Source organism: Burkholderia sp. RF4-BP95 (genome assembly GCF_001521985.1).
Lineage (GTDB): Bacteria > Pseudomonadota > Gammaproteobacteria > Burkholderiales > Burkholderiaceae > Burkholderia > Burkholderia diffusa.
Genome location: NZ_LOSX01000024.1, coordinates 56155 through 171497, shown reverse-complemented (window position 1 = coordinate 171497; position 115343 = coordinate 56155). Strand labels below are relative to the sequence as shown.

At 66.3% G+C, this 115343-nt stretch carries 98 protein-coding genes and 4 pseudogenes (2 of these 102 only partly in view); 68 read left to right on the top strand and 34 right to left on the bottom strand.

What is annotated here, in order from left to right; genetic code table 11:
* Positions 1–590 carry the 3' portion of an NAD(P)-dependent oxidoreductase gene (locus tag WS46_RS10005; protein WP_059690393.1) on the top strand. 247 nt of this gene lie to the left of the window's left edge, so 590 of the gene's 837 nt are visible here — the last part of the coding sequence; the start codon falls outside the window, past its left edge; the stop codon is at positions 588–590.
* 28 nt (positions 591–618) lie between these two features.
* Here the strand turns inward: WS46_RS10005 and WS46_RS10000 are convergent, their stop codons facing one another.
* A complete protein-coding gene (locus WS46_RS10000; protein WP_059532307.1) occupies positions 619–939 on the bottom strand; it encodes a DUF1330 domain-containing protein in 321 nt (106 codons plus the stop codon).
* 139 nt (positions 940–1078) lie between these two features.
* A complete protein-coding gene (locus tag WS46_RS09995) occupies positions 1079–1546 on the bottom strand; it encodes a MerR family transcriptional regulator (RefSeq protein ID WP_059690392.1) in 468 nt (155 codons plus the stop codon).
* Between the two features lie 79 nt (positions 1547–1625).
* Between WS46_RS09995 and WS46_RS09990 the strand changes: the two genes are divergently transcribed.
* Positions 1626–2861, top strand: a complete 1236-nt coding sequence (locus WS46_RS09990; protein WP_059690391.1) for an NADH:flavin oxidoreductase/NADH oxidase family protein — start codon at positions 1626–1628, stop codon at positions 2859–2861.
* A 36-nt stretch (positions 2862–2897) separates the two neighbouring features.
* On the opposite strand, the gene WS46_RS09985 is transcribed toward WS46_RS09990, so the two are convergent.
* On the bottom strand, positions 2898–3221 hold the full coding sequence (locus WS46_RS09985; protein ID WP_059466123.1) for a hypothetical protein: 324 nt from the start codon (positions 3219–3221) through the stop codon (positions 2898–2900).
* Positions 3222–3841: 620 nt separating this feature from the next.
* Between WS46_RS09985 and WS46_RS09980 the strand changes: the two genes are divergently transcribed.
* Positions 3842–4474 (top strand): LysE family translocator, encoded by a 633-nt coding sequence (locus WS46_RS09980; RefSeq protein ID WP_059532440.1) that lies wholly within the window; start codon positions 3842–3844, stop codon positions 4472–4474.
* 91 nt (positions 4475–4565) lie between these two features.
* On the opposite strand, the gene WS46_RS09975 is transcribed toward WS46_RS09980, so the two are convergent.
* Complete coding sequence (locus WS46_RS09975; RefSeq protein WP_059690390.1) at positions 4566–6194, bottom strand: NADP-dependent glyceraldehyde-3-phosphate dehydrogenase; 1629 nt, start codon at positions 6192–6194, stop codon at positions 4566–4568.
* A 1083-nt stretch (positions 6195–7277) separates the two neighbouring features.
* On the opposite strand from WS46_RS09975, the gene WS46_RS09970 reads away from it, so the two are divergent.
* From WS46_RS09970 to WS46_RS09960, 4 genes are read left to right on the top strand one after another with little or no spacing between them, the layout of a single operon-like run.
* Positions 7278–16751, top strand: coding sequence for a hemagglutinin repeat-containing protein (locus tag WS46_RS09970; protein ID WP_059690389.1), 9474 nt, complete (start codon positions 7278–7280; stop codon positions 16749–16751).
* Positions 16748–17098: an Imm8 family immunity protein gene (locus WS46_RS33640; protein ID WP_082725293.1), complete on the top strand. Its 351-nt coding sequence runs from the start codon at positions 16748–16750 to the stop codon at positions 17096–17098. Before WS46_RS09970 ends, WS46_RS33640 begins: the two co-directional genes overlap by 4 nt.
* Before the next feature lie 26 nt (positions 17099–17124).
* Entirely contained in the window at positions 17125–18885 is a 1761-nt protein-coding gene (locus WS46_RS09965) for a ShlB/FhaC/HecB family hemolysin secretion/activation protein (protein WP_059690388.1), read from the top strand.
* Between the two features lie 23 nt (positions 18886–18908).
* The gene (locus WS46_RS09960) at positions 18909–19460 is read left to right on the top strand and encodes a hypothetical protein (RefSeq protein ID WP_059690387.1); all 552 of its coding nucleotides are present in this window, start codon (positions 18909–18911) and stop codon (positions 19458–19460) included.
* Positions 19461–19687: 227 nt separating this feature from the next.
* Here WS46_RS09960 and WS46_RS09955 read toward each other — a convergent pair whose 3' ends face one another.
* Positions 19688–20638, bottom strand: coding sequence for a LysR family transcriptional regulator (locus WS46_RS09955; RefSeq protein ID WP_059690386.1), 951 nt, complete (start codon positions 20636–20638; stop codon positions 19688–19690).
* A 227-nt stretch (positions 20639–20865) separates the two neighbouring features.
* On the opposite strand from WS46_RS09955, the gene WS46_RS09950 reads away from it, so the two are divergent.
* Positions 20866–21894, top strand: a complete 1029-nt coding sequence (locus WS46_RS09950; protein WP_059690385.1) for a DUF1338 domain-containing protein — start codon at positions 20866–20868, stop codon at positions 21892–21894.
* A 225-nt stretch (positions 21895–22119) separates the two neighbouring features.
* On the opposite strand, the gene WS46_RS09945 is transcribed toward WS46_RS09950, so the two are convergent.
* From WS46_RS09945 to WS46_RS36000, 3 genes are read right to left on the bottom strand one after another with little or no spacing between them, the layout of a single operon-like run.
* Positions 22120–22317, bottom strand: a complete 198-nt coding sequence (locus tag WS46_RS09945) for a CsbD family protein (protein ID WP_059532275.1) — start codon at positions 22315–22317, stop codon at positions 22120–22122.
* 53 nt (positions 22318–22370) lie between these two features.
* The gene (locus WS46_RS09940; protein WP_059532271.1) at positions 22371–22718 is read right to left on the bottom strand and encodes a BON domain-containing protein; all 348 of its coding nucleotides are present in this window, start codon (positions 22716–22718) and stop codon (positions 22371–22373) included.
* Between the two features lie 57 nt (positions 22719–22775).
* The gene (locus WS46_RS36000) at positions 22776–22940 is read right to left on the bottom strand and encodes a hypothetical protein (RefSeq protein ID WP_167357956.1); all 165 of its coding nucleotides are present in this window, start codon (positions 22938–22940) and stop codon (positions 22776–22778) included.
* 297 nt (positions 22941–23237) lie between these two features.
* On the opposite strand from WS46_RS36000, the gene WS46_RS09935 reads away from it, so the two are divergent.
* Both WS46_RS09935 and WS46_RS09930 read left to right on the top strand, forming a co-directional pair.
* Positions 23238–24782 carry a helix-turn-helix transcriptional regulator gene (locus WS46_RS09935; protein ID WP_059532437.1) on the top strand — a complete coding sequence of 515 codons (1545 nt, stop codon included), beginning with the start codon at positions 23238–23240 and terminating at the stop codon, positions 24780–24782.
* Between the two features lie 155 nt (positions 24783–24937).
* The gene (locus tag WS46_RS09930; protein ID WP_059532268.1) at positions 24938–25129 is read left to right on the top strand and encodes a CsbD family protein; all 192 of its coding nucleotides are present in this window, start codon (positions 24938–24940) and stop codon (positions 25127–25129) included.
* Between the two features lie 80 nt (positions 25130–25209).
* Here WS46_RS09930 and WS46_RS35195 read toward each other — a convergent pair whose 3' ends face one another.
* Positions 25210–25557 (bottom strand): hypothetical protein, encoded by a 348-nt coding sequence (locus WS46_RS35195; RefSeq protein ID WP_156443111.1) that lies wholly within the window; start codon positions 25555–25557, stop codon positions 25210–25212.
* Between WS46_RS35195 and WS46_RS09925 the strand changes: the two genes are divergently transcribed.
* Positions 25544–26695 carry a branched-chain amino acid ABC transporter substrate-binding protein gene (locus WS46_RS09925; protein ID WP_059532266.1) on the top strand — a complete coding sequence of 384 codons (1152 nt, stop codon included), beginning with the start codon at positions 25544–25546 and terminating at the stop codon, positions 26693–26695. The two genes, WS46_RS35195 and WS46_RS09925, sit on opposite strands and share 14 nt — an antisense overlap.
* A 194-nt stretch (positions 26696–26889) precedes the next feature.
* Positions 26890–28062 (top strand): FAD-binding oxidoreductase, encoded by a 1173-nt coding sequence (locus WS46_RS09920; protein ID WP_059690384.1) that lies wholly within the window; start codon positions 26890–26892, stop codon positions 28060–28062.
* Between the two features lie 124 nt (positions 28063–28186).
* Here the strand turns inward: WS46_RS09920 and WS46_RS09915 are convergent, their stop codons facing one another.
* The 3 genes from WS46_RS09915 to WS46_RS09905 all read right to left on the bottom strand — a co-directional run bounded on the left by WS46_RS09915 (position 28187) and on the right by WS46_RS09905 (position 31248).
* Entirely contained in the window at positions 28187–28759 is a 573-nt protein-coding gene (locus WS46_RS09915) for a PAS and helix-turn-helix domain-containing protein (RefSeq protein ID WP_059690383.1), read from the bottom strand.
* Positions 28760–28864: 105 nt separating this feature from the next.
* On the bottom strand, positions 28865–30211 hold the full coding sequence (locus tag WS46_RS09910; protein ID WP_059690382.1) for an MFS transporter: 1347 nt from the start codon (positions 30209–30211) through the stop codon (positions 28865–28867).
* Between the two features lie 209 nt (positions 30212–30420).
* Positions 30421–31248, bottom strand: coding sequence for an autoinducer binding domain-containing protein (locus WS46_RS09905; protein ID WP_257127721.1), 828 nt, complete (start codon positions 31246–31248; stop codon positions 30421–30423).
* A 394-nt stretch (positions 31249–31642) separates the two neighbouring features.
* Here WS46_RS09905 and WS46_RS09900 point away from each other — a divergent pair, with 394 nt between their 5' ends.
* From WS46_RS09900 to WS46_RS09820, 17 genes are all read left to right on the top strand, one after another.
* Positions 31643–32026, top strand: coding sequence for a DUF4902 domain-containing protein (locus WS46_RS09900; RefSeq protein ID WP_059690381.1), 384 nt, complete (start codon positions 31643–31645; stop codon positions 32024–32026).
* 428 nt (positions 32027–32454) lie between these two features.
* Entirely contained in the window at positions 32455–33063 is a 609-nt protein-coding gene (locus tag WS46_RS09895; protein ID WP_244135238.1) for an acyl-homoserine-lactone synthase, read from the top strand.
* A gap of 95 nt (positions 33064–33158) precedes the next feature.
* Positions 33159–34451: a beta-ketoacyl-ACP synthase II gene (gene fabF, locus WS46_RS09890; protein ID WP_082725292.1), complete on the top strand. Its 1293-nt coding sequence runs from the start codon at positions 33159–33161 to the stop codon at positions 34449–34451.
* A gap of 171 nt (positions 34452–34622) precedes the next feature.
* A complete protein-coding gene (locus WS46_RS09885; protein WP_059690379.1) occupies positions 34623–36008 on the top strand; it encodes an NAD(P)/FAD-dependent oxidoreductase in 1386 nt (461 codons plus the stop codon).
* A 108-nt stretch (positions 36009–36116) separates the two neighbouring features.
* Positions 36117–37199: a fatty acid desaturase gene (locus tag WS46_RS09880; RefSeq protein WP_059690378.1), complete on the top strand. Its 1083-nt coding sequence runs from the start codon at positions 36117–36119 to the stop codon at positions 37197–37199.
* Between the two features lie 78 nt (positions 37200–37277).
* Complete coding sequence (locus tag WS46_RS09875) at positions 37278–38282, top strand: aromatic ring-hydroxylating dioxygenase subunit alpha (RefSeq protein ID WP_059690377.1); 1005 nt, start codon at positions 37278–37280, stop codon at positions 38280–38282.
* A gap of 209 nt (positions 38283–38491) precedes the next feature.
* Positions 38492–39196 carry a hypothetical protein gene (locus WS46_RS09870; RefSeq protein WP_257129948.1) on the top strand — a complete coding sequence of 235 codons (705 nt, stop codon included), beginning with the start codon at positions 38492–38494 and terminating at the stop codon, positions 39194–39196.
* A gap of 4 nt (positions 39197–39200) precedes the next feature.
* Positions 39201–40619: an MFS transporter gene (locus tag WS46_RS09865; protein WP_059690375.1), complete on the top strand. Its 1419-nt coding sequence runs from the start codon at positions 39201–39203 to the stop codon at positions 40617–40619.
* Complete coding sequence (locus tag WS46_RS09860; protein ID WP_257129947.1) at positions 40597–42486, top strand: fatty acyl-AMP ligase; 1890 nt, start codon at positions 40597–40599, stop codon at positions 42484–42486. Before WS46_RS09865 ends, WS46_RS09860 begins: the two co-directional genes overlap by 23 nt.
* 49 nt (positions 42487–42535) lie before the next feature.
* On the top strand, positions 42536–43495 hold the full coding sequence (locus tag WS46_RS09855) for an acyl-CoA desaturase (protein WP_059690374.1): 960 nt from the start codon (positions 42536–42538) through the stop codon (positions 43493–43495).
* A 24-nt stretch (positions 43496–43519) separates the two neighbouring features.
* A complete protein-coding gene (locus WS46_RS09850) occupies positions 43520–44503 on the top strand; it encodes an acyl-CoA desaturase (RefSeq protein ID WP_059690373.1) in 984 nt (327 codons plus the stop codon).
* 55 nt (positions 44504–44558) lie between these two features.
* Positions 44559–44879, top strand: a complete 321-nt coding sequence (locus tag WS46_RS09845; RefSeq protein WP_059532229.1) for an acyl carrier protein — start codon at positions 44559–44561, stop codon at positions 44877–44879.
* A gap of 13 nt (positions 44880–44892) precedes the next feature.
* A complete protein-coding gene (locus WS46_RS09840) occupies positions 44893–45990 on the top strand; it encodes a fatty acid desaturase (RefSeq protein WP_059690372.1) in 1098 nt (365 codons plus the stop codon).
* Positions 45990–46913 carry an alpha/beta hydrolase gene (locus tag WS46_RS09835; RefSeq protein WP_059690371.1) on the top strand — a complete coding sequence of 308 codons (924 nt, stop codon included), beginning with the start codon at positions 45990–45992 and terminating at the stop codon, positions 46911–46913. Before WS46_RS09840 ends, WS46_RS09835 begins: the two co-directional genes overlap by 1 nt.
* The gene (locus WS46_RS09830) at positions 46910–47095 is read left to right on the top strand and encodes a rubredoxin (RefSeq protein WP_059532220.1); all 186 of its coding nucleotides are present in this window, start codon (positions 46910–46912) and stop codon (positions 47093–47095) included. Before WS46_RS09835 ends, WS46_RS09830 begins: the two co-directional genes overlap by 4 nt.
* Positions 47096–47256: 161 nt before the next feature.
* Positions 47257–48441: a thiolase family protein gene (locus WS46_RS09825; RefSeq protein WP_059690370.1), complete on the top strand. Its 1185-nt coding sequence runs from the start codon at positions 47257–47259 to the stop codon at positions 48439–48441.
* A gap of 60 nt (positions 48442–48501) precedes the next feature.
* A complete protein-coding gene (locus WS46_RS09820) occupies positions 48502–48690 on the top strand; it encodes a hypothetical protein (protein WP_059690369.1) in 189 nt (62 codons plus the stop codon).
* 163 nt (positions 48691–48853) lie between these two features.
* Here WS46_RS09820 and WS46_RS09815 read toward each other — a convergent pair whose 3' ends face one another.
* The 3 genes from WS46_RS09815 to WS46_RS09805 are packed head-to-tail and all read right to left on the bottom strand — an operon-like array spanning position 48854 to position 52882.
* Entirely contained in the window at positions 48854–49303 is a 450-nt protein-coding gene (locus WS46_RS09815) for a GtrA family protein (RefSeq protein WP_257129949.1), read from the bottom strand.
* Positions 49303–51027, bottom strand: coding sequence for an NAD(P)/FAD-dependent oxidoreductase (locus WS46_RS09810; protein WP_257129946.1), 1725 nt, complete (start codon positions 51025–51027; stop codon positions 49303–49305). The genes WS46_RS09815 and WS46_RS09810 overlap by 1 nt, the downstream gene beginning before the upstream one ends.
* The gene (locus WS46_RS09805; RefSeq protein ID WP_257129945.1) at positions 50915–52882 is read right to left on the bottom strand and encodes a hypothetical protein; all 1968 of its coding nucleotides are present in this window, start codon (positions 52880–52882) and stop codon (positions 50915–50917) included. The genes WS46_RS09810 and WS46_RS09805 overlap by 113 nt, the downstream gene beginning before the upstream one ends.
* A 57-nt stretch (positions 52883–52939) precedes the next feature.
* Between WS46_RS09805 and WS46_RS09800 the strand changes: the two genes are divergently transcribed.
* The 15 genes from WS46_RS09800 (at position 52940) to WS46_RS09730 (ending at position 67695) form a co-directional block, all read left to right on the top strand.
* A complete protein-coding gene (locus tag WS46_RS09800; protein ID WP_156443110.1) occupies positions 52940–53392 on the top strand; it encodes a hypothetical protein in 453 nt (150 codons plus the stop codon).
* Positions 53393–54118: 726 nt separating this feature from the next.
* On the top strand, positions 54119–55318 hold the full coding sequence (locus tag WS46_RS09795; RefSeq protein ID WP_059690366.1) for a PLP-dependent aminotransferase family protein: 1200 nt from the start codon (positions 54119–54121) through the stop codon (positions 55316–55318).
* Positions 55319–55331: 13 nt separating this feature from the next.
* Positions 55332–55520 carry a hypothetical protein gene (locus tag WS46_RS09790; protein WP_059532195.1) on the top strand — a complete coding sequence of 63 codons (189 nt, stop codon included), beginning with the start codon at positions 55332–55334 and terminating at the stop codon, positions 55518–55520.
* Positions 55521–55606: 86 nt separating this feature from the next.
* Entirely contained in the window at positions 55607–56209 is a 603-nt protein-coding gene (locus WS46_RS09785) for a pyridoxamine 5'-phosphate oxidase family protein (RefSeq protein ID WP_059690365.1), read from the top strand.
* 172 nt (positions 56210–56381) lie between these two features.
* Positions 56382–57659: an epoxide hydrolase family protein gene (locus tag WS46_RS09780; protein WP_059690364.1), complete on the top strand. Its 1278-nt coding sequence runs from the start codon at positions 56382–56384 to the stop codon at positions 57657–57659.
* A 289-nt stretch (positions 57660–57948) separates the two neighbouring features.
* Positions 57949–58992, top strand: a complete 1044-nt coding sequence (locus WS46_RS09775; RefSeq protein ID WP_059690363.1) for an alpha/beta fold hydrolase — start codon at positions 57949–57951, stop codon at positions 58990–58992.
* Positions 58992–59528: a cytochrome P460 family protein gene (locus WS46_RS09770; protein ID WP_059690362.1), complete on the top strand. Its 537-nt coding sequence runs from the start codon at positions 58992–58994 to the stop codon at positions 59526–59528. Before WS46_RS09775 ends, WS46_RS09770 begins: the two co-directional genes overlap by 1 nt.
* A 285-nt stretch (positions 59529–59813) precedes the next feature.
* A complete protein-coding gene (locus WS46_RS09765) occupies positions 59814–60173 on the top strand; it encodes a DUF4148 domain-containing protein (RefSeq protein ID WP_059690361.1) in 360 nt (119 codons plus the stop codon).
* An 82-nt stretch (positions 60174–60255) separates the two neighbouring features.
* Positions 60256–61047: an alpha/beta fold hydrolase gene (locus WS46_RS09760; protein ID WP_059690411.1), complete on the top strand. Its 792-nt coding sequence runs from the start codon at positions 60256–60258 to the stop codon at positions 61045–61047.
* Between the two features lie 72 nt (positions 61048–61119).
* A complete protein-coding gene (locus tag WS46_RS09755; RefSeq protein WP_059690360.1) occupies positions 61120–62523 on the top strand; it encodes an amidase family protein in 1404 nt (467 codons plus the stop codon).
* A 440-nt stretch (positions 62524–62963) separates the two neighbouring features.
* Entirely contained in the window at positions 62964–63434 is a 471-nt protein-coding gene (locus WS46_RS09750) for a rhodanese-like domain-containing protein (RefSeq protein ID WP_059449206.1), read from the top strand.
* 28 nt (positions 63435–63462) lie between these two features.
* Positions 63463–64422, top strand: coding sequence for a serine O-acetyltransferase EpsC (epsC, locus tag WS46_RS09745; protein WP_059449205.1), 960 nt, complete (start codon positions 63463–63465; stop codon positions 64420–64422).
* The gene (locus WS46_RS09740; protein WP_006749621.1) at positions 64419–64640 is read left to right on the top strand and encodes a helix-turn-helix domain-containing protein; all 222 of its coding nucleotides are present in this window, start codon (positions 64419–64421) and stop codon (positions 64638–64640) included. Before epsC ends, WS46_RS09740 begins: the two co-directional genes overlap by 4 nt.
* A 135-nt stretch (positions 64641–64775) precedes the next feature.
* Positions 64776–65708: a family 2A encapsulin nanocompartment shell protein gene (locus WS46_RS09735; protein ID WP_034205507.1), complete on the top strand. Its 933-nt coding sequence runs from the start codon at positions 64776–64778 to the stop codon at positions 65706–65708.
* On the top strand, positions 65683–67695 hold the full coding sequence (locus WS46_RS09730; RefSeq protein ID WP_059532172.1) for a family 2A encapsulin nanocompartment cargo protein cysteine desulfurase: 2013 nt from the start codon (positions 65683–65685) through the stop codon (positions 67693–67695). The genes WS46_RS09735 and WS46_RS09730 overlap by 26 nt, the downstream gene beginning before the upstream one ends.
* 93 nt (positions 67696–67788) lie before the next feature.
* Here WS46_RS09730 and WS46_RS09725 read toward each other — a convergent pair whose 3' ends face one another.
* Complete coding sequence (locus WS46_RS09725; protein ID WP_059690359.1) at positions 67789–68403, bottom strand: LysE family translocator; 615 nt, start codon at positions 68401–68403, stop codon at positions 67789–67791.
* Between the two features lie 227 nt (positions 68404–68630).
* On the opposite strand from WS46_RS09725, the gene WS46_RS09720 reads away from it, so the two are divergent.
* Positions 68631–69782: a porin gene (locus WS46_RS09720; RefSeq protein ID WP_059690358.1), complete on the top strand. Its 1152-nt coding sequence runs from the start codon at positions 68631–68633 to the stop codon at positions 69780–69782.
* Positions 69783–69893: 111 nt separating this feature from the next.
* Here WS46_RS09720 and groL read toward each other — a convergent pair whose 3' ends face one another.
* The 3 genes from groL to WS46_RS09705 all read right to left on the bottom strand — a co-directional run bounded on the left by groL (position 69894) and on the right by WS46_RS09705 (position 73096).
* A complete protein-coding gene (gene groL / locus WS46_RS09715) occupies positions 69894–71534 on the bottom strand; it encodes a chaperonin GroEL (RefSeq protein WP_059690357.1) in 1641 nt (546 codons plus the stop codon).
* A 12-nt stretch (positions 71535–71546) separates the two neighbouring features.
* A complete protein-coding gene (locus WS46_RS09710; protein ID WP_059532162.1) occupies positions 71547–71837 on the bottom strand; it encodes a co-chaperone GroES in 291 nt (96 codons plus the stop codon).
* Between the two features lie 239 nt (positions 71838–72076).
* The gene (locus tag WS46_RS09705) at positions 72077–73096 is read right to left on the bottom strand and encodes an NAD(P)-dependent alcohol dehydrogenase (protein ID WP_059690356.1); all 1020 of its coding nucleotides are present in this window, start codon (positions 73094–73096) and stop codon (positions 72077–72079) included.
* Positions 73097–73223: 127 nt separating this feature from the next.
* Between WS46_RS09705 and WS46_RS09700 the strand changes: the two genes are divergently transcribed.
* The 6 genes and pseudogenes from WS46_RS09700 (at position 73224) to WS46_RS09680 (ending at position 78687) form a co-directional block, all read left to right on the top strand.
* Positions 73224–74177 carry a LysR family transcriptional regulator gene (locus tag WS46_RS09700; protein WP_059690355.1) on the top strand — a complete coding sequence of 318 codons (954 nt, stop codon included), beginning with the start codon at positions 73224–73226 and terminating at the stop codon, positions 74175–74177.
* A gap of 2 nt (positions 74178–74179) precedes the next feature.
* Positions 74180–74293, top strand: a pseudogene (locus WS46_RS33635) (SDR family oxidoreductase); the annotation flags it as partial.
* 143 nt (positions 74294–74436) lie between these two features.
* Positions 74437–76392 carry an arylsulfatase gene (locus WS46_RS09695; protein WP_059690354.1) on the top strand — a complete coding sequence of 652 codons (1956 nt, stop codon included), beginning with the start codon at positions 74437–74439 and terminating at the stop codon, positions 76390–76392.
* Between the two features lie 10 nt (positions 76393–76402).
* Positions 76403–77452, top strand: coding sequence for a formylglycine-generating enzyme family protein (locus WS46_RS09690; RefSeq protein ID WP_059690353.1), 1050 nt, complete (start codon positions 76403–76405; stop codon positions 77450–77452).
* Positions 77449–78258 carry a MetQ/NlpA family lipoprotein gene (locus tag WS46_RS09685; protein WP_059690352.1) on the top strand — a complete coding sequence of 270 codons (810 nt, stop codon included), beginning with the start codon at positions 77449–77451 and terminating at the stop codon, positions 78256–78258. The genes WS46_RS09690 and WS46_RS09685 overlap by 4 nt, the downstream gene beginning before the upstream one ends.
* 102 nt (positions 78259–78360) lie before the next feature.
* The gene (locus WS46_RS09680; protein WP_059690351.1) at positions 78361–78687 is read left to right on the top strand and encodes an antibiotic biosynthesis monooxygenase; all 327 of its coding nucleotides are present in this window, start codon (positions 78361–78363) and stop codon (positions 78685–78687) included.
* A gap of 62 nt (positions 78688–78749) precedes the next feature.
* Here the strand turns inward: WS46_RS09680 and WS46_RS09675 are convergent, their stop codons facing one another.
* Entirely contained in the window at positions 78750–79682 is a 933-nt protein-coding gene (locus WS46_RS09675; protein ID WP_044847290.1) for a LysR family transcriptional regulator, read from the bottom strand.
* A 202-nt stretch (positions 79683–79884) separates the two neighbouring features.
* Between WS46_RS09675 and WS46_RS09670 the strand changes: the two genes are divergently transcribed.
* The 4 genes from WS46_RS09670 (at position 79885) to pdeR (ending at position 88602) form a co-directional block, all read left to right on the top strand.
* On the top strand, positions 79885–80658 hold the full coding sequence (locus WS46_RS09670) for a putative hydro-lyase (RefSeq protein WP_059690350.1): 774 nt from the start codon (positions 79885–79887) through the stop codon (positions 80656–80658).
* 201 nt (positions 80659–80859) lie between these two features.
* Positions 80860–82158, top strand: coding sequence for an MFS transporter (locus WS46_RS09665; RefSeq protein ID WP_059532142.1), 1299 nt, complete (start codon positions 80860–80862; stop codon positions 82156–82158).
* A gap of 121 nt (positions 82159–82279) precedes the next feature.
* Complete coding sequence (locus WS46_RS09660; RefSeq protein ID WP_059690349.1) at positions 82280–85918, top strand: hydantoinase B/oxoprolinase family protein; 3639 nt, start codon at positions 82280–82282, stop codon at positions 85916–85918.
* A gap of 680 nt (positions 85919–86598) precedes the next feature.
* Entirely contained in the window at positions 86599–88602 is a 2004-nt protein-coding gene (gene pdeR, locus WS46_RS09655; RefSeq protein WP_059690348.1) for a cyclic di-GMP phosphodiesterase, read from the top strand.
* A gap of 51 nt (positions 88603–88653) precedes the next feature.
* On the opposite strand, the gene WS46_RS09650 is transcribed toward pdeR, so the two are convergent.
* Positions 88654–89517: a crotonase/enoyl-CoA hydratase family protein gene (locus WS46_RS09650; RefSeq protein WP_059532133.1), complete on the bottom strand. Its 864-nt coding sequence runs from the start codon at positions 89515–89517 to the stop codon at positions 88654–88656.
* Between the two features lie 461 nt (positions 89518–89978).
* On the opposite strand from WS46_RS09650, the gene WS46_RS09645 reads away from it, so the two are divergent.
* Positions 89979–91949 (top strand): APC family permease, encoded by a 1971-nt coding sequence (locus tag WS46_RS09645; RefSeq protein WP_059690347.1) that lies wholly within the window; start codon positions 89979–89981, stop codon positions 91947–91949.
* 42 nt (positions 91950–91991) lie between these two features.
* On the opposite strand, the gene WS46_RS35995 is transcribed toward WS46_RS09645, so the two are convergent.
* Entirely contained in the window at positions 91992–92150 is a 159-nt protein-coding gene (locus WS46_RS35995; protein ID WP_179949142.1) for a hypothetical protein, read from the bottom strand.
* 219 nt (positions 92151–92369) lie between these two features.
* On the opposite strand from WS46_RS35995, the gene WS46_RS09640 reads away from it, so the two are divergent.
* Both WS46_RS09640 and WS46_RS35990 read left to right on the top strand, forming a co-directional pair.
* On the top strand, positions 92370–94289 hold the full coding sequence (locus WS46_RS09640; RefSeq protein WP_059690346.1) for a DUF3857 and transglutaminase domain-containing protein: 1920 nt from the start codon (positions 92370–92372) through the stop codon (positions 94287–94289).
* Positions 94290–94345: 56 nt separating this feature from the next.
* Positions 94346–94513, top strand: a complete 168-nt coding sequence (locus WS46_RS35990; protein ID WP_179949141.1) for a hypothetical protein — start codon at positions 94346–94348, stop codon at positions 94511–94513.
* Between the two features lie 93 nt (positions 94514–94606).
* On the opposite strand, the gene WS46_RS09635 is transcribed toward WS46_RS35990, so the two are convergent.
* Positions 94607–95641 (bottom strand): AraC family transcriptional regulator, encoded by a 1035-nt coding sequence (locus tag WS46_RS09635; protein WP_059690345.1) that lies wholly within the window; start codon positions 95639–95641, stop codon positions 94607–94609.
* A gap of 70 nt (positions 95642–95711) precedes the next feature.
* Here WS46_RS09635 and WS46_RS09630 point away from each other — a divergent pair.
* Positions 95712–96927: pseudogene (locus tag WS46_RS09630) on the top strand (MFS transporter).
* Positions 96928–97075: 148 nt separating this feature from the next.
* On the opposite strand, the gene WS46_RS09625 reads toward WS46_RS09630, so the two are convergent.
* Together WS46_RS09625 and WS46_RS09620 are read right to left on the bottom strand one after the other, a co-directional pair.
* Positions 97076–97843: an isocitrate lyase/phosphoenolpyruvate mutase family protein gene (locus tag WS46_RS09625; RefSeq protein ID WP_059690344.1), complete on the bottom strand. Its 768-nt coding sequence runs from the start codon at positions 97841–97843 to the stop codon at positions 97076–97078.
* Positions 97830–98885: a trans-acting enoyl reductase family protein gene (locus tag WS46_RS09620; protein WP_059690343.1), complete on the bottom strand. Its 1056-nt coding sequence runs from the start codon at positions 98883–98885 to the stop codon at positions 97830–97832. Before WS46_RS09620 ends, WS46_RS09625 begins: the two co-directional genes overlap by 14 nt.
* A 118-nt stretch (positions 98886–99003) precedes the next feature.
* On the opposite strand from WS46_RS09620, the gene WS46_RS09615 reads away from it, so the two are divergent.
* Entirely contained in the window at positions 99004–99597 is a 594-nt protein-coding gene (locus tag WS46_RS09615) for a TetR/AcrR family transcriptional regulator (protein WP_059532112.1), read from the top strand.
* Positions 99598–99615: 18 nt separating this feature from the next.
* Here WS46_RS09615 and WS46_RS09610 read toward each other — a convergent pair whose 3' ends face one another.
* A complete protein-coding gene (locus WS46_RS09610) occupies positions 99616–100083 on the bottom strand; it encodes a MarR family winged helix-turn-helix transcriptional regulator (RefSeq protein WP_059532109.1) in 468 nt (155 codons plus the stop codon).
* 82 nt (positions 100084–100165) lie between these two features.
* Between WS46_RS09610 and WS46_RS09605 the strand changes: the two genes are divergently transcribed.
* Complete coding sequence (locus WS46_RS09605) at positions 100166–100534, top strand: hypothetical protein (RefSeq protein WP_059690342.1); 369 nt, start codon at positions 100166–100168, stop codon at positions 100532–100534.
* 94 nt (positions 100535–100628) lie between these two features.
* The gene (locus WS46_RS09600) at positions 100629–101246 is read left to right on the top strand and encodes a glutathione S-transferase family protein (RefSeq protein WP_059690341.1); all 618 of its coding nucleotides are present in this window, start codon (positions 100629–100631) and stop codon (positions 101244–101246) included.
* Positions 101247–101311: 65 nt separating this feature from the next.
* Here WS46_RS09600 and WS46_RS09595 read toward each other — a convergent pair whose 3' ends face one another.
* Together WS46_RS09595 and WS46_RS35190 are read right to left on the bottom strand one after the other, a co-directional pair.
* Positions 101312–102034 carry an HAD family hydrolase gene (locus WS46_RS09595; protein WP_059690410.1) on the bottom strand — a complete coding sequence of 241 codons (723 nt, stop codon included), beginning with the start codon at positions 102032–102034 and terminating at the stop codon, positions 101312–101314.
* Between the two features lie 29 nt (positions 102035–102063).
* A pseudogene (locus WS46_RS35190) lies at positions 102064–102207 on the bottom strand (ornithine cyclodeaminase family protein); the annotation flags it as partial.
* 8 nt (positions 102208–102215) lie between these two features.
* Between WS46_RS35190 and WS46_RS35985 the strand changes: the two are divergent.
* The 4 genes and pseudogenes from WS46_RS35985 to WS46_RS09580 all read left to right on the top strand — a co-directional run.
* Positions 102216–102342: pseudogene (locus tag WS46_RS35985) on the top strand (transcriptional regulator); the annotation flags it as partial.
* A 259-nt stretch (positions 102343–102601) separates the two neighbouring features.
* Positions 102602–103186, top strand: a complete 585-nt coding sequence (locus WS46_RS09590; RefSeq protein ID WP_059532098.1) for a DUF2760 domain-containing protein — start codon at positions 102602–102604, stop codon at positions 103184–103186.
* Positions 103183–105024: an Hsp70 family protein gene (locus WS46_RS09585; RefSeq protein WP_059690340.1), complete on the top strand. Its 1842-nt coding sequence runs from the start codon at positions 103183–103185 to the stop codon at positions 105022–105024. Before WS46_RS09590 ends, WS46_RS09585 begins: the two co-directional genes overlap by 4 nt.
* Positions 105025–105029: 5 nt before the next feature.
* The gene (locus tag WS46_RS09580; RefSeq protein ID WP_059690339.1) at positions 105030–107765 is read left to right on the top strand and encodes an Hsp70 family protein; all 2736 of its coding nucleotides are present in this window, start codon (positions 105030–105032) and stop codon (positions 107763–107765) included.
* 156 nt (positions 107766–107921) lie between these two features.
* Here the strand turns inward: WS46_RS09580 and ctlX are convergent, their stop codons facing one another.
* Both ctlX and WS46_RS09570 read right to left on the bottom strand, forming a co-directional pair.
* Complete coding sequence (gene ctlX / locus WS46_RS09575; RefSeq protein WP_059690338.1) at positions 107922–108923, bottom strand: citrulline utilization hydrolase CtlX; 1002 nt, start codon at positions 108921–108923, stop codon at positions 107922–107924.
* 58 nt (positions 108924–108981) lie between these two features.
* A complete protein-coding gene (locus WS46_RS09570) occupies positions 108982–110061 on the bottom strand; it encodes an ornithine cyclodeaminase (RefSeq protein ID WP_059690337.1) in 1080 nt (359 codons plus the stop codon).
* Positions 110062–110356: 295 nt separating this feature from the next.
* Here WS46_RS09570 and WS46_RS09565 point away from each other — a divergent pair, with 295 nt between their 5' ends.
* A complete protein-coding gene (locus tag WS46_RS09565) occupies positions 110357–110788 on the top strand; it encodes an Lrp/AsnC family transcriptional regulator (RefSeq protein WP_044845386.1) in 432 nt (143 codons plus the stop codon).
* Between the two features lie 44 nt (positions 110789–110832).
* Here the strand turns inward: WS46_RS09565 and WS46_RS09560 are convergent, their stop codons facing one another.
* The 4 genes from WS46_RS09560 to WS46_RS09545 are packed head-to-tail and all read right to left on the bottom strand — an operon-like array spanning position 110833 to position 114476.
* Positions 110833–111426 carry a peroxidase-related enzyme gene (locus WS46_RS09560; RefSeq protein WP_059690336.1) on the bottom strand — a complete coding sequence of 198 codons (594 nt, stop codon included), beginning with the start codon at positions 111424–111426 and terminating at the stop codon, positions 110833–110835.
* Positions 111423–111968 (bottom strand): CMD domain-containing protein, encoded by a 546-nt coding sequence (locus WS46_RS09555; RefSeq protein ID WP_059690335.1) that lies wholly within the window; start codon positions 111966–111968, stop codon positions 111423–111425. Before WS46_RS09555 ends, WS46_RS09560 begins: the two co-directional genes overlap by 4 nt.
* Positions 111969–112014: 46 nt before the next feature.
* Positions 112015–113457, bottom strand: a complete 1443-nt coding sequence (locus WS46_RS09550) for an NAD(P)-binding domain-containing protein (RefSeq protein WP_059449149.1) — start codon at positions 113455–113457, stop codon at positions 112015–112017.
* Complete coding sequence (locus WS46_RS09545; protein WP_059449148.1) at positions 113454–114476, bottom strand: LysR family transcriptional regulator; 1023 nt, start codon at positions 114474–114476, stop codon at positions 113454–113456. The genes WS46_RS09550 and WS46_RS09545 overlap by 4 nt, the downstream gene beginning before the upstream one ends.
* 354 nt (positions 114477–114830) lie before the next feature.
* On the opposite strand from WS46_RS09545, the gene WS46_RS09540 reads away from it, so the two are divergent.
* On the top strand, positions 114831–115343 hold the 5' portion of the coding sequence (locus WS46_RS09540; RefSeq protein WP_059532073.1) for an ABC transporter substrate-binding protein. The gene runs 681 nt beyond the window's last position; only the first 513 of its 1194 coding nucleotides appear in the window; it begins with the start codon at positions 114831–114833; its stop codon lies off the right edge, out of view.

Genomic DNA, 115343 nt, shown 5'->3' with positions numbered 1-115343 from the left:
TTTCGGTCGACGCGCCGTTCGACGATCTCGTCGATGCGAACATCAGCGGCACGTACAACCTGTACGAAGCCGCGCGCAAACACGGCGTGAAGCGCGTCGTGTTCGCGAGCTCGAACCATGCGATCGGTTTTCATCCGGTCACGGAAGTGCTCGACGCCGATTCGCCGCAGCGTCCGGACAGCCTGTATGGCGTGACGAAGTGCTTCGGCGAGTCGCTGTCGCGCTACTACTTCGACCGCTTCGGGATCGAGACGGTGTGCCTGCGGATCGGCTCGTCGTTCGAGGCGCCGAAGAATCCGCGCATGCTGGTGACGTTCCTCAGCTATCGCGACTTCATCGAGCTCGTGCGCTGCTCGCTGCTGACGAACCGCGTCGGGCACGCGATCGTCTACGGCGTGTCGGACAACCCGGTGAAATGGTGGGACAACACGAAGACCGGCTTCCTCGGCTATCGGCCGCAGGACAGCTCCGAGCAGTTCGCCGGGCTGTTCCCGGTGACGGCGCCGACCGCCGAGTACGACGATCCCGCGCAGCGCTACCAGGGCGGCGGTTTCGTCGTCGGCGAGCCGATGGAGCGCAACGCGAAGTAGGCATCGCGGGCGACGCCGGCGTCGCGGATCAGCGCAGGATGTCCGTCGCCTTGTGCCGTTCGTCCACGCCGTCGATCAGGATCAACGGGCCGCTCGCGTGTCGCGCGCGCAGCGGCTGGATCCGCCGGTACGCGTCCGATTCGTACCACGTGCGCGCCGTATCGAGATCGGGAAACGCAATCGCGATCAGGTCGCCGCGCCACACGCCTTCGCGCACGTCGGGCCGCGCGCCGTGAATCACGAAATGACCGTCGAACGGCGCGAGCGTGCCGTCGATGCGTTCGAGGTATTCGACGATGTCGTCGCACATTTCAACGTCGTGCAGGTGGGCGATGGCGTAGGCGGTCATGGCAGGCTCCGTGGCGTCGATCGGTGAAGCCATGATCGGAGCGCGGGCGGCGCGCGTCGATTACCTGCGACGTAAGCATCTTCATGTGGCCGTGCGCGACTGCGCGCCGCACGTCACGGACATCGCGCGCGCGCCGCACTCACGCGCGCTTGCGGATCGGCCGCGGGCGCGGCACAGCGGCCGGCGCCGATTCCGACTCCGCCGCTTCCTTGCACAGCTTGTCGAGCATGCGTTGCGCGGCGCCCGCGCAATCCTCGCCGGCGGGCTTGTTCTCGATCTCGTCGATCAGCGCCTGCAGGTTGCGCCGGTTCTGCGCGAGCCGCTGTTCGAGCAGCGCGATTTCGTCGACCTTGTGCCGCAACGCCTGCAGCAGTTCGTCGCGCGGCCACGCGCCGAGATCGGGCGGCAGCACCGCGCGGATCTCGTCGAGCGCGAAGCCCGCGCGCTGCGCGCGGTCGATGATCGCGAGCCGCGTCAGCGCTTCCGGCCCGTATTCCCGATAACCGTTCGCCTGCCGGCGCGCCGGCTCGAGCAGGCCGCTCGCTTCGTAGAAGCGGATGCGCGACGCCGCGATGCCGCTGGTTCGCGCCAACTCGCCGATCTTCATCGTTGTGCTCCGGAGGGGGCTTGACCTTGAAGCTGACTTTAAAGTTATGGTTGGGCATCGTCAATCGAGGATGTCCACCATGAACCTGTTTGCGCCCCTCACGCTGCCCAATGGCGCGGTGATCCCGAACCGGCTCGCCAAGGCCGCGATGGAAGAGAACATGGCCGATGCGGACCACGCGCCGTCCGACGCGTTGCTGCGCCTGTATCAGGCGTGGGCAGACGGCCGGGCGGGCCTGATCCTGACCGGCAACGTGATGGTGGACGGCCGCGCGATGACGGGGCCGAACGGTGTCGTGCTCGACAGCGACGTGCATCTCGACCGCTTCCGGCGCTGGGCGCAGGTCGCGCGCTCCGGCGGCGCGCACGCGTGGATGCAGATCAACCACCCGGGGCGCCAGATGCAGGCGGCGCTCGGCCAGACGACGCTCGCACCGTCGGCCGTGCCGCTCGCGCTCGGCGCGCTGTCGAAGCAGTTCCCGGTGCCGAAGGAGATGACGGAAGCCGACATCGTCGACGTGCGGCGGCGCTTCGTGCGCACCGCGCAGCTCGCCGAGCAGAGCGGCTTCACCGGCGTGCAGATCCACGCGGCGCACGGTTATCTGCTGAGCCAGTTCCTGTCGCCGCTGACGAACCGCCGGCAGGACGCGTGGGGCGGCAGCATCGAGCATCGCGCGCGGCTGCTGCTCGACATCGTGCGCGAGGTGCGCGCGACGGTGTCGCCGGCGTTCGTCGTGTCGGTCAAGCTGAATTCGGCCGACTTTCAGCGCGGCGGCTTCAGCGCGGACGATGCGAAGCGCGTCGTCGAACTGCTGAATCCGCTCGGCGTCGACCTCGTCGAGTTGTCGGGCGGCAGCTACGAAGTGCCGGCGATGCAGGGCGAGGCGCGCGACGGGCGCACGCTGGCCCGCGAAGCGTACTTCCTCGAATTCGCGCGGGACATCACGGCCGTCGCGGCCATGCCGCTGATGGTCACGGGCGGGATCCGGCGCCGCGCGGTGGCCGAGCAGGTGGTCGCCAGCGGCGTGGCGATGGTCGGCATCGCGACCGCGCTGTCGATCGAGCCGAACCTGCCGCGCGACTGGCAGGCCGGCAAGGACAGCGCGCCGGCGCTGCAGCCGATCCGCTGGAGGAACAAGGCGCTGGGTGCGCTGGCGAACATGGCCGTCGTGAAGTTCCAGCTCGCGCGGTTGAGTGTCGGGCGGCGCACGCACCCGGGCGTGTCGCCGCTGCGCGCGCTGGTGTCGCAGCAACTCGCCGCGCAGTGCCAGACGCGGCGTTACCGCAAGTGGATGGCGGGGCGGGCGGCGCGCTAGCCGCGAAGGCGCGGCGTCGGGCTGCCCGACGCCCGCTCACACCGGATACGCATCGTCGACCTTCAGGTTCGCGAGCCGGAACAGCGTGCGCAGTGTCTGCGGATGAATGTCGCGGTGCGCGGCGAGCGACGTCAGCATGAAGTCGAGGACCTTCGCGTAGCGCAACAGCACGAGGCAGCGCGCGAGATCCGCGTTGCCGCCGCGCATGCCTTCCGCGTAGTTGACCATCTGGGTCGACAGCGTGCGTGCCATCTCGAGTTCCATCTGCTGTTTTTCCGTCCATTCGGGCTGCGGCTGTTCGAGCAGTTTCGCGAGAAAGATCTGGAACGACGTATCGGATGAGTTGGGCAGCGCATCCATGAAGAGCCTCATCACTTGCGTGGATCGTTCGGGCGTGTCCGATGGAGGCCCCGATCCGGGTTCATGTCCGCGCCGAGCGGCGGCGCGATTGTCATCCGATGGGAATGCAGGTTCCGTACCAGCCCCGCGATCGAAGTGTTGAGCAATGTTGACGCGGGGTCCGGCAGCAGTCATCGCGTCCCGCCGATACTGGCTTTCACGAAAAATCGAGAAGGGCGTCCATACGCCGTGCGCGATCGCGAGCGGCAGCGCGGCAGGGGCCGGACGAATGAAATGCTTCATCGATGTAACGTAACGCCGGGCCGAAACGGGCCGTGTGTTTCGTCGACGAATCGGGGGAACGTCGTGTCGCGCGTGTGCCGGTGCCGCTCCGGGCGTCGGCCCGAGGTCGGGACGGTCTCGCGCGGCGAGCCTCGGCGTCACCTGCCTCACGACGAACGCTCGCGACGCATGCGCCGGATGTTTCATATCCGAGACGTCTCGTTCGCCGCATGCCGGATGCGTGCGCAACCTGTGTCGCGCGCGCCGCCCAACTGGCCCAGCGAATAACCGGAGAACTGTCCATGGGCAGCCGCGCCGTGTTTGCGAACAATCACCGCATCATCTCCGCGAGGTTCGACATGAGCGTCCACGCCTTCTTCTCGGCCAATCTGCTGCTGGCCTACACGGCCTATTTCGTCGGTACGGCCAGCCCCGGCCCGAGCAATCTCGCGATCATGTCGGTCGCCGCGAACCACGGCCGCAAGGCGGCGCTCGCGTTCGCGCTCGGCGTCATCTCGGGCTCGATGTTCTGGGCGACGGTGGCCGCGCTGGGCGTGTCGGCCGCGTTGCTCGCTTGGTCGCAGCTGCTGGTCGCGATCAAGCTGTTCGGCGGCGTGTACCTGCTCTGGCTCGCGTTCAAGTCGGGCCGCACCGCGTGGTCGGCCAAGGCGGCCGCCACGCCGAAGGCGACGGCAGACCGGAAGCTGTCGCGCTTCTACGTGCGCGGCGCGATGCTGCATCTGACGAATCCGAAAGCGATCCTGGTATGGGTGTCGATCGTCGCGTTGTCGTCGAACGGCGCGGGCGCGTCGCACGGCGCGGTCGTGCCGGGCTGCATCGCGATCGGATGCCTGGTGTTCGGCGGCTATGCGCTGGTGTTCTCGACGGACGGCGCACGCCGGCTGTACGTGCGCGGCCGCCGCGCGATGGAAGCGTGTCTCGCCGTGGTGTTCGGCGTGGCGGGGATCCGGTTGCTGGCGTCGAACGTGTGAAACGTGTGAAACGTGTGAGCGGACAGCCCGCACGCGTGCAACCAGACGAGCGATCCGCCGCGCGAACACGCGGCGGATCGGCTTCGGCGCTTCAGAAAATGAAGCCGGTGTTGACGAACTTCGAGTAGTGATCCGACACGATCGAATCGAGCAGTTGCTTGCTGCCGTCGGTCTGCTTCGCCGCGACCATCGAGCGGATCGAGAACGCGCGCAGCGCGTCGGTCACCGACAGCGTGCCTTCCGCCGAATCCTTGCGCCCCGCGAACGGGAACACGTCCGGCCCGCGCTGGCACTGGCAGTTGATGTTCACGCGGCACACCTGGTTCACGAGCGGATCGACGAGCGCGCCGATCTGCGCCGGATCGGAACCGAAGATGCTGACCTGCTGGCCGTGCTCCGACGTCGTCACGTAGTCGAGCGCGGTTTCCACGTCGTCGAACGGCGCGACCGGAATGATCGGGCCGAACTGTTCCTCGCGATACAGCTTCATCCCTTCGGACACCGGATACACGACGGCCGGGTAGAACAGCGTCTTGCTGAATTCGCCGCCCGAGTGGTTGACGACCTGCGCGCCCCTGGCCTTCGCGTCGTCGATCGCGTCGGTCATGTACGCGGTGCGATGCATGCCCGGCAGCGGCGTGATGCTGACGCCTTTCTCCCACGGCATGCCGATCTTCAGCTGTTCGAGCGCGGCGGTGAAGCGCTTCAGGAATTCGTCGACGATCGAGCGATGCACGAGCAGCATCTTCAGCGCGGTACAGCGCTGGCCGTTGAACGACAGCGCGCCGAGCAGGCATTCCTTCACGGTGAGATCGAGATCGGCGTCGGGCAGCACGATCGCCGCGTTCTTCGCATCGAGGCCGAGGATCGCGCGCAGGCGGTGCGACTTCGGATGCTGCTTCTTCAGGTGATCGGCGACCTTGCTCGAGCCGATCAGCGCGAGCACGTTGATCTTGCCCGACGCGAGCATGTGCGGCACGACCACCGCGCCCGGCGCGTAGATCGTGTTGATCACGCCTTTCGGGAACGCGTCGCGGAACGCCTCGAGCAGCGGCTCGAACAGCAGCGTGCCGTACTGCGGCGGCTTGAACACCACGGTGTTGCCCATCAGCAGCGCGGGGATCAGTGTCGCGAAGGTCTCGTTCAGCGGATAGTTGTACGGCCCCATGCACAGCACGACGCCGAGCGGCGTGCGGCGGATCTGGCCGATCGTGCCTTCCGCGATCACGAAGCGCGAGTTCGCGTTGTCGAGTTCCTTCAGCGCGTCGATCGTCTGCGTCATGTACGTGACGGTGCGGTCGAACTCCTTCTGCGAATCGGCGAGGCTCTTGCCGATCTCCCACATGATCAGGTTCACGACCAGCTCGCGCTGCGCGACCATCCGCTTGATGAAGTCCTGCATGCACGCGATGCGCTGCTCGACCTTCATCGTCGGCCACTCGCCGCGGCCCGAGTCGTACGCGCGCACCGCGGCGTCGAGCGCCGCATCGCTTTCCGTCTCGCCCATCACCGGATAGCTGCCGATCTCCATCTGCGCGACGCTGCCGTCCGGCTGGCGCACGCACACGGGCGACAGCACGGTCTTGGTCGCGCCGTCCCACGGGCGCAACGCGCCGTCGACCAGCGACACGCGCTGGTGGATCGGCGCGGCGAGCCGAAACTCGGCGGGGATGTCTTGATAGGCGGGAAACAGCTGCTGCAGGGAGGCGGAATCGGGCATGACGGTCTCGTTTGACGGGGTGTCCGGGAAGGACGGGCGATGCGGAATCCTGAGCTGAACGATCCTCGATCCTGAATCGGCATCATGACGCGCGGACGAAGTGGCGTCACGTGGCGTCACGCGACGGCTGGCCGAAACGCGGAATGGAACCAGTTCCATTTAAAAGGAACGCCGAACCGATTGCAAGATTTGCCGAATGCGATCGCACGATGCGTAAGCGATTTGAAGGAATGTGTCCGAATGGCGGGTATAAGCGGCGTAGAGCATGCGCAAACGTTTCACTTCGGCCGGATTGGGCGGATAATGGCCCGACGCGGCGAAGAAAAAATTGCCCCGGAACCTGAGAGAAAACATACGCAGTGAAGAAAAGAGAGAAGGTCCGCCGCGCTGCCGAAGCGAGGTCGGCTGCCCGGAGCGCCGGGTCGGGGTTGCCCGGCTCGGCGCGCACCGGACGCATGGGGGCGTTCAGCCATTGGGCGGCTTCGTTGCCCCCTGTCTTTTCCTTGCATTCCCATTTTGCAAAAAAGCGCGCGAATCATTCGTGCCGCTCCCGTGCATTCGCCATCGTCGACATTCAGTCGATCCGAGGCAAAGGCTCGCGGCACAGTCGGCTTCTAATATGTTCCGCCTTAGCTGAGTGAGCCCCTCGGCCCCGAATTGCAGACTGCCCGGTCCGACGGACGCGGTGCGGACATCTCGGAGGTCGTCGGGTGGACTCGCTCGCCGCGCACCTCGAAAGCCTTGCAGCTTCATCAGTCGCCCGACCGTACAGCGCGCGATTCTCCGTGCGGTTCAAACAGAGTGATGCCAGTACCGACAAGATTGATACCTGGTCAGCGATTGTTGTGCGGATTTTCGCGTTTCGATCAGGGCAAGTGGGAATTGAGATGGTCTAGATATTTTCGAGATATTGCGATTTGGCCTGTTTAAATTGACAGGTCTGCTTAACAAACGTCTCGCTGCCACCACAATTTGACACTCTTTAACTCACATCGAGAAGGTGAGAGGCAACTTCCGCGAGACAATGTGATGGTCCGTTGATCCGTAGTGCGCCGTGGCGCGAGTTGCGAGTAGACCAGAACCATGAACAAAAATAACTACCGACTGGTATTCAGTCGCGTCCGGGGCATGCTGATTGCCGTTGCAGAAACCGCTAGCGCGTCCGGCAACGCCCGCCGAGGCGAGGTCGCGTCAGCAACTCGGATAGCGCATGTGTTTGCACGATTTGCGCTGCGTCAAGCCGCATTTGCGGTACTGGTCGCAGCCGGCGCGACGCCCATATGGGCGAATGCGCAGATTGTCGGCGGCGGTGCGCACGCACCGTCGGTGATCCAGACGCAAAACGGCTTACCGCAAGTCAACATTAATAAGCCCGGAAATGCTGGCGTATCGTTAAATACGTATAACCAGTTCGACGTTTCAAAATCCGGCGCGATATTGAATAATTCGCCCACTATTGTTAATACGCAGCAAGCTGGCATGATCAACGGAAACCCGAATTTCGGGCCGAACGACGCTGCGCGGATCATCGTTAATCAAGTCAACAGCAATAATCCAAGTTCGATTCGCGGTTTCGTTGAGATCGCAGGGCAAAAAGCCGAACTGATCATCAGCAACCCGGCTGGGTTGCAAATCGACGGTGGCGGCTTCATTAATACGTCGCGCGCTGTTCTGACAACTGGCGTGCCGTATTACGGCGCGGACGGCTCGGTGGCCGGGTTCAACGTCAATCGCGGGCTCGTCACGGTATCCGGGTCCGGCTTGAATGCTGCAAATATCGATCAGGTCGACATCATCGCGCGTGCGGTTCAGGCGAATGCGGCCATTTATGCCAAAAATCTGAACGTAATCGCCGGTTCGAATCAAGTTAATCACGACACGCTCGCGGCGACGGCGATTCAGGGCGACGGCGCTGCCCCGGCGGTTGCGATCGATGTGGGTCAGCTCGGCGGTATGTATGCCAATCGCATCTTTCTGGTGAGTTCGGGGAGCGCTGTCGGTGTCCAGAATGCGGGCACGCTTTCGGCGGACGCGGCCGGTATGACACTCACGACCGACGGACGCTTGGTGCAGTCCGGCAAGATCAGCGCGCTTGGCAACGTCGCGGTGACGGCCGACGGCGGCATCGACAATAACGGCACGACTTACAGCCAGCAATCCGTGTCGATGACTACCGGCGCGGACATGACGAATACCGGCACGCTCGCCGCCCAACACAACGTCGGCATCAATGCCGGCTCGCTGAATTCGACGGGCGCAATCGGCGCGGGTGTCGACAGCAACGGCGCGGTCACACAAGCCGGTGACCTGCAAGTGACGACGACGGGCCAATTGACCGCGACCGGCCAAAACATCGCGGGCGGTAACACGACCTTGCGCGGCTACGGCGTCAATCTGGCCGGCAGCAAGACGGCGACGAACGGCACGCTGGATGTGAACGCGACGGCGGGCGATATCAATCTGTCGAATGCGACGACCAGCGCACAGGGCGCATTGAGCGCGACCGCAGCGGGCGCGATCGTCAACAACCACGGCAGCCTGTCGAGTCAAAGCGGTGCCACGCTGACGGCGGGCAGTATGTCGAACCAAGGCGGCACGGTGTCGGCGCAAGGGCCGCTGTCCGTTCATACGTCCGGCGCGATTTCGAATCGGGCCGGCACGCTGGTGTCGCAGAACACCGCCGACGTGGAAGGCGGCGCGATCGACAATCAGCAAGGGATCATCCAGAGCGCCGGCCAGATGAAGGTGGTCGGCGCTTCGCTGCAGAATTCCGCAGGACGCGTCACGTCCCTGAACAGCGATGGTCTGTCCATCACGACGAGCGGCCAACTGTCGAACGCAGCGGGCACGACCGCGAACGGCGCGCAAGGCGGCGTGATCGGTGGCGAGGGTGCCGTTACGGTTCAGGCCGGCAGCATCGCAAACCAAGGATCGATCAGCGCCGCGACCGATTTGACCGTCGGTGCGCAGTCAATCGACAACGATAGCGGTTCGCTGACGGCCGGTCAGAATGCATCGATCGATGCCGGCGCGCACCTGGCTAACGCAGCCGGCAGCATTTCTGCTGGCGCGTTGGCAAACGTTCGCGCAACCAATCTGGACAACAGTTCGGGTTCGATTCAGGGCAGTCAGTTGTCGCTGTCGGCAACCGACCTCGCGAACCGCTCCGGCGTGATCACGCAGACCGGCACGAACCCGATCAACATCGCCGTTTCTGGCACGCTCGACAATAATTCGGGCACCGTGCAGACCAACAGCGCCGATTTCAGCCTCACGCCCGCGACGCTGATTAACGACCACGGCAAAATCGCGCACGCCGGCAGTGGTACGTTGACCATCGGGACCGGCGCATTGTCGAATAACGGCGGATCGATCGCGACCAATGGCGCGCTCGCGCTGACCGCCGCCGCTGTCTCGAACCAAGCAGGTACGTTGTCAGCGCAGCGGCAGGCTACGCTCGGCGTTCAATCGCTCGACAACAGCGCGTCCGGTTACATCGGCGCCGATAGCGTCACGATCCAATCGCAAGGCGCGATCAACAACAAAACGGGTTCCATCGAGTCGAACCACGCGTTGACGGTCTCGGCCGACAGCTTGGCGAACGACGGTGGTGCCGTTAAAGCGCTCGGCACGGATGCGTTGTCCGTCACGACGACGAACGCACTGACGAACACTGCAGGCGGCACGATCGGCGGAAACGGTGACGTGTCGGTTTCGGGCGGCACGGTCGACAATTCGAACGGTTCGTTGCTGGCGGCACAGTCGCTGTCCGTGCAATCGAACGGCCAGCTCGCCAATTCGGCCGGCCTGATTCAAGCGAACGGCAACCTCAAGGTTGCGGCGCAAGGTGCGGTGCTCAATAACGGCGGCCAAATCGAGGCGAACGGCGCAACCGCGACGCTCCAACTGTCCGGATCGAGCATCGACAATAGTGACGGGCGAATTGCAAATATCGGCACGGGCGCGACGACGATCGACGGCGGTACGTCGATCACGAACACCGACGCGTCCGGTAAAGCCGGTGCCGGCACGATCGGCGGCAACGGCGATGTGACGCTGACCGCGCAAACGCTCACCAACGCGCAAGGTGGTCAGACGCTGGCCGGCCACGACCTGACGTTGAACGTTGGCACCAACGCAAACAATTCCGGCGGCGTGCTGTCGGCCGCGAACAACTTGACGTTCAATGGTGCAAACGCGGCGCTCTCAAACCAAAACGGATCAGTGCGGGCAAACGGCGCGCTGTCATTGACTGCTGCATCGATTGACGACACGTCCGGCAAGATCGGCAATGACGCCGGCAGTGGCGGCAGCGTATCGATTCAGACCGGTGCGCTGTCGAATCAGGGCGGCGCGATCGGTAGCGATCAAGACCTGACGCTGAACACCGGCACGCTGTCGGGTGACGGTTCCATCGTCGCGGGTCGTAACGGCTCGATCACGCTCGGGAGCGACTACACGCAGACGGCTGCGAACAGGCTGCACGCGAACGGCAACCTGAATTTGACCACGTCAGGCAAGCTGACGAACCAGGGCGTGCTCGATGCCAACGGCGCGCTTACGGTGAGCGCGGCGAACGTCGACAATCAGAGCGGCGCGGATTTGAATTCCGCGAACACGACGGTCAACGCGAATGGCGGCACGATCGACAACGCGGGCCGGATTGAAGGCGATACGGTTACGACCAATAGCGCGACGTTGAACAACACGGGGACCGTGATCGGTACCAACGTCACGGCGAACGCCAACACGATCACCAACACCGGGGCCGCCGCTGTCTTTGCCGCTGCCAATCAATTGAACCTGTACGCGACGAATCAATTGTCGAATACGGGCGGCGCGAACCTGTTCAGCGTCGGCGATATCAATATCGCGGCAAACGGTCAGCGCGATGCGAATGGCTTGCTCGCGAACCGTACGCAGAACGTGCTGAACGATCAGTCCACGATCGAAGCGCAGGGTAACGTTGAACTCGCGGCCGGTACGTTCACCAACACACGCCCCGCGCCCATCGTCACGACTGTAACGACCGGGACGACCACCTCGCACCAAACCAAGCGCCAGAAATACATCGTGTGCGCGACGATGAATGCGGACCCGAACGGCGGCTGCTCGCAGGCAATGTGGGTGAACGGCTATAAGACGGCGCTCACTTCGAGCTATAGCCCTTCGCAAGTTGTATCGGAATCGTCCGGACCGAATGCGACCGACAAGGTGCTGGTCGTGAACGTTAACGGCAAGCAGCAGACGATTTACTACAACACGCTGACGACCAACGCAGACGGGTCGGTGACGGTCAACTATTGGGACGCCTACGACCCGCACATCAACTACGTCCCGGATACGGAATACACGACGCGTAGCGACGGCCACAACGGCTATCAGCGTGTCGAAATCTGGCGTGATACCACGTCCACGACCCAGCAAGACATGGTAACGAGCCAGGCGCAGCAGGCGCAGCTCGTCGCGGGCGGCAGTATCACGATGGCGAACGTCGGCACGATCAATAACGACTACAGCGCCATCACGGCCGGCAAGTCGATTCAAATCGGCAGCACGCAGCAGAACGGTTCTGTCGGTAGCGGCAGTTATGGCGGCACGGTCGTGAACAACGTCGGTCGGACGCTGTATCAGTACCAGACCGACAACATCGTATCGATGTATGCGTGGAACGAGGACACGACACAGGATCGCGGCACGATCGTTGAGCCGACCGTTGTCCATACACCGGTTGCAATCGGCGGCACGGGTGGCACGATCATCGCGAATCAGTCGGTGTCGATCACCGGCCAGAGCGTCAATAACCAGAACGTCGCCGCGCAGAATTCGGCAACCGGTGCGACGGGTGGCACGCTCGGCAACAATTCGGCCAATCAGGGCGTGCCCGGTAGCACGTTGAACAAGGTCGGTGCGGCCAGCGGATCGACGACCGTTCCCGCACTGCAATCGGTCGCGGGCGCAACCGGTGCACTGTCGATCACGTTGCCGACCAGCGGCATGTACTCCATTCATCCCGCACCGGGACAGCCCTATTTGATCGTCACCGATCCGCGGTTGACCAGCTACACGAATTTCATTTCGAGCGACTACATGCTCGGCCAGTTGAACCTGAACCCCGCGAGCATCGAGAAGCGTTTGGGCGACGGCATGTATGAACAACAGATGGTGCGCAACCAGATCACGCAGTTGACGGGCCGCACTTTCCTTCCGGGCTACGCGAACGCCGAAGACGAGTATCGCGCGTTGATGACGAACGGGGTGAACTACGCGAAGGACTTCGGCTTGGTGCCGGGTATGGCGCTGAGTGCCGCGCAAATGGATGCGCTGACGAGCGATATCGTGTGGCTCGTTGACCAGACCGTAACCCTGCCCGATGGCAGCACGACGCACGTGTTGGCCCCAGTTGTCTACATGGCACAAACGCATGCGAACGACCTGCAACCGACCGGTGCCTTGATCGCGGCCGATGACGTTGAAATTCATACGACGGGCACCACCACGAATACGGGTGTCATCAAGGGCGGTACGAAGACGGTCCTCACGGCGACCGATATCCTGAATCGCGGCGGCACGATTTCGAGCAGCGCTACGAACGGCACGACGGTCGTATCGGCGACTAATGACGTAGTGAACGCATCGGGGATGATCACCGGCAATCGCGTCGCCGTCAGCGCCGGCCGGGATATCGTCAACACGACGCTGGTAGACGCTACTGGCGTGAACGCTACATCCGGCGTTAGCAAGGTTAGTCAGACCCTTCTCGGTCAACAAGGCACTATCGCATCGACCGGCGCACTCACCTTGGATGCCGGCCGCGATTTGACGATTCACGGTGCGAATGTGTCGGCCGGCACGGATGCATTCGTAACGGCGGGGCGTGATATCAATGTCGATACAGTTCAGTCGACCACGAACCAATCGATGCACCTGAATGATCAGCGACATTGGGAAGAATCCACGACGACGAACGTAGTTAGTGGCGTCAATGCAGGTAACAACCTGACAATGATCAGCGCGAACGACGCAACGTTCAAGGGCGCAACCGTATCGGCTGGCAACGATTTGCAGGTATCGGCCGGCGGGAACCTGACGGCGACGACGGTCACCGACCAACACCAGTTGAACAACGTTGCTGTCGATGGCCGTGCCCGTAAGGAGGTCGACCACACCTACGACCAGACTGCGGTGGGCACAACCTTCTCGGCCGGGCACGATGCCGGGCTTGCGGCGATCAATATCAACGATGCAACCAAGGGCAACGTCGCGCTGACCGGTTCGACAGTCACGTCTGGAACAAATGAACTCACACCCGGCGGCGTGACGGTCAACGCGACCGGCAATGTCACGATGAACGAAGGTCGCGAGGAGCACGACAGTTTTCGCGACGTGCAGACGAAGCGCGGCAGTTTTGTAAGTGGTTCGACAACCGATGGAATGCAAAACACGCAAACCAATATCGGTGTCGGCAGTACCCTGTCCGGGGATACGGTCCAGATGCATGCAGGTAAGGACCTGACCATTCAAGGTAGCAACGTCGTCGGCACGAATGATGTGAAGCTCGACGCGACGGGCAACGTGATCATCAAGACTTCGCAGGACACGCAGAACGCACAGAGCTACTACGAGAAACGCGACTACGGTTTCCTCTCGGGCCTGAATCCGTTGAACCAGCTCGACGGTGGTTTGCAGGGTTATTCGATTGGTGTGCGCAAGATCACAGATGCGCAGCAGGCGACGAGCGTGACGAACGTCGGAAGTATGGTTGGCTCGTTGAACGGCAACCTTTCGATTTCGTCCGGCAACGATTTGCACGTGACCGGTAGCACATTGCACGCCGGAAACGATCTGAAGCTTGACGGTAAGACCGTGAAAATCGACGCGGCGCAGGACACTGGAACACAAAACGAACAGCAGTCGTTTAGCCAAACGGGCATTACCGCCGGTCTGAGTGGCACGATTGTTACGGCTGTCCAAACGGGCATCCAGATGTCGAAGGACGTTCAGCGCACGAAGGGCGATGCACGTCTCGATGCGCTGGCGGCGGCGACGACTGGATTGGCAGCAAAGAATGCGTTCGATCAGACCGGGGGCGGTTCGGGGGTTGGCAATCTCGGCGTCAGCGTGTCGCTTGGTACAAGCCATAGCAACAGTAGTTCATCCGAGTCACACAGTACAGCTGTCGGCAGCACCGTTGCAGCCGGTCATAACGTGTCAATCACGGCAACAGGCGCAGGTGCAAATAGCAATATCGACGTGATAGGTAGCACGATCAGCGCCGGCAACGATGCTACGCTGAAGGCGGACGGCAAGATTAGTCTTGAGGCCGCCCAGAACACGGACAGTCAGAACAGTAAAAACAGCGGATCGAGTGCGGGTATCGGCGTGACCCTCGGCGTCGGCCAGCAAACCGGTTTGTCCTTCCAACTCGGCGTATCGGGTAATAAAGGAAATGGCAACGGCAGCGATACGACGTACACGAATACGCACGTCACGGCGGGTAACACGCTGACGGTAGAATCCGGCGGTGATACGAACCTTATTGGCGCTGTCGCGTCCGGCAAGCAAGTCGTGGCCGATGTGGGCGGAAACCTGAACGTCCAGAGCCTGCAAGACCTGAGTAAATACGATTCGAAGCAACAGAGCGCGGGCGTGTCGATCAGCGTGTGTGTCCCGCCGATCTGCTACGGCACATCAAGTGCGTCGGCGAATTTCAGCCAAGACAAGATGCACAGCGACTACGCCGCTGTGGCGGAGCAATCGGGTATCAAGGCGGGTGACGGTGGATTCCAGGTCAACGTCAAGGGCAATACCGACCTCAAGGGCGGCGTGATCGCGAGTAGCGACAAGGCCGTACAAAATGGCGTGAACAGCCTGACGACGGCGACGCTGACGACGAGCGATATCGAGAATCATGCATCTTACGACGCGTCGCAGGTTGGGCTTTCCGCCGGCTATGGCACCGGGGGTTTGAGCGTCCAGCCCCCTGTCGCCCTCGGCGCTTCCGGCGACGCAAGTTCCACTACGCGTAGCGGCATTAGCGGCGGATCGCTCACGGTTACCGATAGCGCCAAGCAACAGGAATTGACCGGCAAGACGGCCGATGAAACGGTCGCAAGCGTCAATCGCGATACGTCGAACACGGGTGGCGCGCTGGCACCGATTTTCGATAAGGACAAGATTGAAGCCGGATTCGATATTACGAGCCACTTCATCAACGAAGCCGGAACGTTTATCCAGAACCGCGCGGCCGAAGCGGACGCTGCGCAAAAGGCATTGGATGCAGAAAAGGCTAAACCAGCAGACCAGCAAGACGCGGCAAAGATTGCGCAGTTGACGCAGACACTCCAGGATGATTCAACGTGGCTGGAGGGCGGGACCGGACGCAGAGTATTGACGGCTATCACGATGGCAGCTGGCGGCAGCGTTACGGGTTCGGCTGGTGCTATGGTGCAGAGCGCAGCTGCGTACTATTTCCAGAGCCTTGCGACCGAACAAGTAAAAAGTATTGCTGACGCACTTGATAGCGAAACGGCCCGCGCGGCGTTGCAAGGTCTTGTCGGATGTGCCGGGGCAGCCGCAGGGGGTAGAAGCTGTGGCGCGGGTGCGGCTGGCGCGGCTGCGAGTGTGGTCCTGAACAACCTGCTGAATAGTCTGAACGGTACGCAGTCGTCGACGCTTACCGACAACGAAAAGCTTCAGCGCGAGCGGCTCGTTGAGTCGATCGTGGCCGGCGCGACCGCTGCTTTGGGCGGCGACGCCGCAGCGACTTCGGCCGCTGCTTTGATCGAGACCGAGAACAACGCGACGAACTTCGTGAAAGGCACGACGCCGCGCGTGCAGAAAGTCGCGACAAGCGTCGCGGACGCTTTGAGAAAGCCGCGTGGAGCGCTCACGCGAGCGGACGTCGACGCACAGATTGCTGCACTGAATGCACTGGAGGCACAAGGGAATCTGTCGAATCAGGAGGCGTTGAATCTTAGCGCTCTCTGGATGGAGGTTATTCAACGTGCATCAGTTGAAAATCTGATGACACCTCAAGAGGTCATCGGTAGTAAGCAAGCAATGCAAGCGGCGCTCGCATCAATGATGTTCAGTGGCGGGGGGGATTCGCCAATTAGGGGAGGGAGGACGTCGGGGCCGCAATTGCCGAGCACCAGCGGCAGCCGTACCGGCTATCGTACTTCTGGCGATCAGGCAGATGCAACCACGGTACAAGGTCTTCGCGATCAGCTAACCCAAGATAATCTGAATGCCATCTCTGCCCAAGATGCGCGATTGGCCAAGGCAATAAATGGGGATGGCACTGGTAATCGGAATTTCTCGATTGGTACGGGAACCGCCGCTGATGCGGACAGACTCGGTAAAATTTGGGTTGGTGATGGGGCTCGCCCTATGACAGATGTTCCCGGCGGCTTAGTTAGTGCAGACGGGACTCGCACCTACAGGCCTCCACAAGCAAAGGATAGTTCCTTCGCGGTTACAGGCACACAGGCGAACTTTCAGCAATTCCAGAATGGACGGATGATCAGCAATGGTCATTTGAATATACATCAATGAAAGCGGAAATTAAATCGGTAGACCTGGGATCGGAAATTGGTGTATTTGAATATACTCCAGAATATCCCAATTCATTTTGCCTATGGATGACCTTCACTATCGGGCGAATTGGTGGCGTGGGTGGTGATTTATTTAGAATTAAAGTGTGCACGCCAGATTGGTTGAAGTTGAATGTCGGTAATATGTCGTGGGGGCGGCATATTCTGGTGGTGAATAATGGTTACAGGCCGCAGGAAATTATTGACTATGTTGGGGAATTTGTTTCGTCGATTGATGAAAAAGATTGGCCTGGATTGGCTGAAAAGATTTCCCGCGTAATGGAGTGGGAGTTTGAGGACTACGTTTAAGTTGCGTTGGTTTATGGTTTTGAAAAATGAAAAACTTTAGACGGCTGGCGGCTGTGCCATTCATTGCCTCCGTGTCGCTCGGGGTACACGCACAGCAGGCCCCCGCGCCTGAAGATCGGGCTGCCGCCGCACGTGCGAACGCGGAACAGGACCGGCAGGCACAGCAACAACGCGACGCGCAGCAACGTGACGCGACCGTGCGCGCCCCTTCCGTCCGATCGGACGTGCCGCACGCCGAAACCTATGCGCCGCTGCCGAACGAACAGCCGTGTTTCCGTATCGACCGCTTTGCGCTTGACGTACCGGATTCGCTGCCCGATGCCGCGAAGTCGGCCGGCGCTTCCGCACTGCCGATGGATCGCTTCGCCTTCGCGCGCGAATGGCTCGGCCACTACGCCGGCCAGTGTGTCGGCAAGCAAGGCGTCGATACGATCGTCAAGGCGTTGTCTCGGGAAATCTTGGCGCGCGGCTACATCACAACGCGCGTGTTGCTGCCGGAACAGGATTTGGCAACCGGCACGCTGAAGCTCGCACTGATTCCGGGCGTGATTCGACACGTCCGTTTCGCTGACGAGAAACTGCGCGGCACCTGGAAGACCGCATTCCCGACCGGCGACGGCGAAGTGCTGAACTTGCGCGACCTTGAGCAAGGTCTGGAGCAAATGAAGCGCGTCACCAGTCAGGACGTGTCGATGCAAATCGTTCCCGCTGACAAGCCGGGAGAAAGCGACGTTGTGCTGGACGTGAAGCGCGGTAAGGCGTGGACCGTCGTCGCATCGATCGACAATTCAGGCACACGCGCAACGGGCAAACTGCAGGGTAATCTGTCAGTCGGTATCGATAACCCGCTTGGCTTGAACGACATTCTCAATGTCGGCGTGAGTCAAGACCTCGAATTCGGCGACAAGCGCCTTGGGTCGCATGGTTGGAACGGTTTCTATTCGATTCCGTGGGGCTACTGGACCGCCACGATTGCGGCGTACACGAACACCTACTATCAACAGATTGCCGGCGTGAACCAGACGTTCGTTGCGAGCGGCAATTCGAAGACGCTGGATTTCAAACTGGCCCGTGTGCTGGCGCGCAGCCAGAACGACGTGCTCGGTGGGTACGTCCGACTGTCGCGCCGTTTCGGGGAAAGCTTCATTGAAGACACTGAAATCACGCAGCAGCGTCGCAACAACACGGTTATCGAACTTGGCCTGACCGATCGCCACTACTTCGACGGCGCGCAGTTCGACGGCACGCTCGCGTATCGTCAGGGCGTCGGCGGTCTCGGCGCACGGGACGACATACTCGCGGCCGGCGGCGGCCCAACCTACCGCTACAGAATGGCGGTGCTGGATGCGAACCTGTCGGTGCCGTTCGCGATCGCCAAGCAGCCATTCCGCTACGTGACGAGCGTTCACGGTCAGTACACGGGGAACACGCTGTACTACATCGATGACTTGACCATCGGCAGCCGATACACCGTGCGCGGCTTCGACGGCGAAACGATGTTGGCGGCAGCGCGTGGCCTGTACTGGCGTAACGAGCTGCAAATGCCGATCGGCCAGACGGGGCAGGCCGTGTATGTGGGGATGGACTATGGCCGCGTGTGGGGACCACAGCCGGTCGCGCTCGTCGGTACGCAGTTGGCAGGTGCAGTGATCGGCGTCAAGGGGAGTATCGGCACGCGCTTCGGCGCATACGGGTACGACTTGTTCGCCGGCACACCGGTCTACAAGCCGTCCGGCTTCCCAACCGCGCGCGTCACGGTGGGATTTCAACTCACGTCGCAATTCTAAGATCGCCGTATAGGGAATCCGTCATGCTTCGAAACGCACTATCGGTACTTGGCCTTTGCGTTTTATTCGCAGGCTGCGCATCGCACAGCGCGCAGAGCGTTGCCTACGATCCCGCCAACGATGCACGCATTCGTGTCTACTTTGGCACCGATACCCATTTTTACTTCAACACATCGTGCGAACCGAAGAAACACGCTTTTGATTTCGCGAGTCGCGGCACGGCTGTTGCCAAACCGCGCCTGCTTAATCTCGCCAACACGACAATCGGCATGCCGGTCCCGGAAGATGCTTACCGCTACTACGACGAATACGTGGTTAAGGCCAACGAGCCGTTGACGATCACGCTTGATACCGGAGGAACGTCGCAGACCGGAGGCGTGGTGTTTTCGACGCCACGAGAACACGCCGCCGGCACGTTCGTGCCGCAGGCAGGCAAAGACTACGAAGCTTTTGCTATTCATCCGTCCGGTTACCTTCGACTCGAGATTCGCAGGCTGATTGTCGAAGACGATCGCGTTCGGACAGAATCGATCGGCGTGAAGCATGCGCCACTCTGTGAAGACGCGGCACCGTAAAATTGAATCCCTGCAATTGATGGAGATGGTTCTGGCGTAGGGTTTGCAGAAGACAGTGCATTGGCAAACCGGCTACCGGACCACGCGTAGCGTGCTGGACCGATCGTTTTTTCCAATCAGGGCAGGCGGCGCAATTAGCGCCGCCTGCGCGTTGCCCGATCGCGATGCGTGGGCTGCGCTCGTGCCACCGACAGGATCGGGAGCGGCGCTACACCGTCCCTGTTTCGCTACTCTACGTCCTCGTCATCCTCCGCGTCGCCGACATCCTCCCCCTCCCGCCCCGGCGCCGCATACGCGCTCGCCTGCTCCAGCAACCACGCACGGAACGATTCCAGCGGCTTGCTGTGACTGAACTCCGTCGGATACACGAGGTAGTACGCCGAATCGCCGACCGTCGCCGCGTCGCACGGCACGACGAGGCCGAGCTGCTGCAACTGCTCCTCGACGAAGAACTTCGGCACCAGCGCGATCCCGAGGCCGGCCGCGGCCGCGCTGATCAGCATCGTGTGCAGCTCGTAGCGCACGCCCTGCATCGTGCGGATGTCCTCGACGCCATGCGTCTCGAACCACTGCGCCCAAGCGCCGGGACGCGTGGTCGAGTGCAGCAGCGGATACGCGAGCAGATCCTCCACGCGCTCGACCGGCCCGTCGAGCAGCGCGGGCGAGCAGATCGGCACGACTTCCTCGCCGAACAGGTAGTCGGACGACGTGCCGGGCCAGGTCGGCTTGCCGTAGTGGATCGCGGCCTCGAAGTGCGTGTCCTCGAACGAGAACAGGTCGGTGCGGCTGCCCATGTTCACGCGCACGTCCGGCGTGCGGTCGTAGAAACTCTTGATGCGCGGGATCAGCCAGTGCGACGCGAAGGTCGGCAGCACCGCGAGCTCCAGGTAGCCGCCGCCGCTGCCGTGCGCGATGATCGACAGCGTGTCGCGATCGAGCGCCTCCAGCGCGCGCCGCACCTGCGTGCCGTACAGCTTGCCGGCGCGCGTCAGCACGACGCGCTGCTTCACGCGCGCGAACAGCCGCACGCCGAGGCTCGCCTCGAGCGTCGCGATCTGCCGCGATACCGCGCTTTCGGTCAGGAACAGCTCCTTGGCCGCGTGCGTGAAGCTTTCGTGGCGCGCGGCGGCTTCGAAAGCCACGAGCGCACCCATGTTGGGGATCTTGAATTTGCGCATGATGCTCGTTTTGTCTGACGAACGGACCCGCCCGCAGCGGGCCGGAGGGCGAATGCGGAGACGGCCGATAATTCCAAAAACTCATCACGTGTCAATTTAATCTCGCTTTACGCCCCGCTGCAACCCTTTGAATAATGCATCCCACGCAAGGCCAGGCGCCCGCTGGGCGGCCGGCCATTCGAGTTGCCGGCACGCTTGCCGGCGGTCCCCCGAACACGAGAATCCTGATGCGCAATCCGAATATCGAGAGCCTGCTGACGAAGCTGCTGGGACAGGCGAAGACCGACGCCCTGTTCGCGACCCTGAACATGCCGGCCATCCTCGACGAATGGGAAACCGACGTCGTCACGCGCGCGGAAATCGCGCAGGCGATGAACATGGCGCTGTTCGAAGGGCTGCTCGAACGTTCGGCGAACGGCCGCGCATACACGGCCGACGCGATCGAAAACGGCGGCTCGGTCTACTTCGACCACGGCGCGCTGCGCACGGTGCGCTGGCCGCACACGGGCGCGCTGCCGCCGGGCGAAGCCGCGTTCACGCGCATCCTGCGTCCGCTCGGCTTCCGCCTGAACGGCCGTTATCCGCTCGACAAGCTCGGCATGACCGGCCGCGCATATGCGCATGAGGACGCGCCGGACGAGATCGCGCAGTTCTTCGTCAGCGAACTGCATCCGGAGCGCTTCTCCCGGGAATTCCAGCAGGCCGTGACGAACGTCGTGAGCTCGTCGCGCGATCCGCTGTCGCCGGCGGCCGTCGCGTTGCTGTGGGAGATCGAGCGCGAAGGCTGGCTGCCGCTCGACGCCGCGCATGCGCTGCTGCCGGAGATCGTCGGCGCGTTCGCGCGCCAGCACGACCTGCCGAGCGAACTCGATTACGAGACGCTGCTGCTCGAATCGGCCGAGATGGCGTGGATCGCGACCGAAGGCAACGCGTTCAACCACGCGACCGATCGCGTGACCGACGTGTTCAAGCTGTCCGACGACGAGAAGGCGAAAGGCCGGCCGATGAAGCCGGAAGTCGAGCGCTCGCGTTCGGGCCGCGTGTTCCAGACCGCGTATCGCGCGGACATCGTCGAGCGCGAATTCCGCACGCGCGACGGCGGGACCGTGAAGCGCAACGTGCCCGGCTCGTTCTACGAATTCATCACGCGCCGCCGCACGTTCGACCAGGCGGCGCGCCGCTGGGTGACGGACCTGCGTTTCGACGCGGGCAACGCGCAAGGCATCTTCAAGATGACGGCGAACGCGGCGAAGTAAGCGCGACGCATGCAGACGAACGGGCCGGCGGCTGATGACAGCCGCCGGCCCGTTTGCATTGGATGGGCGCCGCGATCGTCAGAACAGGTGCGTGACCAGATAGAACAGCACCAGCACGCCGAGCGGTACGCCGAGCAGCCATGCGATCAGATATTTGCCCATGTCGTGGTCCTCCGCGTAGCCGCGACGCAGGACGCATCGCGGCGGGGTGAGACGACCGGCGCGTCAAAGCTCGCGATCGAATTCCTTCAACTGCTTCTCGGCTTCGTCGCGCGCGATCCCGTAACGTTCCTGGATCCGGCCGGTCAGATACTCGCGGTTGCCTTCGGCGACCGCGAGATCGTCGTCGGTCAGCTTGCCCCACTTGGCCTTCAGCTTGCCGGTCAGCTGCTTCCATTGACCCTTGATCTTGTCTTCGTTCATGGTGTGCTCCTGGAGTAAGGGGAGAAAAGCGCGACGCTCGGCCGCGCGACAGCTCAGGCCTTCGCCTTCAGGCCGGATGCGTCGACGTGCTTCACGCCCTTGATCGAGCGCGTCACGGCGACGGCCTTCTTCACCGCAGCCTTCGACGGCAGCACGCCCGTCAGCGTGACGACGCCGTCGACCGTCTTCACGCCGACGTGGACGCTTTTCACGCCATCCGTGGTCGCGAGTTCGCTCTTCACCTTGGTCGTGATCCATGTATCGGTGACGGGCTGGTTCGATTCGGTCTTCATGCCGTCGTCGGTCGACGACGCCGCCTGTGCGTTCGTGAGCGGAGCGGCGCAAAGCAGGAACGCCGCGCTGACGGCGAGCAGCGCCGACAGGTTCGAGGTCTTGTTCATGGATGTGCTCCTTCGATTGGCGTGGTGGATGGGGAATCTGCGCAGGCGCGCCGCGCGTTACCGCGCGATCGGCGTGTCGTAGCCGGGCTCGCGCGGCGGCATGTCGGGGCGCGGCACGTCGGGCGGCAGCGGCACCGGCGGATCGGTGCCGGGCGACGGTTCGGGCGGATTGTCCGGGGCCGGCTCGGGGCGCGTCGGATCGGGTGTCTGATGGAGCTTCATCAGGTGATCCTCCTCTGCGGTATGAAAGGGCGGCGCGTGGGCGCCGATGCAGTACCAGCGTACCGGCGCGAATGCACGCGGACATCGCGCAAATTCACCGGATCGGCTAGTGCGTTTGCACGGGGACGGAACGAAGGAGCGGGAACGGGACGTGCGTCGTGCAAGTGCGTCGTGATGCGCGCGATGCGGGATGCCGGCGCGCCACCCGTGCCGCGCGCGGCTCGGCGGGATGGCGCACGCAGGCGGCGCGGGCGCGACCGACCCGGCAACCCTGTCGACCACGTGGACCACCGACCCATGGACGAACGAGTCAACGAACAGGTGCTCAAGTCGCATACCGACCGGCGCCAGCTGCACCAGATCATCGCGGGGCTCACCGAGGGCGTGATCCTCATCGAACCCGACCAGCGCATCGTGTGGGCGAACGAGGCCGCGCTCGCGATGCACGGCGTCACCGAGCTCGACGCGCTCGGCGCGGACGTCACCGAGTATCGCGAGCGCTTCCGGCTGCGCTACCGGAACAACCATCCGGTGCGCGACGGCCACTATCCGATGGATCGCGTGATCGCGGGCGAGGAATTCAGCGACGTGACCGTCGAAGTCGAATCGGCCGCCGACGAGAACGTGAGCTGGGTTCACCGCATCCGCAGCCTCGTGCTGACGAACGCGGCCGGCGAGCCCGACTGCCTCGCGCTCGTGCTGCACGATGCGACCGAATGGGCGAGCGCCGAGGACCGCTTCGAGCGCACGTTCAACGCGAACCCGGCGCCGGCCGTGATCTGCCGGCTCGACGACCTGCGCTACGTGAAGGTCAATCAAGGCTTCCTCGAGATGACGGGCCATGCGCGCGACGACGTGCTCGGCCGCTCCGTCTACGAACTCGACGTGCTCGAACACGCCGAGCGGCGCGAACTCGCGATCGAGCGGCTGGGCGAGGGCGCGACGATCCCGCAGATGGAGGCCGTGCTCAAGCGCGCGGACGGCGGCACGAAGGCGGTGGTGGTTGCCGGTCAGCCGATCGACATGAACGGCGAGGCGTGCATGCTGTTCACGTTCATGGATCTCGAGCCGCGCAAGCAGGCCGAGCTCGCGCTGCGGCAGAGCGAAGAGCGTTTCGCGAAGGCGTTCCGGATGGCGCCGGTCGCGACCGCGATCGTCACGGCCGACCGCTTCGAGCTGCTCGACGTGAACGATGCCTTCGTCGCGATGGCCGGCCATGCGCGCGACGATCTGCTCGGCAAGTCCGCGGACGAGATCGGGCTGTGGGCCGAACGCGGCGCCCGGCAGTGCATCGACGGGCAGCTCGCGCGCGACGGCAACGTGCGCAACGCGGACGTGCAGATCCGCACGCGCGACGGCGACGTGCGCGATTGCGTCGTATCGGCCGAACCGGTCGCGATTCACGGGCAGGATTGCCTGCTGATCGCGCTGCTCGACATCAGCGATCGCAAGCGCACCGAGATGGAACTCGTCTATGCGATCGAGACCGCGATGCAGGACGCGTCGTGGTTCAGCCGCACGTTGATCGAAAAACTGGCGAACGTGCGCCGCGCGAATGCGCCGGACGCGGGCGCGCAGCTGTCGGACCTCACCGCGCGCGAGCGCGACGTGTTCGACCTGCTGTGTCACGGCCTCGCCGACAAGGAGATCGCCGCCCGCCTCGGGCTCGCGCCGAACACGGTCCGCAATCACGTCGCGACGATCTACGCGAAGCTCGACGTGCATAGCCGCGGCGAGGCGATCGTGTGGGCGCGCGAGCGCGGGATCGTCGGCGCATCCGACGCGAACGGCGCGCGAGGCGAGAAGGGCGCCGACAAGGGCGGCGCGAACGGCAAGGACTGACGCCGGGCGTCGGGCCATCGGTGCGAATGCACCATGCAGGCTGGTGCATCCGCATCTGCCGCGCACGGCGCGCGGCTGCGATCCTGTCCACTCGGCGGTGCGGCGCAGGCTGCCGCGCCGTCGGCTCTCTCCCCAACTCATCGCAGGAGACGACCATGGACAGGAATCGCATCGAAGGCAAACTCAAACAGGTGAAGGGTTCGGTCAAGGAAGCGCTCGGCAAGGTGACGGGCGACCGCGAGACGGAAGCGGAAGGCGTGGCGGAGCAGCAGGCCGGCAAGATTCAAGAGAAGGCCGGCGAGGCGGCCGATGCGGTGCGCAAGCAGACGGGCACCGACAGGCATTGACCGGTCCGGCGCCGTCGACCGAATCGCGCGATGTGCGGTGCGTTGCCGCTGCCCGATACGGCGGTGATGCTCCATCGGCATTACCCGGCGCAGGCCCGCTGCAACGCGGCATGCGCGCATCCCGCTGACATTTCCTCTTCCCGGCCCGCCGTCGCGCGGGCCGCGTCGTCACTTGATGACAATTCCTCACAACATAGTTCCGATATTTCGTTTGCTGCACGCGTATTGGCTACCCACAATCGGTTCACCTCTTTCGCGCCGACAGGTTTCCCGGAGACGGAACCGCGGTGATCGACCGGCACGTGACGCGCCATCGGCGGCACGCCGGCGACGGAAAAATCACCGGCACGCGGGAGGTCGCCGGCGCGCGACGATCGCGCGTCGCATCCCGACCCACAGAAGAAGGATTGGCCGATGACGTTCCGCATTCGTTCGCTTTCCGGCGTTGCACTGACCGCCGCGATCCTCGCGTTCCAGACCGGCGCGGCCCACGCGCAGGAGACGGTCGTCAAGGTCGGCGTGGCCGTGCCGCTGACCGGCGGCGGCGCCGCATACGGCAAGGACATCGAGAACGGCGTGCGCATGGCCGTCGACGAGGCGAACGCCGCGCACACGACGATCGGCGGCAAGCCGGTGAAGTTCGTCGTCGCGTCGCAGGACGACCAGAGCGATCCGCGCATCGGCGTGCAGGCCGCGCAGCAACTGACCGACGCGCAGGTGGCCGTCGTGATCGGCCACTTCAATTCCGGTACGACGCTGCCCGCGTCGAAGCTCTACGCGAAGGCCGGCATTCCGATGATCACGCCGTCGGCGACCAATCCCGACATCACGCGCGCCGGCCTCGGCACCGTCTATCGCGTGATCGCGACCGACGCGCAGAACGCCGGCAATGCCGGTGCGTATGCGGCGAGCGTGACCAAGGCGAAGCGCATCGCGATCATCGACGACCGCACAGCGTTCGGCCAGGGCGAAGCCGACGAATTCGAAAAGGCCGCGAAGGCGAACGGCGGCACGATCGTCGCGCGCGAATTCACGAACGACAAGGCCGTCGACTTCAGCGCGCAGCTCACCAAGATCAAGAGCACGAATGCCGACCTGGTGTTCTTCGGCGGCCTCGACGCGCAGTCCGCGATGCTGGTCAAGCGCATGCGTCAGCTCGGCATCCGCGCGCAGTTCCTGGCCGGCGGCGGCGTGATGAACGCGAACTTCATCAAGCTCGCCGGCAACGCGGCCGAAGGCGCGGCCGTGTGGGAATACGGGCAGCCGCTCGCGCGTCTTGCGAAAGGCAAGCAGTTCGAAACGAAATTCAAGCAGAAGTACGGCGTCGACATGCTCGCGTATGCGCCGTTCGCGTACGACGCGACGTGGATCGCGATCAACGCGATGCAGAAGGCGAACTCGACGAAGCCGGCCGATTTCAACGGCGCGCTGAAGGGCACGCGCTACGACGGCATCACCGGCACGATCGCGTTCACGAGCACGGGCGACCTGAAGAACCCGAGCTCGACGCTGTATGAAGTGAAGAACGCCGCGTGGCAGCCCGTTACCACGCAAACGGCGGACTGAATACCCGAACGCGCGCGGACTTTCGCGGCGATGCAGGACGTGCTGAAATAGCCGAAGCGATCGGATGCGGTCGCGGCGCACGCCGGGGCGATTCGCCGGGTGGCCTGCCCGCACGACGCCGCGCGCGACGCGGCACGAACAACCTTCGGGCGCGGCCGGCCGGCGGCGCCTCATACGTGTAACTGGAGTCAGTCGTGAGTTCTCAAGTCGTCATCGTCGGCGGTGGTGTGATCGGCAGCTCGATCGCCTATTTCCTGCGCGCTACCGATCCGACGGTGTCCGTGACCGTCATCGAACGCGATCCCACCTATGCGAAGTCGTCGTCGGCGCTGTCTGCCGCGTCGATTCGCCAGCAGTTCTCGACGCCGCTGTCGATCGAGATGTCGCTGTTCGGGATCGACTTCCTGCGCACGATCGGCGAACGGCTCGAGGTCGACGGCACGCGGCCGTCGATTGATCTGCACGAAGGCGGTTACCTGTTTCTCGCGACGCCGGCGGGCGATGCGACGCTGCGCGAGAACCACGCGCTGCAGACCAAGCTCGGCGCCGATATCCGGTTGATGGATCGCGATGCGCTGCGCGTGAAGTTTCCCTGGCTGAACGTCGACGATCTCGTGTCGGGCGCGTATGGCGTGAGCGGCGAAGGGTGGTTCGACGGTTACGGGCTCGTGCAGGCGCTGCGCAAGAAGGCGCAGGCACTGGGCGCGCGGTATGTGCCGGCCGATGTGACCGGCGTCGTTCGCGACGGTCGCAAGGTCACGCACGTGGTGACGAACGACGGCGAGCGCCACGCATGCGACACGCTCGTCAATGCGGCCGGCGCATGGACGCGCACGCTGTCGTCGATGATGGGCATCGACATTCCCGTGTATGCGCGGCGTCGCAGCATCTTCAACGTGTCGTCGCCGGCGAAGCTGACCGATTGCCCGCTGCTGATCGATCCGACGGGCGTGTATTTCCGGCCGGAAGGGCGCACGTACATCTGCGGGACGTCACCGAGCCCGGATCGCGATCCCGACGACCTGCCGCTCGACGAGGTCGATCACGACCTGTTCGACGAGGTGATCTGGCCGACGCTCGCGAATCGCGTGCCGGAGTTCGAAGCGCTGCGCGTGGAGAACTGCTGGTCCGGGTACTACGAGTACAACGTGTTCGATCACAACGCGATCATCGGATATCACCCCGAACTCGACAACGTCGTGTTCGCGAACGGGTATAGCGGACACGGGCTGCAGCAAGGGCCCGCGACGGGGCGTGGCGTGAGCGAACTGATCCTGGGCGGGCGATATGAATCGCTCGACCTGTCGTCGCTCGGCTGGGAGCGTGTGCTCGAAAACCGGCCGATCGTCGAAAAGAACGTCGTGTAGCGCGGCGTGACCGCCCGGTGCGGGGTGGGCGGGATTCTCCTTGTGTCTCGATCTGATTGGCCCGGCTTTGCCGGGCTTTTTTTTCGGAGCGGGATGCCGGATGCGCCGTTCCTGCGCGCGCAACTCACGCCAGCAGGCGCGTGATCAGTTCGTGGGTCGTGCGTACCTCGTACTTCCTCAACAAGCTCGCACGATGAATATCGACCGTGCGCGGGCTGATGCTCAGTTCCTTGCCGATTTCCTTGCTGGTCAGGCCGTGAACCAGGAATGCCGCGACGTCGCGCTCGCGATCGGTCAACGTGCCGGCGACGTCGGGATGCTTCGCGTTCTCCGACAGGTCGGTGAAGGTCCAGATGGCCAGCTCGAAGGGCCGCTTCGAGTTGTAGCCGAAGCCGCATACGGTGACCCAGAAATGACTGCCGTCGACGCGACGCATGATGCGGTCGTCGCTGAACCCCGCATGTTTCGCGAGCAGCGGCGCGAGGCGGCGGCCCGTCGTCGCGAAGTCCTTCCGCTGCGGATACAGCTTCGCGAACGACTGGTCGACGATGTCGTCGCGGGTGGCCCGGAACAGTTGCAGCGCCTTCTCGTTGCAGTCGACCATGATGCGTTCTCTGGCGACGATGGCCGCGACGGGCAGATGCCTGAAGAGATCTTCGTAGTCGAGGCTTGGCATCGTGTCGGTCATGGTCGGCATCGTGTCGACGGGTCCGAACCGTGTTCGGACCAAGGCTATCGGGCGGGTTTGCTCCTGCCGGATTGTAGCGGTAGCGCCTGCGGGCAACTCATCCGTGGCCCGTGCTCAAACGGCGCCTTCGACGCCGCGCTTCGCGGCCTGCGCGGCGCTCGCGGTCGCCGGACCGGCTTCCTCGAGTGCCGTCTTCGACGTTTCGGGCAGCGCCAGGCCGCCGATCATCGCGAAGATCGACACGGCGATCAGGTAGTACGCGGGCGACAGGTTGGTCCCCGTCGCGGCGATCAGCCATGTGGCGACGAGCGGCGCGGTACCGCCGAAGATCGTGTAGGCGAGGTTGTACGTGATCGCCGATGCCGTGTAGCGCGTTTTCGTCGCGAACACTTCCGACATCAGCGGCGCCGTCACCACGCCCGAGAACACCGCGCCGATCGCAAGCAGCGCGACGCCGAGCAACGATTGCGACAGCACGCCCGAGCCGCCGAGCGAGAACGCCGGATAAACCGACACGATGATGAAGATGCCGGTCGTGGCGATCGTCGCGCGGCGGCCGACGAGGTCGGAGAAGAAGCCGGCGACCGGGCACAGGGCCGCGGCGAAGAAGAGCGCGAGCACCGTCACGAGAAGCGACGTGCCGCGAGACAGGTGCCCGGCCACTTGAAGGTAGGTCGCGAAATACGTCGTGAACGTGTAGAACGACAGCGCCGTCACGGACACGAACGCGCCGAGCTTCAGGATATTCCTCGACTGCGAATGCAGCGTTTCCATCAGCGGCGCATGCGCGATGTCGTGCTTGCCTTCGAGCGCCTGGAACGCGGGCGTTTCATTCAGGCTGACACGCAGGTAGACGCCGATGAGGCCGACCGGCGCCGCGATCAGGAACGGCACGCGCCAGCCCCATTCGACCATTGCCTGCGACGACAGCGACGATTCGAGCAGATAGGCCACCACTGCCGCGCAAGCGAACGACGAGAAGGTCGATACCGGCACGAAGCTGCCGAAGAAGGCGCGGCGGCGGCGCGGGGCGTGTTCCATCACGTACGCGCATGCGCCGGCGTATTCGCCGCCGGCCGAGAACCCCTGGACGCAGCGAATGATCGTGAGCAGCAACGGCGCCCAGTAGCCGATGCTCGCGTAGGTCGGCAGCAGGCCGATCAACGTCGTCGAGCCGGCCATCATCAGGATCGTCAGCGCAAGGGTGCGCTTGCGTCCGATCCGGTCGCCGATCACGCCGAAGACGAGGCCGCCCAGCGGGCGGAACGCGAAGGCCACCGCGAACACCGCGAACGTCTTCAGGAGGCCGATCGTGGGGTCGCCGCTGGGGAAGAATTCGCGCGTCAGGATGGTGGCGAGAAAGCCGTATGCGGCGAAATCGAACCATTCGACGAAATTGCCGATCGACGCTGCGGCGATCACGCGTCGTAGCGTGCGGGTATCGACGTCCTGGGTGGTCATGGTCGTGTCCTCTTCATGTGGGCGCTTGGATTCGCGCCGAAAACCATGGTAGGGACGCCAATTACCTAGGTCCATACGTGTCAATTACCTAGGTAATCGGGGGCGGGGGGCGGGGCCGCCGGCCATTGGAACGGGCAACCGGCGTGGCCGTTTTGACGGTGTTTCCGTCCCGCGAGCATGGCTCCGCGCGGCCGGTGAAGAGAATGGCGTCAGAACAGGAGTCCCAGGATCGTCGCCTTGACCGCGGCCTCGGTCTTGTTGGTCGCATTCAGCTTGCGCATCGCATTGACGAGGTGAAATTTCACGGTGCGCTCGTCGACATGCATGATCTTGCCGATCTCGACGTAGGTTTTCCCGGCGGCAGACCATTGCAGCGACTCCCGCTCGCGAGCGGTCAACTCGACGGCGTATTCGGGCGCGCGCTGCGCGAGCAGATGCATGCTCATCGCACAGTTGGCCGTGTTCGCGAGCCATGACATCTGGTATCCCTTTTGCTCGAGCTCACACTCGTCGATCGGCTCGCTCGACCGCACCATGGTCACGAGTCCAATCGCGCCGGTTCGGCTGACGGACGGCATGCACCAGCCGTGGCGCAAGCCGAAATGATCCGCCTCCTTCCAGAATTCGATGCTTTGAGTCTGGGTGTCGGCACGCCAGATCAATGGCATCAACTGGCTGAGCCCGTGTCGGACGGTCGGGTCGACGGCAAAGTAGTTTTGACTCACATAGCGCGTGACCCACGTCTCCGGATAATTGGACTGCAGCATGAACTGCGGATTGGTCACCGGGAACGGAATGCGCAGACCGAACGAACAGTACTCGAATCCAAGGGCGCGCACGTCCGCCGAAAACTCCAAAAACACGTCGGCCTCGGATTTTGCCGCGGCGTATCCATTCAGATACTTTTCTTTCCATGCATGCATATCGTTACCTTTGCGGTCAATCGTGCCCCAAGGAATCGTGTTGCCGGGGGCGTTGGCCGGTCCTTCAAAAGTCGTTCGGGGGTTGGTCTCACGCTTCGACGTATCGAGCGGCAAACATGACGTCGAATGCAAATTCTTATCGAATCGATTTCGAGATGGCGTAGGGACTTTCCGTTGATCGAATTTCGGGATCTTGCATGTGGGTAGATATATATCTGGATCGCACAGAGTGTTTCAATTTCGGGAGTCGCAAATTCGAAAATCCTGGAATTGCTTCATGATCGATGCGTCATCGGGCAATTTCCGCTCGCGGTGACCGTGCGTGATGCAATGGCATTCCCCGGATGGTCTGTAATAATTGTAAATAACCCGTACGTGATCGCAGCGGATATTCAAGTCGTAACCGGAGCGCTACGAGCGTTGAAAGACCTTGTGGCCGGCTTCCGCTGCTAATCTTGTCAGACTATGCCGTGCGAATTTTAACAGGTGCCACGTTGTGAGAACGAACATGCCAAAAAAGCTGAATGACGGATATGTGCGATTGACCCTGCCCGCGTTCTACGCGCTGCGTTTCCGCCAACATATGTGTCAGCAAGCCCCGGATTTGCTACATGACTTATGGGGTGAGGGGATCAGCGCCGTCAATGCCGGCTACTACGAGCTGGTCTGCACCGAGACGCAACCCGCCGCGAGCGTCGGCTGCGTATGGTACGTGGCAGCGGGGCGGTCCGAAGTGAAAGTCGGGACGGACGACGTCAGCAGCAACGTCATGCTCCTCGACACGGACGGCGACGATTATGGCGCGCGATACAGCCGGGCGTTGATCCAGAACTGGCTGTGCTCGGGAATGCGTCAACGCGAACTTGAATCGGCCATTGTTGCCGATCACTGATTTCGTGTTCAAGGTGCTTCATTATTTCTCGGCGAGTAAATAATGATTCGCCGTTAATGTCTCGTGCCGCGCAACCGCCAGTTTCTGCCGATCGTCCTCATCGGCCTCGGCGAAGTTTCGATGGCGGCACGATTATCCATGCCGTGACACGGCACCACGCGAGCCGTTCATGGCAGGCGTGCTCACGATGTTCGTTCGCGAAAGCCCCGCTACCCGTCGCCAGTTAAATCCAGAATCCGCTTTCCCGCCGGCGTGCTTCAGCCCACTCGGCGCGATGAGTCTCGTCCAAAGCGCGTGACCTGCCCATTCGGGCAGCTATGTTGCCACGGCAATTTCGGGTTCAATCGCGCTAACAATTCTGAGATGAGAGAGAGGGCTTTCAGATGTTGACTTTATTGTCGGGGCGAAGCGCTGATTTGAGTCGCGAGATGATGTATCGACTCGCGAAGTTTCGGCATAAGGTCTTCATACAGGAACTCGGATGGTCATTGCCGACGGACAACGGCATCGAATTTGACGATTTCGATCACGCGGACACGCTTTACGTTGTCGCTTGCGATCGCAATAGTGAAATTGTCGGTTGCGGTCGATTGCTGCCGACCGACGAGCCCTATCTTCTCGGTAATGTTTTTTCGGATTTGATGGGCGACGCTTCTCTCCCCCGTGCGCGCGATGTTTGGGAGTTGTCCCGCTTCGCGATGAGCATGCCGCGCGGCGAGTCGTTGACTGCCGAAGCGTCGTGGCAAAACACGCGCGCGCTCATGTCCGAAATCGTCCGCGTCGCGCACGCACATGGCGCGAACCGTCTCATTGCATTTTCCGTGATCGGTAACGAACGGCTGCTGAAGCGCATGGGCGTCAATGTGCATCGCGCCGCGCCGCCCCAAATGATCGAAGGCAAGCCGACTCTGCCGTTCTGGATCGAGATCGATGAACAGACGCGTTCCGCGCTGGACCTCGACGGATCGGAGTACGGCGTGCCGCTCGACATGCCGCGCGGTCTGCGTGCGTCGCATGCGTTCGAGCAAGCCGTGTGATTGGGCGTGCATGCAGTGTTTCAAAAGGTGCGCATGAAGATGAACAGCTTTAACGATGTGGCTCGGCAAGTCCCGGTCCGCGAGAGGAATGTGAAATGACGCTTCGAGTGGTGGTAACCGGTATCGGCATTGTGTCTCCGCTGGGTTGCGGCAAGGAACTGGTGTGGCAGCGCCTGATCGGCGGATCGTCGGGGCTTCGCCGGCTCGGTGACGAGATCGTCGGCGATCTGCCCGCCAAGGTCGGCGGGACCGTACCGGCGAAGGCCGACGATCCCGACGGCGGTTTCGATCCGGAGAGCTCGGTGCCGAACAAGGAGCTGAGGAAGATGGACCGCTTCATCCAGATGGCGATGGTTGCCGCGGACGAGGCGCTCGCGGAAGCGGGATGGGCGCCGCAGGCGGAAAGTCAGCGCGAGCGGACGGCCACCGTCGTCGCGTCGGGCATCGGCGGATTTCCGGGTCTGGCCGAGGCGGTGAGAATCGGCGAGACGCGCGGCGTGCGCCGGCTGTCGCCGTTCACCATTCCGTTCTTTCTGTCGAATCTGGCAGCCGGCCAGATTTCGATCAAGCATCAGTTTCGCGGGCCGATCGGCTGTCCCGTGACTGCCTGCGCGGCGAGCGTGCAGGCAATCGGCGATGCGCTGCGCCTGATCCGGAACGGCGAGGCCGATGTCGTGCTGGCCGGCGGCGCGGAAGCGGCATTCGACAAGGTGAGCCTGGGCGGATTCGCTGCGGCGCGAGCGCTGTCGACCGGCTTCGGCGATCAGCCGATTCGCGCGTCGCGGCCGTTCGACCGCGAGCGGGACGGATTCGTCATGGGCGAGGGGGCCGCCATGCTGGTGGTCGAGTCTCTCGACCACGCCATCGCGCGTGGCGCCCGCCCGATCGCGGAGATCATCGGGTACGGAACCACGGCGGACGCCTACCACATGACCGCCGGGCCCGACGACGGATCCGGCGCCATGCGCGCGATGAAACTGGCCCTCGCGATGGGCGACATCGCTCCGGAGCAGGTCGACTACGTCAACGCACATGCGACATCGACGCCGGTCGGCGATTCCGGAGAAATCGAGGCGCTGAAGACGGTCTTCGGCGTGGGCGCCGGCCCGGCGATTTCATCGACCAAGTCGGCGACCGGGCATTTGCTCGGGGCGGCCGGCGCGATCGAGGCGGCGTTCTCCATTCTCGCGCTGCGGGATGGCGTGCTGCCCGGAACGCTGAATCTCGAGCACCCCGACGAGGCTGCCGCCGGACTCGATCTGATCGGCCCCTCTGCCCGGCACGTTCCCGTCGAAATCGCGCTGTCCAACGGTTTCGGGTTCGGTGGCGTGAACGCGTCGGTGCTGTTCAAGCGATATCCGTCGGATCGCGCCGCAGGCGCGCATTGAGCAACGCGCACCGGCTTCGCGTGCGCGTCCGATTTCGCAAGTACGTCGTGTCGTCCGTGTTCGGCGCTGTGCCATGGTTCGCCGCTTCTTCATCGACTCGATGATGACGGCGACGGCGAAGTCGCGTCACGTGCCATTCCGGTTCCGATCGTTATCCGAAGGACATTCTCCGTGTTAGACACCCTCATCGTTGGCGCTCGCTGCGCGGGCGCCACGCTCGCGATTCATCTGGCGCGCGCCGGCAAGCGCGTTCTGGCAATCGATGCGAGCAATCTCCCGAGCGACCAGCCATTGTCCACGCACTGGATTTCGCCTTACGGCATGGCGCTCCTCGACGAACTCGCGCTTGGCGACAAGGTTCGCCGTTTCGCGCCGCCGGTGCCCAGCATGATGTATGGGGGCGACGACGTGCTCGGCTGCATCGAGTATCCCGTCGGCGGAGGCTGCTCCTGTCCGCGTCGGATGGATCTCGATGCGCTGTTGCTGGAGGAGGCGCGGGCGGCGGGGGCTCAGGTCCGTACACGGACCCGGCTGGTCGGTCTGTTGCGCGATGGCGAACGGGTGACGGGCGCCGTGGTGGAACATGACGGCGTGCGTGAAGAGATCCGGGCGCGGGTCGTGGTGGGCGCGGATGGCCAGCACTCGACGATGGCGGACCTCGTCGGTGCCGAGGAGTACCACGGCTACGACGGCCCGCGTGCAATGTATTGGGCGTACTGGCCGCGGCCGGACTGGTTCGACACCGATCCGCGCTATCGCGGCGGGGCGATGAACTGCACCTTCGGCGACGACATCGTCTTCGTTTTTCCGACCAACAGGGACCTGCTGCTGATCGGGGTGGCGTTCCCGAAAATGGAGTTGCCGGAATGGAAGGGCCGTGTGCTCGAGAAGCTCACGGAGACGCTGAAGGGCAACCCTCACACGGCGCCGCTGGTTGCCGACGCGCCCGCCAGCAAGGTGCTCGGCGCATTGAAGCTGCGCTTTTTCTTCCGTCAGGCCGCAGGGCCCGGCTGGGCCCTCGTGGGCGATGCGGGCCTCTTCATGGACCCGTCGCCGGGATTCGGCATTACCGACGCACTTCGCGATGCGCGCTCGCTCGCCCAGGCCATCGTCGAGGGCGACGAGCATGCGCTGGAGTGCTACTGGCGCCAGCGCGACGCGACCTCGATCGACCTGTTCGAATACTCGCGCGGCCGCGGCGCACTCGGCCACAACAATCCGCTCAGCCGGATCCTTTACCGCAAGCTTGCGAACGGACCGGAACTGCAGGCGCGTTTGCTCGCTTCGCAGAATCGCCAGTGCTCGCCGTTTGCCGTATTCGATCCGAGCGATATCAAGAAGTGGGCGGACGAGGCAATGGCCGGCGGCGAAACGGGCGTGATCCAGCCGTTGATCGACATGTCCCGGCGAGGCGAGGCGATTCGCGCCGAGATGGCGCGGCGCGTGCAGCTCGCGGAGGAGGCGCGCGCCCGGCGCTCCCGCGTGCGCGAGTCGGACGCGCTGGAATCGTTTGCCGCCGGCGTCGAGCGCGACGTATCAGTCGGGGAATCCATTTGAACGCGCGCAACAGCGGTGCGTGGTCGTTGCGGCCACGCGATTTCAAGCCACGGCGCGGCACGTTCGCCAATCGCCGGCCCTGCATCGCATCAATCGAGGAGAGAGGCCATGACCATCGCAACCACGTTGGACAGTGACGTCGCATTGTCGCGGCTCAAGCTGCCACGGCACTTCCACCGGATCAGCGCCGTCGCCACGATCCTCTATCTCGCGCACGCGCTCGCGTTCTTCCTGATTCCGGCCGCAGTGGCGTTCGCCGTCGTCGATATCCCGATGTCGACGCCGGTCCGAATCGCGCTGGCCATCGTCCTGGGTGTGATCGGCGGACATGGCATGCATTTGCTGACCTTCGTCGGACACGAGGGGATGCACACGAACCTGCATCGCAACAAGTACGTGAGCGCCGCGCTAGCGCTCATCTGCTCGTCGCTGGTGCCGGGCTTCCTGATCGTGGGCTTCAGCATGACGCACTGGAAGCACCATCGCTTCACCGGTCAGGACATCGATCCGGATGTGCAGATCTATTCGCAGTACAGAACCTTCTGGTCGCGCTTCTTTCTCGCGCGTTCCAAGGGCGTGCGGATCTACACGCGGAACGCCGCGCGCATGGCGGCAGGTTTGCCGTGGCCGGAGAACACGCGGTTGCCGTTCAGCCAGCGCGAAATGCGCTGGATCTCGCGGATCAACATCGCGCTGAGCCTGTGCGCGATAACGGCCTACGGATTCATCTGGCATCGCTCGCTGTGGCTCGGTTTCACGGTCATGCTGATTCCGTATATCGGGGTGTACGTATTCAGCACCATCCGCGCATACATCGAACATACGGATACCGTGCCGGGGCGATATCGCGACAGTCGCAGCTACACGTCGCCGATCTATACGGCGCTGTTCTTCGGCAGCAACTTCCACCTTGAACACCACCAGTATCCGGCCGTCCCGTGCTACCGGTTGCCCGCGCTTCACACGTACCTGGCGTCGCACGGGCTGTTCGAGGCGGAAGGTGCGCCGGTCGAGCCGTCGTTCCTGGGCGCGCTTCGTTATACGACCGGCCGCTTTCAGTATCCCTGCGTGAATTTGCAGTCCGCGTCGGACGAATTTCTCGAGCAGATGGCGGACGGCCGTCTCGATCGCGAAGCGGCCGGAGCCGACGCCCGGGACGACGACCGGATGGTCGCCGTCGCGCGCAGATAGAACCGATCACGAGCGCACACGGCGACTCGAGCTCGCGTCGGTGTGCCACCGCCGCCCATGTAGCAAAGTGAGGAATCAATGTTTATCCAGAATGCGTGGTACGCAGCAGCACTTTCAGCGGAAGTCCAGAGGGAGCCCTTTGCCCGGACGATTCTGAACCAGAAGATCGTCATGTACCGTACGCAGGCGAATCAGATCGTCGCGCTCGAGGATCGGTGCCCGCACCGGCAGGTTCCGCTATCGCGGGGGCGCGTGGTCGGCGACGAACTCCAGTGCTGGTATCACGGGCTCCGGTACGACTGCTCCGGCGCGTGCGTCAGCATTCCGAGCCAGACCGTGATCCCGAAGGGCGCACGCGTGCGGTCGTTCCCCGCCGTCGAGAAATACGGCTTCATCTGGCTGTGGACCGGCGAGCCCGACAAGGCCGACGAGGCGGCGATCCCCGACCATTGGGTCTGTTCGGCGCCCGAGCTTGCCGGGAAGATGAGCTATTGCACGATCGCGTGCAGCTACCTGTTCGGCATCGACAACATCCTCGACATCTCGCACGCCGCCTTCGTGCATGCGAAGACGCTCGGCTCGCTCGACATCGTCGAGACGCCGCCCGAAATCGTGATCAACGACGATGAAGTCCGCGTGCGCCGCTACCTGCGCCGCGAGAAGACGCCGCCGCTCTACACCCATATCCTGAAGCTCGACTACATCGACCGCTTCCAGGAGGTGCTCTACTGGCCCATCGGCAACACGCGGGTCGAGACGAGGGCTCACGCCTGCGACGATTCGAGCGGCCAGGTCTTCCACGTCTATACGACGACGATCTTCACGCCCGCGACGGATACAACGACGCATGTCTTCGTGGGCATGCATCGCGATTTCGACGTCGACAACGAGCGGTTTACCGAGTTCACCGCGAAGGAAGTGTTCGCCACCGTGATGGAGGACAAGGATGTCGCGGAGAGCCTGCAAGCGAACTGGAGTCCCACGGCGCCGATGATCGACATCCAGCTCGATCGCCCGGCGTTCGCCGCGCGGCGGATATTGGAGCGAATGGGTGCGAACGCATCCATTCGAGCGGCCGTATGACGCCCGTCGGGACGGAGCGCGTGCCGCACGCGGAAGAGGAAACGACGATGATCGAGAAGGAAGCGACGATGCGTCACCAAGGACAGTCCAGCCTTTATGTCGGCGAGTTGCTCGGCGAACTCGGAATGTCGGCGCAGGACGAAGTCGGCTTGCTGCATCCCATGACGTTCGGAGAGATCGTCGGTCGCGACCGCGTCGAGCGTCTTGCGATGGCCGCCGCCGGCATCTTTTCCGAAGTCGAGTCGAAAAACGCCTGGAGCGGTGCGGACATCGGCGGGCGCGAATGGCTCGGCCTCTTCCAGGGCCGCCGGATTCGCGGCGTGACGGTGGCGCGCCGGTCGGGTACACGCATCCAGGTCGACATCTTCCTTGGCTCGTTTCCCGCACCGGTGCGCCGGGCGCTGTACGACGCGAGCCGGGATCTCGTCGACGCAGACGCGTGGGTGCTGCCGCCGGGAATCGAAACCGCGTTGCCGCCGATACCCGCCGACGAAGTGCTGGACGCCAAGTTGCCGTTCCCCATCGTCGACGAGATGTTTCTGACCAGCCCGGTGGCCTGCAAACCGATTCGCGGCCGTGACGACGTCGAGCGCGTGTGCGGCCATTCGATGGCGGTCTACGGCGGACGTGCGAGCGGGCCGCGTCTGTCGGCAAACGCCACGACGCTGAGCCTCTGGACGGGCGAGGTCGGCGGGCTGCCGCTGGAAGTGGCGAACGTCATCTACTGGGAAGATGCGCGCACGGTCAAGGGCATGGCAATGGCGATGCGACCGTGGCCGGTCGTCGCGCTGTTTCAGGCGCGGATGCGGGCGCGAACGCTCCCGTTTCTCGATCGGTCGTATTTCGAATCGGAATCCGCATCGGAATCCGAATCGAATGACGACGTGACGCCCGTTCAGCTTCGCGAGGGTTAAGTCCATGAACGGACCCAGCGTGTCCGCCGCGCAGGCGCAGCCGAGCTCGATTTCACCGTGGCCGGTGTTCTGGATCGCCAGTGTCGCGGTGTTTCTCGTCTCGATCGACGTGACCGTGCTGTATGCGGCATTTCCCGCTTTGCGACGGGCGTTTCCCGATACCGACTCTGCCGGCCTGTCGTGGGTTCTGAACGCGTACACGCTCGTCTTCGCCGCGTTGCTCGTGCCCGCGGGCCGCCTCGCCGACCTGCGCGGACGCAAGCGCACGTTCCTGCTTGGACTCGCCATGTTCCTGGGAGGATCTTTCGGCTGCGGCATCGCCACGCATGTCGAGATGCTCTGGGCAATGCGTGCGGTGCAAGGCGCGGGGGCGGCGCTGTTGTTGCCTGCATCGCTGTCGATCCTGCTCGCGGCGTTTCCGGTCGGCAAGCGGTCCGTGGCCGTGAGCTTGTGGGGCGCGGTCAGCGGGGTGGCCGGGGCATTGGGTCCAAGCGTCGGCTCGTTCATGGTGGATCGCTTCGGCTGGCCCTGGGCCTTCTTTCTCAACCTGCCGTTTGGCGCAATCGCGCTATGGCAGGGATGGCGCATGCTCGACGAGTCGCGTGATCCCGAGCGCGGTGCACCGCTCGATCTGGTTGGCGTCGTCCTGCTGATCCTCGGCGTCGGTTCCATCGCGATCGGTCTGGTGCGATCCGAGGCGGTCGGCTGGACTTCGCCGGAAGTCGCATTCGCGATCGCAGGCGGGATGGGCATGCTGGCGGCATTCGTTGCGTGGGCTCGCACGGTACGGTCGCCGGCAATCGATCTCTCGCTGTTTCGGGATCGGACTTACTGCTACATCAATCTGGCTTCGCTGTGTTTCGCGATCGGCTTTGCGATGATGTTCTTTCAGACGTTCCTGTTCACCACGGGAGTCTGGTCGTATTCGCTGACGCGTGCGGGACTGGCCGGCAGCCCGGGGCCGCTGCTCGTCGTTCCGACGGCGATCGTGTGCGGACGGTTCGCGGCGCGCGCGGGGCACCGGGTTCTGCTGGTGACGGGCAGCCTGATCTCGACGGCAGCGAGCATATGGTTCGCGCTCGTGCCTGGGGTCAATCCGGATTATGTGCATGCGTGGCTGCCGGGCGCGCTCCTCACCGGGCTGGGGGTCGGCATGGTCATGCCTTCGCTGTCCGCGGCGGCCGTCGCGCATCTGCCGCCGGCGCGATTCGGTGTCGGCTCGGCCGTCAACCAGGCGATACGCCAGGTGGGATCCGTGTTCGGCGTGGCGCTGACGGTCGCCATCACCGGTAACGCGATAACGCGCCTCGCCGAATTCCACACGCTCTGTTATCTGCAGATCGCGCTCGGCCTGGCTACCGCGATCCTGTGCGCGCCGGTGGATACGCGACCTCGAGCGCTTGCGTCCGCGGTGGCACGCTGAGGGGCGCGGATCGTCCGGCAACGGTTCGCGTACAAAGCTTTCACAAAAACAACATCGATTATCCGAGGGCCTCATGATGACCGGTAGTATTTTCCCCTCCGCTGCGACAGCGGAGCGCTCGTCCCTGCTCGACATTCTTCGAGAGCGTGCCGAGCAAACGCCGGAGCGGATCGCATTTCATTTTCTTCGCGACGGCGAGGACGATGTCGTGAGCTGGTCGTACGGGCAGTTCGCTGCCGCTGCCGTCCATGTGCGGGACATGGTTCTGCAGCACCCGTTGCACGACCGGCGCGTATTGCTTCTGCTCGAACCCGGTCTGGGTTACGTCGCGGCGCTGTTCGGGATTCTGCTGGCGGGTGCCACCGCGGTACCCTCGTTTCCACCGGCCGGCGCGCGCGCGGTGGCCCGCTTCGCATCGATCTGTCGCGACGCTCACCCGGACGTGGTCATCGCCGGCAAGCTTCATCGCTCACTGCAGCCACAGCTCGACGAGCTCTACGGCGGTCAGCGTGCCGCGCCTGCGTTGCTGACGCTCGACGAAAGCGCGTTCCATGAAATCGAAGCATCGGCATATGGCGTTGGGGGCTCGCTGGAGTGGCGTGTCGACCTGGACCGGCCGGCGCTGCTTCAGTACACGTCCGGATCGACGGGCGAGCCCAAGGGCGTAGTCGTCACGCACGAGAATCTCGTCAGCAATTGCGCGGTGATCGCCGAACGGATCGGGCCGGATCGCGACCGTGTCGGATGCACGTGGCTGCCGCCGTATCACGACATGGGACTGATGGGCGCGCTGCTGCTCGCGGTGTTCAGCGGTTTTCCGCTCGTGATCCTGTCGCCGCAGCATTTCGTCCAGCGGCCGTATCGCTGGCTCAAGGCGATCAGCGACTATCGCGTGACCACCAGCGTCGCGCCGAATTTCGCGTTCGACCTGTGCGTCGACAACATCAGCGAAGAAGAGGCGGACACGCTCGATCTCGGCTCGCTGCAGCACGTATTTTGCGGCGCGGAGCCGGTGAGCCACGCGACGCTCGAACGTTTTTTCGCGCGCTTCGGCCGGTATGGCTTCGAGCGCCGCGCCGTGGTGCCCTGCTATGGCATGGCCGAGGCGACGCTCTATGTATCCGGCAAGGTGGGGCGTTCGCCGATTACCCTGATCGACGTCGACAAGGAGGCACTTGCTCACGGCAGGTGCGAGCTGCACGCGCCGGAATCCGATGTGCGCGGGCGTACCACGCTGGTCGGGTGCGGACCGGTGGCAGTCGGGCATCGGCTGCTGATCGTCGACCCTGAGACGAAGCGCGTACAGCCGGACCGGACCATCGGTGAAATCTGGTTCAGTGGCCCGAACGTCGCCGCGGGCTATCTGAACCGCGGCGACAGCGCCGACGTTTTCGCGGCCACGCCCGCTGACGGAGATGGCGAGGGCGAATCCGTGCGCTACCTCCGCACGGGCGATCTCGGCTTTCTGAACGACGGCGAGCTGTTCGTGACCGGGCGGATCAAGGACATCGTGATTGTCGCCGGGCGCAATCTCTATCCGAACGACATCGAGGGATCGGTGCAATCGGCGCACGACGCGATTCGCACGAACGGCGTGGTGGCGTTCTCGATCGACGGCGGTCCTTCGGAGTCGCTCGTCATCGTTGCGGAACTCAAGCGCTCGCGCCGGCTGAATACCGAGCAAATGCGCGAGGTGCGCGCGGCGATCACGTTGGCGGTCACGCGCGACCACGGGGTGTCGCCGGCGGTGGTGCACCTGGGACCGACCGGCTCGATTCCGCTCACGACCAGCGGCAAGGTGCGTCGGCAAGCGTGCAAGCAGGCGTTCCAGCAAGGTCGCTTGAGCGTGCTCGAGGCACGCACGTAAGCCGTCCGACAACACTTCATTTTCATATTCCATTTCTTCGGAGCCAGTCATGGCTGAAGCGGATTCCCTGGCTTCGCGAACATCGGCAGCCGCCGTTGTCGCGGAAGCCGACACCGACGTGCGCGCACGCCGGCTTGCTTATCTGACCGTGGGCATTCCCGCGCTCGGTTTCGCGCTGGCGATCGCCTACACGTGGATATACGGCATGCGCGCGACAGACTTCGTGCTGCTGGCGGTGATGTATTTCTCGACCGCGATCGGCGTCGAAACCGGCATGCATCGATATTTTTCGCACCGCTCGTTCAAGGGGCGACCGATCGTCACCGTGATGCTCGGCGTACTCGGCAGCATGGCCGCCCAGGGGCCGATCCTGTTCTGGGCCGCCACGCACCGGATGCATCACGCGTTCACCGATCAGGACGGCGATCCGCATTCGCCGCGCCCGCGCGCGAACCGGCACGGCAAGCCGAGCCGGCTCGCGGGCCTTTGGCACGGTCACGTGGGCTGGCTGTTCACCGTGCGACGCGAGAACTGGAGTGCGTATGCCGCGGACCTGCTGCGCGACCGCCTGATCGTCAATCTCAATCTTCGATACGCGTGGTGGGTGATGCTCGGCCTCGCCATCCCCGCGCTCGCGGGCGCGCTGCTCGCGCCGGCCGGGCAGGCCTTGTCCGGGGCCGTCGGCGGCTTCCTGTGGGGCGGTCTCGCGCGGATCTTCCTGCTCGATCAGTCGACGTGGGCCGTCAATTCCCTGTGCCACACCATCGGCACCCGTCCGCACGCGACGCGCGACCACAGTCGCAATCTGGGCCTGCTCGCCATCGTTTCGGTGGGCGGCGCGTGGCACAACAACCATCACGCGCAGCCGGCCTTCGCCAACAACGATCACGCGTTCTGGCAACTCGATCCCTCCGCCTGGATCATCCGCCTGCTCGACGCGCTGGGGCTCGTCACGGAGGTGCGCTATGCCCCGAAGCGCCGCGCGGCGGCTCACTCAACTTCGCCGTAATCCTGTTAGCGTTTGGAGAATCCTATGAATTCGTCGATTCAGGTTGCACCCGGCGTGACTGCCGCCGACGGGCTGTCGGCCGCCGACGGTCAGATCCCCGGTGTTTCGCCGCTAAAGGGCAGTGGGGCGCGCATCAAGCGCTATACCGCCCTGGCCGTGATGCTGGTGCCGCTCGCCGGCTTTGCGCTGGCGGCACGCCAACTCGTGCTGGGAGACTTCGCCGTCACCGATCTGGTGCTGTTCGGGGTGTTCTATTTTCTGCACATGGGCGGGATCACGATGGGCTTCCATCGGTACCTCGCTCACAAGACGTTCCGGACTTCGAAGTGGTTCGAGGGACTGCTGCTGATCTGCGGGTCGATGGCCGCCCAAGGCCCGATCATGTTCTGGGTGACGACGCATCGCCGTCATCATCTGTACAGCGACCAGCAAGGCGATCCGCATTCGCCGAACCTGGTCGGACAGGGGCTGTTCGCCAAGCTGCGCGGCCTCTGGTATGCGCACATGCCGTGGATGCTGGCCGCGGACGTATCGGGCTGGACGTTTTTCGCCCCCGATGTGTTGCGCGATCGCCGTCTGTTTTTCTATCACCGTACCTACGTCTGGTGGATCGTGCTCGGTCTCGTGCTGCCGGCCGGGATCGGCGGCGCCATTGCCGGTTCCTGGCACGGCGCGTGGAACGGCCTGCTGTTCGGCGGGTTCGCGCGGATTTTTCTGGCCAACCAGGCTGCCTGGTGCGTGGGTTCGGTGTGCCACATGTTCGGTGGACGGCCGTTCAAGACAGACGACAACAGCGCCAACAACTGGACGGTCGCCGTGTTCACGTTCGGCGAAGGCCTGCAGAACAACCACCACGCGTTCCCGGCGTCATATCGCCACTCGGTGAAGTGGTACGAGCCGGATCTCAGCGCGTGGGTGTTGTGGACGCTCGGCAAGCTGGGCGTCGTGTGGGACCTGCGCCAACCCGGGCCTGCCGCAATCCGCAAGCTCGCCAAGCAGCCGTATTGAAGAAGATTGCCGTCGTCATTTCGTTCATTTCCCTCGTATAGAAGGATTTTTCATCATGTCTCAAGCTGGAATTCTGGGTGGTCTGTTCGGCCGCAAGAAGGCGGTGGCCGCCGATATCGGCCCCCTCACCGAAGCGTCGATTCGTAGCTGGCTGATCGACCGGCTCGCCAGGCAGTTGAAGGTGGACCGGGCTGCCATCGACCCCGCGAAGCGCTTCGACGAATACGGCCTCGATTCGATCGTCGCGGTGCAGGTGTCGGGCGATCTGGAGAAGGTCGTCGAGCAGCGGCTGTCGCCGGCGCTGCTGTTCGAACACAACAGCATCGACGAACTGGCGCGCCACCTGTCGACCGAGCTCGGCTTGCAGGCTGCATAAGCGGGAGATCGACATGACAAGCAAATACACCTTCCCGAGCGCGCCGCCCGCGCGTTTCGACGAATTCCTGCAGAAGTCGAAGGCGCTCGAGGGCGTGCGGCTCACCGACGCGATTCCAAAGTCGTTGTACGAGCCGCGTGCGTGGCGCGGCGTTCTCGGTTTCGTGGTGAGCTATGCCGCGTACATCGGTGCGCTGGTCGGCATCGCGTACGCACCGCATTGGCTGTTCTACGTTCCGCTGTGGCTGCTCGCAGGTCTGGGCGGCTGGGGGCTGCACTGCATCGCGCACGATTGCGGGCACAACTCGTTCTCCCGCTCTCGATGGTTCAATCTGGCGATCGGTCATTTGTCGCTTCTGCCGTTGCTGTATCCGTTCCACGCGTGGCGCCATACGCACAACCTGCATCACGCGAACACCAACAACCTCGAACTCGACACGGACTGGCGGCCCATTCCCGCGCCGCTATACGATCGCATGTCGTTCCTCAAGCGTCTCGAGTACGCCGGTACGCGCAAGTGGCTGTTCTGGGCGGGCACGGTCAGCTACTGGAAGGAGTCGGGATTCCGTCCGGGCTTCTATCCGAAGCGCGAGATGCGGCGCGACGTGAAACGCTCGATTGCGTTCGTGCTGATCGCATCGGCGCTTTACTTCCCGGCGCTGATCTACTTCACGGGCATCACGGGCCTGTTCCTGTACTTCGTCGTGCCGTGGCTCATGATTCACGCGTGGTTCAGCGCCACGACGCTGATGCACCACACGTCGGACGACATCCCGTTCCTGCCGTCGCAGCACTGGACGCCGAACGCCAGTCGCCTGCTCGTGACGACCGACTACCGGTATCCGAAGTGGCTGCATTTCATGACGCACAACATTTCGGTGCATACGGCGCACCACGTCGCGCCGATCGTACCGTTCTACAACTTGCCGAAGGCCCAGGCGGCGCTCAAGGAGGCGTTCCCCGGCATGATCCGCGAAAAGGATTTCACGTTCGGCGATCTTTGGTACGTCATTCGTCATTGCCATTTCTACGACACCGAGTCGGGCTACTACCGGAGCCTGTCCCGGGAAGCCGTGCCCGTCGGCGCGCGCACGGCGGCGGAGGGCCGGTGATGGTGTCCGTGAACCATACGGAAGTCTCGCCGATCGCCCGGCGCAAGGCGAATGCGCCATCGTTGCGCGTGCGGCTCCGCCGTCGCGCGTTCGGGATGCTGAATGCCGTCGCGCCGCGCATCGCCGGAAGCCGGGCGGCCGACGCGTTCGGCTTCACGCGCGGCTACGGGCTCCCTGTCAGCGATCGGGTGCCGCTCGGCGCCACCGAGACGCCGATCGAGGGCAATGCGGATATCGACCGGGCCTATTGCTGGGAGGGCGGGGCGTCGCGCGTGCTGCTCGTGCACGGCTGGGGCACCGACAGCAGCAGCATGCTGAGCTTCGTGAAGCCGATGCAGAACCTGGGCTTTTCGGTGGCGTCATTCGACGCGCCTGCTCACGGTCGTTCGCCGGGCAAGCATACGACGATGACGCAGTTCACCCGCGCGACCGGCGCGGTGCTCGACGCGATCGAAGGCGCGCACGTGGTGATCGCGCATTCGCTCGGTTCGATCGCGGCGGTTTCCGCACTGGCGGAACGCTCGCGCCGCGCATCGTTGCGCTGCATCGTGCTGATCGCCCCGACGTGCGGGTTGACCGAGGTGCTGGAGCGCTGGGCGAGCCGCGACATGGCGTTCCAGCGCCCGGTGGTCGAGCGCATTTTTGCGGAGCTGCATCGACGCAACGGCGTACCGGTCAGCCACTGGGACATTCTCGCGCGCGGCGCGGCGCTCGACGTTCCGGTGCTGGTCGTGCACGATCCGGCCGATTCGGTGGTGCCGTACTGCGAGGCGCAGCGGGTAGTGGCCGGCCTGCAGGATGCGACGCTGTGGCCGGCCCCGGGCGCGGGGCATGGGCGAATCCTGTCGGACGCGAGGGTTCGCGAGCAGGTGCGCGAGTTTGTGATGCGACAGACGTCGAATTTTGGAGAATTGGCGAGATGAGCACGACTGCGGTGGAGATGCGCACGTTGATGTGTCTGGTGTGCGGCTGGATCTATTCGGAAGAACGGGGGGCGCCGGACGACGGCATCGCGCCGGGAACGCGCTGGGAAGACATTCCGGCCAAATGGAAATGTCCGGAGTGCGGCGTCGGCAAGGAAGATTTCGAAATGGTGTCGATCTGACGTGATGGAGCGGCGCGCGCCGCCTTTCCTCGTGTTCGGCGGCACAATCGCAGTAGTTACGCGTGCCGGGCAGGCGAAGCGGCATCCTTTCCCGGCAGGCGATTCGTGCGGCGGCGGTGCCATCCGTTCCGCCGGAACCCACCTTTGAATGGAGTGTGGAAATGGTTGCACGACAGGTAGTGATCTGCAGTCCCGTCAGAACGCCCATCGGCGCATTCGGCGGCACGTTGAAGGACGTTGCTGCGACGGCGCTCGGCGCAGTCGCGGTCCGCGAGGCGGTACGTCGCAGCAACGTCGATCCGGCGGAATTGGCGGCGGTCGTGATGGGCAACGTCATTCAGGCAGGAAACAGGATGAACCCCGCGCGTCAAGCGGCCATCGGGGGCGGCGTACCGGTGGCCGTGCCTGCGCTTACGGTCAATCGCGTGTGTGGCTCGGGCGCCCAGGCCATCGTGAATGCGGCGCAGGAAATCTGGCTTGGATTCGGCTCGGTCGCGGTGGCGGGCGGCATGGAAAACATGGACCGCGCCCCGTATCTGCTGGAAAGCGGGCGATGGGGCCATCGGATGGGGAATGCCGGGATCGTCGACAGCATGCTCGGGGACGGCCTCGTCGACGCGTTTTCCAACCAGCATTCCGGATGGCACACGGAGGACCTCGTTGCAGCAATGGGGATCACGCGCGCGCAGCAGGACCGGTGGGCGGAGCGTTCGCAGCAGCGCTTCGCGCAGGCGCAAGGACGCGGGGCGTTCGACCCGGAACTTGTCGCGGTCGAAATCGAGGGGCGGAAGCAGACTGTCAAATTCGAGCGCGACGAGCAGCCGCGGCCTGACACGACGGTCGATTCGCTCTCCAGACTGAAGCCCGCGTTTCGCTCCGACGGCACCATCACTGCGGGCAATGCGCCCGGATTGAACAGCGGTGCGGCGGCAATGATCGTGGCGGATCGGCAGTATGCCGACGCGCGTGGAATCGAGCCGCTCGCAACGCTCGTTTCCTATGGGGTGGGGGCGGTGGAGCCGGGCATGTTCGGACTCGGGCCGGTACCGGCCGTCAAGATGGCGCTCGCCCGCGCCGGGTGGTCGTTGAAGGACGTCGAGCGTTTCGAGATCAATGAGGCGTTTGCCGCCGTGCCGATCGCAGTCATGCGGGAACTCGGCATCGACGAGGAGCTGGTGAATGTCGAAGGCGGCGCGATTGCGCACGGTCATGCAATCGGCGCAACCGGTGCCGTTTTGACGACCCGCCTTGCGCACTCGATGCGCCGCGATGGCGTGAAACGCGGGATGGTGACGTTGTGCATCGGCGGCGGCCAGGGTATCGCCCTCGCCCTGGAATCCGTCTAACGGCGTTCTGATGCCGGGGCGGCGGCAACCGCCCCGGCTCGCGTCAATCAAGGAGAAGATATGAACCAGCGTTCAGCACTGGAAGATACGAACCCTCGTGCGGCGACCGGATATACGGCGGCCGAGACTGCGCTTTGGCGCAAGTGGCTGTCCCATTTCGGCGCCGAGCGCGTGCAAGACCTGGACCTCGGCGTGCTGGAGGCGATCGCGGGTTATGTTGGGAAGGGCGTATCGCCTCCGAGTGAATAGAGCGCGATTCGGAGCCGCCGAGGAAGCGGCTCGCCTTTCCGGCAACACGTCGGCGCTCGGCCAAGCGGTGACGCCATCGTTCAGGCACACGAGCGCGATCGACCTGACGCCAGCCGGACAATCGGTCCGCCCCGGAACTGGCTTCGGTACCACCCCCTCGCATTCAACGAACCGTCGCCTCGACACAAGCGTCCCCGCCAGCTTCCCGGCGCGCGGTCGCCGGAATCGCGGCCGGCGCGCGCGCCCCCGGCACCCTGAATACGGCGACCCTGCGGACCAGGTACAGCGTGACGAAGCTGACCATCACCGCGAGCCATTTCGCGGCAATATTGCCGACCAGTCCCGCCGCCAGATGCACGATGCCCGCGGTCAGCAGCGAGCCGAACCCGCAACTCGCCGCGAACAGCAGCGCTTCGCGGACCTGCCGGCGGCCGATCGTGGTCGAGCGGAACACGAAGCGGCGCGAAAGCACGTAATTCACGCCACCCCCGACCAGGTACGCGACCGACGCCGATATCCCGGCATCGATCTGCATGGCCGAGGCCAGCGTGAGGAACAGTGCCCAGTCGACGACGAGCGACACGGCGCTCACGACGAAGTAGCCGGAAAACATCATGTCCGCCCCCACTGAACGGTGCGGGTGGGGACCGCGCGCAACCTCGATGCGCCGGCTTGCGGTTCGGTGCCGCTCTCGTGATACTCCGCGTCCTCGTTGACGGCCCAGACGTCGCGAAGCTTGTGCCCGGCGACGATGTTCTCGACGGTCAGCATGGCGGTCATCATTGCATGGTCCTGATTGTTGTACTTGTGCATCCCGTTGCGACCGACGAGATGCAGGTTCGGATAGTGCTCGGCCAGATCCGAACGGATCTCGTCGACGATGTCGCGGTAATCGTCGTCGTACACGGGGTACGCCTTCGGTTGACGAACGACGCGCGAACCGCGAATCTGGTCGCGCGTCGCCAGGCCGATTTTCTCGAGTTCACCGATCGCGAGTTCGGTCATGTCGGCATCGCTGCTTTCCCACATCGAATCGCCGTCGAAGCAGAAGTATTCGAGCCCCAGGCAGCCACCCGTCGCCGCGTCGGGCACCATCTCGGGCGACCACGATGCGAAATTCTGGATTCGCCCGACCTTGACGGACGGGTCATGGATGTAGATCCAGTTGTCCGTGAAGGTGGCGGGCCGGTCGAGTATCAGCGCGACCGTGATGAAGTCCCGATACTGCAGTCTCGACGCGGCAGCCGCGGATGACGGACGGGGCGAAATCGCGCGAAGCGTTTCGCGCAGCGGCGCGGTACACACCACATCGCGAGCGCTGATGCGATTCGTCTGTCCGTCCTGGCCGACGGTTTCGACGAGCCAGCGCCGCGTGAGGCCGTCGTACTGCATTGCGCCGGCCGCCTGTCCCATCATCAGCTGTCCGCCCTGATCCTGGAACTTGCGGGCGGCGGCTTCCCACAACATGCCGGGGCCGCGGCGCGGGTAATGGAAGGATTCGATCAGCGTCTTGACGCTGGACTTGCCCGAGCGGATGCCGAGCGAGCGCTTTACCGCGCTCACGATGGCGGTGGACAGGCTCAGGCCCTTGATGCGCTGCGCGGCCCAGTCGGCCGATATCTCGTCGCACGACATGCCCCAGACCTTTTCGGTGTACGTCTTGAAGAAGATGGAAAACAGTCGTTCTCCGAATTGATTGGCGACCCATTGATGAAAGGACTTCGGGTTTGGACAGGGCTTGACGCGGGCTGCGAGGTACGAAAGCACGCAGCGCGTGCTTTCGATGATGCCGAGATTCAGCAAGGCCTCGATGCCGTCGAGCGGGTATCGATAGAATTTGTTCCGGTAGAAGATGCGCGAGCTGCGCGGTCGCTCGATGAAGTCGTCCGGGAGCAGTTCGTGCCACAGCGCGACAACGTCCGCCGACTTGGAGAAGAAGCGGTGTCCTCCGATGTCGAAGCAGTGGCCGTCGAACTGTTCGGTGCGACTGATACCGCCGACATACCGAGGATCTTTCTCGATGACCGCGACCGACAGGTCGGTCTGCCTGGTCAGCAGATAGGCGGCGGTGAGGCCGCCGGGTCCGGCGCCGATGATGAGTACGTCAACCGATTGATCCATGTTGTCACCCCGAGTTTCAAGTCGCTGGTCCATTGACTGTCGTATCGGCCGCTCCAGCCGGGCGGCAAACTGCCATGTCGAATCGATGATCCGGATGTCCCGTTCAGACGTCGCGCACTTGCGCGTGGCGAGGCGGGGAAGCGCCGCCTCGGGCGGTCGGTCGTGCGGGTATCGCGTTCGTCTGGTCGAGCGGTTGAATGCGCACGGACGATGCATCCTGAGTTGCGGCAGTCGTCCTGATGCTGCGGCAGTCGTACAGCCAGACCGTGTTTTCGGGTTCGGGCGACCACGCGTAGCCTGTTGCCAACTCCGGGTAGTGCCGATGCGACACGATGAAATCCAGCACGGGGTCTGCACAGATGTGCCGGATGCCCGCTCGGTCGAGCGGTACGTATTCGTACCTGGACACGAACACGGTCGACTTTCTGTCGGTGTCGTGCCCGTCGCGCGGTCGTGCGGCGCGTGGGTCCTGCTTGATCAGTTCGACCCGTCGCACCGCCTCGAAGGTAGTCCGGCGATGGAAGATCAGACCCGCGGCCTGCGTCGACGAGTAGTAGCTCGACGTCTTCATCATCAGCCACGGATAGACGACTTCGTCCGCCGGTCCGTCCCAATAGACGATGGCGCCGCGCGCGACCGTACCTTCGAACGGCGTGAAGTCGGCGCGATCGGCGCCGGCTTCCAGGATCCTGGCTGCTTCCGACCGCTGGTCGATATTGACGAGTCCGTATGCGGCGAATGCGGCCAATATCACCGGCAAGCCGATGGTCGCGATTCGTTTGCGCGACAGATTGAGCACGGCGAGCACCGCGGCCAGCGTGATGACCAGGTGTGTGTGAATCAGCGTTTCGAGCCACGGAATGTCGAACGTCACGCTGCCGGTCGGATACGCGACGCGACCGACCTGATACGCGCACTGGTATATGACCCAGATCGTCGCGGCAGCGAGGGTCGTCCCGATCCACATCCGGCGAAGCGCAGGGGTGAGGTCGGCAAGCCGCGCGCCGGGAGCGGCGGGCGCCCGTTGACGGGCTGCCGCGTGGAGCGTCGCGGCAACCGCCAGTGCGATGAAACCTCCGCCGACGTCGAGCAGGAGCCAGCAGATCGCGAGCAGCCAGATCAGGGTCGGCCGTGTGTGGCGTTCGCGTCGCACGAGCAAAATGGCCGCGGGCCATTGCATCAACGTCAGCAGCCACAGCGTGCGCCACGGCTGCATCTGTATCCAGATCGCGTCCTGTCCGGCCAGGTCCGCGATCGTGGTGAGCGCGATGCCGGCAATGCCGATCAGCGTGAGATTCGACCACAGCGCACGGTGATCCTGCGCCTGATTCGCACAGAGTGCCGCGGGAAGTGCGATCGCCCAGCACACCTTGTTCCATTCAGTGAGCGACCACAACGTCGGGAACAGGAATGGCACGTTGTATCGCGCGATCGACCGCCATTCCGGATCGAACGGATAGAGGTGGAACACCTTGAGCGGCGGCATCTCGACGACGGCGAAAATCATGAGCGCGAGCGGCAATAGCCGCCAGCACTTCACGCGCGGCGTCCGGCCGAGGACGACGAAGACGAACGACGCGCCGCCGATCAGCGGGTGAACGGCGGTTGCGACGATCGTCAGCACGATGGCAATGCGATGACGGCCTTCGAGCATCGACGCAATCGCCCACAGGCCGAGTGCTTCGGCGGGAAGCCGGGCGGTGAGAAATCCTTCGTCATACGAAAAGACCAGGCCGGCGCCGTAATCGGACGGCATGCAGGCGACCAGGAACATCGCAAGCCAGTGCCACGGGGCGGGCAGCAGTTTCTTCGCCAGGCGCCACATGCCGCTCCACCAGAGCGCCTGAATCGCGATCAGGCACGCGAGATTGCTGGCGCGGAGCCCGAATGCCGAGATCAGCTTCGCGAAGATCCGACCGTAAATCGTCCAGTGATCCTGAGAACCGAATTCAAAGAACAGATCGTGCGAGAAATGCTCGGGATGCGCGTTATACAGCGCCTGCGCGGTGTACAGGATCGCGTCGTGCCGAATGCCTGTATAAGGATGCGTTATCAGGAACAGAACGGCCAACGAAAGCGCAAGTGCGATGACCGAACAAGGGCTTTTCTCAGTCCGATTCATGATCGAGTGGAAGACTTTTATCGACGACATTTCGTGAGCCGGCGCTTCGTATGCGACGAAACGGACCATGAGGTCCCGGCTTCGCGGGCGGCGGTGCGGTGCACCCTGACGGCCCGAGAGCCTTCAGGCGAGACGCAGGGGGCCGCTCAGGGCGCGCGTTTCGCCATGCCGCCCATCGTCGGCGGTACGCAGACGCGCATGCCGGTGAAGAGAGAGGCGGTATGGGGCGGTCGTGCGAGTGCAGGCGTCCGCTGGTTCCGAGCGGGCGCGAATGCTTGCGGGAATGCCCGGCTTGCGCAGCGGATCGGCCGCGGTGCGATCGTTGCCGCGTCGCTGTTCATCCCCGGCGACGCCGCGATCGAGATCGTGGTGCTTGTTTTCATTGTGTCCCCCGATGCGTCCTGCACCGAAAAAAGCGTCTTACCGGTGTGCCGGACGCGGACTTTTCGAAATATTTGATTGAGCGCCGGGACGGCTGTCCGGCGCCTTCGGCGTGAACGCACGGAGCGTGCCACGCCCGCCGGCGCGTGCGTTCGGACCGATGAGGCGACATCGATGCAGGCCGGGATACCGGTCGACGCGGGAAATGTGTCGGGTTTGAAACGGTCGGGAACCGTCGGATCGGGTCGATCGTCCATCGCGGCGCGACTGACCACCGGCCGCGAAGACCGGATGATCGGTTTCAGCCGTGAAGCAGCGGCAGGCGAGTGGATGGCGGGACCGTTGCTGCGCAAGGGGCGCATGCGTGCCGGACAGCTCGCCGCGCGGCGCCGGCGACGCCCATGGCGGGAATCGGCGGTCTAGTCGAACCGTGTGCGCATCGGGTGCGACCCGGGCATCCGGAACGCACATCAGGTTGCAGATCTGAAACGTCGTGGCAACTCGCCGGGCGCCATCAGGACTGCGGTCGGCGTCACGTGCCCGACGCGTCCTTCGGAACGGATCGAGAACAGTCCAGGTATCCCCCGCGCATTCGATGCGGCCGCATGCATCGCCCGGGACAGCCGGCATCTGCCTCTCCCAATTGATGACCAAACCGCAAGACCTAGTGCATAGATATCGTTTGCCGCGGCGTTAATGACTATCGACAATCGTGGCTCGAATTCCCGCCGTTGCGCCAGAAGCGCCTTGGCGGGCGGCCCTGTCGGCTATCCCGGCCGTCGCCGCCACCCAGCTCACGACGACATGTACGCGTTCACGCCCTCATTCCAGAATCCCGCCGGTTCGCCGATCCGCGAGCTGTTCAAGTACCTCTCCGAACCGGGGATGATTTCGTTCGCCGGCGGCTACCCGGCCAGCGACCTGTTCGACGTCGACGGCCTGAACACGGCTGCCGAACGCGCGTACGCGCAGCCGGTCCGCTGCCTGCAATACGGCCCGACCGACGGCCTGGCCGAACTGAAGCAGCAACTGATCGCGTTGATGGCGCGCCGCAACGTGACGTGCACGCCGGCCGAACTGCTCGTCACGACCGGCTCGCAACAGGGCCTCGATCTGCTGCTGCGCGTGATGGTCGCCCCGGGCGACGTCGTGCTGACCGAACAACCGGCGTATCCGGCGACGCTGTCGGCGATGCGTCTGCAACAGGCGCGCATCGTGACGATTCCCGTCGACGGCGATGGCCTCGACGTCGACCGCCTCGCCTCGCAACTCGCATCCGGCGCGATCGTGCAGCCGAAGCTGCTCTATACGGTGCCGACCTTCGCGAATCCGACCGGTGCGACGCTTGCGCGCGAACGCCGCCTGAAGCTGCTGCGTCTCGCGGTGCAATACCGTTTCCTGATCGTCGAGGACGATCCCTACGGCGATCTGCGTTTCGCGGGCGAACCGGTGCCGTCGATGCTCGCGCTCGCGAACGAAGTCGAAGGCGCACGCGACTGGATCGTGCACTTCGCGAGCCTGTCGAAAATCGTTGCGCCGGGGCTGCGCGTGGGATGGACGATCGCGCCGGCCGAAATCGCGCGGCGCTGCGTGATCGCGAAGCAGACGGTCGACCTGTGCAGCGCGCCGTGGACGCAAGCCACCGCCGCCGAGTATCTCGCCGACGGCGCGCTCGAGCGTCATCTGCCGCGCATCACGGCGGCGTACAAGCGCAAGTGCGATGCGATGTGCGACGCGCTGCGCGACGGCTTCGGCGATGCGATCGCGTTCCATCGTCCCGAAGGCGGGATGTTCGTGTGGGCGCGGATCGGCGCGGTGTCGTCGGACGTGCTGCTGCAACAGGCGATCGCGAACAAGGTCGTCTTCGTGCCGGGCAAGGCGTTCTTCGCGGACAACGTCGACGCCGCTTCGCTGCGGCTGTCGTTCGCCGCGCCCGACGTCGACGCGATCCGGGAAGGTGTGGCGCGCCTCGTGCGCGCGTATGGTGCGGCGCTGGCCGCATGAGGAGGAGAGACACATGAGCATCGTCGTCAACGACACCGCATGGATGGACGAAGCGCCGCGCATGGCCGCTATCCGTCCCGTCGAACACAAGTCGTCGCAGATCAGCGCGGGGCCGCAATACGTCGCCGACGTGCTCGGCCGCTTCGGCGCGGATTCGACCGACACGCGCGACGCCGCACCGGTCGTCCTCGGCTACAACTGAACCGCACGGCGGGGGCCCGCAACGGGATCCCGCCGCCGAAACGGTTAAGCTGGCGCGATCGAACCACGCAGGATCGCCGGGGCATCATGTCCGACATCGCATCGCTCACGCAAACGTACGACCGCCTCTGGTCGTGCCTGGAATCCGGCGTCGGCGCACAGCGCTCGCCGTTCACCATGGTGCAGGCCGCGACGCTCGGCCTCGACGGCGCGCCCAAGGTGCGCACGATCGTGCTGCGGCAGGCGAGCCGCGCCGATCGTCGGCTGTCGTTCCACACCGATGCGCGCTCGGAGAAGGTCGTGGAGCTGCGCCGCGATCCGCGAATCGCGATCGTCGCGAGCGATCTCGATTCGCTCGTGCAGATTCGCGCGGAAGGCGTTGCGACGATTTGCGAAGACGAAGCGCAACGTCGCGCGGTCTGGCAATCGAACCGTCCGCATACGCTGCTGCTGTATCGCGCACCGCTGCGCCCCGGCACGCCGATCGAATCGCCGAAAGACGCGCATGTCACCGCAAGCCCGGATACGGACACGGGCAAGGCGACCACCGACGACGGTTACCGGAACTTCTGCCTGCTCCACGTCGCGGTGACGCGCATCGACTGGCTCGACCTCGCCCGCGACGGCCATCGTCGCGCGGTGTTCGACGTGAACGACGACGGCTGCGAAGGGCGCTGGATCGCACCCTGACGGCGTCGGTCGCGTCCCCGCTACAAACGCGTACAAACCAGACACATCCGGGATACGTCAGACCTTTCAAATGGGCAACGCCGCGCAACCGGCGCACGCCCGGATGAAAGCGAAGGCGCGCTCCGCCGCGCGGCATGTTCACTTTCCATTTCACGAAAGGAGATGCCGAACGATGTCTTCCACACAGTTTTCCCCGATGCGTCGCCACCTGCTGGCCACTTCCGTGGCCGCCGGCGTATCCGCGATGCTGCCCACCGCGCTGCATGCGGCAACCGGTGGCGACGGCATACGTCCGTTCACCGCCCATATCCCCGATGAAGCACTGGCCGATCTGCGCCGCCGCATTGCCGCGACGCGCTGGCCGGGCCGCGAGACCGTCGCCGACGAATCGCAGGGCGTGCGGCTCGCGCGCATGCAGGCGCTGCTGCGCTACTGGGGCACCGACTACGACTGGCGCAAGGGCGAGGCGCGCCTGAACGGTTTCCCGATGTTCATTACCGAAATCGACGGGCTCGACATTCACTTCATCCACGTGCGCTCGCGGCACGCGAACGCGATGCCGATGATCATGACGCACGGCTGGCCGGGTTCGATCTTCGAGCTGCTGAAGGCGATCGGCCCGCTGACGGATCCGACCGCACACGGTGCGAGTGCCGACGATGCGTTCCACGTCGTCGTGCCGTCGCTGCCGGGTTTCGGTTTTTCGGGCCGTCCGACGAAGACGGGCTGGGGCTCCGACCACATCGCGCGCGCATGGGGCGAGCTGATGGCGCGCCTCGGCTATACGCGCTTCGTGTCGCAGGGCGGCGACTGCGGCTCGGTGATCTCGCACCGGATGGCGATGCAGCGCGTGCAGGGCCTGGCCGGGATTCACGTGAACATGCCGGCGACGGTGCCGCCGGACATCGCGACGCTGCTCCAGACCGACGCGCCGGCACCGGCGTCGCTGTCGCCGAAGGAGAAGGCCGCGTACGAGAAGCTCGCGACGTTCTATCGCGACAACTGCGGCTACTCGGCGATGATGGTCACGCGTCCGCAGACGGTCGGCTATGCGCTCGCCGATTCGCCGTCGGGTCAGGCCGCGTGGATGTACGACAAGATCTCGCAGTGGACCTACAGCGGCGGCGTGCCCGAACGCTCGATCCCGCGCGACGAGATTCTCGACGACATTTCGTTGTACTGGCTGACCGACACGGCGACGTCCGCCGCGCAGATCTACTGGGAGGATCACTCGAACAACTTCAACGCGGTGAACATCTCGCTGCCGGCGGCGATCACGGTGTTCCCCGGCGAGATCTACCAGGCGCCGCGCAGCTGGGCCGAGCGCAGCTATCACAACCTGATCTACTTCAACGAAGTCGACAAGGGCGGGCATTTCGCGGCATGGGAGGAGCCGGAACTGTTCGCTCGCGAAGTGCGTGCCGGGTTCCGGCCGTTGCGTCGCGCGTAAGCGGGGTTTGACGGGAAAACGCGGGCCGGTCGCGATGCCGGCCCGCGTGATGCGTTGCGCACGGCCGACCGCGAACGCCCGTTTACGCCGCCAATTTTGAATCGCTGTATGTCGTGCCCGAACCTGGATACGTTGGGATACAAAGCATCCGGATGGTTCGGATATAAAACCGGTGAAGCGATTCACACGGGCGACGCGATGCCAGGCGCCGCCGCCGTGAACGGCGATTCCAGAGCGCCCGCACGTGCCGCGGGCCACTTCGTTAGCGATCGACAATGGAGAACGCGTCATGCCTGATACCGTGAACACCCGCCGCCGCCTGATTCTGGGCACGACACTCGCAAGCCTGAGCCTCGCCGACCTCGGGTTCGGTTCGCTGGCACGCGCGCAGTCGGCGCCCGATGCGTCGACGCCGAAGCGCACGGCCGGCGCGGCCTCGCTCGGCAAGATCCACCAGATCGACGCCGGTGTGCTGAACGTCGGGTATGCGGATCTCGGACCGAAGAACGGCCCCGTCGTGTTCCTGCTGCACGGCTGGCCGTACGACATCTACAGCTACGCGGAAGTCGCGCCGCTGCTCACGGCGGCCGGCTATCGCGTGATCGTGCCGTACCTGCGCGGCTACGGGTCGACGACGTTCCGCTCGGCCGATACCGTGCGGAACGGCCAGCAGGCGGTGACGGCCGTCGACATCGTCGCGCTGATGGATGCGCTGAAGATCGATCGCGCGGTGTTCGGCGGCTACGACTGGGGCGCGCGCACGGCCGACATCATCGCGGCACTGTGGCCGCAGCGCGTGAAGGCGCTGGTGTCGGTGAGCGGCTACCTGATCGGCAGCCAGGAGGCGAACCGCAAGCCGCTGCCGCCGCAGGCGGAATTCCAGTGGTGGTATCAGTTCTACTTCACGACCGAGCGCGGCGCGCTCGGCTACGCGGCGAATCGCGACGCGTTCAACAAGCTGATCTGGCGGCTCGCGTCGCCGAAGTGGCAGTTCTCCGACGAGACCTACGCGCGCAGCGCCGCATCGTTCCAGAACCCCGACCACGTGGCCGTCGTGATCCACAACTATCGCTGGCGCCTCGGGCTCGCGCAGGGCGAAGCCCAATACGACGACATCGAGCGGCGGCTCGCCGCCGGCCCGGCCATCACCGTGCCGACGATCACGATGGAGGGCGACGCGAACGGCGCGCCGCATCCGGAGCCTGCCGCGTATGCGAAGAAGTTCACGGGCAAGTATCAGCACCGGACCATCACGGGCGGCATCGGCCACAACCTGCCGCAGGAAGCGCCGCAGGCATTCGCCGATGCGATCCTGCAAGTGGAGCACCTGTGATGCGGGCCGGCACGATCGTGTTGCGCCGCGGCGCGCGCCGTGCGCTCGTCGCGGGCGCGCTGCTGGCGGGCGCGTGGTCGGCGAGCGGTCCGGCCGCGTTCGCGGAGCAGCCGAAGCCGGCGGCGTCGCCGATCTACGGCGTGACGATCCCGCCCGGCTACCGGAAGTGGGAAATGGTCGCGCCGGCCGAGGAAGCGGCGCCGCTCGACGAACTGCGCGTGGTCCTCGGCAATCCCGTCGCGATCCGCGCGCTCGAACAGTCGACGCTGCCGTTTCCGGACGGCACGATCCTCGTGAAGCTCGCGTACAAACGCAAGCAGTCCGACGAATTCGCGCCGGCGACGGTGCCCGGCCAGGCGACGACCGTGCAGGTGATGGTCAAGGATTCGCGCCGTTATGCGTCGACGGGCGGCTGGGGTTTCGGGCGCTTCATCAACGGCGTGCCGGCCGATATCGGTCAGCACCAGACCTGCTTCGCGTGTCATCAGGCGCGCGTGAAGAATCACGATTTCGTGTTCACGCGGCTTGCGCCCTGATGTGACCTGACCGGACCGGTTTGACGGAAAGGCGTGCCGCGCGAGGCACGCCTTTTTTCATGTTGGGATGCGGGCGCAGGCGCGCGGTGTGCGGGTTACCGGATTTGTATCGCACTGTATCGGGAGCCGCTGCGGAAACATCGGATTGCAGAACGCCCCTGTTTCGGAAACATGCCGGATACGTGAGCGGGTTCTACTGTCGACATGCAGCAAACGTTCGGTGCGAGACGGTCGCAACGGACGCCGAGTGATCGATACCCCCAACTTCCGCCAAGGAGAAATCTCATGAAAGCCGCTCGAATCCTCGCAGTCGCCGTGCTCGCTTCGATCCCCGCATTGTCGTTCGCCGATACCGGCCACGGCCTCACGCGTGCCGACGTGCGCGCCGACCTCATCCGGCTCGAGAAGGCCGGCTACAACCCGGCCGGCAGTGACGCGCGTTACCCGGACGATATCGCCGCCGCGCAGAACGCCGTCGCCGCGGCGCAGCAGGTCGCGCGCTCCGACCAGAACGGCCCGTCGAAGTCGCAGGACGACAACGTGGCTGCCGCGTCCGCGCCTGCCGCCGCGCGCTACGCCGCGGCCGACCATCGCGCCGCGCGCAATGCGCGGAAGGACGCCGACGACCTGTACGCACATTCGTGATGCATTGCCGCGCCTGCCGCACGCGGGCGCGGCCGCATCGGCAACACTTCAGATGAACGACACGACGGAAAGGAGCATGAAGATGATCGGTTTGACGAAACGGGTTCTGGTGTCCGCGGCGGTGCTCGGCGGGCTGTTCGGTGCGGTCGCGGCGCAGGCCGCGCCGAAGGAAGACCTGAAAGGCACGAACGTCGTGCTGGTGCACGGCGCATTCGCCGACGGGTCGAGCTGGAACCGCGTGATTCCGCTGCTCGAAGCGCGCGGCCTGCACGTGGTGTCGGTGCAGAACCCGCTGAGCTCGCTCGCCGACGACGCGGCCGCGACGAAGCGCGCGATCGACGAACAGAAGGGCCCAGTCGTGCTGGTCGGCCATTCGTGGGCCGGTGTCGTGATCAGCGACGCCGGCAACGACGACAAGGTGAAGTCGCCCGTCTACGTCGCCGCATTCGCGCCGGACAACGGCCAGTCGATCGCCGACGTCACGCAGGGGTTGCCGGCGCCGTCGTGGGCCGGCGAGCTGCGCAAGGACGGCGGCGGCTTCGCGAGGCTGTCGGACAAGGCGATCGCGCAGGATTTCGCGCCGGATCTGCCGCCCGCGCAGCAACGCGTCGTCGCGGCGACGCAAGGGCCGTGGTACGGTGGCTGCATTTCGGAGAAGGTCGCGCAGGCCGCGTGGCATGCGAAGCCGTCGTCGTTCGTCGTCGCGACGCAGGACCGGATGATCGATCCGAAGCTGCAGGAGGCGATGGCGAAGCGGATCGGCGCGACGGTCACGCGCGTGAACGGCAGCCACGTCGCGATGCTGAGCCAGCCGAAGGCCGTGGCCGACGCGATCATCGCGGCCGCGGAACGTGCGAAGCAGGATGCGCAGTGAGTGAATGCGGCGCCGCGTGGCGGATGACGTGGCGCCGTCGGAGATTGTGATGTCCTTTCACGAGGAGAAGTCATGACGCAGCAACTCTGGCAACTGTCGGCGACTGAAATTGCGAAGCGTGTGCGGCAGCGTGAAGTGTCCGCGCGGGAAGTGGCGGATGCCACACTGGCGCGCCTCGAAGCGGTGAACCCGGCGATCAATGCGGTGGTCGAGCATCGTCCCGACGAGGTGCGGCGGCAGGCCGACGACGTCGATCGCGCGATCGCCCGCGGCGACGATCCGGGCCCGCTCGCCGGCGTGCCCGTGACGGTGAAGATCAACGTCGACGTCGCGACGTTCGCGACGACCAACGGCACGCGGTTGCAGGAAAACCTGATCGCGAGCGCCGACAGCCCGTCGGTCTCGAACCTGAGAAAGGCCGGCGCCGTGCTGCTCGGCCGCACCAATTCGCCGACGTTCGCGCTGCGCTGGTTCACGTCGAACCTCGTGCACGGCCATACGTACAATCCGCGCAACCGTTCGCTGACGCCGGGTGGTTCGAGCGGCGGCGCGGCGGCTGCCGTGGCCGCCGGGATCGGCCCGATCGCGCTCGGCACCGACATCGGCGGCTCGGTGCGCTATCCGGCCTATGCGTGCGGCGTGCATGGCATCCGGCCGTCGCTCGGGCGCGTGCCGGCATTCAATGCGTCAGGGCCGGAGCGGGCGATCGGCGCGCAACTGATGTCGACGACGGGGCCGATCGCGCGCACGATCGACGATCTCGCGCTGGCGCTGCATGCATTCGCCGCGCCGGACCCGCGCGACCCGTGGTACGTGCCGGTGCCGATCGACGGTCGCGCGGTGCCGAAGCGCGCGGCGCTATGCGTGCGTCCGCGCGGTCTGGAGGTCGTGCCCGAGGTCGAGGCCGCGCTGCGCGATGCCGCGCGACGGCTCGTCGACGCGGGCTGGACCGTCGACGAAATCGACGATACGCCGCCGATGCGCGAGGCCGCGCTGTTGCAGGAGCAGCTCTGGCTCGGCGACGGATTCGATGCGCTGGCGAACGCGGTGGCGAGCGACGGCGATCCGGGCGCGGCCGCGGTGATCGCCGCCGTGCGCGGCAAGGTGCGCGATCTGCCGGCCGACGTGATCGGCCGCGCGCTCGTGCGGCGTACGACGCTGACGCGGCAATGGCGGCTCTTTCTCGACGAATATGCGGTGTTGTTGTTGCCGGTGTCGTCCGAGCTGCCGTTTCCCGACGATCTCGATCGGCAAGGGCCGGAAGGGTTCGAGCGCGTCTGGGAAGCGCAGCTCACGCTGCGGGCGCTGCCGGCGATGGGGCTGCCGGGGCTCGCGGTGACGACCGGGATCGTCAACGACGTGCCGGTGGGCGTGCAAGTGGTCGCCACGCATCATCGCGAGGATCTGTGCTTGCTCGCGGGGCGCGACATCGAGGCGCGCGGCGTGCCGATCGTGCCGGTCGATCCGGTACGTTGATGCGGCGACGGGTGGCGTGCATCGACGATGCGCCACGCCCGTCGGCTGTCGTGCCGCGATCCATCGTTCCATCGAAGCGCGCCATTCGACCCGGCGCGCGATTCCATTTCGGATTCCGTCACAACGACAACGGGCGGCGCGCGTCGCGTGCTGCATCGTTCCCGACCTCGCGGTCGCCGATCCTTTCAAGAACCTTCGATGCACGACATCGAACGGCCATCGCTTCACATCCTCCGCACGAAGCCGCACGAACCCTCGCCGATAGCGCGCGTCTGCTATTGCATTTCACGCGCCGCTGATTAGGAAATGAATTTTTATTGGTTCTGCTTCCCCGACCGCGCTCGCATAGTGGGGCTGACGGCTATAGACAGCAGGCAAGCTGCACCGGCCGCATTCCCGGCGTTTTTGATCATACGAATCTGCGAGAACAAGGAAGCGTGATGACGTTTGCATTGGAAGAACGAACCGCCGCCCAGCAGGCGCTCGAAGACGCCCGCGCGGCGGCCGCATCGGCGGGCACGCCGTACGCCGGTGGCGTGGCGCCGGAAGCCGCGTGGGCGCTGTTTTCCGCCGGCGACGCGTTGCTGGTCGACGTGCGCACCGCGGAAGAACGGAAATTCGTCGGCCACGTGCCGGAGTCGCTGCACGTGCCGTGGGCGACCGGCACGAGCCTGACGCGCAACCCGCGCTTCGTGCGCGAACTCGAAGCGAAGACCGGCAAGGATGCGGTGGTGCTGTTGCTCTGCCGCAGCGGCAACCGGTCCGCGCAGGCGGCCGAAGCGGCGGCCAAGGGCGGCTTCACGCAGGTATTCAACGTGCTCGAGGGGTTCGAGGGCGACCTCGACGAACAGCAGCATCGCGGCGGCCGCAACGGCTGGCGCCATCGCGGCCTGCCGTGGGCGCAGGACTGAGTCACGGCCGATACGGGGAGAAGTCAGCATGGCCGCATTCGATATCGACGGCATCGTCCAGTCGCTCCAGACCGTGCGCCGCGCGTGGCGCGAGAAACAGCGGCGCTCGCTCGAACCGGGCGGGCGCGACCTGCCGGCGCGCGAGGCGCTTGCGCAGATCATCGGCGCGCTGAAGGGCGTGCTGTTCCCGATGCGGCTCGGGCCGCCCGACCTGCGGCAGGAGAGCGAAAACCTCCATGTGGCCCACGCGCTCGACGCGGCGCTGAATGCGCTGCTCGCGCAGGTGACGCTCGAGCTGCGCTACGCGGCGCGGCAACGCAACGCCGACGCGCAGATCGACGAGGCGGCCGCCACCGCCGTTCAGGCCTTCGCGGCACGGCTGCCCGACATCCGCCGGCTGCTCGACAGCGACGTGCTGGCCGCATTTCATGGCGATCCGGCGGCGGGCAGTGTCGACGAAGTGCTGCTGTGCTACCCCGGCATCCTCGCGATGATCCACCACCGGCTCGCGCACGAGCTGTACCGGCTCGGGCTGCCGCTGCTCGCGCGCATCATCGCCGAGCAGGCGCATGCGGAAACCGGCATCGACATTCATCCGGGCGCCCGGATCGGCGCCGGCTTCTTCATCGACCACGGCACGGGCGTCGTGATCGGCGAGACCGCGATCATCGGCGAGCGCGTGCGCGTGTATCAGGCCGTCACGCTCGGCGCGAAGCGCTTCCCGCGCGATGCGGCCGGCCATCTGGAGAAAGGGCTCGCGCGCCATCCGATCGTCGAGGACGACGTCGTGATCTATGCGGGCGCAACGATCCTCGGCCGCGTGACGATCGGCCGCGGCGCGGTGATCGGCGGCAACGTGTGGCTCACGCAGGACGTGCCGGCGGGCGCGAACATCACGCAGGCCGTGCTGCGCAGCGAGGCGAATGCCGCGCCGCACGCGCGAATCGAGCCGGCCGAGCCGGTATCCGACGCGCAGGTGACGACATGAGCGACCTGATCCAGCACTTCGGGGCCAACGTGCGCAAGCTGCGCGAAGCGCGTACGTGGTCGCAGGAGCAGCTCGCCGAACACGCGGGGCTGAACCGTTCGTACGTCGGCGAGATCGAGCGCGGCGAGGCCATTGCGTCGATCGTCACCGCCGACAAGATCGCGCGCGCGTTCGACGTGTCGATCTCGACGCTGCTGCCCGGCGTGTACGTCACCTGACGCATCCCGCTTTCCTTCCCGTTCGGTTGTGCCGTGTGACGGCTATAGCATGTTGAGCCGGCAGGTGCGTGCTTCCGATAATCACCAAGCGTCATAAGCAATCCCGTTTTTCATCTTAAGAACCCGGAGCCACACATGTCGACCGTTGCAAGCGGCACGGCCGCGCTGAGCGATCACGCCGCCCGCCAACTAGCGAACGCTACCAAGACCGTCCCGCAGCTTTCCACGATTACGCCGCGCTGGCTGACCCATCTGCTGCAGTGGGTGCCGGTCGAGGCCGGCATCTATCGCCTGAACCAGGTGAAGAACCCGGAAGCCGTGCGCGCCGCGTGCACGCAGCTCGAGGACGAAAGCGTGCTGCCGCAGACTTTCGTGCCGTACGAGGAACAGCCGCGCGAGTATTTCCTGAACGCGGTGAGCACGGTGCTCGACGTGCATACGCGGATCTCCGATCTCTACAGCAGTCCTCATGACCAGATCAAGGAACAGCTGCGCCTGACGATCGAGACGATCAAGGAGCTGCAGGAAAGCCAGCTGATCAACAACCCGGACTACGGGCTGCTCGCGAACGTGACCGACGAACAGCGGATTTTCCCGCTGACGGGCGCGCCGACGCCGGACGACCTCGACGAACTGCTGACCAAGGTGTGGAAGGAACCCGCGTTCTTCCTCACGCACCCGCTCGCGATCGCCGCGTTCGGCCGCGAATGCACGCGGCGAGGCGTGCCGCCGCCGACGGTCAGCCTGTTCGGCTCGCAGTTCCTCACGTGGCGCGGCATTCCGCTGATCCCGTCGGACAAGGTGCCCGTCGCGGACGGCAAGACCAAGATCCTGCTGCTGCGCGTCGGCGACAAGCGCCAGGGTGTCGTCGGCCTCTATCAGCCGGGCGTCGCAGGCGAGCAGGGGCCGGGCCTGTCGGTGCGCTTCATGGGGATCAACAACCAGGCGATCGCGTCGTACCTGATCTCGCTGTACTGCTCGCTCGCGGTCCATTCGCCGGATGCGCTGGCTGTCCTCGATGACGTCGAAATCGCCAAGTACCATGACTATCCCGACACCTACCGTTAATCCCGGCTCGGCCGGCAGCGACGCGCTCGCGTTGCCGCACGCGCCGCTGCCGGCCGGCCTGCCCGACCCGGCGGCGCTCGCGCGGCTCGCGTCCGAGTTCTTCGCGACGCCGCCCGGGCAGGCCACCGCGCCCGGGCTGTCGGCGGGCAGCGGGGCGGTCGGCGGTGTGCCGTCGGCGTTGCCGGCGGCTGCGCCGATCCTCGCGTCGGCGAGCAATCCCGCGCCGGGCGGCTCGCCGCTCGCGGGGCCGGGCGGCACGGGCACCGGCGTGCCGGGCTTCGCGCTGCCGCAAGGCAAGGCGCCCGGCGCGAACCTCGCGCCGTCCGCGCCGACGCACGTGCTGTCGCTCGGCAATCGCGTGCCCGCGCTCGCGCCGCATGCGGCCGCGCAGAACGGGTTGCCCGACAACGCGGTGTCGATCGCGCCCGCGTTCGAACCGCGCGTCGGCGGCGCGGCGCTCGGCGTGCCGCAGGCGAATGCGGCGGTATCGGAGGGCGCGGTGAAGGCTGCGCCGGCCGCGTCGCCGTATTACTTCACCGACGGCTCGCTGCAGGGCTGGCAGGCGACGCCGCAGGACATCGTCGTGCCGTCGAACGGCCTCGCCTCGCCGGAAGCGTTCGGGCTGCCGGGCGACGATGCGTTGCGCGACCTGCTCGCCGTGCAGCGCGACGTGCCGGTGTCGCGTGCATCGGGCGCGGACGTGCCGCGTTACTTCATCGACGATGCGCATGCCGCCGAGCCGCAGGGCAACCTGCATCGCGGCGCGCACCCGCCGTTCGACGTGAACGCGATCCGCCGCGATTTCCCGATCCTGCAGGAACGCGTGAACGGCAAGCAGCTGGTCTGGTTCGACAATGCCGCGACGACGCACAAGCCGCAGGCCGTGATCGATCGTCTTGCCTATTTCTATGCGCACGAAAACTCGAACATCCACCGCGCCGCGCATGCACTGGCCGGCCGCGCGACGGATGCGTACGAGCATGCGCGGGACACCGTGCGGCGCTTCATCGGCGCCGCTTCGCCGGACGAGATCGTGTTCGTGCGCGGCACCACCGAGGCGATCAACCTGATCGCGAAGACATGGGGCGTGCAGAACGTCGGCGAAGGCGACGAGATCGTCGTGTCGCATCTCGAGCATCACGCGAACATCGTGCCGTGGCAGCAGCTCGCGGCGCTCAAGGGCGCGAAGCTGCGCGTGATTCCGGTCGACGATTCGGGGCAGGTGCTGCTCGACGAATACCGGAAGCTGCTCAACGACCGCACGAAGATCGTGTCCGTCACGCAGGTGTCGAATGCGCTCGGCACGGTCGTGCCGGTGAAGGAGATCGTCGAGCTCGCGCATCGCGCGGGCGCGAAGGCGCTCGTCGACGGTGCGCAGTCGATCTCGCACATGCGCGTCGACGTGCAGGCGCTGGATGCGGATTTCTTCGTGTTCTCCGGGCACAAGATCTACGGTCCGACCGGCATCGGCGTCGTGTACGGCAAGCGCGCGATCCTCGACGACATGCCGCCGTGGCAGGGCGGCGGCAACATGATCGCGGACGTGACGTTCGAGCGCACGGTATTCCAGCCGCCGCCGAACCGGTTCGAAGCCGGCACCGGCAACATCGCGGACGCGGTGGGGCTGGGGGCCGCGCTCGACTACGTGAGCCGCGTGGGCATCGAGAACATCGCGCGCTACGAGCACGACCTGCTCGCGTATGCGACGAGCGTGCTCGCGCCGGTGCCGGGCGTGCGGCTCGTGGGCACCGCGCGCGACAAGGCGAGCGTGCTGTCGTTCGTGCTGAAGGGCTATGAGACCGAGGAGGTCGGGCAGGCGCTGAACGAAGAGGGCATTGCGGTGCGCTCCGGCCATCATTGCGCGCAGCCGATTCTGCGACGCTTCGGGCTCGAGGCGACGGTACGGCCGTCGCTCGCGTTCTACAACACGTGCGATGAAGTCGACGCGCTCGTGAGCGTCGTGAGAAGGCTGGCGGCGCGGCGCTGAGACACGCGGCATGCGAAAAGGCCGCTTGCGACTCCCGGCAACGGGGTGTCGCAAGCGGCCTTTTTTTGTTGCGATGCCGGCGCGTGACGGCGCTCAGCGCCCGGCCAGCATCCGCCCGCCGAGCCCCATCAGCAGCAGCCCGGCCGTCGTGTCGAGCACGGCCTTGCGCCGGATCAGCAGCCGGCGCACCGACGGGTGCGACGCGAGCAGCGCCATCGTGCAGTACCACGCGCCCGAAATTCCGATCGACAACACGACGACCGCGAGATCGAGCCACGCCGGCGTATGGGCCGGCACCATCAACGCGAAGATACTGCCGTAGAACGCGACGGATTTCGGGTTCGTCATGCTGACCACGTAGCCCTTCTTCGCGGCATGCCAGTCGGAGGACGCGGCCGGCGCGGAAACCGCGGGCGGCGTGCGCGCGGTCAGCACCATTTTCAGGCCGAGCCAGATCAGGTATGTGGCGCCCGCGAGCCGCAGCGCGGTGTGCACCCAGGCGACGTGGGTCACGAGCAGGCTGAGGCCGGCGATCGCGATCGCCGCCCAGGTGCCCGATGCGGCGGCGAGGCCGAGCCCGGTCATCACGCCGGCGCGGCGTTGCGCGACGGCGGTCGACGTGACGATCACGAAGTTCGGGCCCGGGCTGGCCACGCTCAGGAACAGGACGCCGGCGAGCGGCAAAAGGGTGGCGAGGGTGGTCGACATGGCTTGGGCGGCAAAGCGACGGAAGGGGCGTTCATCTTACCGCGGGCGCGACTTACCGGTCGCCGCACGGCTGCTTCCGCGATTGTTGAGCGTATTGGAAAGGTCCAATCCGGAAGCAGCAATAGGTGCCGCGAATATGACCGATTATTCTCCCGAGCGCTATACCGGCAAGCCGACACGAATGCTGTCGGACTGCTTACAAAATCAATCGCTCAGGGAGGCCTTTCATGAAACGCATCGTCGTATCCGGTGGTGTCGGCGCGGTATTCGTCTTGACAGCGGTGTCGTCCGCATTTGCGCAGAGTTCCGTCACGTTGTATGGCCTCGTCGATACGGCGATCCGTTATCAGACGAACGCCGGCCCCGACGGCAAGGACCTGATCGGAATGACCGTCGGCCCCGAAACGCACAGCCGCTGGGGCTTGCGCGGCAGCGAGGATCTCGGCGGCGGCCTGTCGGCGATCTTTCGTCTCGAGAACGGCTTCGAGCTCGGCGACGGCAAGCTGCACGTCGCGAACACGCTGTTCAGCCGGCAGGCATACGTCGGCCTGTCGAGCGACCGGTACGGCTCGCTGACCTTCGGCAACCAGTACGCCCCGCTGTACGACACGATGGGCGACGTGTTCGATCCGATGACCGTCGGCGACTACTGGCAGGACAGCTGGGCGTACAACGGCATCGGCAATTACCTGACCGTGCCGAACTCGGTGAAGTACAAGTTCTCGTACAACGGCTTCAGCATCGATGCGATCTACGGGCTCGGCAATCATGCCGGCGCGATGGGTCTCGACAGTACGTACGGTGTCGAGCTGACCTACGCGCAAGGGCCTGCGTCGATCAACGCCGGCTACCAGCAGACCTCGGTGTCGTCCGTGAACGGCAGTGCGGTCAACGGCGCGAAGGTGAACTTCCTGCACGTGAGCGGCGCGTATCAGGTCACGCCGTCCGTGCGCCTGCTGGCCGGCTGGCTGCACGGTCAGGACAAGACTGGCACGACGGACTTCAACATGCAGCAGGCCGGCGCGCCCACGCTCGCCGGCGGCAGCCCGAACCGCATCGACGATACGTTCTACGTCGGCGCGAACTGGCAGGCCACCGCGCCGCTGCTGATCACGGTGGCCGGCTATTACGGCCACGCGCGCAACGCGGAGCGGCTCGACGGCACGCTCGGCTCCGGGATCAATTACTCGGCGACCATGCTGGCCGAATATGCGCTGTCGAAGCACACGGAGGTATACGGCACGGTCGATTTCGCACGCGGCAACGGCGCGTTCGCGGCCGACTACCCGGGTGCCACCAACCGGCTCACCGGCAAGGTCGATCAGATCGGCAGGACCAACAACGTCGGGGCCGCGATCGGCCTGCGCCAGATGTTCTGACGACGGCGCGCGGGGCGGGCGCGCACGAAAAAACGCGTGGCGACCGATGCCGCCACGCGTCGTGGATCGAAGCGCGCGGTCGCCCGGCTTGGGCGTGCGCGCTTGCCGGCGTCAGAAATCGAACCCCGGACCGCCTGCGCCCGGACCACCCGGCACCGCAGCCGGCGCCGCATCCTTCGGCGCTTCGAACACCGTCGCATCGGTCGTCAGCAGCAGCCCCGCGACCGACGCCGCGTTCTGCAGCGCGGTGCGCGTGACCTTGGTCGGATCGAGCACGCCCGATTCGACGAGGTCGCCGTATTCACCGGTCTGCGCGTTGTAGCCGAAGTTGCCCGAGCCCTCCGCGACTTTCGCGACGACCACGCTCGCTTCCTCGCCCGCATTCGTGACGATCTGGCGCAGCGGTTCCTCGAGTGCGCGCAGCACGATCTTGATGCCCGCGTCCTGGTCGGCGTTCGCGCCCTTGAGTGCGCGGATCGCCTGCCGCACGCGAATCAGCGCGACGCCGCCGCCCGGCACGATGCCTTCCTCGACGGCCGCGCGCGTCGCGTGCAGCGCATCGTCGACGCGATCCTTCTTCTCCTTCACCTCGATCTCGGTCGCGCCGCCGACCTTGATCACCGCGACGCCGCCCGCGAGCTTGGCCACGCGTTCCTGCAGCTTTTCACGGTCGTAGTCGGAGGTCGCTTCCTCGATCTGCACGCGGATCTGCCTCACGCGCGCCTCGATGTTCTTCGCATCGCCCGCGCCGTCGATCACGGTCGTGTTTTCCTTGCCGACCTCGATGCGCTTCGCCTGGCCGAGTTCGGCGAGCGTCGCCTTCTCGAGCGTGAGGCCCGTCTCCTCGGCGACGACCTGGCCGCCGGTCAGGATCGCGATGTCTTCCAGCAGCGCCTTGCGACGATCGCCGAAGCCCGGCGCCTTGACCGCGACCGTCTTCAGGATGCCGCGGATGTTGTTCACGACCAGCGTCGCGAGCGCTTCGCCTTCGACGTCTTCCGCGATGATCAGCAGCGGCCGGCCCGACTTCGCGACCTGTTCGAGCACCGGCAGCAGGTCGCGGATGTTCGAGATCTTCTTGTCGTGCAGCAGGATGTACGGGTTCTCGATTTCGGCGATCTGCTTGTCGGCGTTGTTGATGAAATACGGCGACAGGTAGCCGCGATCGAACTGCAGCCCTTCGACGACGTCGAGCTCGTCGGCGAGCGACTTGCCGTCCTCCACGGTGATCACGCCTTCCTTGCCGACACGGTCGATCGCCTCGGCGATGCGCTGGCCGATCGATTCCTCGCCGTTCGCGGAGATCGTCGCGACCTGCGCGATTTCCTTGCTGGTGGTGGTCGGCTTGCTGATCTTCTTCAGTTCGTCGACGGCCGATGCCACCGCCTTGTCGATCCCGCGCTTCAGGTCGAGCGGATTGAGCCCGGCCGCGACGTATTTCTGGCCTTCGCGCACGATCGCCTGCGCGAGTACGGTGGCCGTCGTCGTGCCGTCGCCGGCCGCGTCGCTGGTGCGCGACGCGACTTCCTTCACGAGCTGCGCGCCGACGTTCTGCAGCTTGTCCGCGAGTTCGATTTCCTTCGCGACCGACACGCCGTCCTTGGTGACGACGGGTGCGCCGAAGCTGCGTTCGAGCACGACGTTGCGGCCTTTGGGCCCGAGCGTGACCTTCACCGCATTGGCGAGAATGTTGACGCCTTCGGTCAGCTTCGCACGGGCGACGTCGCTGAAAATGATTTCCTTCGCTGCCATGATTGCACTCCGTTATTGACTGACGACCGCGACGATGTCTTCCTCGCGCAGTACGAGGAATTCGTTGCCGTCCACCTTGACGGCCTGGCCTGCGTACTTGCCGAACAGCACGCGTTCGCCGACCTGCAGGTCGGGCACGATGCGCTGGCCGTCCGCGTCCTTGCGGCCGGGGCCGACGGCGATCACTTCGCCCTGGTCGGGCTTTTCCGCGGCGCTGTCGGGGATCACGATGCCCGAGGCGGTGGTGGTTTCCTGGTCGAGTCGCTTCACGATGACCCGGTCGTGCAAGGGGCGTAGGCTCATCTGTCCGTCCTGTTCTGTTGCGTCGAAATTGGCTGGCACTCTTTGATGGAGAGTGCTGACGAGTATAAAAACGCGGGACGGCGCGATCCAATAACGGATTCCGAAATGCATTTGCGTGGATGCGCTATGGGAGCGTCGACGACGCGGCACAGCGCGGTACGCGGATGCGGGTACCGGCGCGGAAGAGTGCGATGTAGAGACGGCAGCGAGGAGAAGGCGGCGTGCGCCGCCTTCATCCGTTACGACGCGACGCGAATCACGACCTTGCCGAAATGCTGGCCCGACTGCAGGTACGCATACGCTTGCGGCGCCTCGTCGAAACCGAACACGCGATCGACCACCGGCTTGATCCGTTTCGCATCGACGAGCCGCACGACGTCGTCGAGCATCGCGCGGCTGCCGACCATGAGGCCATGCAGTTTCCGAATGCCGCCGATCAGCGACAGCAGCCCGAGTTCGGGGCCGCCGAAGCTGCTGAGGCCGCCGATGACCGATACGATGCCGCCCAGCTTCGTCGCGGCGACCGAGCGCGCGAGCGTATCGCGTCCGCCGACTTCGATGACGAGATCCGCGCCCGCACCGTCGGTGAGCCGCAGCACTTCATGCTGCCATTCGGGCGTCGTGCGGTAGTTGATCGTTGCGTCCGCACCGAGTGCGCGGGCGCGTTCGAGCTTGGCATCGCTCGACGAGGTCACGATCGTGCGCAGTCCGGCCGCATGCGCAAGCTGCAGCGCGATGATCGATACACCGCCCGTGCCGAGCAGCACGACCGTCGCGCCCGGTCTCAGCCCGCCGTCGACGAACAGCGCATTCCACGCGGTGATGCCCGCGCACGACAGCGTTGCCGCTTCGTCGTAGTCGAGATGCGCAGGAATCCCGACGAGCGAGGTTTCGTCGGACACGAAGTGCTCGGCCAGCACGCCGTCGAATTGCGCGCCGGGCGAACCCGAGACTTTCTGCGGCGTGGGCGGCCCGTCGATCCAGTGCGGGAAATACGTATTGATCACGCGATCGCCCGGCTTGAACCGCGTGACGTCGCGACCGGTTTCGACGACTTCGCCGGCGCCGTCGGCGACGGGTATCAGCGCGTCGGTGCCGATGCCGAGATAGTCGCCGCGCGCGAACATCAGGTCGCGGTAGTTCAGTGCGGTCGAGTGGATCTTCACGACGACGTCGGTCGGTCCGACCGGGCGAAGCGTCGCGTCGATGCGCCGGAGCCCGGCAATGCCGTCCCCCGGTTTGATTTGCCATGCGTGCATGTCGGCTCCTTTTTCGAGATGGACCGGACTATCATAGTGTTGCGCAACGGGACACATTGGCGAGAATTCGGCCAACGATTGTCGCCGGCACGGACACAGACCTGTCATTCCATCGGAGCGGAACTGCATGGACGAGCGATTGAGAGGCATCGTCGAATTCGTCGACGTCGTGGAGTCGGGCAGCTTCGCCGCGGCAGCGCTGCGCCTCGGCATGACGCGCTCGGCCGTGGCGAAGATCGTCGCGCGCCTCGAACAACGGCTCGGCGCGCGGCTCTTGCAGCGCACGACGCGCCAGCTCGGCTTGACCGACGAAGGACTCGTCTATTACGAGCAGTGCCGGCGGTTGCTGGCCGAACTCGGCGAGACGGAGGCCGCGCTCGACGCGGGCCGGCGCGAGCCGACCGGGCGCGTGCGGATCAGCGTGCCCGTGCTGTTCGGCCGGCAATGCGTGGCGCCCGTCGTGCGGCGCCTCGTCGAGCGTCATCCGCGGCTTGAAATCGACGTGTCGTTCAGCGATCGCCTGGCCGACCTGGTCAACGACGGCTTCGACATCGCGGTGCGCATCGGCGAGCTTGCGGATACGAGCACGCTCGTCGGGCGGCGGCTTGGCGTACAGAGGATGGGCATTTGCGCATCGCCGGCGTATCTCGAACGTCATGGCCGGCCGACGGGATCCGACGAGCTCGCGTCGCACGTCGGCATCGCGTATTCGCGCGGCGGGCAGCCGACGCCGTGGCGGATCATCGGCCCGGACGGCGCGGTGCACGACCATCGCCCGGCCGGCCGCCTGCGATTCGACGATCTGCAGGCGATCGCCGACGCGGCGGCAGCCGGCGCGGGCCTCGCGTGGCTCCCGTGCTGGCTGATGGCGCCGTACGTGCGCGACGGCCGTCTCGCGCTCGTGATGGACAGCGACAGCGTGTCGGGCGCCGAAGTGTTCGCGGTGCGCCCGGCGTCGCGCAATGTGCCGATGAAGGTGCGCGTCGTCATCGATGCGCTCGTTGACGAGATTCCGCGCATGCTGGCGTCGGACGACGCGGACGGCGAGCGCGTGCCGCCGCGCAGCGTTCACGCTACGTAGCCACGCCGCACGACGTGGCCGCCGCCATCGCGTTCCTGTTGTCCGACGATGCGGCGGTCGTCACGGGGCAGGTGCTCGCGGTGGATGGCGGCGGCAGCCTCGACGGACGCGGCTGACGCAACGCGTGTATGACGGCGCGAGCCGTCGATCAACGGGCGGCGTGCATATTCCCCCTTCCCGTTAGCATGTGACGAATCCGACTTTGGGTGCCGCGCGGGCGCCGCTAAGATCGCCGATCCGTAATCGAGCGTTCGACAAAATGAAAAAGTCCGCGTCGCCGTTGCATGCCTTCCGTTTCCGTGTCGTCTGCGCCGCGATTGCCGGCGCGTTGTCGCTCGCGTCGTGCGGGGGCGTCGACAGCGATGCGCCGTCGCAGTCCGCCGCGACACCACCGCAGGCCGCGAAACGCCCGAACATCCTGTACATCATGGCCGACGATCTCGGCTATTCCGACATTCACGCATTCGGCGGCGAGATCAGTACACCGAACCTCGACGCGCTCGTCGCGTCGGGCCGCATCCTGTCGAACCACCACACGGGCACCGTATGCGCGATCACGCGCGCGATGCTGATTTCCGGTACCGATCACCACCTCGTCGGCGAAGGCACGATGGGCGTGCCGACCGACGAGCGGCGCGGGTTGCCGGGCTACGAGGGCTACCTGAACGATCGCGCGCTATCGTTCGCACAACTGCTGAAGGACGCCGGCTATCACACTTATATCGCGGGCAAGTGGCACATCGGTTCGGGGATCGTCGGCAGCGCGACGGGCAGCGGACAGACACCGGACCAGTGGGGCTTCGAGCGCAGCTACGTGCTGCTCGCCGGCGCGGCGACGAACCACTTCGCGCACGAACCGGCCGGCTCGTCGAACTACACGGAGGACGGCAGCTACGTGCAGCCGGGCCAGCCCGGACAACCGGGCGGCGCGGGCGGCAGTCCGGCCGTGTTCTATTCGACAGACTTCTATACGCAGAAGCTGATCTCGTACATCGATTCGAACAAGCGGGACGGCAAGCCGTTCTTCGCGTACGCGGCCTACACGTCGCCGCACTGGCCGCTGCAGGTGCCGGACCCGTGGCTGCACAAATATGCGGGCGTATACGACGCCGGCTACGACGCGATCCGCAACGCGCGGATCGCGCGACAGAAGGCGCTCGGCCTGATCCCCACCGACTTCAAGCCATTTGACGGCCTTCCGGAAACGACGTCGGCATCGCCGGCCACGGCGAACAACGGCACCGCGAACGCGAAGTACATCAGCGCCGTGCATTCGGCCGCCGACGGCTACAGCGACTACGGCACCGGCAAGGTCGACAAGCTTTGGTCGAGCCTGAGCCCGGCCGAGCGCCGCGCGCAGGCGCGCTACATGGAGATCTATGCGGGGATGGTCGAGAACCTCGACTACAACATCGGCCTCTTGATCCAGCACTTGAAGGACATCGGCGAATACGACAACACGTTCATCATGTTCCAGTCGGACAACGGCGCGGAAGGCTGGCCGATCGACTCCGGCGCGGACCCGACGGCGACCGACACCGCGAACGGGCAGGACCCGGTCTATTCGACGCTCGGCACCGACAACGGCAAGCAGAACGCGCAACGGCTGCAATACGGGCTGCGCTGGGCCGAAGTGAGCGCGACGCCGTTCCGGCTCACGAAGGGCTATTCGGCCGAAGGCGGCGTGTCGACGCCGACGATCGTGCGGCTGCCGGGGCAGACGCGGCAGTTGCCGACGCTGCGTGCGTTCACGCACGTGACCGACAACACGGCGACGTTCCTCGCGGTCGCGGGCGTCACGCCGCCGTCGCAGCCGGCGCCGCCGCTCGTGAACACGTTGACGGGCGTCGATCAGAACAAGGGCAAGGTCGTCTACAACAACCGCTACGTCTATCCGGTGACGGGGCAGTCGCTGCTGCCGGTGCTCACCGGCTCGGCGACGGGCGAAGTGCATACGACGCCGTTCGGCGACGAAGCGTACGGCCGCGCGTACCTGCGCAGCGCCGACGGCCGCTGGAAGGCGTTGTGGACCGAGCCGCCGCTCGGGCCGCTCGATGGCCACTGGCAGCTGTACGACCTCGCGGCGGACCGCGGCGAGACGACCGACGTGTCCGCGCAAAACCCATCGGTGATCGGCACGCTGGTCGACCAGTGGAAGACCTACATGAGCAACGTCGGCGGGGTGGAACCGCTGCGTCCGCGCGGCTACTACTGAGGACGGCACGATGCGGTTCCGCTTCCGGACACTCGCCGCGGCGCTCGCGGCCACGCTGTTCGCGGCTGCGTTCGCCGTCGGCTTTGCGAGCCCGTCGGCGTTGCCCGGCGGCGCCTTCGACGACGCGAATCGCGGCCGCACGCTCGCGCCGCTGGGCTCCGAACGGCAGTGCGAGCGCTACTCGGGGTTGCCGACGAAGTGGCGCGACGACCCAAAAGCCGGGATGGTGCACCTGAGCGGCGGCGCGTTCGTGTTCGGCAGCACACGCGGCTATGCGGACGAGCGTCCGGCCGGTGACGGCAAGACGCGTGTCGGCGGCTTCTGGATCGACCAGACCGACGTGACGATCGCGCAGTTCGCCGCGTTCGTGCAGGCGACCGGCTACGTGACCGAGGCCGAGCAGCAAGGCGGCGCGGCTGTGTTTCATGTGCCGACGCGCGACGAGTTGAACGCGCGTGACCTCGCGTGGTGGACGTGGGTGAAGGGCGCATCGTGGCGGCAGCCGCGCGGCCCCGGCAGCAGCGTCGACGGGCTCGGCAACCTGCCCGTCACGCTCGTCACGCAGCGCGACGCGCTCGCGTATGCGCACTGGCTCGGGCGCGACCTGCCGACCGAAGCAGAATGGGAATACGCGGGCAAGGCCGGTCGCGACGACGCATCGCTCGATGCGGCGCCGCGCGACGCTCGGGGCAAGCCGGCCGCGAACTACTGGCAGGGCGCGTTCCCGGTGCTCGATACGGCCGAGGACGGCCACGCGGGGCTGGCGCCGGTCGGCTGCTACGCGGCGAACGGCTTCCGCCTGTACGACATGATCGGCAACGCATGGGAATGGACCAAGGACGCATACACGGGCCCGCATCAGTCGCACACGAACGGCGACACGGCGGCTGTCGCACCGCCGACGCGCCGGCACGACACGCCGATGGTGATCAAGGGTGGCTCGTTCCTGTGCTCGCGCGATTACTGCGTGCGCTATCGCGCGTCGTCGCGCGAACAGCAGGAAGCCGATCTCGGCACGTCGCATATCGGGTTCCGCACGGTTCTGAGGGATGCGTCATGAAGCAGGTGATGTATCGCGTTGCCGCGTCGCTGATCGTTGCATGCGGTGTCGCCCATTCGGGCTGGATCGTTGCGGCCGAAACCGCCACGGCGACGATCCGCGTCGGCGTGACGCGCGGCGTGCACGCGGACATCCTCGACGAGGTGAAACGCGTCGCGGCCACGCGCGGGGTGCGTGTCGACGTCGTCGAATTCGACGACGCGTCGCGCATCGATTCCGCGCTCGCGGACGGCACGATCGACGCGGCGAGCTTCGAGGACGCGCAGCGCCTTGCCTCGACGTGTACGGCGAAAGGCTATGCACTGACCGCTGTCGCGCCGACCGTCACGTTGCCGATGGCGCTCTATTCGCGCAAGCTAAGGAGTCTGAACGATTTGCAGCCCGGTGCGACGGTTGCGATCCCGGCCGATCCGCGCGGGATGGCACGTGCGCTCGTGCTGCTGCAGAACGACACGCTGGTGACGCTGCGCGAAAAGGCCGGCCTGCATGCGACGCTGCGCGACGTGACGGGCAACCGGCTTGCGCTGAAATTCGTGGCCCTGCGCCGTGACCGGCTGCATGCGGCGCTCGACTCGGCCGCGTTCGTCGCGATGGACAGCGAGGACGCCGCGCGCGCGGGGCTGCAGCCGGCGCGCGACAGCATCAATCTCGAGGATGCACGCTCGCCGTATGCGAACGTGCTGACGGTGCGCGACGCCGACCGCACGAAGCCGTGGGTCGCGCAGCTCGTCGCCGCGTATCACTCGGACGACGTCGCGCATTTCATCCTGACGCGCTACCAGGACTCGGTGCGACGGCCGTGGTAGACGACTATCGTCTCGCGTTCAATGCGTGCGGACGCTGCTGCAACGGTGCGCGCTGCGTGCCTTACACTTGCCGCTCTTTCAACCGTCTCCGATGGAGCGCGCATGTACGCCTCGACCTTCATTTTCCGCGCAGGGATATACGATGACGAGTTTCACCGGCTCGACCGCCAGATCGCCGACATGGCGCGCGCGACGCCCGGCTACCTCGGCGAGGAGACGTGGGAGAACACCGAGGCGGGGCTGATCCAGAACGTTTACTACTGGGAATCGGAGGCGGCGCTGCAGCAGTTGATTCGGCATCCCGCGCATCTGGAAGCGAAGGCGAAGCAGGCGCGCTGGCTGGACGGCTATCGCGTGGTGATCTCGCAGGTGTTGCGCGAGTATGGCGACGGCAAGCTTGCGCAGCCGCGTGCGGGGCAGCCGGCGTAAGCCGATCGCCGAACGGGCGCTTCAGGCGCCGTGCGTGATCCGCCCGGCATCCCCACACCACCTCAAAGCGCCTCGACCAGCAACCGGTTGCTCTTCTCGCAATACTCGTGACACGCAGCCCGCGCTGCGATCGACGCGCCGTGCACGAACTTCGGCGCATCCGCCCGCCGCGACATCGACACGACGATCGACGGCGGCGACGGCTGCAGCGGCAGCTCGACGACCTCGCCGCTGGCGATCAACGCATCGACGAACAGCACCGGAATTGCCGCCACGCCGAAGCCGTCGCGCACGAGCTGCACGATCACCGAGATCGACGGCGAGCCGGTGATGCGCGTCTCCGACAGCGGCACGCCATGCGCGTGCGCGAGCGTGCGCACGATGTCCTCGAGCGCGCGGTGGGGCGCGGTGCCGCGCCCGTAAGTCAGGATCGGCTGGCGCAGCACCTGCCGCGCGAGCCCCGTGCGCGCGGTCGGGAGCAGCCCGGCACGCGCGATCCAGCGCACCGGATAGTTCGCGAGCGCGTCGCAGACGACCGATGCCTCGTCGCTGCCCTCCACGCGAATGATCAGATCGAGCTCGCCGGCCATCAGCCGGCGCTGCAGCACGACGCTGACGTCGACGGTCAGGTCGATCTCCAGTTGCGGATAGTCGGCGGCGAGGCGCCGCAGGTAATGCGGCAGCCAGCTGTGCACGACCGTCTCGATCACGCCGAGCCGCAGCTTGCCGCGCAGCGCGCTTTCGCCGGCCGCGGCGGCCTGCAGTTCGTGCGTCGCCTCGACGACGGCCTTCGCATAGCCGAGCAGATATTCGCCGTTCGGCGTGAGCCGGAACTCGCGGCTGTCGCGATCGACGAGCACGGTCTGCAATTCATCCTCGAGCGCCTTCAGGCGCTGCGAGATCGCGGCCGGCGTCGCGTGCAGCGCGGCGGCCGTCGTGCGGAAGTTGCGCAGCTTCGCGAGCGTGACGAAGGTTTCGAGGAAACGCGTGTTCATGGCGGTCGGCAAGTCGTTGGGCGCGCAGCTTGCCCCGCTGAAAAAATGAACGGGACCGGGGAAAACCCCGAGATCCGTTAAGGAATTCTATACACACGGCGCAAAAAAACTCGTTGGCGACAAAATTTTTTCTTTTCTATTCTTCGCCGTATCCGCTGACGCAACCGTCATCCAACGACAGACCGATCCGCCAACGACCATCATGACACCTTCCGAATTCCGCCAGTCCGTACGCAACGGCGCGTTCCGCAGCCCGACGGCCGGCCAGTGCGGCCCGTTCGCGCAAGCAAACCTCGCGATCCTGCCGAACGCGTACGCGCACGATTTCCTGCGCTTCTGCCAGGTGAATCCGAAGGCGTGCCCGCTGCTGGGCGTCGGCGAACCGGGCGCGTTCCGGCTCGACGTGCTCGGCGAGGATCTCGATATCCGCACCGACGTGCCGAGCTACAACGTATACCGCGACGGCCGCCTGACCGAGCGGGTCGAATCGCTCGAGGCGCTGTGGCGCGACGATTTCGTCGTATTCGCGATCGGCTGCTCGTTCTCGTTCGAGGACATGCTGGCGCGTGAAGGGATCGGGCTGCGCCACATCGAGGAGGGTCGTAACGTGCCGATGTATCGCACGTCGATTCCGAATCGCCGTGCGGGGATCTTCGGCGGGCAACTGGTCGTGTCGATGCGGCCGCTGCGCGGCGCCGACGCGATCCGCGCGGTGCAGATCACGAGCCGGTTTCCGGGCGTGCATGGCGCGCCGGTCCATATCGGCCATCCGCGTGAACTCGGCATCGCCGATCTCGGCGCCCCCGATTTCGGCGACGCCGTGACGGTGCGCGACGACGAGCTGCCGGTGTTCTGGGCGTGCGGCGTGACGCCGCAAACCGCGCTGATGGAAGCGAAGCTACCACTCGCGATCGCGCATACGCCCGGCTACATGCTGATGACCGACATCACGAACGCGTCGCTGGCCGTGTTCTGACCCGGTCGGAGCGGCGGCCCGCGCGGTCGTTGATCCGGCCCCGACGCGGCGGTCCGCCGCCGCCGCAGACGATCCGCCCGCCCGGAGGGCGGCGCGCAGCCGCGGCCCGACGATCGCGAGCACCACGCACCACGCACCACGCACCACGCACCACACACCACACGCACGGTTTCGACCGCACATTTCGACAGGAGCTTCACCATGGAAAGCAAGACCCTCGCGGCGCCCGCCGCCGACCCCGCGGGCCCCGCGCGCAACGGCCTGTTCGGATGGTATGCGGACGCGCAACCGCGCGAGCGCCGCGCGTTCTGGAGCTGCAAGGTCGGCTACATGCTCGACGGGATGGACACGCAGATGCTGTCGTTTGTGATCCCGACGCTCGTCGCGACCTGGGGCATCTCGCTCGCGGACGCCGGCTTCATCGGCACGATGACGCTGCTCGCGTCGGCGCTCGGCGGCTGGATCGCCGGGATCCTGTCCGACCGGATCGGCCGTGTGCGCACGCTGCAACTGACCGTGCTGTGGTTCGCGGTGTTCACCGCGCTGTGCGGGCTCGCGCAGAACTATCACCAGCTGCTCGCGGCGCGCGCGCTGATGGGCTTCGGCTTCGGCGGCGAATGGACGGCCGGCGCGGTGCTGATCGGCGAAGTGATCCGCGCGCGCGATCGCGGCAAGGCGGTCGGCCTCGTGCAGTCGGGCTGGGCGATCGGCTGGGGGCTGTCGGCGCTGTTGTATGCGCTGCTGTTCTCGGTGCTGCCGGCCGAGCAGGCATGGCGCGCGCTGTTCCTCGTCGGCCTCGCGCCCGCGCTGCTGGTGGTCGTGATCCGCCGCTACGTGAAGGAGCCCGACGTCTACGAGAAGGAGAAGGCCTCGCAGGCGAAGGTGGCCGACGCGCCGCGTCTCACCGAAATCTTCGCGCCGAAGCTGCTGTCGACGACGCTGCGCGCGGCGCTGCTGACGACCGGCGCGCAAGGCGGCTACTACGCGATCACGACCTGGCTGCCGACGTTCCTGAAGACCGAGCGGCACCTGACCGTGATGGGCACCGGCGGCTATCTCGCGATGATCATCTTCGGCTCGTGGGTTGGCTACCTGACGAGCGCATACCTGACCGACCGCCTCGGCCGCAAGCCGAACTTCATCCTGTTCGCGCTCGGCTCGATGGTGATTGCGTTTTCGTACACGTCGCTGAACCTGACCAACGCGTCGATGCTGTGGCTCGGCTTCCCGCTCGGTTTCTTCGCGTCGGGCATCTTCTCCGGGATGGGCGCGTTCCTCACCGAACTGTTCCCGACCCGCGTGCGTGGTTCGGGCCAAGGCTTCTGCTACAACGTCGGCCGCGCGATTGGCGCACTGTTTCCGTTCCTGATCGGCGCGCTGTCGAAGCAGTACGGGCTCGGCATGAGCATCGGCATCTTCGCGGTCGCCGCATACGGCGTGGTGATCGTCGCCGCGCTGACGCTGCCCGAAACGCGCGGCCGCGAACTCGACGCCGCCTGAGCGGGCATCCGCCCGCCGCCTTTTTACCGCTCCCCTTTCATCGAAGCCCTCACGCGGCGCGCGACGCGCGCCGTGCGGCGGCGCTCGTCCTTCGCTTCAACGACGCATCGAGTTCATCGCCATGACTGACCGACAACCTTCCCCCGTTTCCTCCGACGCCGCGCGCTGGCAATTCTGGATCGACCGCGGCGGCACCTTCACCGACATCGTCGCGCGCCGGCCCGACGGCTCGCTCGTCACGCACAAGCTGCTGTCGGAGAATCCCGAGCAGTATCGCGATGCGGCCGTGGCCGGCATCCGCCATCTGCTCGGTCTCGCCGACGGCGAGCCGATCACGCCCGAACGCGTCGACATGGTGAAGATGGGCACGACGGTCGCGACCAACGCGCTGCTCGAACGCAAGGGCGAACGCACCGCGCTCGCGACGACGCGCGGCTTTCGCGACGTGCTGCGCATCGCATACCAGAACCGCCCGCGCCTGTTCGACCTCGACATCGTGCTGCCCGATGCGCTGTACGAGACCGTCGTCGAAATCGACGAGCGGATCGGCGCGCACGGCGACGTCGTCGTGCCGCTCGACGTGCAGGGTGCGGAAGCGGCGTTGCGCCGCGTGTTCGACTCGGGTGTGCAGGCGCTGGCCATCGTGCTGATCCACGGCTATCGCCACACCGCGCACGAACGCGCGCTGGCGGATCTCGCGCGCCGGATCGGCTTCACGCAGGTGTCGGTGTCGCACGAGGTGTCGCCGCTGATGAAGATGGTGTCGCGCGGCGACACGACCGTGGTCGACGCGTACCTGTCGCCGATCCTGCGCCGCTACGTCGAGCAGGTCGCGCACGAGATGCCCGGCGTGAACCTGCAGTTCATGCAGAGCAGCGGCGGCCTGACGCGCGCCGATGCGTTCCAGGGCAAGGACGCGATCCTGTCCGGCCCGGCCGGCGGCATCGTCGGAATGGTGCGCGCCGCGCGCGCGGCCGGCTTCGAGCGCGTGATCGGCTTCGACATGGGCGGCACGTCGACCGACGTATCGCACTACAACGGCGAATTCGAGCGCGTGTTCGAGACGCAGGTGGCCGGCGTGCGGATGCGCGCGCCGATGATGAGCATCCACACGGTCGCGGCCGGCGGCGGCTCGGTGCTCGGCTTCGACGGCGCGCGGCTGCGCGTCGGGCCCGAATCGGCCGGCGCGAATCCCGGGCCGGCCGCATATCGGCGCGGCGGCCCGCTGACGGTGACCGACTGCAACGTGATGCTCGGCAAGATCCAGCCCGATCACTTCCCGCGCGTGTTCGGCCCGCACGCGGACGAACCGCTCGACCGCGACGGCGTGGCCGCGAAGTTCGCGGCGCTCGCCGACGAGATCCACGCGGCGACCGGGCGGCGCGACACGCCCGAGGCGCTGGCCGAAGGGTTCCTGGAAATCGCGATCGGCAGCATGGCGAACGCGATCAAGAAGATCTCGGTGCAGCGCGGCCACGACGTGTCGCGCTACGTGCTGACGACGTTCGGCGGCGCGGGCGGCCAGCACGCGTGCGGCGTGGCCGACGCGCTCGGGATGACGCAGGTGTTCGCGCATCCGCTCGCGGGCGTGCTGTCCGCCTACGGGATGGGGCTTGCCGACCAGACCGCGATGCGCGAGCGCGCGGTGGAGGCCGTGTTGTCCGACGAATCGTTGCCGGCGCTGAATGCCGCGCTCGACCGGCTGACCGACGAGGCGGTCGGCGCGTTGCTCGAACAGGGCGTGCCGCCGGCGCGCATCGCGACCGAGCGCCGCGTGCACCTGCGCTACCAGGGCACGGATTCCGCGCTCGACGTGCCGGCCGGCAGCGTCGCGGCGATGCAGCAGGCGTTCGAAACCGCGTACCGGCAACGCTACGCGTTCCTGATGCCCGGCACGCCGCTGGTCGCCGAACTCGCGTCGGTCGAGGCGATCGGCCGCTCCGATGCACCGGTCGAGATCGCACCGCTCGAGCCGCGCGACGAGGGCGCGGCGCCGCACGCGCACAGCGCCGTGCGTTTCTATTCCGGTGGCGAATGGCACGACGCGGCGCTGTACGTGCGCGACACGCTGCTCGCCGGCGACGCGATCGACGGCCCCGCGATCGTCGCGGAGCAGAACGGCACGACCGTCGTCGAACCCGGCTGGCGCGCGCGGATGACCGCGCAGGGCAACCTCGTGCTGACGCGCACGACGCCGCTGCCGACGCGCCGCTCGCTCGGCACCGACGCCGACCCGGTACGGCTCGAGATCTTCAACAACCTGTTCATGTCGATCGCCGAGCAGATGGGGCTGCGGCTGCAGAACACCGCGTATTCGGTCAACATCAAGGAGCGGCTCGACTTCTCGTGCGCGATCTTCGACGGCGACGGCAACCTGATCGCGAACGCGCCGCACATGCCCGTGCACCTGGGCTCGATGGGCGAGAGCATCCGCACGGTGATCGAGCGCAACCGCGGCCGGATGCGCGACGGCGACGTGTTCATGCTGAACGATCCGTATCACGGCGGCACGCACCTGCCGGACGTGACCGTCATCACGCCAGTGTTCGCGGACGGCTCGGACACGCCGCTGTTCTACGTCGGCTCGCGCGGCCACCACGCGGACATCGGCGGCACCACGCCGGGCTCGATGCCGCCCGATTCGACGCACATCGACGAGGAAGGCGTGCTGATCGACAACTGGCAGCTCGTGTCGGCGGGCGTGCTGCGCGATGCCGACACGCGCGCGCTGCTCGCATCGGGCCGCTATCCGGCGCGCAACGTCGAGCAGAACATGGCCGACCTGCGCGCGCAGATCGCGGCGAACCAGAAGGGCGTCGACGAACTGCGGCGGATGGTCGAGCAGTTCGGCCGCGACGTCGTGCTCGCGTTCATGCGACACGTGCAGGACAACGCGGAAGAGGCGGTGCGGCGCGTGATCGGTGCGCTGCAGGACGGCGCGTACCGCTATCCGCTCGACAACGGCGCGGAGATTCGCGTCGCGATCCGCGTCGACCGCGCGGCGCGCCGTGCGGAGATCGACTTCACCGGCACGTCCGCGCAGCTCGACAACAATTTCAACGCGCCGAAGGCCGTCTGCATGGCTGCCGTGCTGTACGTGTTCCGTACGCTGGTCGGCGACGACATCCCGCTGAACGCCGGCTGCCTGAAGCCGCTGACGGTGATCGTGCCGGCGCGCTCGATGCTGAACCCCGAGTATCCGGCGGCGGTCGTGTCGGGCAACGTCGAGACGTCGTCGGCGATCACCAACGCGCTGTACGGCGCGCTCGGCTGCATCGCATCGAGCCAGGGAACGATGAACAACTTCACGTTCGGCAACGATCGCTACCAGTACTACGAGACCATCGCCGGCGGCAGCGGCGCGGGCGACGGTTTCGCGGGCGTCGGCGCGGTGCAGACGCACATGACGAACTCGCGGCTGACCGATCCGGAGGTGCTCGAATGGCGCTACCCGGTGCGGCTCGACTCGCATCGGCTGCGCGCGGGTTCAGGCGGCGGCGGGCGCTGGCGCGGCGGCGACGGCGCGGTGCGGCGGATCCGCTTCCTCGAGCCGATGACCGCGTCGATCCTGTCGAACAATCGGATCCATGCGCCGTTCGGCGCGGCGGGCGGTGAGGCCGGCGCGCTCGGCCGCAACACGATCGAGCGGGCGGACGGCACGGTCGAGACGCTCGAGCACGTCGGCCGCGCGCAGATGGCGCCGGGTGACGTGTTCGTCGTCGAAACGCCGGGCGGCGGCGGTTACGGCGCGGCGGGCTGAGCGGCTCGACGCTGCGCAATGCAACGCGCGGAAGCGGTGCGGCGGCGTGCCCGCCGGACGGTTTTCGCGCGTCGCGGCCGGATCATCGCACCGGTTCCATCAGATGCCGCCGCAATGCCTGCGCGACGCAGCGATATATTCGCGTGCACTAATTAGCCCGATATTGCAGCGAGTATGGGAATAAAGTCGTGCATTCCGGCGTGAATGGAAATGGAAATTCCCCATTTCGCGTGCTGCCCAATACGATCCGACCCCGCCAGAAATCCGACGGGGGCAGATCGCTGCCGGTTGCCGTCGATTCCCGAAAACGCCCGCCCGGCAAGGCGCACCGCCGAATCCGCCGGCTCCGCTCAGGGCCGCTGCACGCGCCCACGTGCGCGCCGCCAATCACGAAAAATCCTCCGTGCCAATCGAGTTGCGATTCCTTGACACTCCGTTCTAAATGTGAGTGCCAATCCGCTTCGTCATTTGATAAGATGGCTTCCATCATTCGCTTGGAAACCTGCGCGCGACATGCGCGAACGCCGGTTCGCATTGGTTGGAAACAAGTACGGAACGAGGGCCGCTGGCACAGTCATCGCGACTGCCCCGCCGGGTACGCGCGCAGCGCGCCCGGCGATCGGCGGCGGCCCGCTCGGCTCCGTCTACACTGTGCGTTTTTTCTGGATCGGGGCGTGTCCATGGATGACGAAAACGATAGCGCCGTGCTCGAAGCGCATCTCGGTACGCGTAGCCCATGCTGGCGTCTCGGCAGCGACAGCAATGCACTCGAACTGGCCGCCGTTCGCGGCCTGACCAATGTCGCGGTGGCACTGACCAGCGAGCAGGCCGCGCGGATCCGCGCGCTCACCGGCGTCACGTCGCACCTCGTGCTCGAACTCGCGCTGTTCGGCGATCCGGTCAGCCTCCATCTGGTCGGCAGGAAGGTCGATACCGCCAATTGGGCCGGCACGGCCTCCGCCTATTCCGATACCGCCTCCGTCGCGAGCGACCTCGCGCACGGGCTCGCATTCGCCGAGCAGGTCGTGTCCGAAGTGAATTCGCTCGTCGTGATCCTCGACCGCAACGGCATGGTGCAGCGCTTCAACCGTCTGTGCGAGGAAGTGACGGGCAAGCGCGAGGTCGACGTGATCGGCCGCAGCGCGTTCGAGCTGTTCATGAGCCCCGAGCAGGGCGCGCAGTCGCGCACCAACATCACCGGCTTTTTCGCGAGCAACCGTTCGTTCGCGGTCGAGCGCTACATCAACACGGTCAACGGCCCGCGCCTGTTCCAGTTCCGCAACAAGTTCGTGCAGAGCGGCAGCGGCGTCGACGAGCAGTTCCTGATCTGCTCGGGCATCGACGTCACCGAGGAGCGCAACGCGCAGCAGCGGCTCACCGAGCTCGCGAATACCGACGTGCTGACCGGCTTGCCGAACCGTCACGCCATCAGCGAGCGCATCCGTGTCGCGCTGGCCGCGGACCGCACCGACGTGCGCGGCCAGGTCGGCATCCTGTTCCTCGATCTCGACAACTTCAAGCGCGTCAACGACCACTACGGGCACATCACCGGCGACCGCCTGCTGCAGGACGTGTCCGCGGTCATCGGCGGCTGCCTGCCGTCCGGCGCGACGCTCGCGCGGCTCGGCGGCGACGAATTCCTGGTGCTGTTCGAGCACGGCACGCGGCCGCTGCTCGAAGCGACCGCGCAGATCATCCTCGAGCGGCTGCGTACGCCGATCCACCTCGGGCTGGTGGAGGTCTACACGAGCTGCTCGATCGGCATCGCGATGTATCCGCAGCATGGCGATTCGCTCGAAACGCTGATCCGCAGCGCCGACACCGCGATGTACGTCGCGAAGGAAGAGGGCAAGCATACGTACCGCGTGTTCTCGCTGGAGATGAACCAGAAGGTCGCGAAGTATATGTGGCTCGACACGAACCTGCGCAAGGCGCTCGAGGACGAGCAGTTCGTGCTGCATTACCAGCCGGTCATCGACATCGCGACCGGCGACGTGCACAGCGTCGAGGCGCTGATCCGCTGGCAGTCGCCGGATCGCGGAATCGTCGCGCCGATCGAGTTCATCCGTTTCGCGGAGGAGTCGGGGCTGATCGCGCCGCTCGGCCGCTGGGTGATGCGCACCGCGGCCGCGCAGGCCGCCGCGTGGAAGGCGAAGGGGCTCGGCGTGCGGATCGCGGTGAACGTGTCGGCGCGGCAATTGCAGGACATGAACATCGTCGACCAGTTCGCGACGATTCTCGACGGCGCGGGGCTGAAGCCGAGCCTCGTCGACATCGAGCTCACCGAAAGCAGCTTCATCGAGGACGAGGAATCGGCGCACGAGCTGATGAAGCAGTTCCGCCAGCTCGGCGCGGAGATTCACCTCGACGATTTCGGCACCGGCTATTCGTCGCTGTCGCAACTGTCGCGGTTGCCGCTCGATTCGATCAAGCTCGATCGCACCTTCATCACGGGCATCGACCGCAACCCGCGCTCGCAGGCGCTGGTGCGCTCGGTCGTGTCGCTCGCGAAGGCGCTGAGTTTCTCGGTGGTCGCCGAAGGCGTCGAGACGCACGCGGAAGCCGAATTCCTGAAGCAGATCAACGTCGATCACGCGCAAGGGTTCTACTTCGCGCGGCCGATGCCGGCCCAGGCGTTCGAGGCCTGGCTCGCGGAAACGAGAAAGCTCAGGCTGATCGCCTGAGCCCCACCGCATGACGGGCGCCGCCGGTTTCGCGGCGGCGCTTCGCTCACATCACACCGTGCGCAGCTTCGACACGCGCCGGTTCTGCAGCATCACCAGACGTTCCATGTACGCGAGATCCTTCGGCTCGATCGTGAACGCCGCGTGAACCCATTGCTCGGTGATGTCCATCAGCTCGGAACGCGTGAGATGGAACACGCGTTCGCGTGCGCGCAACATCGCGCGGATGCCGTTCAGCTTCGGCTTCATCACGTCGATGAAGGTGCGCGTCGCGAGATACGCGTCGCCCGCGTCGAACGTCTGGTCGACCAGACCGCGATCCTCGTACCACTCGGCCGCATGCGGCTCGCCGGACGAGATCAGCGATTCCGCGAGCCCTCGGTCCGCCTTGCGCGCGACCAGCGAATAGCCGCCCATGCCCGGAAACAGGTTGAACGCGATCTCGGGAAAGCCGAGTTTCACGCCCTTCTGCGCGAGCATGTAGTGGTGCGCGAGGGCGGCCTCGAAGCCGCCGCCCAGCGCGCTGCCCTCGACCATCGCGATCGAGATCGCCCCGGTGCCGAAGCCGGTGTAGATCTCGAACACGCCGTCGATGCACGAGCGCGCGTAGGCCATCAACTGGTCGCGGCGGCCGCTGCGGATCGCGTCGACGAAGAAGCTCAGGTCGCCGCCGACGTTGAACAGCTCGGGGACGAGCGAGCCCGTCACCCAGAAGTCGAACGGCAGGCCCGAGTCGCGTGCGACGCGCGCGAGATGGATGATGTCGGTGACGAGTTGCTGGTTGAAGCACGGCCGCGGCTCCGATCGCAGCATCATCCACATGACGTTGCGGCCTTCTTCGTAGAACGCGGTCAGTTGCGTGAGTTCGCCTGCTTCGTAAAACGGACGGCACGCCGGATGGGATTGGAGTTGCATGGTATGTCCTCGTGAGATGTGGTTTTCAAGAACCGCCGCGGCCGGCGTCGTGGAAACCTGCCCCCGGACGGCGCCGGCCGCGAGGCACCGCCATTGTTGCGCGCGCATAGAAGCCGAATTGCGCGGAACAACGCATGAACGGGACGCGAGCGGGCAGCGCGTTCGGTACGGATCGGGCTGACCATGCGAACGATGCGAATGACGCGATCGAGGTGATCGCTCGGCGGGAGGACGGCGATGGGGAAGGCCGGGAAGAGGCCCGCGTCCGGGTGTGGGGAGGCGGTGAGGGCGTCGGTGCGTACGCGGCCCGTGGGGCGGCGCGACATGCCGGTCGCTTACGCGTTGAAAGCGGCGCGGTGCCGTCGGTCGCGTCTCATGGAATGTGCGGACTGGTGCGGCGGCCGGGCGTCGACTAGCTTTAGAGGATGACGCCGCTGCGCCGGGGCTTCCGGGAGGGGACCATGACCGCATTCCAGAAGATGTGGCAGCTAATGATCGGAAAGCCGCTGGACCCGCTCGATCCGCGCACGCGCCATGCGATCGCCGTGACGCCGTTGCTGGCCTGGGTCGGGCTCGGCGCCGACGGGTTGTCGTCGTCGTGCTACGGCCCGGAAGAGGCGTTCCTCGCGCTCGCGCACCACACGCCGCTCGCGCTGTTTCTTGCGCTCGCGACCGCGGCGACCGTGTTCATCATCGCGCTCGGCTACAACCAGGTGATCGAGCTGTTCCCGACCGGCGGCGGCGGCTATCGCGTCGCGACGTCGCTGCTCGGGTCGAAGCCGGGGCTCGTCTCGGGTGCTGCGCTGCTGGTCGACTACGTGCTGACCGTCGCGACGTCGCTCGCGAGCGGCGTCGACGCGTTCTTCAGCCTGCTGCCGGTCAGTGCGCAGATGTTCAAGCTCACGACCGAGATCGTGCTGATCCTGCTGATGACGGGGCTCAATTTCCGCGGGATGCGCGAATCGATCATGGTGCTGCTGCCGATCTTCATCGGCTTCGTTGTCCTGCATTTCGGGCTGATCGTGTATGGCGTCGCCGTGCATGGCAGCAACCTCGCGACGATCGTGCCCGATGCGGTGCACGAGGCGCACGGGATGTCGCAGTCGCTTGGCGTGTTCGTGATGCTCGCGTTGCTGATGCGTGCGTTCTCGCTCGGCGGCGGCACCTATACGGGCCTCGAGGCCGTGTCGAACAACGTGAACATGCTCGCCGATCCGCGCGTGCCGAACGGCAAGGTGACGATGTGGTACATGTCGACGTCGCTCGCGTTCACGGCTGGCGGCATCATCCTGCTGTACATGCTGTGGCACGCGCGGCCCGTCGAAGGCGAGACGCTCAACGCGGTCGTGTTCGGCCGCGTGATCGACCACCTCGGGCTCGGCTCGGCGTTCGCGCGGCATGCGCTGCTCGCGGCCGTGCTCGCGTTCGAGGCCGGGCTGCTGATGGTCGGCGCGCAGACGGGCTTTCTCGACGGCCCGGCCGTGCTGTCGAACATGGCGTCGGATTCCTGGGTGCCGCGCCATTTCCGCGACCTGTCGACGCGCCTCGTGCGGCAGAACGGCATCATCGTGGTCGGCCTGTCGAGTCTGCTGATCCTGCTGTGGACGCACGGCAGCGTCGACGTGCTCGTCGTGCTGTACAGCATCAACGTGTTCCTCACGTTCAGCATGTCGCTGCTCGGGCTATGCACGTATTGGTGGCGCCATCGCAGCGAGCGCGGCTGGTTCAAGCATTTCTTCCTGTCCGCGCTCGGGTTGACCGTGACGGCGACCGTGCTCGTCATTACGCTGGTCGAGAAGTTCACGGCCGGCGGCTGGCTCACGGTGCTCGTGACGAGCGCGGTGATCGCGCTGTGCTTCATGATCAATCGCCACTACGCGTATACGCGCGCGCAGCTCGCGAAGGAGGACGCGCTGTTCTCGGGGGCGCCGCCGGAAGTCGACGAAGCTACCGCGCCCGGCAAGCCCGATCCATCGCAACCGACGGCCGTGCTGCTGGTCGGCAAGCATCGCGGCGCGAGCATGCACGCGCTGCTGTGGGTCAACCGGCTGTTTCCCGGGCATTTCCGCAACGTGATCTTCCTCGCGGTCGGTGAGGTCGATGCGAAGGCGTACGACGGGCACGAACATCTCGAACGGCTGCGTCACTCGATCACCGAAGCGCTCGAATACTACGTCGCGCACTGTCGCCGCAACGGCATCGCCGCCGACTATCGGATCGCGTTCGGCACGAATCCCGTCGTGGAATTCATGAACCTCGCGTCGTCGACGCTCGATGACTATCCGAACGCCGTGTGCTTCGCGAGCAAGCTGATCTTCCGGCGCGTGAATTTCCTGACCGCGTGGTTGCACAACCAGACGCCGGTCGAGTTGCAGGCGCGCCTGCATGTCGAGGGCAAGCAGATGGTGCTGCTGCCGATGAACGTCGGGTAGCGGCGGCGCGGAAAGCGCGTGCGCGACTGCCGGCGGCAGCCGTCACGGTTGATGATGCCGATGCGGGCGGTTGGGCCGTCGCAGCGGCGGATGATGGAATTTAGCCCTCAGCCGGTCGCGCCCCGGACGCTTGATGAAGAACAGCACGGCGAGCGCGACGAACGCCAGCAGCACGACGACTTCCACGATCCCGGTTTCCATGGTGCCTCCTCGTCGCGAGCGGGCGATCCATCGCCGTCGTTCGGCGATCGGGCGGATGCCGGCGGCCGCACGCGATGACGCTTCCATGTCTCATTGTAGGTCGGCGCGCACCGGCTTGACGCGTACGGATGCGACGCCCACACTGGCCGACACGAGCGTGGCGCGGTCGCCGTATGCGCTGCGCGACCGTGCTGTCCGTGAACCGCGACGAGGTGCGATGTGGTGCGCTTTTCTGCCGGCCTGGCCGGCTGGATGCTGGCATGTGCCGCCGCGTTCGGCGCATCGAACGCCGTCGGCGCGACGCCGGGCGCGGGGCCGACCTTGGGCGGAGCGAACGACGTGGCCGACGAAGCGCCCGTCACGCTCGTCAGCGATGTCCACGAATTCGTGATCCAGCACGACGGTTCGCTCGACGAGCACGACGATTCGACATTGCGCGCGAACAACGCGAACGGCATCGACGAGATCGCGCAGCGCTACGTATGGTTCGACAAGAATCTGGAGAAGGTCGACCTGCTCGCGGCCGAGACGATCGATCGCGACGGCGTCGCGCATCCGGTCGGCCCCGACGGCATCCGCGACGTCCAGGAGCCGCGCTCGGCTGGTGCGCCGACGTTTCAGGACGGGTTGCTGCGCACCGTCGTGTTTCCGGGCGTCGAGGCCGGCTCGGGCACGCGCATCGCGTTCCGCAAGTCGCGCACGAGGCCGGTCAACGCGGGTTACTTCGGCTACTACGTCGAGCCGTCGCGCGAGCCGGTGGAGCACCAGCGGCTGATCTTCGACGTGCCGGCCGACATGACGCTGCACGCGGACGCGCGCGGCTACGTCGCGCTGCCGCCGGTGACCGCGAACGGCCGCACGCGCTACGAATTCGACTACCGGCACGGCCCGTACGAGCGCATCGAGAGCGGTGCGGTCGGTTACCCGACCTACGGCGACCGGCTCGTGGTGTCCACGCTGCCCGACTATGCGGCGTTCGCCGCGCGCTACCGCAACGCGGCCGTCGACCCGGGCGCGAACGATCCGGCCGTCGTGCAGCTCGCACGCGCGCTCACCGCCGACGCCGCCGATCCGCACGACAAGGCGCGCATCCTCTACGACTGGGTGCAGGCGAATGTGCGCTACGTCGCGCTCTTTCTCGGCGAGACGGCCGCCGCGCCGCATCGCGTGACCGACATCCTGCGCAACCGCTACGGCGACTGCAAGGACCACGTCGCGCTGTTCGGCGCGTTGCTCGCGGCGGTCGGCATCCGCAGCGAACCGGTGCTGATCAATCTCGGCTCCGTGTACACGCTGCCGTCGGTGCCCGGTTACGGCGGCGGCGCGATCAATCACGCGATCACGTGGCTGCCCGATCTCGACCTCTACGCCGACACCACGACGGCCGGCATTGCGTTCGGCTACCTGCCGCCGATCGTGATGGATCGGCCGGCTTTGCTCGTCGACACCGGCGTGCTGTCGCGCACGCCCGCCATGCAGCCGAAGCGTCGCACCGCGCGCGTGGCGATCGATGCCGCGCAACCGGGCGCCTCGGGGTTTCACGCGCTCGTCGAGGACGACGGCTGGACCGCCGAGCTCGAACGCACGCTGTTTCGCCGCGCGGCGCCCGACCGGATCCGGCAACTCGCGAACGAACGCCTGCGGCAAAGCGGGCTGCGCGGCCACGCGCGGATCACGACGAGCGACCGCCGCGCGACCGGCGGGCCGTTCGACGTGACGTATGCCGGCACGCTCGATCACGTCGTGTGGCCCGACGGCACGACCGCCGTGCCCGTGCTGTCGAGCCTTACGGGCGGCATCGCGACACAGGTCGAAGGCTGGCTGGCCGAACCCGCGCGCACGCAGCCGTGGACGTGCATCGGCGGCAGTTTCGAGGAGACCGGCCAGATCGCGCTGCCGGCCGACGTCGCGGTGACCGACCTGCCGGCCGATGCGGCCGTGCACGACCGCTTCGTCGACTTCGCGTCGCATTACGTATTCGATGCGGCCACGCGGGTCGTGCAGGTCACGCGGCGGATGAAGGCCGAATTCGGCCGCCAGGTCTGCACGCCCGACGAGTTCACGGCGCTGCGTGCGTCGCTCGAACGCATCGAACGCGACACGCAGGCGCAGATCGTCGTGCGGGCGAAAGGGCATTGAGCGGGGAGGGGGATTGAGCGCGTCGCCGCCATCGGCCGACGCACGGGAGGAACATCATGACGGAACGGGAACACGAGATCGCCGATCTGGCGAAGGAATTGCTGGGCCGGATCGTGCAGGGCGCGATGACGAACGGCGCGCCGGTGGATGCGCAACAGTGCGCGGCACTGGCCGTGGAGTGCGCGACGGCGCTGGTGGACAAGCTCGACGCGCACAGCGGTTGAGCTCGAGCGTCACGGGCGACGGCGGATCGAGCGATGCCGGCGTGACTCGGCAGGCGTTCGCTTGGCCCCGCGCTGCACGCGAAGCGTTACAGGTCACACGTCGGCGTGCGTGTCGCCTTCGGCACGCACCGCACCCGGCGGCCTGCCGACCACGCGCTTGAACGCGCGGCTGAACGCCGCGAGCGACCCGTAGCCGAGCCGGTATGCCACCGCTTCGATCGTTTCGCCCTCGCGGGCGATCCACTGCGCGGCGAGCCGCATCCGCAGCTCGGTCAGGTAACGCACCGGCGTCATCCCGGTGGCCGCGAGAAAGCGCTCGGCGAATACCGAGCGCGACACGCCCGCTTCGGCGGCGAGTTCCGCGACGCTCCAGTTGCGCCCCGGATCGCGATGCAGCGCGACGATCGCGCGACCGAGCTTCGGCTCGCGCAGCGCCTGCACCCAGCCCGTCGCGTCGCCGCATCCGCATTCGACCCAGCCGCGCACGATGAACGCGGCGACCACGTCCGCGAGCCGCGCGAGGATGCCCGCGAAGCCGGCGCGTTCGGAGCACGATTCGCGTTCCATCGCGTCGAGCATCGGACGGATTTCCGGGTAGCGCGCGAGCAGCGTGCCGACGTGCATGAATTCCGGCATCGTCCCGACGAGCGGCTGCATGCCGCCGAGATCGAGCTCCATGCACGCGCTGAAGATCAGCGCGTCGCCGGCGGCCGGCTCCGTCGCGGCGCACGACGTCGCGCCCACCGACGCGACCGTGTCGCAGATCTTCGCGACCTCGAACCCGCCGATCTCGCGGCACGGCGCATCCGGATCGGACACCAGCGCGTGCGTGCGGCCGTGCGGCAGCAGGATCGCGTCGCCCGCCTCGAGGCGCATCGTCGTGCCGTCCGCGTCGCGCAGCAGCACGGGCCCGCGCCCGACGAAATGGAACTGCGCGCGGCCCGGCGCATGGCCGAAACTCAGCCCGAACGGCCGCGGCACCTGGATGCGGCGATACTGCACGCCGCTCAGGCGCATCCCCAGCAGCAGCTCGCTGACGAGGTCGTGCACGTCGGGGACGGGAGGAAGCAGGGGCTCGGACATCGCGAAATTCGGACGATCGATCAACAAGAACGGATTGTATGTCATAGACCGTCCTGCCGCCGTTCCTTACGATACGTCGTCATCAGTATTTTCCCTATACGACCCGGAACGACGCATGAATCCAGGAATCTCCTCTGCCGCCACCATGGCGGCCCCCCGCGAGCCGGCCTGGGGCGCCGTCTTCGCGATGACGCTGGGCGTGTTCGGTCTCGTCACCGCCGAATTCCTGCCCGCGAGCCTGCTCACGCCGATGGCCGACAGCCTCGGCGTGACCGAAGGCGTGGCCGGCCAGGCCGTCACGGCCACCGCGACGGTCGCGCTCGTCACGAGCCTGCTGATCTCGGCGCTGACGCGCACGATCGACCGCCGGCGCGTGCTGCTCGCGTTTTTTTTCGGTGCTGCTCGTCGCGTCCAATCTCGCAGTCGCGTTCGCGCCCGACCTGACGACGCTGCTGATCGGCCGCGTCGTGCTCGGCGTCGCGCTCGGCGGCTTCTGGACGATGGCGACCGCCACCGCGATGCGGCTCGTGCCGACCGCGATGGTGCCGCGCGCGCTGTCGATCATCTTCAGCGGCGTGGCGGTCGCGACGATCGCGTCCGCGCCGATGGGCAGTTATTTCGGGCACCTGATCGGCTGGCGCAACGTGTTCCTGGTCGCAGCCGGGCTCGGCGGTCTCGCGTTCGCGTCGCAGGTGATGACGCTGCCGTCGATGCCGCCGAGCGGCACGACGCGGCTGCGCACGCTCGTCGACGTGCTGCGCCGGCCGACCGTCGGCCTCGGGATGTTCGCGACGATCCTCGTGTTCACCGGGCATTTCGCGTTCTTCACGTATCTGCGGCCGTTCCTCGAACAGGTCGCGGGCGTCGGCGTGAACGGGCTGTCGGCAATCCTGCTCGGCTACGGGATCGCGAACTTCGTCGGCACGTCGCTCGCGGGCCGCGTGCTCGAGCATCGACTGCGGCCGATGCTGATCGGGATGCCCGCGCTGATGGTCGTGCTCGGCGTCGCGCTCGTCGCGCTCGGCCGCGCACCGATGATCGACGCGGTGCTCGTCGCGTTGTGGGGGATGGCGTTCGGCGGCGTGCCGGTCGCATGGTCGACGTGGGTCACGCGCACCGTGCCCGACGAGGCCGAAAGCGCGGGCGGGCTGATCGTCGCGGCGATCCAGCTCGCGATCGCGACGGGCGCGGCGGCAGGCGGCGTCGTGTTCGACGCGAACGGTGCGGGCGGCGTGTTCCTGGGCGCGGCAGCGGTGCTGGCCGTGGCGGTCGCGACGATCGTGACCGGCGTGCCGAAGCGGGTGGGCGTGGCGCCGGCGCTGGCCGAGTGAGGTGCATGCGGGCCGATCGACGCGAGCGTGGATCGGCCTGCCGTTCGGGCCGTCGAGAAACCGGCGTGTCCCGATGATGTGACCGGCGCGGGCACGCTGCTTGTTGCGGCGCGCCCGCTGTTTGCTCCATGCGACGTTCAGCGGCCGATCAGCCGCCCTGCCTGACCACCGCCGCAAGCGCCTTCATCGCCTGCAGGTAAGGGTACGGCCCGTGGCTGATGCGCGCGACGCCGTATGACGCGAGTTCGGCCAGCGTCGGCGTTTGCGCGACGCGCATGATGTTCACGGGCAGCGGCGACGCGGCCGTCAGCGCGCGAATCAGCGCCGGCGACTGCAGCCCCGGCACGAACAGGCCGTCGGCGCCGGCCGCCGCGTACGCATGCGCGCGCGTCAGCACATCGTCGAGCAAACGTTCGTCGTGCGTGTCGGCCGCGGCCTTGAAGAACACGTCGGTGCGCGCGTTGATGAAGTAGCCGATCTCCGCGCGGTCGGCCGCCTGTCGCGCCGCCGCGAGACGCGCCGCCGCAGCGTCGACGGTGCGCAGCTCGCCCGTCGCCGGAAAACTGTCCTCGAGATTGCAGCCGATCGCGCCGGCCTCGATGCTGCGCGCGATCGTGTCCGCGACATCCTCCAGCCGCTCGCCATACCCGCTTTCGAGATCGACGGTGACGGGCAGGTCGGTCGCCTGCGCGATCCGCGCGAGCACTTCCATCACGAGCGCTTTCGGCATCTGCTCGCCGTCGACGAAACCGTTGGCCGCCGCGACCGACCAGCTGCCGGTCGCCAGCGCGACGCCGCCCGCGTCGGCCACCGTGCGCGCGCTGCCGGCGTCCCACACGTTGAACAACGCGAGCGGCTGGCCCGCGCGATGAAGCGAACGGAAATACGCGGCTTTCTCCTTGTTATTGCGGCTCATGCTCGTTCCTCCGGTTGAAATTTCGATCGGTGTTCTTATCGAACGATACGGCGACCGTGTCGAGCGCCGCGAGGAAATCGCGTGCATCGAACAGTTCGCCGAGGCTGCGCACGCCGCCCGACGTCAACGCCTTGCCGCTCAGCAAGCGGACCGTCGCCTCGACGATGATCGGTGCGCTGACCGCATAGATGTCGCGTCCCGACGCGGTCGCGCGATGCGTGCTGCCGTTCTGCACGACGACCACGTCCATCGCGAATTGCTGCGCGGAGCGGCCAAGCGTGTCGACCGGCCGCGGCGGCGGCGTGCCGGCATCGCGCACGTCGCGCAGCGCGCGCGTCGCGAGCCAGGACTCGATCGTATCGATGCGCAGATGACGCGCGAGTGTCATCACTTCCGAAAACGGCAGCAGCGTGACGTCGACGTCGCCGAGCGGCGACGGGAACGGCCACCTGCGTTCGCGTGGCGTCGACGGGACGGCGGTCGGCTTGCCGTCCTTCCGGATCAGCCGGATCGCATGATTGCGCTCGCCGGTCACGCGCGTGCCGCGCGTCGGATGCCAGCTGTCGAGGCCGGTCGCGACGTCGACGCGCTCGATCGGCTCGCGTGGTTCGACGATCGCCGTGACGAGCAGATCGGCCAGGCCGCCGTAGAACGCGGCGGCCGGCACGAGCGTCACGCCGGCGGCGCGTGCGCGGGCGTCGCGCTGGTCGGTCAGCGCCTGGACCGACGGCTGTTCTGCCGTCAGGTCGAGATACGGGATGCCTGCCCGCAACGCCGCATCGGCGAGCGGCAGCGCGGTATCGAGGTACGGGCCCGCGCAATTGATCACCGCGTGCGCGCCGCGCAACGCGGCGTCGAGCGCGGCCGGATCATCGACCGAGGCGACGCGCCACGGCGGCGCGTCGGGGCCGCCTTGCGCGAGGCGCGCGGCATCGCGCCCGATGCGGATCGCGCCGAGGCCGCGCCGTTCCAGCTCGGCCACGACGAACCGCCCCGTGTGACCCGTGGCGCCATACACCGCAACCGTCATTCGATCGTCCATGATCAGCTCCGATACAGATCGGTCTGTTTTATAGTACAAACCTGTAGCGTCGTCAACTTCCGGGTGCTATCATCGGACGCACTTTCGCGAGACGGGCGGCCTCGGCGGCCGGGCTTGGATGAAAAAGGGAACGGACACGAACGGGAGCGCGCCCGATACGCGCGAACGCATTCTGCAAACGGCGAGCGCGTTGTTCTACCAGGAAGGGACGCGGGCGGTCGGCGTGGACCTGATCGTCGCGCGGGCGGGCGTCGCGAAGACGAGCCTGTATCGGCACTTCGCGACGAAGGACGACCTGATCGAGGCGTTCCTGCTGCGCGAGGATGCGGATTTCTGGGCGCACTGGGACGCGGTGGCCGCGCAGTACCGGCGCACGCCGCGCGAGGAACTGGATGCGCAGCTGCAGTGGATCGGCGAGCGCATCGAGCGCCCCGGTTATCGCGGCTGTCCGCAGATCAACATCGCCGCCGAGTACGCGGACGGCAATCATCCGGCCCGCAAGGTCGCCGTCGCGCACAAGCAGGAATTGCGGCGCCGGCTGACGGAGCTGGCCAGCGCGATGCGGATCGACGAACCGGAAACCTACGCGCTGCGGCTCGCGACCGTCATCGACGGCGCGCTCAGCAGCGGGCAGGCGCTGCACGCGCACGGGCCCGTGCGTTTCCTGCAGGAGTTCGCGCAACTGCTGATGCCGAAGAAGGGGCGGAAGTGACGCGCATGGCGCGCCGCGTCAGCCGCGCGTAGCCGGATCCTCCGACAGCGCGCGCAACTGCCCGCGCAACACATCGACTTCGCCTGCCGCGAACGGCCGTTCGATGTCGGCGTGCGTTTGCTGCCACAGCGGGAACGCTTCGGCCAGCAACCGATGGCCGGCCGGCGTGAGTTGGAGCAGGCGGCTGCGCTTGTCGTCCGGATCCTGCGTGATCGTGAGCAGCCCGCGCCGCTCGAGCGGCTTGAGCGCGGCGGTCAGCGTGGTGCGGTCCATCGCGAGCAATGACGCGACCGATTTCATCGCGGCCGGCTGCGGCCGGTTCAGCGACATCAACAGCGAAAACTGGCCGTTGGTGAGATCCAGCGGACGCAGCACATCGTCGAAGATGCGCGCGAGATTGCGCGCCGCGCGCTGCATGTGCAGGCACAGACAGCAATCGCGCACCATCAGCGTCGTTTCGAAAGGGAGCTCTTCTTTGCGTGCCATGTTGCAATTGTGTTGATATCAACCTATTGTGTCAAGGACGAGGAGCGGCAGCCCGTCGTTCCCGCCATCGGACGGAGGAAGCATGGGTGCGCAACAGCAGTTGTATCTCGCGGTATTCCTCGGCAGCAAGGAGAGCCCGGCCATGAAGGCGTGGATGGCGCTGCCCGAGGACGAGCGGCGTGCGCGGGAGCGCGAGGGGATCGCCGCATGGCACGCGTGGGTCGACCGGCATCGCGACGCGATCGTCGAGCTCGGCGGGCCACTCGGCAAGACCAAGACCATCGGCAAGGGCGGTGTGACGGACACCGCCAATGCGATGAGCGGCTTCACGGTCGTGCGCGCCGCATCGCACGACGCGGCCGCCGCGCTGTTCGAAGGCCATCCGCATTTCACGCTGTTCCCGGGCGACGCGATCGACGTGATGCCCGTGCTCGCGGTGCCGGGCATGTGAGCGGCGACGGGCGCTGCGTGCGCGGTCGTCGCGGCCGATGGGCCGTCGCCCGTGCGCGGCATTTTTCCCCGACATTATCAAAGGAGACATTGCGATGAAGCTTTACGGATTCGCCGGCACGCGCTCGCAACGCGCGCTCTGGGGGCTCAAGGAACTGGACGCGGATTTCGAGTTCGTGTCGGTCAACCTGCTCGAGGGCGAGCACAAGCGGCCCGAATTCCTGCGCCTCAATCCGGCCGGCAAGGTACCCGTGCTCGTGGACGGCGACCTCGTGATTCCCGAGTCGGCCGCGATCGTGCTGTATCTCGCGGACAAGTACCCGGAGAAGGCGCTGTTGCCCGTCGATCTGGCGCTGCGTGCGCAGGCGTATCGGTGGGTGATGTTCGCGGTGACGGAGCTTGAACAGCCGCTGTGGCGGATTACGCGCCATTCGTTCATCTATCCGCCGGAAAAGCGCTCGCCGGCCGATATCGAGCTGGCTCGCGAGGATTTCGCGACGATGGCCGCGATCCTCGAAAAGCATCTCGAAGGGCGCGAATTCATCGTCGGCGACTCGTTGACGGTGGCCGATTGCGTGACGGTCTACCTGATCGACTGGGCGAGCGAATGCCACCTGATCGAACCGTTTCCGCAATTGCGCGCGTATCTCGAGCGGCTTTATGCGCGACCGAAGGCGCCGCAACGGATCGCGGACGCGCGCAAGGCGGCGTGAAGCAGTGGTCGGACCTGCCGACGACGGGGGCGATCGAATTCGGCCGCGATCTGGCGGGCTCGCGGTTACGACGCTTCGACGGGGCCGCCGAGCGCACGACACAGCGCCGACAAGTCGCGAACGGTCAGATGCGGGGACGGGGCACGCGGCGCGGCGTGCTCCGCTTCCGGTCCTTCGTGACGCACCACCCAGGCCGCTTGAAGCCCCGCATTCAACGCGCCGACGACATCGAGGTGAAAGTCGTCGCCGACGTGGAGCAGCTCCGCCGCAGGCACGCCGAGCTTCGCGGCGGCCGCATGGAAGATTTCCGGCTCGGGTTTCGCGAATCCGAACGCGCGCGCGCTGAGCGTGTCGCGGAAGAACTCGCCGCCGCCGGTCAGTTGAAGGTCCGCATTGCCGTTCGTCACCGCGATCAGCGGAAATCGCGCGCTCAACCACGCGAGCGCCGGCAACGCATCGTCGAAGAACTCGACCCGGTTTCGCGCGGAATAGAACACGTCGTATGCGCGGTCGGTCAGCGTGACGTCTTCGTTCGCGCGTTCGAGCGCAAGCCGGATCGAGCCGATGCGCAGCGCACGGAAGTCGCTGACGAGGTCCGGCCGCGAGCGTTCGTATTCGTTGCGCAACTGGCCCAGTGCCTGCGACGTGGGCACGACGCTCGCGGTATCGGGCGCGTGCGCGATCAGCCACGCATGCAGCGACGCCTCGGCCCGTTCGACGGCGGGGCCGAACGGCCACAGCGTGTCGTCGAGATCGAACGAGATGGCGGAAATTCTGGATAGACGCATGACGATGGAAGATACCACGCCCGTGCCGTTCAACACGGCCACGGGATCGAACGTCCGGTCAGGTCCTGCAGCGCGAGTCCCGTCATGTCGAACACGGCGATCTCGCCCGGCGATCGATCAACGGACACGGTGCCGGCAAGCACGTCGCCGATTTCAGCGCGCGGCGGATCGGGCGTGTCTCTTGAATCTGTCGGCCACGCTGAAGGAGGCCGAAGCGGTGCTGCTTGCGCGTTTCGGCGAGGTCACGCCCGGCATGCTATCGCGCGATTTCGAGGCGAAGGCGGCGCGCCCCCCGCAAGCCGCGCTGACGCGCCGCAACATCGCAACCATCACCCGATAACCGGCAGTCCGATGCAATCCGGCGCCGCGCGAAACCCGCACGCCGCCGTGTTCTGTCCCCCAACTTCTGCCCGGTTCGCCCGCCACAGGGCAAAATACGGGTTTTCCGCACCCGAGAGGGCGCGCCCGAATCACGCGCCGGGCGGCGGCAGTGCGCCATCGCACGCCGCCGCCCGGCGCCCAGGCAAGATGCTCGCCGTGTCGCGAGCCCACAGGAGTCCAGACCCCATGCCCGAATCCAACCTGTCCTTCTTCGGCCGGCTGTCGCTGGCCGTCGGCACGTTCTTTTCCGTGATCGGCAACCGCGAGTTCGCGGCCGGCGTGCTGCGCGTGCGCGACGGCGCGCCGGCACCGGTTGCCCCGGCGCCGGTTGCGCCGGCCCCCGCCGCGGCTCCGGCGCCCGCGAAGGCCCCGGCCCCCGAGCTGCGCGAAGCGAGCCCGCAAGCCGCGCTGCAACTGCTCGGCCTGCTGCAGCGCGATGCACGCTTCATCGATTTCGTCGAGGAAGACATCGCCGGCTATGCGGACGCCGACATCGGCGCCGCCGCACGTCTCGTGCACGACGGCTGCCGCGCCGCGCTGCGCGAGCATTTCACGATCGTGCCGGTGCGCGACGAAGCCGAAGGCAGCCGCGTGACGCTGCCGGCCGGCTTCGACGCGACGGCCGTGCGCGTGACGGGCAACGTCGTCGGCTCGGCGCCGTTCACGGGTACGGTCAGCCATCGCGGCTGGCGCGTGGCCGACGTGCGCCTGCCGAAGCTGACGGGCAGCCACGACGCATCGGTGGTCGCACCGGCGGAGGTGGAACTGTGAGCGATCCGCGCTATTCGATCGGTATCGACCTCGGGACGACCCATTGCGCGCTGTCGTACGTCGACAGCGCCGCGAGCGACGGCGAAAAGATCACGCAGCAGGTGCTGCCGATCGCGCAGCTGACCGCGCCGGGCGCGCTGGAGTCGCGCGACCTGCTGCCGTCGTTCCTCTATCTTCCGCATGAAAGCGAGCTGACGCAGGGCGACCTGACGCTGCCGTGGACGGCCTCGCGCACCTTCGCGGTCGGCGAAATGGCGCGCACCCGCGGCGCGGGCACGCCGATCCGCCTCGTGTCGAGCGCGAAGAGCTGGCTGTGCCACCCGGGCGTCGATCGCCGCGCGGCGATCCTGCCGAGCGATGCGCCGCCCGAGGTGTCGCGCGTGTCGCCGCTGGAAAGCTCGATCCGCTACCTGACGCACCTGCGCGAAGCGTGGGACCACGCGCATCCCGACGCGCCGTTCGCCGACCAGGACGTGACGGTCACGATTCCCGCGTCGTTCGACCCGGCCGCGCGCGAACTGACGGCGGAAGCCGCGCGTGCCGCCGGCTATTCGCGGATGACGCTGCTCGAGGAGCCGCAGGCGGCGCTCTACAGCTGGATCCAGAAGAGCGAAGGCGGCTGGCGCAAGCAGGTGCGGGTCGGCGACCTGATCCTGTGCGTGGACGTCGGCGGCGGCACCACCGACCTGTCGCTGATCGCGGTGGTCGAGCGCGAAGGCAACCTGGAACTGCATCGCGTGGCGGTCGGCGAGCACATCCTGCTCGGCGGCGACAACATGGACCTCGCGCTCGCGCACGTGGTCGCGCGCAAGCTCGCGCAGCAGGGCACGCAGGCCGATCCGTGGCAACTGCGCGCGCTGACCTACGCGTGCCGCGCGGCGAAGGAAACGCTGCTGTCCGACCCGACGACCGACGCGGTGCCGCTCGTCGTGCCGAGCCGCGGCTCGAAGCTGATCGGCGGCTCGATCCGCACGGAGCTGACGCGCGCGGAACTCACGCAGACGATCCTCGAAGGCTTCTTCCCGCAAGTCGATGCGGCGGCGCGTCCGGTGAGCCGCGCGCGCGTCGGCCTGACGCAACTCGGCCTGCCGTATGCGCAGGATGCGGGCATCACGCGCCATCTCGCGGCGTTCCTCGGCCGCCAGGTCGCGGCGCTCGACGCGCTCGACGGCGTGCAGCGCACGCTGCCGCAAGGCGCGACCTTCCTGCATCCGACCGCGGTGCTGTTCAACGGCGGCGTGTTCAAGTCGACGCTGCTCACGCAGCGCGTGCTCGACACGCTCAACGGCTGGCTGGCCGCCGAAGGCGCGCCGTCCGCGCGCCTGCTCGAAGGCGCGGATCTCGATCTGGCGGTCGCGCGCGGCGCGGCTTATTACGGTTACGTGAAGCGCGGCCGCGGCGTGCGTATTCGCGGCGGCACGGCGCGTGCGTATTACGTCGCGATCGAATCGGCGATGCCCGCGGTGCCGGGGCTGGAGCCGCCGGTGCAGGCGCTGTGCGTCGCGCCGTTCGGGATGGAGGAAGGCTCGGATGCGGCGCTGCCGCCGCAGGAGTTCGGCCTCGTCGTTGGCGAACCGGTGCAGTTCCGCTTCTTCGGATCGTCGGTGCGCCGCCAGGACCAGGTCGGCACGCTGCTCGACTACTGGTCGCCCGAAGAGCTGCAGGAACTCGAGGAAATCCAGGCGACGCTGCCTGCCGAAGGGCGCACGGTCGGCGAGGTCGTGCCGGTGAAGCTGCACGCGCGCGTGACCGAAGCCGGCACGCTCGAACTCGAGGCGATCCCGAGCGGCACGAACGAGCGCTGGAAGGTCGAGTTCGACGTGCGCGGCGCCGCCTGAGCGCGATGAAGCGCTATACGGTCGGCATCGACCTCGGCACGAGCAACACGGTCGTCGCATACGTCGAGGCCGGCTCCGACGCGATCCGCGTGTTCGACGTCGAGCAGCTGGTCGGCCCCGGCGCGGTGGCCGCGCAGCCGCTGCTGCCGTCGGTGCGCTATCACCCGGCGGCGGGCGAACTGCCGCCGGATGCGTTGCGCTTGCCCTGGGCGTCCGATGCGACGGCCGGTGAGCCGCCGGCCGTGATCGGCCGCTATGCGCGCACGCTCGGCGCGCAGGTGCCGGGGCGGCTCGTCACCAGCGCGAAAAGCTGGCTGTCGCACGCATCGGTCGACCGGCTCGCGGCGATCCTGCCGTGGGGCGCGGCCGAAGGCGTCGACAAGGTGTCGCCGGTCGACGCGAGCGCAAGCTATCTCGCGCATGTGCGCGCCGCGTGGGATGCACGCTTTCCCGACGCGCCGCTCGCGAAGCAGGACGTCATCCTGACGGTGCCGGCGTCGTTCGACGACGGCGCGCGCGCGTTGACGGTCGAGGCCGCCAAACGCGCGAAACTGCCGGCGTTGCGGTTGCTGGAAGAGCCGCAGGCCGCGTTCTACGACTGGTTGTACGGCCAGCGCGAGACGTTGCGCGACACGTTTGCCGCCGCGCGCCGCGTGCTGATCTGCGACGTCGGCGGCGGCACGACCGATCTCACGCTCGTCGACGTCGCGCCGGGCGACGACGGCGAACCGGCCTTCACGCGCGTCGGCGTCGGCAATCACCTGATGCTCGGCGGCGACAACATGGACCTCGCGCTCGCGCGCCTGGTCGAGACGCGGCTGACCGAGCCCGGCACGCGGCTGTCCGCCGCGAGCCTGTCGCAGCTCGTCGAACGCTGCCGCGCGGCGAAGGAGCGGCTGCTCGGCGACGACGCGCCGGCGTCCGTCACCGTGACGCTGCTCGGCGCGGGCAGCAAGCTCGTCGGCGGCGCGCGTTCGGCCGAGCTGACGCGGCAGGAAGTCGAGCAGATCGTCGTCGACGGCTTCTTTCCGCAGGTCGATGCCGGCGAGCTGCCGCGCCGCGCGCGGGCCGCGATCGTCGAATTCGGCTTGCCGTATGCGAGCGACCCGGCCGTCACGCGCCACGTCGCCGCGTTCCTGAATCGTCATGCGGAAGGCCCGCTGCCCGACACGCTGCTGCTCAACGGCGGCGTGTTTCGCGCGGGCGCGCTCGCCGGCCGCCTCGCGCAGACGCTCGGCGCGTGGCGCGGCGCGCCGCTCGACGTGCTGCACAACGCGCATCCGGACGTGGCGGTCGCGCGCGGCGCGGTGGCCTACGGCCTTGCGCGGGCGGGGCATGCGCCGCGCATCGGCGGCGGCTCCGCGCGCAGCTATTTCCTCGTGCTCGACGATGGTGACGGCGACGCGGCCCCGCGTGGCGTCTGCCTGCTGCCGCGCGGGTCGGAAGAGGGCCGCGAGATCCGGCTCGAGGAGCGCGTGTTCGCGCTTCAGCTCGGGCAGCCGGTGCGTTTCCATCTCGTGTCGACGGTGGCCGAGACGGCATACCGGCCCGGCGATCTCGTCGAACTGGCCGGCGGCGATTTCGTGCGGCTGCCGCCGATCGCGACGGTCGTCGATCGGCAAGCCGGCAGCGACGCACGCGAAACGCCGGTGAAACTCACGGCATCGCTGACCGAAGTCGGCACGCTCGAATTGCACTGCATCGCGACCGACGACGCGTCGCGGCGTTGGCGGCTCGAATTCCAGTTGCGCGGCGACGCGCCCGCGCAGGGCGACGACACCGCGCTCGCACGCCATCCGCGTCTCGATCATGCGATCGAGCTGATCGACCGCTCGTTCGGCAGCAAGGCCGCGAACGTCACGCCGAAGGACACGCGACGGTTGCGTGCGCAACTTGAACAGGTGCTCGGCCCGCGCGACGAGTGGGACGTCGCACTCGCGCGCGAACTGTTCGACGCGTTGCTCGCGCGGGCGCGTCGCCGCCGGCGCTCGGCCGATCACGAACGCGCGTGGCTGAACCTCGCCGGCTATTGCCTGCGGCCCGGCTTCGGCCATCCGCTCGATGCGTGGCGCATCGAACAGCTGTGGCCGCTGTTCGACGACGGGATTCAGTACGTGAACGACGCGCAGGTGTGGTCCGAGTGGTGGACGCTGTGGCGGCGCGTGGCCGGCGGCCTCGACGACGACGCGCAGACGCAGGTGCGCGACGCCATCGCGTTCCTCGAACCGTCCGATGACAAGCGCCGCAAGCTGCCGTTTGACCCGGCCAAGGTCGGCCCGGCCGACATGACGCGCTTGTCCGCGTCGCTCGAACGATTGCCGGTCGAGCGCAAGGTGGAACTGGCCGAGCGTTTGATCGTGCAATTGCAGAAGCCGGCCGAGCGCACGCTGTGCGCGTGGGCGCTAGGACGGATCGGTGCGCGGCGGCCGTTCTACGGCAGCGCGCACAGTGTCGTGCCGGCCGACGTCGCGAACCGCTGGCTCGACGCGCTGTTCGCGCTGGACTGGAAGCAGGTCGAACCCGCGGCATTCGCGGTCGCGCAAATCGCGCGGATGACGGGCGACCGCGAACGCGATTTGCCGGACGAGACACGTGAGGCCGTGATCCGGCGTCTGTCGGCCGCGAATGCGTCGGCCGCGTGGATCGACATGGTGCGCGAGGCGATCGCGTTCGACGAAGCCGACACGGCACGCGTGTTCGGCGAAACGCTGCCGGCCGGGTTGAAGCTGCTGGCGGGGTGAGCGGCGAGAGGGCTCCGGTATCGTTCGGATACCGGAGCATTCTGCGGCGTTGCCGATGCGGGCCGACGCCCGCCGATTCGATTCAATACCCTTCGAACAAGAAACGGCTGCCGTTGCATCGCATCGGCAGCCGTTTGCGCTTCGTGAGTCTGCCGGTCAGATTTGCGGCGTCGTCTCGCGTGGCAACGCGGCCGATTCCACGGCGATCGCATCCGGCGCGGTTACCCGCCGCGCGAGGTGTATGCCCGCGAGCATGCAGCGCACCGAGCCGCCGGCTAGTTCGATCGTCGGCACGTCGAGCGGCAGCAGCCGCGCGGAGCGCTCGATCGTCGCGCGCTGGTCGCCCGTGAGGCAGTCGAACGCGCGCCGCGACAGCGCGAGCACGCGCCCGTCCTTGCCCGACAATTCCAGCGTATTGCCCGCGAAATTCGCGATCTGCGCGTGATCGAGCGCGATCACCGTGCGGCCCGTTTCGGTCAGGCGTTGCGCGATTTCGTCGCGGCGCCGGCGGTCGGCGATCAGGTCGAGGCCGACCATCGCGAACGCCGTTGCGACGCTCATCATCACGTTCGTGTGATAGATCGGGTTCCCGTTCGCGTCGGCCGTGTCGAAGCAGATCGGCTCGAAGTTGAAGTGCGTGCAGAAGCGTTCGAGCGCGACCGGATCGGCGCGGCGCGAACGCGCGGTGTACGCGATCCGCGCGACGTGGTCGAGCACCATCGCACCGGTGCCTTCGAGGAACACGTCGTCGTATTCGAGCCCCGAGTAGTCGATCACGTCCTGCACGCGGTATTGCGCCTTCAGCATCTCGACGATGTCCGCGCGTCGCTCGCGGCGGCGGTTCGGGCTATACATCGGAAACAGCGCGATGTGCCCGCCCGGATGCGTCGAGAACCAGTTGTTCGGGAACACGGAGTCGGGCGTGTCGCGCTCGCCGTGGTCGTCGAACACGTGCACGCGCACGCCTGCGTCGGCGAGCGTCCGCGCCGCGGCCGTGACTTCGTCGCGCGCGGCGGCCGACACCGACGGCGCGTCGTTCGCCCCGGCGGCGGCCGTGCGCTGGAAGGCGTTGTCGGCCGCGGTCTGCGGGTTCGGCAGGAAGCGGTGCGGCCGGATCATCACGACGGCGGCCGGCGCCTGGATCGATACGAGATTCATGAACGGTGAGGGCGGGAAGCGGGGAGCAGGGCGGCGCGCACGCCGCCCGGGATGACGATCAGCGCGCGAACGCGGCGACGGCTTCGGTCACGAAGGCCGCGTGACCCCGCGCGATCGCGGCCGGATCGTCGATCAGCGCGAACAGGTTCTTCGGATCGACGGCCGGCGGAATCAGCGCGATCTCGACGCCCGCGTTGTGCTGCTGCGCGAGCGCGTACAGGTAGCGCAGCGCCGAGTAGTCCTCGAGCGCGAAGCCGACCGAGTCGAACACCGTGACTTCGTCCGCGCGTTCGCGGCCGGCCGTCTCGCCCTGCAGCACGCGCCACAGCTCGGTCACCGGAAAGTCGGCCGGCATCTGCTGGATTTCGCCCTCGATGCGCGACTGCGGCTCGAATTCGACGAACACGCGGCCCGCTTGCAGCACGCTCGCCTCGAGCTCGGTCTTGCCCGGGCAATCGCCGCCGACCGCGTTCAGGTGTATGCCGGGCTCGATCATGTCGGCGGTGACGATCGTCGCATATGCCTTGTCGGCGGTGACGGTCGTCACGATGTCGGCGCCGCGCACGGCGTCGGCGGTCGACGCGGCGCGCACGACGCGCAAGTCGGGGTAGGCGGCGAGGTTCTTCACGAGCTTGTCGGTCGCGAGCGAGTCGACGTCGAACACGCGGATTTCCTCGATGCCGAGCAGCGTATGGAACGCGATCGCCTGGAATTCGCTTTGCGCGCCGTTGCCGATCAGCGCCATCGTGCGCGAGTCGGGGCGGGCGAGCGCCTGCGCGGCGAGCACCGACGTCGCGGCCGTGCGCAGCGCGGTGGTCAGCGTGAGTTCGGCGAGCAGCAGCGGATAGCCGGTGTCGACTTCGGCCAGCGCGCCGAACGCCATCACCGTGTGCATGCCGCGCGCGGCGTTGACGGGGTGGCCGTTCACGTACTTGAACGCGAACAGCGATGCGTTCGCGACGGGCATCAGCTCGATCACGCCGTCGCGCGAGTGGCACGCGACGCGCGGCGACTTGTCGAAATCGGCCCAGTGCAGGTAATCGGCGCGCAGCGTGTCGACGAGTTCGCGCAGGAACGTCGTGACGCCCGTCCTGGCGATCAGTCGGGCGGTGGCGGGAACGTCGAGGAAGCGGGTCATCGGTCTGTCTCCAATTTTTGCCGGTACGGGTGTCCAGGCGTCCTGGTCGAGCGGGGCGGGCGCGTCGGCCCGGGCCCCGGCTCCATCAAAAGCGGTGTCGCGGCGTGTGCGGCCGGGCGATGGAGTCATTATTTCCGTGAGTCGAGCCAACAAAAAGACGGCAAAAGTGGCAGATTTATCGATAGACTTGGCAGATTGCTGGCCATATCCGGCAGTTTGTGCAATCCACGCTGGTCGAAATGCGCGCCGTCCGGCACGCTGGCGGCCGTCTCACGTTCAACAGGAAGGTCCGTTCATGATCACGCTCGACGACGTCGACCGGCAGCTCATCGCGCTGCTGCGCGACAACGCGCGGATGCCCGTGGTTGCCCTCGCGAAGGCGTTGCGCGTCGCGCGCGCGACCGTGCAGAACCGGCTGACGCGGCTGGAGAAGAACGGCGTGATCGTCGGCTACACGGTGCGGCTCAAGCCGGCGGCCGAGCGGCACCGGATCCGCGCGCTGATGTCGATCGCGGTGCAGGGCAATCGCGGCGCGGAAGTGGTGAAGGTGTTGCGCGGGCATCCGAACGTCGCGTCGATCCACAGCACCAACGGGCGCTGGGATCTGGTCGCCGAGCTGCACGCCGATTCGCTCGAGCATTTCGATCGCGTGCTCGGCGCGATCCGGTTGATCGACGGGATCGCGAATACGGAGACGAGCATTTTGTTGTCGACGCACAAGGCGTGACGCGCGGCGGCGCGTCAGCCCATGTGCTTGCCTGCGCCAGCGTATCAGCTGCCGGTTGCCGGCTCCGGAAACACCGGCTCGCCCAGCGTCAGCATCAACCGGTTCGCCCACGCGAAGATCGCGATCGCGTGCGACAGGTCGAGAATTTCCTCGTGCGTAAGCCCTTCCGCCTCGAGCGCGGCGATGTCGTTTTCATCCAGCGTGTCGGGCCGTTCTGTCAGCGCGATCGCGTAGCGGATGATCGCGCGTTCGCGCGCGGTCGTGCCGGCTGTCGACGGATCGTCGAACACCTGGTCGATCGCATCCGTGCGCTTCGCAAGTTGCGTGAAGCGCTGCGCATGCACCGATGCGCAATATACGCAGCCGTTCACGCGTGACACGGCAGTGCTCGCCAGCTCGCGTTCCGCGCGCGACAGTCCGCCGGGGCCGTACATGATCGCGTTGAATACGCCTGAACGCTGCCGCAGGATCTCGGGCAGGTGCACGAGCAGCAGGTAATAGTCGGATGTCTTCGCTTGAGGATGGCTCGTTTCGAGCACCGCGAGCTGCTCTGCCGTTGCGCTCTCGAGCGGCACCGTGTCGAGCCATGCACGCCAGCCGAGCGTGTCGGACGTGAAACCGTGAGTCGCCGTAGTCATGCTGCCTCCCGGGTGGCGCGCGCCTGCAACGCTCGCGCGGCCGCCGCGACACGCAGCTGATACGCGACGAACGCGACGAGCTGCGAGAGCGCGACGATCGCGGGCGTCGTGAACCCGGCCGACTTCAGCGCATCGAGATCGGACGGACGCGCGTCGACGGGCGAGAGCGTCAGGCGTCGCGCATGCGCGAGGAGCGCGCCGAGGCGTCGAGGCAGCGCGTCGAACGCATCGGCATCCGAACGGGCGATGTCGTCCGGCGTGCCGCCCGCGTCGATCAGCCGTGCGCGGTAGGTCGCGGCCAGCGCGTGCGCATTCGATCGCTGCGCGACATACCGTGCCGCATGCAATCGTTCGATCAACGAAAGATCGGGCAGCGCGGCGTCGAACAGCGCGGCGTCGAACAGCGCGGCTTCGGCGAGCCGCGTATGGAGCAGAACCTTGTCGCGTGCGCGACGCAGCATGGCCACTGCGTCGCTTTCGCGCAGGCCGGCGATGGCGTCGATCGTATCCGGCGCGGCGGCCGGCGGGAGGAGGGCGGTCATCGTGGTGGTTTCCAGTCGTCGTGAGTGTCGTGGATCGCGGCGGCGTTCATGCGTCGGCGTCGCGCCATTCGTCGCCTTGCAGCTCCGCGGTCGCGAACGTGACGAGCGCGTCATAGTGGCGGTCGCGATCGGCGTCGAACAGCCGGCTCGCGATGCCGCGTGCGAGCCGCTCGGCGCCCGCGCTGATCGCGGGGATGTCGCCGGACAGCTTGCCGTGGCTCAGGCTTGCCGCATGGTTGAAGCAGTGGATGTGCGTGACGGCCGGGCAGGCACCGCGCTCGCGTTCCTGGAACGCGAACGCGGGACCGAGATCGGGCGACTCGGCGAGCTCGTCGAGCCACGTGCCCGGTTCCGGTTGATAGCGATCCTTCCAGCGCCGCACATGCGGCCCGAACGACGCGAATTCGGTGCGCGTCGTCCAGTCGGAATGAAAGCCCGTCGCGAAGATCAGGAAGTCGACCGTGGTGCGGACGCGCGGCGTGACGACGTCGAGGCCGTCCGCGTGTTCGACCAGCGCGTCGATCGGGCTGCCTGCGTGGAAATGCGCGCCGGCGTGCCGCGACACGCGCAGCACGCTGTCGCGCGGCGGGGGCGTTTGCGATGTCAGCGCGTAGTGCATGAAGCGCCATTTCGTTGCATCGTCGAGATCGGCATAGCCGTGCACGAGGCCGGGGCTGCCGATACCCGTCAGCTTGTTGATGCGCGGAATGTCCGCGCGACGGAAGAACAGGTCGACGCGCGCGGCGCCCGCTTCGAGCGCGGTGCCTGCATTGTCGAACGCCGACGCGCCCGCGCCGACCACGCCGACGCGCTTGCCGGCGAGCGAATTGAAATCGATCGGCTCGGACGAATGGGCCCAGCGCGTGCGCGGCGCGCGTTGCGCGACGGGCGGCACGTACGGGCCGCCGAGCCCGTCGCGGCCGGTCGCCAGCACGACGTGCCGTGCGAGCACGGTCTGCGCCTGGCCGTTCGCGCGCAGGTCGAGCGCGAGCAGGCCGTCGTCGCGCGGACGCAGCGCCACGAGCGCGGTGTCGTTGCGCACCGGCAGGTCGAGCACGCGGCGATACCAGCGCAGGTATTCCATCCATTGCGTGCGCGGAATCTTGTAGAGCGCGTCCCACGCGTCGCGGCCGTATTGCGCTTCGAACCACGCGCGGAACGTCAGCGCGGGCAGGCCGAGCGCGGGGCCGGTGAGCTGTTTCGGCGAGCGCAGCGTCTCCATCCGCGCGAACGTGACCCACGGGCCTTCGTAGCCGGCCGGCGCGCGGTCGATCACGCACTGGTTGTCGATGCCGAGCAGGCGCAGTTCGGCGGAGGCCGCGAGCCCCGCCATCCCGCCGCCGACGATCGCGACGTCGAGCACGCGCGTGCCGTCGACGTCACGTGGCGGCACCCAGGATGGTGCCGGCAGATCGAGCCAGCGCAGGTCCTGGGCGAGGCGGGCTTCGAGTCTGTCGAGTGCCTCGTGCGTGTCGGGCGTCGCCGTCATGCGGCCTCCGGGCGGGTACGGCGTGCGCGTGGGGCGCGTGCCGTGCGTGTCGCGCGAGGCGGGCGATCGGTGCGCAACCGGTCGCCTCGCAACAACGCGTCATGTACGGATGCGTCGTGAAAGATCACGTCGTCGAGCAGCGTGCGCGTCGTGCGGTGCAGCGCGTCGAGCAGCGCATCGACGGCGGCCGTGCGCGGCTTGCCGGTCGGCGTCGCGACACCGAACGCGAACGGGATGTCCACATCGAGCGGACGTGCGACGACGCCGTCCACCGGCAGCGCCACGCCGATCGCCGGGTCGACGATGCCGATTCCGACGCCCGCGCGCGCGGCCATCACCGCATTCAGCGACGCATTGGTTTCGATGAACACGCGCGCATCGACGCGTGCGGCCGCGAATGCCGCATCGATCCGCTGGCGCAGCCGGTGCCGGTTCGCGACCGTCACGATGCGGCGGCGTGCGAGATCGCGCAGCGCGATGCGCGGCTTGTCCGCGAGCGGATCGCCGGCCGGCAACACGGCGACGCAGGGCGTCTGTGCGATCCAGTGCACGTCGAGCCCCGCATGCGCCATCGGCAGCGTGACGACGCCGATATCGGCCGTGCCGGCGAGCACTTCGTGCACGACGTGCTCGGCCGACTCGCTGCGCAGCTGGTAGTGCGGCGCGTGCGCGTCGTCGGGCAACGCGGCGAGCGCGGCCGGCACGAGAGTGGCCGCGAGCGAAGGCGTCGCCGCGAGGCGAACGGGTTCGGCCGTGTCGTCGCCGAGCGCGCGCGCACGCGCTTCGATTGCACGCAGGCCGACAAGCGAGCGTTCGACTTCCTCGTACAGCAGGAACGCGCGGCCAGTCGGCGTGACGCGGGGGCCGTGGCGGTCGAACAGCGTATAGCCGAGATCGGCTTCGAGTTCCTGGATCTGCCGCGTGACGGCCGGCTGCGAACGACCGAGCAGTTCACCCGCGCCGGTCACGCTGCCGGTCGACATGACCGCGGAAAAGGCTTCGAGTTGATGCAACTCCATGACGCGTTCCGATGATGCGATTTGCGCATTGTAGGAGTGCCATCATGCGAGATTCATATAATGATTTTTCGTATCGACAGCGCGAAAAATGCGAAGCGCGCACCCGTGTCGACGGCAGGCCATGCGGGCCTGCGGATCGACCGGAAGCGGCGCCGCGCGGCAAACATCAATCGAATCAATGCGCTGCGGTGCACGCCGATGCGTCGCGCGACACGCGATATGCGGGAGACCACGGCAAGTGCATGTTGCTTCGCGCCGCACGCGATATCGATATGCGCAAAACTTCGTTTGAGCGCCCTGAACCGGATGGTTACATGCCCTCACTCTTTTCGACTGACCGATGGTGGGGGACGCATGAACGTTTCGGGGAACGACGCACGCGGCGCATGGCGGCGCGTGCTGGGCACGGTGGCAGCACTGGCTGCTGCATGGGGCTTGTCGACGGGCGGCGCGCTCGCGGCGGGCGTATCGGGCGAGCCGGTGGTGATCGGCGTGAGTGGGCCGCTCACCGGGCAGGACGCGCAATACGGCGAGCAGTGGAAGCGCGGCTTCGACCTCGCGCTCGACGAGATCAACGGCAGCGGCGGCATCCACGGCCGGCCGCTCGCGGTCGACTTCCAGGACAGCCGCAGCGACCCGCGTCAGGCGGTGGCGATCGCGCAGAAATTCGTCGCGGATCCGCGCATCGTGATCGAGCTCGGCGACTTCTCCAGCGCGACGTCGATGGCCGCGTCGCCGATCTACCAGCGCGGACAACTGATTCAATTCGGCTTCACGAACTCGCATCCGGATTTCACCAAGGGCGGCGACTATCTGTGGAGCACCGCACTGAGCCAGGCCGAGGAGCAGCCGCTGCTCGCGCGCTAC

Excerpts from the sequence above, each read along its gene's own strand:
- WS46_RS10000 (WP_059532307.1), bottom strand. The coding sequence starts at position 939 with ATGACCGCCTACGCCATCGCCCACCTGCACGACGTTGAAATGTGCGAC.
- WS46_RS09995 (WP_059690392.1), bottom strand. The coding sequence starts at position 1,546 with ATGAAGATCGGCGAGTTGGCGCGAACCAGCGGCATCGCGGCGTCGCGC.
- WS46_RS09990 (WP_059690391.1), top strand. The coding sequence starts at position 1,626 with ATGAACCTGTTTGCGCCCCTCACGCTGCCCAATGGCGCGGTGATCCCG.
- WS46_RS09985 (WP_059466123.1), bottom strand. The coding sequence starts at position 3,221 with ATGGATGCGCTGCCCAACTCATCCGATACGTCGTTCCAGATCTTTCTC.
- WS46_RS09980 (WP_059532440.1), top strand. The coding sequence starts at position 3,842 with ATGAGCGTCCACGCCTTCTTCTCGGCCAATCTGCTGCTGGCCTACACG.
- WS46_RS09975 (WP_059690390.1), bottom strand. The coding sequence starts at position 6,194 with ATGCCCGATTCCGCCTCCCTGCAGCAGCTGTTTCCCGCCTATCAAGAC.
- WS46_RS09970 (WP_059690389.1), top strand. The coding sequence starts at position 7,278 with ATGAACAAAAATAACTACCGACTGGTATTCAGTCGCGTCCGGGGCATG.
- WS46_RS33640 (WP_082725293.1), top strand. The coding sequence starts at position 16,748 with ATGAAAGCGGAAATTAAATCGGTAGACCTGGGATCGGAAATTGGTGTA.
- WS46_RS09965 (WP_059690388.1), top strand. The coding sequence starts at position 17,125 with ATGAAAAACTTTAGACGGCTGGCGGCTGTGCCATTCATTGCCTCCGTG.
- WS46_RS09960 (WP_059690387.1), top strand. The coding sequence starts at position 18,909 with ATGCTTCGAAACGCACTATCGGTACTTGGCCTTTGCGTTTTATTCGCA.
- WS46_RS09955 (WP_059690386.1), bottom strand. The coding sequence starts at position 20,638 with ATGCGCAAATTCAAGATCCCCAACATGGGTGCGCTCGTGGCTTTCGAA.
- WS46_RS09950 (WP_059690385.1), top strand. The coding sequence starts at position 20,866 with ATGCGCAATCCGAATATCGAGAGCCTGCTGACGAAGCTGCTGGGACAG.
- WS46_RS09945 (WP_059532275.1), bottom strand. The coding sequence starts at position 22,317 with ATGAACGAAGACAAGATCAAGGGTCAATGGAAGCAGCTGACCGGCAAG.
- WS46_RS09940 (WP_059532271.1), bottom strand. The coding sequence starts at position 22,718 with ATGAACAAGACCTCGAACCTGTCGGCGCTGCTCGCCGTCAGCGCGGCG.
- WS46_RS36000 (WP_167357956.1), bottom strand. The coding sequence starts at position 22,940 with ATGAAGCTCCATCAGACACCCGATCCGACGCGCCCCGAGCCGGCCCCG.
- WS46_RS09935 (WP_059532437.1), top strand. The coding sequence starts at position 23,238 with ATGGACGAACGAGTCAACGAACAGGTGCTCAAGTCGCATACCGACCGG.
- WS46_RS09930 (WP_059532268.1), top strand. The coding sequence starts at position 24,938 with ATGGACAGGAATCGCATCGAAGGCAAACTCAAACAGGTGAAGGGTTCG.
- WS46_RS09925 (WP_059532266.1), top strand. The coding sequence starts at position 25,544 with ATGACGTTCCGCATTCGTTCGCTTTCCGGCGTTGCACTGACCGCCGCG.
- WS46_RS35195 (WP_156443111.1), bottom strand. The coding sequence starts at position 25,557 with ATGCGGAACGTCATCGGCCAATCCTTCTTCTGTGGGTCGGGATGCGAC.
- WS46_RS09915 (WP_059690383.1), bottom strand. The coding sequence starts at position 28,759 with ATGCCGACCATGACCGACACGATGCCAAGCCTCGACTACGAAGATCTC.
- WS46_RS09910 (WP_059690382.1), bottom strand. The coding sequence starts at position 30,211 with ATGACCACCCAGGACGTCGATACCCGCACGCTACGACGCGTGATCGCC.
- WS46_RS09900 (WP_059690381.1), top strand. The coding sequence starts at position 31,643 with ATGCCAAAAAAGCTGAATGACGGATATGTGCGATTGACCCTGCCCGCG.
- WS46_RS09895 (WP_244135238.1), top strand. The coding sequence starts at position 32,455 with ATGATGTATCGACTCGCGAAGTTTCGGCATAAGGTCTTCATACAGGAA.
- fabF (WP_082725292.1), top strand. The coding sequence starts at position 33,159 with ATGACGCTTCGAGTGGTGGTAACCGGTATCGGCATTGTGTCTCCGCTG.
- WS46_RS09880 (WP_059690378.1), top strand. The coding sequence starts at position 36,117 with ATGACCATCGCAACCACGTTGGACAGTGACGTCGCATTGTCGCGGCTC.
- WS46_RS09875 (WP_059690377.1), top strand. The coding sequence starts at position 37,278 with ATGTTTATCCAGAATGCGTGGTACGCAGCAGCACTTTCAGCGGAAGTC.
- WS46_RS09870 (WP_257129948.1), top strand. The coding sequence starts at position 38,492 with ATGGCCGCCGCCGGCATCTTTTCCGAAGTCGAGTCGAAAAACGCCTGG.
- WS46_RS09865 (WP_059690375.1), top strand. The coding sequence starts at position 39,201 with ATGAACGGACCCAGCGTGTCCGCCGCGCAGGCGCAGCCGAGCTCGATT.
- WS46_RS09855 (WP_059690374.1), top strand. The coding sequence starts at position 42,536 with ATGGCTGAAGCGGATTCCCTGGCTTCGCGAACATCGGCAGCCGCCGTT.
- WS46_RS09850 (WP_059690373.1), top strand. The coding sequence starts at position 43,520 with ATGAATTCGTCGATTCAGGTTGCACCCGGCGTGACTGCCGCCGACGGG.
- WS46_RS09845 (WP_059532229.1), top strand. The coding sequence starts at position 44,559 with ATGTCTCAAGCTGGAATTCTGGGTGGTCTGTTCGGCCGCAAGAAGGCG.
- WS46_RS09840 (WP_059690372.1), top strand. The coding sequence starts at position 44,893 with ATGACAAGCAAATACACCTTCCCGAGCGCGCCGCCCGCGCGTTTCGAC.
- WS46_RS09835 (WP_059690371.1), top strand. The coding sequence starts at position 45,990 with ATGGTGTCCGTGAACCATACGGAAGTCTCGCCGATCGCCCGGCGCAAG.
- WS46_RS09830 (WP_059532220.1), top strand. The coding sequence starts at position 46,910 with ATGAGCACGACTGCGGTGGAGATGCGCACGTTGATGTGTCTGGTGTGC.
- WS46_RS09825 (WP_059690370.1), top strand. The coding sequence starts at position 47,257 with ATGGTTGCACGACAGGTAGTGATCTGCAGTCCCGTCAGAACGCCCATC.
- WS46_RS09820 (WP_059690369.1), top strand. The coding sequence starts at position 48,502 with ATGAACCAGCGTTCAGCACTGGAAGATACGAACCCTCGTGCGGCGACC.
- WS46_RS09815 (WP_257129949.1), bottom strand. The coding sequence starts at position 49,303 with ATGTTTTCCGGCTACTTCGTCGTGAGCGCCGTGTCGCTCGTCGTCGAC.
- WS46_RS09810 (WP_257129946.1), bottom strand. The coding sequence starts at position 51,027 with ATGCATCGTCCGTGCGCATTCAACCGCTCGACCAGACGAACGCGATAC.
- WS46_RS09795 (WP_059690366.1), top strand. The coding sequence starts at position 54,119 with ATGTACGCGTTCACGCCCTCATTCCAGAATCCCGCCGGTTCGCCGATC.
- WS46_RS09790 (WP_059532195.1), top strand. The coding sequence starts at position 55,332 with ATGAGCATCGTCGTCAACGACACCGCATGGATGGACGAAGCGCCGCGC.
- WS46_RS09785 (WP_059690365.1), top strand. The coding sequence starts at position 55,607 with ATGTCCGACATCGCATCGCTCACGCAAACGTACGACCGCCTCTGGTCG.
- WS46_RS09780 (WP_059690364.1), top strand. The coding sequence starts at position 56,382 with ATGTCTTCCACACAGTTTTCCCCGATGCGTCGCCACCTGCTGGCCACT.
- WS46_RS09775 (WP_059690363.1), top strand. The coding sequence starts at position 57,949 with ATGCCTGATACCGTGAACACCCGCCGCCGCCTGATTCTGGGCACGACA.
- WS46_RS09770 (WP_059690362.1), top strand. The coding sequence starts at position 58,992 with ATGCGGGCCGGCACGATCGTGTTGCGCCGCGGCGCGCGCCGTGCGCTC.
- WS46_RS09765 (WP_059690361.1), top strand. The coding sequence starts at position 59,814 with ATGAAAGCCGCTCGAATCCTCGCAGTCGCCGTGCTCGCTTCGATCCCC.
- WS46_RS09760 (WP_059690411.1), top strand. The coding sequence starts at position 60,256 with ATGATCGGTTTGACGAAACGGGTTCTGGTGTCCGCGGCGGTGCTCGGC.
- WS46_RS09755 (WP_059690360.1), top strand. The coding sequence starts at position 61,120 with ATGACGCAGCAACTCTGGCAACTGTCGGCGACTGAAATTGCGAAGCGT.
- WS46_RS09750 (WP_059449206.1), top strand. The coding sequence starts at position 62,964 with ATGACGTTTGCATTGGAAGAACGAACCGCCGCCCAGCAGGCGCTCGAA.
- epsC (WP_059449205.1), top strand. The coding sequence starts at position 63,463 with ATGGCCGCATTCGATATCGACGGCATCGTCCAGTCGCTCCAGACCGTG.
- WS46_RS09740 (WP_006749621.1), top strand. The coding sequence starts at position 64,419 with ATGAGCGACCTGATCCAGCACTTCGGGGCCAACGTGCGCAAGCTGCGC.
- WS46_RS09735 (WP_034205507.1), top strand. The coding sequence starts at position 64,776 with ATGTCGACCGTTGCAAGCGGCACGGCCGCGCTGAGCGATCACGCCGCC.
- WS46_RS09730 (WP_059532172.1), top strand. The coding sequence starts at position 65,683 with ATGACTATCCCGACACCTACCGTTAATCCCGGCTCGGCCGGCAGCGAC.
- WS46_RS09725 (WP_059690359.1), bottom strand. The coding sequence starts at position 68,403 with ATGTCGACCACCCTCGCCACCCTTTTGCCGCTCGCCGGCGTCCTGTTC.
- WS46_RS09720 (WP_059690358.1), top strand. The coding sequence starts at position 68,631 with ATGAAACGCATCGTCGTATCCGGTGGTGTCGGCGCGGTATTCGTCTTG.
- groL (WP_059690357.1), bottom strand. The coding sequence starts at position 71,534 with ATGGCAGCGAAGGAAATCATTTTCAGCGACGTCGCCCGTGCGAAGCTG.
- WS46_RS09710 (WP_059532162.1), bottom strand. The coding sequence starts at position 71,837 with ATGAGCCTACGCCCCTTGCACGACCGGGTCATCGTGAAGCGACTCGAC.
- WS46_RS09705 (WP_059690356.1), bottom strand. The coding sequence starts at position 73,096 with ATGCACGCATGGCAAATCAAACCGGGGGACGGCATTGCCGGGCTCCGG.
- WS46_RS09700 (WP_059690355.1), top strand. The coding sequence starts at position 73,224 with ATGGACGAGCGATTGAGAGGCATCGTCGAATTCGTCGACGTCGTGGAG.
- WS46_RS09695 (WP_059690354.1), top strand. The coding sequence starts at position 74,437 with ATGAAAAAGTCCGCGTCGCCGTTGCATGCCTTCCGTTTCCGTGTCGTC.
- WS46_RS09690 (WP_059690353.1), top strand. The coding sequence starts at position 76,403 with ATGCGGTTCCGCTTCCGGACACTCGCCGCGGCGCTCGCGGCCACGCTG.
- WS46_RS09685 (WP_059690352.1), top strand. The coding sequence starts at position 77,449 with ATGAAGCAGGTGATGTATCGCGTTGCCGCGTCGCTGATCGTTGCATGC.
- WS46_RS09680 (WP_059690351.1), top strand. The coding sequence starts at position 78,361 with ATGTACGCCTCGACCTTCATTTTCCGCGCAGGGATATACGATGACGAG.
- WS46_RS09675 (WP_044847290.1), bottom strand. The coding sequence starts at position 79,682 with ATGAACACGCGTTTCCTCGAAACCTTCGTCACGCTCGCGAAGCTGCGC.
- WS46_RS09670 (WP_059690350.1), top strand. The coding sequence starts at position 79,885 with ATGACACCTTCCGAATTCCGCCAGTCCGTACGCAACGGCGCGTTCCGC.
- WS46_RS09665 (WP_059532142.1), top strand. The coding sequence starts at position 80,860 with ATGGAAAGCAAGACCCTCGCGGCGCCCGCCGCCGACCCCGCGGGCCCC.
- WS46_RS09660 (WP_059690349.1), top strand. The coding sequence starts at position 82,280 with ATGACTGACCGACAACCTTCCCCCGTTTCCTCCGACGCCGCGCGCTGG.
- pdeR (WP_059690348.1), top strand. The coding sequence starts at position 86,599 with ATGGATGACGAAAACGATAGCGCCGTGCTCGAAGCGCATCTCGGTACG.
- WS46_RS09650 (WP_059532133.1), bottom strand. The coding sequence starts at position 89,517 with ATGCAACTCCAATCCCATCCGGCGTGCCGTCCGTTTTACGAAGCAGGC.
- WS46_RS09645 (WP_059690347.1), top strand. The coding sequence starts at position 89,979 with ATGACCGCATTCCAGAAGATGTGGCAGCTAATGATCGGAAAGCCGCTG.
- WS46_RS35995 (WP_179949142.1), bottom strand. The coding sequence starts at position 92,150 with ATGGAAACCGGGATCGTGGAAGTCGTCGTGCTGCTGGCGTTCGTCGCG.
- WS46_RS35990 (WP_179949141.1), top strand. The coding sequence starts at position 94,346 with ATGACGGAACGGGAACACGAGATCGCCGATCTGGCGAAGGAATTGCTG.
- WS46_RS09635 (WP_059690345.1), bottom strand. The coding sequence starts at position 95,641 with ATGACATACAATCCGTTCTTGTTGATCGATCGTCCGAATTTCGCGATG.
- WS46_RS09625 (WP_059690344.1), bottom strand. The coding sequence starts at position 97,843 with ATGAGCCGCAATAACAAGGAGAAAGCCGCGTATTTCCGTTCGCTTCAT.
- WS46_RS09620 (WP_059690343.1), bottom strand. The coding sequence starts at position 98,885 with ATGGACGATCGAATGACGGTTGCGGTGTATGGCGCCACGGGTCACACG.
- WS46_RS09615 (WP_059532112.1), top strand. The coding sequence starts at position 99,004 with ATGAAAAAGGGAACGGACACGAACGGGAGCGCGCCCGATACGCGCGAA.
- WS46_RS09610 (WP_059532109.1), bottom strand. The coding sequence starts at position 100,083 with ATGGCACGCAAAGAAGAGCTCCCTTTCGAAACGACGCTGATGGTGCGC.
- WS46_RS09605 (WP_059690342.1), top strand. The coding sequence starts at position 100,166 with ATGGGTGCGCAACAGCAGTTGTATCTCGCGGTATTCCTCGGCAGCAAG.
- WS46_RS09600 (WP_059690341.1), top strand. The coding sequence starts at position 100,629 with ATGAAGCTTTACGGATTCGCCGGCACGCGCTCGCAACGCGCGCTCTGG.
- WS46_RS09595 (WP_059690410.1), bottom strand. The coding sequence starts at position 102,034 with ATGCGTCTATCCAGAATTTCCGCCATCTCGTTCGATCTCGACGACACG.
- WS46_RS09590 (WP_059532098.1), top strand. The coding sequence starts at position 102,602 with ATGCCCGAATCCAACCTGTCCTTCTTCGGCCGGCTGTCGCTGGCCGTC.
- WS46_RS09580 (WP_059690339.1), top strand. The coding sequence starts at position 105,030 with ATGAAGCGCTATACGGTCGGCATCGACCTCGGCACGAGCAACACGGTC.
- ctlX (WP_059690338.1), bottom strand. The coding sequence starts at position 108,923 with ATGAATCTCGTATCGATCCAGGCGCCGGCCGCCGTCGTGATGATCCGG.
- WS46_RS09570 (WP_059690337.1), bottom strand. The coding sequence starts at position 110,061 with ATGACCCGCTTCCTCGACGTTCCCGCCACCGCCCGACTGATCGCCAGG.
- WS46_RS09565 (WP_044845386.1), top strand. The coding sequence starts at position 110,357 with ATGATCACGCTCGACGACGTCGACCGGCAGCTCATCGCGCTGCTGCGC.
- WS46_RS09560 (WP_059690336.1), bottom strand. The coding sequence starts at position 111,426 with ATGACTACGGCGACTCACGGTTTCACGTCCGACACGCTCGGCTGGCGT.
- WS46_RS09555 (WP_059690335.1), bottom strand. The coding sequence starts at position 111,968 with ATGACCGCCCTCCTCCCGCCGGCCGCCGCGCCGGATACGATCGACGCC.
- WS46_RS09550 (WP_059449149.1), bottom strand. The coding sequence starts at position 113,457 with ATGACGGCGACGCCCGACACGCACGAGGCACTCGACAGACTCGAAGCC.
- WS46_RS09545 (WP_059449148.1), bottom strand. The coding sequence starts at position 114,476 with ATGGAGTTGCATCAACTCGAAGCCTTTTCCGCGGTCATGTCGACCGGC.